Raw genomic sequence first — 112,030 nt, forward strand, 5'->3', positions numbered from 1 at the left:
TACGCGGTCGGCGACCTGGTGGCCGGGCTACAGCTGGCCCACCGCGGATTCGCGCACGGCATCTACGTCGCCGAACAGATCGCGGGCCAAAGCCCGGTGCTGACACCGGATTATCTGATTCCGCGGGTGACCTACTCACACCCGCAGGTCGCGTCGGTGGGACTCACCGAGGCCGCGGCGCGCGAGCAGTACGGTGACGTCACCACGGTCGTCTATGACCTCGGCGGCAACGGCAAGAGCCAGATCCTGCGAACGTCCGGCGGAGTCAAGGTGATTCGACGCGGCTCAGCTTCGGGCTGCGGACCCGTGGTCGGGGTGCACATGGTGGGTGATCGGGTTGGCGAGCTGATCGGAGAGGCTCAGCTGATGGTTGCTTGGGAAGCATTGCCGACGGACGTCGCACCGCTTGTGCATGCGCACCCCACCCAGAACGAGGCGCTGGGCGAAGCGATGCTGGCATTGGCCGGCTCGCCGCTGCATGCCTAGCGTGTGCGGCTCATTCGGCGAACAGCGCCATCGACGCGGTCAAGGTACGCAACGAGCTATCCCGGGCCCGTACGCATGCCCGCCGTCTTTGCAGCACGAAGCAGTTCGTCGTCGTACGCGACAAGGACATCCGCGCCGACGCGCATGGCGACCGTGAGGTGGATGGCATCGAGTGTGCGTAATCTGCCTGGCGCATTCGGAGCATCGTCGACGTCGGTCGAGTCCACTGCCACCAGGTTCACCAACGACAAGAAATCCTCTGCCGCGTCGATACCGATCTCTGGTTGGCGGTTGGCCTGGCAGAGGATTTCGGTCCGCAACAGAGCCGACGACACGATCGTGTGCCCCTGCTTCGCCAACCGATCGAGGTATTGCTGGGTATGCCGGGTCAGGGTCGCGATTTCGGGATCTGGTCCAATTGTCAAGACCCGCAGCGCGGCCGAGGTATCCAGGTAGGCGATCACTCGCCCCGCATCTCAGACAGCACATCGAGCGCGTCGCGTTCTGACCGAGACGCGCGGATGTCGGAGAACCGCCTGGCCCTGCCCGGCCGCGCCACGCGCACCCTGCCGGCCGCGACCAGGCGTTCATAGGGAGTCGCGGCGGGCGGGATCAGCACGGCCACAACTTCGCCATGGTTGGTCACCTCGATGACCTGGCCGTTCTTGACGTCATCGAGGATCTGTGACGAGTTGTTGCGGAGCTCGCGGTGCGCAATCCTTCGCACGACACACCTTCCTTCATCACGCGTAGCAATCGTAGCAGTCATCACCTTGGCTCGCACTCAGTCAGGTAGCCCGCACCGCCGAGTGCCGCCGAACTCTGCTCGACCCGACCCGAACACGGTTGTCTGGGATGCTGAGCGAAGAGCGGAGCCACCGTTCGTCCCGCAATGCAGGGAGGCGCATGTACAGGTTTATCGCGATCGTCGCCCTCGGTGTCGTCGCCGTGTTCGCGGGCGTGGCCATGGAAGTCAACTCGTGGGCATGGTTGTGGTTGGCGCTACCGGCCGCGCTGTTGTTCGCCGTCGGCCTTTACGACCTGGTCCAGCCCTGGCATTCGGTGTTGCGCAACTACCCCGTCCTGGGGCACATGCGGTATCTGTTGGAGGCGCTTCGGCCCGAGTTGCAGCAGTACTTCATCGAACGCAACTTCGACGGGCGCCCCTATGACCGCGAGCGGCGATCGATCATCTACGAACGCGCCAAGGGCATCCACGGCGAGCAGGCCTACGGCACCGAGCGCGACATCGAGGAGGTGGGCTATGAGCACCTCGCGCACTCCGTGGCGCCGGTACCCGTGCCCGATGAGCCTCCTCGTGTGCTGGTGGGCGGGCCCGACTGCGGCCGCCCCTACTCGATGGCGTTGCTCAACGTCTCGGCGATGAGCTTCGGTGCGTTGTCGGCCAACGCCATTCGCGCGCTGAACAAGGGTGCGGCGCTGGGAGGGTTCGCGCACGACACCGGGGAGGGCGGCCTGACCCCCTACCATCTGGAAAACGGTGGAGACCTGGTGTGGGAGATCGGATCGGGCTACTTCGGCGCCCGCACCCCCGATGGTCATTTCGATCCGCGGCAATTCGCCGACAAGGCCTCGCACCCGAACGTCAAGTGCGTGTCACTCAAACTCAGTCAGGGCGCCAAGCCCGGGGTGGGCGGTGTCTTGCCGGCCGCGAAAGTCAGCGACGAGATCGCCCGCTACCGCGGTGTTCCGGCCCACGAGAAGTGCGTCAGCCCCGCCTTCCACTCCGCCTTTTCCACGCCCCGCGAGCTGATCCGGTTCATCGCCCGCATGCGCGAGCTCGCCGATGGCAAACCGACGGGTTTCAAACTGTGTGTCGGCACCCGCATCGACATTCTGGCGATCTGCAAGGCGATGCTCGACGAGGGCACGGCCCCGGATTTCATCATCGTCGACGGCGCCGAAGGTGGCACCGCGGCTGCGCCCCTGGAGTACGAAGACCACGTCGGCATGCCGCTCACCGATGGGCTGATGACTGTGCACAACGTGCTGGTCGGCACCGGTTTGCGAGACAGGATCAAGCTCGCCGCCAGCGGAAAGGTCGCCGGCGCCACCGACATCGTCAAACGACTCATTCAGGGTGCCGACTACACCAACGCTGCGCGCGCCATGATGATGGCCGCCGGCTGCATCCAGGCCCAGCGTTGTCATACCAACACCTGCCCGGTTGGCGTGGCGACCCAAGACCCCAAGCGGGCGCGGGCGCTGAACGTTGCGGACAAGAGCCTGCGCGTGCAGCGCTACCAGGAGGCGACGGTCAAGCAGGCGATGCAGATGATGGCCTCGCTGGGCGCCCACCAACCCGACCAACTCGCACCGCACATGCTGCGCAAGCGCATCGCTCCGTCCATCGTTCGGTCCTATGCCGAGTTGTACGAATGGCTCGAACCCGGCCAGCTTCTCTCCGAGCCTCCCGAGTCGTGGGCCGCAGCCTGGTCGGCATCGAGTGCCGACACGTTCGTGCCCGCGGTGTCCACGTGACGCATAGGTCAACATGTTCGCACCGGTCGGTCTGACCAATCCAAGGTCCACCTGCGCGGGCGACTAAGAAGGTCAAACGCGTTCCCATTCGGCGAACAGCGCCATCGACGCGGTAAATGTGTGTAAGGCGTTGCGCCCGGCGATCGGGCCGATCTCCCCGCCGGCGAAGAACCCGGCGAGCGGAATCCCGCCCAGGAGGTCGGTGATCGTCGACGCATCGTGATCGGGGGCCCCGAACATGCGCCGCCCGCGTCCGGTGCAGGTGAACAACAATCCGCCCACCGGGCGCCCGGGAAGCTGCGCCAGAGCTCGCTCGACGGTCTGGTGCAGATCGTTATTGGCCCCTGCTGCGTCTCGGACCTGGAACTGCACCGTGGCGCCGACCTCGACCAGCTCGCCGACTTCGATCGCCCCGCTGGCCGGGTCGGCGCCAAGCAGTCCGCGGATCAGGAAGTCGCCCTGACCGGGCGTGGCCAGATGCTCGTCGCCGACGATGCCGATCTGCAGGCCGGTGCTCACCAACTCTTGCTCGTCACGCGGCATCCCCTCGACGATTTCCCGCAGCCGCTGCATGGGCGTTTGGCCGCCCAGCTCGGTGATCACGTCGTCTTGGGCGCCGGTGACGATATACGGGTGGCCGATCGGCCGGCAGCCCTGCGACACGACCGGGACCGCCTGCGCGCCGGGCAGCCGCACGCCGACGAGCCCGGAGCTCAGCACGTCGTGGTCGCGGAACAGGCGGGTGTCGCCCGGGCCGCGCCCACCGCTGACCACGCCGCCCACCACGCTCGTTCCCGGCAGGTCGGCATTGAGGTGCTCGATGAGCAGGTGCGCCGGGAAGGTGTACGGGTCGGGCAGCAGCAGATGCAAATCCATTGCGGACCGGTCGAATTGGTAACCGGCGAGCAGCGCGCCGGAGCCGGTGCGCACGAAGTCCAGTTCAAACGTCTCGGCGGGCAGGCCCGAAGCCAGCCACACCGCCACCGCGGGCTGGTCCTCCATCTCATGGCGGCCGGCGACCACCGTCTGGGCCACGCAGCCAATCAGCGCGGGCGGCGCCAGTGTCTCCTGCACCGCGCCCAAGACATCAGCAGCCTTGTCGGTATGGGATTGCGACGCGAGCAGCACGGCCAGCGACGGCGCCTCGCCCGCCAGCTCGTCGCGCGCCTGCACCGCGGCTTGCACCGCGGCCCGCCGCCCGTCGGGCACGCTGGACACCCCGACTCCGATTCGCACCCTCCCATGATGCGCCGCCCGCGGCTAAGCGGTGGTCATGGCCGGTTCGGGGACGACAATGATGAGAGTGTTCTCCGTACAACGGGAGTTCACGGCGTACGGCCCGTCGTATTGGGCCGTCATCGCTGTGTTCGTGATCGGCTCAGCGCTTCTTGTCTGGGTTGGGCGCTCGCAGACCGAAGCGCAATCCCGGCGCCTGGGCCGCATCCTGGGGGCGGTGACTGCCGCGATATATGCCACGGTGCTGGTCTATTCACTGGCGCCGCCGACCATCAGCGCGTCGGTGCCACTTCGTCTTACCGATCTCGCGACCATCGCGGCGGCCTACGCGTTGTGGTCCCAGCGACACTGGGCTTTCGCGCTTACCTACTACTGGGGTCTCACGTTGAGCATCCAGGCGTTGATCTCACCGGTTCTGAAGAGTCCGGATTTCCCCAACTACGAGTTCCTCGGTTTTTGGGCGATTCACCTGCTTGTCGTCTGGGCGGCAATCTATCTCACGTGGGGCCGGAGGAAACGGCCCACGTGGCGCAGCTACCGCTTTGTAGTAATGGTCACGGTTGTTTGGGCAGCAGCTACCTTCACGTTCAACAGCATCGCGCGCACCAATTACGGCTTCCTGAACGGAAAACCGCACACCGCGTCCCTATTGGACGTATTGGGTCCATGGCCGGTGTATCTGCTGACTGCGGCGCTGCTCATCGTCGTCGTGTGGGCTCTGATGACTTGGCCGTGGGAGCGACCGTCCAGGTAGCACTTCTGCTACCATCGGGCTATGGAGACCATCCCCCAGAAGGAACTCCGCAACAACGTCGGGGAGGTATTGCGCCGGGCAGAAGCGGGCGAAGAGATCACGATCACCGTCGCAGGCCGGCCGGTGGCACGGCTTGGGCCGGCCATGCAGAAGCGATGGGTCAGTGGTCCGGCGTTACGCGCGGTCTGGCGCACCCCGGCGCCGAGAACACTGAGCGAAGACCTCGAGCGGTTTCCCGCGTCGATTGCTGATCCGTTCGAGTAGCCGATGCGCGCAGTCGTTGATACTTCGGTCCTTATCGGTCAAGATCCGCCATCGCAGGTCGAGGCCGCCATCAGCGTTGCGTCGATTGCCGAACTGCACTTTGGCGTTCTTGTCGCCCGCGACGACGACGAACGTGCGGTGCGTACCGCGCGGCTGGGCGCAATCGAGTCCGCATTTGATCCCCTTCCGGTCACGGTTGAGATCGCGCGAGAATGGGGTCGGCTGTCAGCGGCCGTGAGTAACCGGGGCGGTCAGCCGCGGCGCCGCGCAGTGGATCTGGTAATCGCTGCTACGGCAAACGTTTACGGCATACCCCTGCTCACCCACAACAGCGGTGACTTTCGGATCATCGCTGATCTCGTTGACGTTCGCCAGCCATCGGAGGTTCGGCCACCTGAGCCGGAAGCCGACGAGTAACCACAAAACCGTGCTCGCCCGGGCGTGCCGCTGAAAAGTCGCTCAGAGGCGGGCATTTCGCATAGTGGTCCGGCAACGTGACTGGTGTGACAGAGGTGACCAAATCAACCCGTAAGTGCGTCTATGCGGTAGCGGCTGACGGTCCAGGGCGGAGTGCCGCGGATAGGCGTGATCGTGACCGTTATGCGGTCTTTGCCGGCCGTGAGCGACTCAGGTACGAGGAAGGTGTCATCGAGCCAACGGTGAAAGGTGTTGCCGCGCGGCTGTAACCAGATCCCGGCAGGCATTCCGTCTATGGCAACGTCTGCTGACTGATAGCCCGTTGCTTGGTCCGACATGCGGCGCAGCAGGACACCGTGGCTGTCCGCGCGGAGCGCGACGTCGAACGTCATTGCAGCGCTGGTGGCGCGTACCGATCCGGCGACCGGGCGGGCGTCCTCGCTTCCCTCGTATGTGCTGATCAGCAATTGGTCAGTGGCGCCATCGTCGGTGTAGATATGCAGGATTCGGCTCACCGGATCACTGGGGTAGATCTCGTCGCTGAGCGTGGTGGTGTCGTTTGGTTGCGTGTAGAGGAATGCGGTTGAGCTGTAGGCGGGTTGAACCATGTTGCGTTTGCCGTGCTCAATGCCGAATCGCAGTGCGGAGTGGTAGCCGATCGCGTCGGCGAACATGAGCCGATAGGCGGAGACACAGTAGCCGGCGCATCCGCCGGTGGCCGTGCGTTGATCGGGCTGGCCGGTGAGCGGGGCGCTGAACTGCGTGCCGCCCTTGAAATACCAACCGCCCTCGTAGAAGTCCTCGGTGCCGGTGCCATACCACTGCGGGGATGCCGACCCGTCGGTGTAGACGCGTTCGGCTCCCTCGAGAAAGTAAGGGGCATCGGCGCTGAACGCCGTTTTGATTCCCGAACCACTCATGGTCTGGCTGACGCCGACGAATTTGCCGTGACCGTGTTCGTCGGCGAACAACCAGTCCTGATCGGGCATCGTCGGACCGGCATGCGAGCGCGCGGTGAAGTAGCCGACGCGTCCGCGCTCGAGCGCAGACCCCCACTGCGGGTCGGGTGTGGTCACGACGTCGCTGTCGATCCCGGGCACGGGGTTGCCGGTCGTGTTGACCAGAGTGATGTGGGCTGTGCGGGCGAACGGCATTGGCCACCACTCCGACAACGACAACGAACCCGTGGGTTGTGGGATCGCTGCGAACATCAGCGATTGCACGGTGGTGACGCCCAGCCCGGCGCCGAAGAATTCCCCAACTGGCGAGTCGACCATGGTTTGGCCGTCGAACTCGATCCGGAGCCGCAATCCGGCCAGGAGTTGATCAGTCGGTTCCGGCAGCTGTAGCTGCAGCGCCGAAATCATGGCCGACCCAGTGGATTCCGCGAGTATCGACTCAGCATTGGCGGGAAGCGCGATGAGCCGGTGGGTATGTGTTGCGATAGCTGGTGCCGGTTTGGGATCGACGGTGCCTGCGGTCCGGAGGGATGCAAGCACATCGAGCGCGGGATCGGCAGTCGAGAACGTGGTGACCCCGTCGGCGGTGGAAAACCGGCGATAGTCGACGTGGTAGTACTCCAAATTCGATGCGACGCTGATCCGCATCGACTTCCGGTACGGCATCGGCACTTTGATGTACACGCCGCCCGGCGACTGTGCAGCGTTTGCCACCAGCGGCCAGACGAATGGCGCACCCAGCGCGCCATCGACCACCGATTGCAGTGGCGCGTCGACTACCGTCTGCCCATCCAGCTCGATGCGCAGCGTTCCGATCGCGCGCACATCGCCGCCGTCGCGGGTGAACCAGATCGAATCCACCTCTCCGGCACCGCGATCCTCTGCGATGACGCAGCCGGCACCACCGGACGCCAAACAGCCGCCGGTGCCGTTCCGATTACCGGTGGAGACATCGAAATCACCGCCGCTTCGATCGAAGCTCGACACCTGCAGCGTCTGAGTATCGGCGCTGAGATACGGCAACCGATCCAGTCTGCGGTAGGTGTCCCAACCCACCAGCCTTTCGCTGGGTGCCGTGATGACCGGCTCGGCAGGTGCTGCGGCCGCGGCAGCAACACCGGTAATCCAGAGCAGCAGTAATGCGCAAATCGCAGAACCCGCCCGACCAGCCACCGGCACAGCACCAAAGGCTACGGTTCCGGGGGATTATCCGCCCCCAATTTCCGCCGCGGAGGGCCTCACCGTCGAGGTGAGTTATTGACCACATCATTACAGCACCGGTCGCGACAATTGCCGTCCCGCCGTTACTTCGGGCCGTGTCGGGTATCTTGCGTTGCGCCGGTCAGCGCTTTGATGCGTCCGGCGCGCACGCCGTTGGCGATGACGACGACCTCGGCGAGCTCGTGCACGAGCACGACCGCGGTCAGGCCGAGGGTTCCGAACACCGCCAGCGGCATCAACACGGTGATGATGCCCAGGGAGAGCCCCACGTTTTGCAGCATGATCTGCCGGGAGCGGCGGGCATGCCGCAGTGCCTGAGTCAGGTGACGCAGGTCTTGACCCATCAGGGCGACGTCGGCGGTTTCGATGGCGACGTCGGTTCCCATGGCGCCCATTGCGATGCCCAGGTCGGCCGCGGCCAGGGCCGGAGCGTCGTTGACGCCGTCGCCGACCATCGCGGTGGGACGCTGGGCGCGCAACTGTCCGACCAAGTGAGCTTTGTTCTCGGGGCGCAGCTCGGCGTAGACATGCTCAATTCCGGCCCGGGCGGCCAACGCGGCGGCGGTGGCGTGGTTGTCGCCGGTGAGCATGCACACCTGGTAGCGCTCGGCGTGTAATTCGGCGATGACTTCGGCGGCCTCCGGGCGCAATTCGTCCCGCACGGCAATGGCGCCGAGCAGCTGCTGGTCCCGTTCGACGAGAACTACTGTGGCACCCGCGTATTGCATGCGCGTCACGTGATCGGTGAGGTCGCCGGCGTCGAGCCAGCCCGGCCGGCCCAGCCGGACGGCATGCCCGTCGAGGTGGCCGGTCAGCCCGGAACCGGGGACGGCCTGCACGTCACCGGCGGCGGCAGTCGGCGCTCGGGTTGCGGCGAGGACGGCCGCGGCCAAGGGGTGTTCACTGCGGGCCTCCAGCGCGGCCGCCACCGCCAGCACCTGTTCGCGGGTGGCGCCGTTGGTGGTCGCGACGTCGATGACGATGGGCCGGTTGGCCGTCAACGTTCCCGTCTTGTCCAGAGCGATTTCGCCGATGGTGCCCAGGGCTTCGAGCGCGGCGCCGCCTTTGATCAGCACACCGAATTTGGCGGCGGCGCCGATGGCCGCCACCACCGACACCGGCACGGCGATGGCCAGCGCGCACGGCGAGGCCGCGACCAGCACCACCAGCGCGCGTTCGATCCACACCACCGGGTTGCCGAAGACGCTGCCGGTCCCGGCGATCGCCGTCGCGGCGATCATGATGCCCGGCACCAGCGGTGCCGCGATGCGATCAGCCAACCGCTGGCTGCCCCCTTTGCGGGCCTGCTCGGCTTCCACGATGTGCACGATGCGCGCCAGCGAGTTGTCCGCGGCGGTCGCGGTGACCTCGACCTGCAGCACTCCGGGGCCGTTGATCGAGCCGGCGAACACGTCGTCACCCGGTCCAGCCTCGACCGGCACCGATTCGCCGGTGATCGCGGAGACGTCCAAGGCGGTGTGCCCGACGCGGATGATGCCGTCGGTGGCCAGGCGTTCGCCGGGCTTGACGATCATCTGATCGCCGACTTGCAGGTCGGCCGCGGCCACCACAGTTTCGGTACTCTCGCGCAGTACTGTGGCCTGCTCCGGAACCAGTGACAGCAGCGCGCGCAACCCGCGGCGGGTACGCGCCACCGCGTATTCCTCCAAACCCTCGCTGATCGAGAACAGAAACGCCAACGCGGCGGCCTCGCCGACCTGACCCAGCGCGACACTGCCGGCCGCCGCGATGGTCATCAGGGTGCCGACGCCGATGCGGCCCTGGGTCAGTTGCCTAACGGCGGAGGGCACGAACGTCGACGCCCCCACCGCGAGCGCGAGGGCTTTGAGTCCCAGTGCGACCGGCCCGAGCGGGCCGATCCATCCGGCGGCCACCGAGGCGGATAACAGTGCCCCGGACAACGCAGCCCGTCGAAGTTTGCCGACGTGCCAGAGCCGCTCCGGCTCGGGCCCGTTGTCGTCGTGCTCGCAGCCGCAGGCATCGACCATCACGCCCGGCCGGCGGCCATGCACGTCGCGGTGCGAACCCGACCGCACCCGCACGGCCCAGTCAACGATTTTCTGCACGACGTCGATCGTGAAAGTATCAGCCGAGTGCGGGCCACGCGGGGGCGCCGACGCCGCGAGCTGGTGCTGGGCATCGGCGATCGCCGACAGGACGGCAGCGGTGTCGCAGCGTTCAGGCGAATACCAGATCACCACCGATGCCGTGCGCGGATAGGCCTGCACGGCTTGCACACCGGTGACGTGGGCGACCGTGTCCTCGATCGCGACAGCCCGACCCGCGTCGAACTGAAAACCCTTGGCGCGCACACGCATCCGCCCCGCCGCGACAGATACGACGGTCAGCTCGGCCTTGGCATCAACAGCAGTCGTCATCGTCTGCCTCAGCAGCGGCAGCGGCCACCGGGAAGGCGTCGTCACCGATGCGTTCACGCGCCTCGGCGACCACGTCGGCGACTTTCAGCCGGGCCGACTCCGCTGCCACCTCGGCCCGTCGAGTTCCCCGCAGGCCCCACTCCGTCGCCGTGACCGCAGCCCGGTGAACCGGAGCCCTACCCACCGCCCTGCGGACCACCTCATAGGCACTCACCCCAACCAGACCGGTGAACACCGTTCCGGCCGCTTTAGCCAAAAGCCTCTCAGCAACCACTGCTGATTCCTCCCTTTTGTTCTGCGCCTCAACGCGATTCAGCCAACGAGCCTTCGACGGCAGGGGATCGTTGCCGACTGGCGTCTCCACCGACCCCGTGGGCGCCGTGCTCGGCGGCGCAGGGCTCATCGGTATCGACCGCCAGAACGACCTGGACCAACTCTCCCAACGCGCGGGCAAGGTGACTGTCGGCAAGCCCATAGCGAACCTGCCGGCCCTCATAGGTGGCGACGACCAATCCGCAGCCTCGTAAACACGACAGATGGTTGGACACGTTCGATCGCGTTAACCCGAGATGTGAAGCCAGCTGGCCGGGATAGCAAACGCCATCCAGCAGCGCCACCAGAATCCGGCACCGCGTCGGATCAGCCAGCGCCCGGCCCAGTCGGGCCAGCGCCGATTCCCGGACCCCACACGTCAGCATCGGTTAAACAGTACAGTAAGCGCTGATATAACGCTATGGCCTCTCTGGGTACTCGTCGTCGACATCCCTTACACCGTCACCGCACGGGCTGGCAGCCGGCAGGGCGGACACTCTGACTGCGGTCCGCACCCTCCCACGATGCGCCGCCGGGGCGGCGACGAGACTGATCCTTATGGAGATCCCGTTCGCGGACGCGGTGCTGGGCCGGCTCGGCCGCCGTGAGGCCGGGCTCGACGTCATCGAGGAGATCGAGGACGAGGCCGTCGACACCCCCGATACCGCTGACCTGCTATCGGCCGAGCCGGCGCTGCTGCTGCAACGGATGGAAAACCGGCTCATCCGCCACCACTTGGCGAACCCGGAGGTGTTGAGCACCGAGGAGCTGCGCCGGCTGCGCTACATCCTCAACTTCGCCCGGCTCGCCGATTTCGAACCGGGAGCCGCAGGCCCGGGCGGCAGCCGCGGGCGCGGCGACGTCTCGGTGGGCGCCGAAGTCGGGCCGTGGCTGTCCCGGGTCGCCGACACCCTGTACGGACCGCTGCGCGAAGAGCCGGATCCGATCACGGCGCTGCGGACAGCACGCGAGGCGCTGGCGGCGCTGGCCTCCGACCAGGACGATCAGCGCTGCGTGCTGATCGAGCGGCACGGCAATGACTTCTCCGCCGCGGAATTGGACGCCGAGGTCGGCTACAAGAAACTCGTCATGGTTCTCGGCGGCGGCGGAGGTGCGGGTTTCGTCTACATCGGCGGCATGCAGCGGCTGCTGGAGGCCGGCCAAGTGCCCGACTACCTGATCGGCGCGTCGTTCGGGTCGATCTTGGGCAGTCTGGTGAGCCGCGAGCTGCCGGTGCCCATCGAGGAGTACATCGCGTGGGGGAAAACGGTGTCCTACCGCGCCATCCTCGGGCCCGAACGGGTGCGTCGCCGCCACGGCCTGGCCGGGATGTTCGCGCTGCGCTTCGACCAGTTCGCGCACGCCATGCTCACCCGCGAGGACGGTGAACGGATGCGGATGTCGGACTTGGCAATTCCGTTCGACGTCGTGATCGCCGGTGTGCGCCGCCAGCCGTATTCGGCGTTGCCGGCGCGGTTTCGCCGTCCCGAATTGGCCGCACTGCAGTTGCGGTCGCTGCCGTTTCGCCCGATCGGGATCGGCGCGCAGGTCGGTGCCCGGATGTGGCAGGTGGCCGCCTTCATCGACTTACGCGTCGTCAAGCCGATCATCATCGGCGCCGACGAGCCGGAGCGAGACTTCGACGTCCTCGACGCGGCGTCGTTCTCGTCGGCCATTCCCGGTGTGCTGCACCACGAAACGAGCAACCCGCGGATGATCCCGATCCTCGACGCCCTCTGCGAGGAAAAGGACGTCGCGGCTCTGGTCGACGGTGGCACGGCCAGCAATGTCCCGATCGAACTGGCGTGGAAGCGGGTGCGCGACGGGAGGCTGGGCACTCGCAATGCGTGCTACTTGGCGTTCGATTGCTTTCACCCGCAATGGGATCCGCGACACCTGTGGCTGGTGCCGATCACCCAGGCGATCCAATTGCAGATGGTGCGCACTGTGCCCTACGCCGATCACCTCGTCCGATTCTCGCCGACACTGTCGCCGGCGAACCTGGCGCCTTCGGCCGCGGCCATCGACCGCGCGTGCCGGTGGGGACGCAAGAGCGTTGAGGCAGCGATCCCGGTGACGACGGCGTTGTTGGAGCCGACGTGGTGGGACGGCGATGGCCCGCCGGCCGCGGGAACCGCGACGCGAGCGAAGTCGGTGGCATCGCCGATGAGCGCGGTCATGGCTGCGATTCAGGCTCCGACGAGTCGCTTTGCTCGTTGGCGAGACCGGCTGACGTGACGTCGTGGCGCTACAGGCCGAGCGCGGCGCGCAGCCGATCGGTGTCCATCCCGCCGCGGGCGGCCGCACCGGCCGGAAAACTGTCGAGCAGCTTGATCAGGTCGCCGCGCCGGGTGGGGTCCTCGGCGGCCTGCCGTGGGGTGTGGCCCTTGAGCGCGGGGATGGGCTGATCGAGCCACTTGGTCTCGTAGTCGCGGATGAATTCGTCGAGGGCGGCTGCTACCTGGGGATCGTCGGGGTCAAGTCCGTTCTCATCGGCATCGGGCAACAGCTTGGCCAGATCAAGCTCCCGGGTGTCGTCGAGCACTTGCATCGCGGGGTCCAGGCGTGCGAGCGTGGCCAGCACGCGGTCCATCCGCTTTTCGCTGTTGGTCTCCACCCGCAGCGTGTCGCCGCCAAGCGTCAGGCTAGCCCGAATGCGTTGCATGCCATGGGTGGTGACGCGTTCGAACCACCGCGCCGGCTGGTCGTCGTTGACCCGGTCGTAGGTGTCGTCGAGCGCCGCTTCGATCCCGGCTGGGTCGCCGATCTGCACGGTGGCCTCGCAGATCGCCAGCGGATCGCCCTCGGTGTTGGTCAGCGTCGGTGGCGCGAACCGCCGGCTCAACTGCGCCACCAGCTCTACCGGGTCGCGCTCGCTGTCGAGTAGCTCGATCAGTGCGTCGCGCTCATGCAGCGCAACGGGTTCCAGCCCGCCGAAGATTTGCATGATGTCCCCGGCCGGCACCACCCGCATGCAGACTAGCTGCCCTGGCTTCAGTTGGCGGCTGGCCGTCCGCTCCCGCACCTCGTGGGTGTCGCCGGTGCGTACGTCGCGCACGGTGAGGCCGTGCCCCGGGTGCACTTGCTCGATCTCGAAGACAGACCGTGCCTCCAGCAGCCATTGCTCGGCCAGCGCCCGCTCGTCATCGGGCAGCAGTGACCCGCGCAACTCCAGGAACTCCGCGAACGCGCCGCCTTCGAAGAGCACGGCGTCCAGCACCAGCGGATCGCCCAGTATGTCCGGGTCGTCGTCGTATCGGAAGCGTTCATAGCCCACCTCGACTAGCAGGTCATCCCAGCCGCATAGCAGCGCGTGCTGGATGGCTTTGGCGTATAACCAGCTGGCGCGCTCGGCCAGTGGCAGCTCTTCGTGTCCGAGATGGCATTTCTTATACTTGCGGCCAGAACCGCACCAGCACAGTTCGTTTCGCCCAAGATCGCGGCGAGAGTCAGCGCGGTAGTGCTGTAGCAGCTCCAGCAATGGGTGGTCCGGTTCGGCGCCGGCTCGGCGCAGTAGCGCCAACCCGCGCTCGGCGTCGCCGCGATCGGAGGCAATGCGTGCCAAATCGAGCAACGGCAACGGCCAGTCGACATCCATCGACTCTGCTGCCAGCAGCTCGCGTTCGGCTGCGCCGATATCGCCGATCCGTTCCAGCGCCACCGCACGCAGCCAGCGACACGCCACCCGCGCCGCGGGTGGCACCTTCGGCTCCAGCACCTCGGCGAGCATCCCCAACGCGGCCGCACCGTCGCGGCCATTGCCGACCGTCTCGTCCACCAGCGCTTCGGCCAGCTCCGGGTCGGCGAGGACGACCCCGAGCCCGCCGGCCAGGTCGATGGCTCGATCGAGCGAAAGCCCCGCCTCACTGTCGCGAACCTTGGCCAGCGCGTCCTCCAGCGGCACGTCCGCGCCAACAGCGATCAGCAACAACAGCGACACCTCGCTGTACAGCGTGACGAGCGTGTACAACGCGAACGCGTCGTCGGGGTCGAGGTCGTGCCGCTCGGCCAGCCGGGCACTCCCGCGCTCGAAATCCCAACGCCTGAAATCGAATCCACCGGGCGCGAGCCACTCGCCGCGACGTGCCAGGCCGTGGTCGTCGATGATCTCGCCCAGCGGCGGCGACGGCTCGGTGAACAGCGTCGGGTCCGCAACGCACGCCGTCCACACCGCCATGTCGATGAACTCCGGCTTGTCAGCATCCAGCGTCGCGGCCAACGACGGCCCCGCCGCGGTAGGCGCCACCGCGGTGACCCGCTCGAGCGCAAGACCGTCCGCGATCAGCCGTACCCCGATCAGGTCTCCTTCGGCCACGCCCAACGCTGTCAGCGTGCCCGCCTCCAGAAGCAGCACCGGCGACGTGTCGGCCACCTCGACCGGAATGTCGCGCTCCTCAAGCAGCTCATCGTCGTAGTCGGCCACCACGATTTGTGCTGCCGACCCGTCGGCGAACCGCTGGTAGGGCGCGTAGTCGCACAACTCGGCGATCGGGCCCAGGTCGGGTGTGATCGTGAGTATGTCGTTGGCGGCCTCGCCGACGCCGAGCCGGTGGGTGAAGATTCGCCCGGCGAGTACCGTCGGCAGCCATACCCAGCGATCGTCGACCAACTGCTTTGTCGGCCACTGCATTTCCATCTTAGCCAGGCTCGGTATGTCGGGATCGGTCACGCCGGCTTCCCGCAGCCGTTGCGCAATCTCGTCGGCGTGCAGGGGACCCTTCTCGACCAGAATTCGTTCCAGGGCCGGGAGCGCGTCGGTCTCCGTCACGGCGACCACCCTATGCTCTGTCTACCGGAATGCGCACTCCATCGCCGGGCACGCACAGTGGGTGACTGGATCGTGTCGGCCCCTAGGCGCAGACTCTGCCTAGTCGACGCGAAATCTCCCGACCGCGTCGCAAGGGTTCAGGGGAACGGCGTGGGTAATAGGGCGAACTTCATCATCGTCAACGATCAGGATTGGCAGCTTTATTACTCGCACTGGGCGGGCTGCCGCATGTTGGACGCGTTGATCGCCGGGCCGGCGTTCGCGGTGCGGTATGCGCAGTCGCTACGGCGCTGCCCCAAGAATGAGTGGGTAAATCCGCTGTGGGCCGACGGCGGAGCGGTGGTGGACCTCGATCGTCGCCGGTTGTTGTTCTTCGGCGACGAGTTGATGGTGGAGATGCCTGAACGCCGAGCCATGATGAGTGTGCTCGCCGCGGTATGGCGCGACTATGCGATCGGTTGGGCCTACGACGGAAGCGCTGAACTGGCTGGATATGTCGGAGCCGATCTGCCGCGGCAGGCGTGGGACGGGCTACCCGAGCTGCGACTCGCCCGCGACCGAAATGCACTGTGCCATCTGGTTTCCCTAGTGGATGCGGATGGCAGACTTCGGCTTTGGCCGCTGTGGTGGCATCTCAGTCAGGCATGGCATGGGCCCGCTCTGATAGACAGGCTGCCCGGCTGCGGCGTCAGTAGCCTGACGCTCGGCAAGATCCCCGAGGGCGGCGTCCACATCGACGTGCCGCGAAAAGCAGTGGGAGCGTGGCAAACAGCCGACACCATGGGTATCTTCCAAGCCCTTCCAGGCGTATGGGGCGGGTGGCACACGGAGTGCTGGCAGGATCGCTTCGAGGAGCAACTGACCCGATGCGAGGGAGGTCTGCGGGTTCCGGAATTGGACTTGGCCGCCGGCATCGACAGCGCTGCGGCGTGGATCCGCGACCGGGTGTTTCAGAGCATCTCGGACAGTCCGGCAGGGCAGGTTCTCAAACTCGCCGAACTGTTGGCCCCTGTCAAACCCGGTCTGGTGGTCAGCGACGACGCTGTGTCGGACTGCGCGGTTCGTCCGCGGACGGCCGAGTGGGCGCGCTTCGTCGAGGCGTGCAGTTCGTTGCGAAGCGGTCGCGCCGAGTCGGCCTGAACCGGTGCAACGGGATCGAGCATCTCTGCATCATGATGCAGAGATGCTAGGATTTGGTGTGCGCACCACCATTGACCTTCCGGAAGACCTGCACAAACAGGCGCTTGCGATTGCGCGGGACACCCGCCGTAGCCTGAGTGAAACGGTCGCCGACCTCATCCGACGCGGCCTTAAAGCCGGCAGCACCACCGCGACCGCCACAGACCCCAGGACCGGGTTGCCTCTGGTGAGCGTCGGGACCGTGGTGACTTCCGAGGACGTGCGCTCCTTGGAGGATGAAGAGTGACTGCGCTGCTCGACGCGAATGTGCTCATCGCACTGGTCGTCAACGAGCACGTGCATCACGACTCGGCCACGGAATGGTTATCGGCATCCGGCACAGGATTTGCGACGTGCCCGATCACACAAGGAAGCCTTGTCCGATTTCTGTTGCGCAATGGGCAATCCGCGGCAACCGCGCGAGGTGTCGTCAGCGCAGTCGAGAGTGCGGACCGTCACGAATTTTGGTTTGACAGTGTCTCTTTCGGCGATGTAGAGCTCGGTGGCGTGGTCGGCCACCGGCAAGTCACCGATGCTTACCTGGCTCAGCTCGCACGAAGTTGGGAAGGGCAACTGGCCACTCTCGATAGCGGGCTGGCACACCTGCACAGCGATGTCGCGGTTCTTATTCCCACCGCGTTTTGATGCGCAGTTTGTCGCTGAAAGTCGCTCTTAGGCGGGCATTTCGCATAGTGGTCCGGCGGCGTGGCTAGTGGGACACACGTGACAAAGTCGCGCGGTCGCCGATGCGTCAGTGCGCGCCACCGTCGGCGCCGCGCCCGGCGTGCTCACGCCACTTGCGCCAGCCACGCCGCGCCGCGAATGCGCCGACGATGGCGGTCACGCACCACACCGCTATCGCCGCATAGGCCAACGGCGCCGACCGATCGGCAATCGAGGCCCCCAGCGCGGTGTAGACGAACGCCCGCGGCACCGAGCCGATAAACGCCCCGACCGCCATCTGCCACAACGGAACTCCGAACGCCCCGAACGCATAGGAGGCGAGTGCGTCCGAGATCCCGGGTACGAAGCGCTGGCCGACGACGGCCCACAGTCCGCCGCGTTCGATCAGTGCGTCGACGCGGTCGGCGCGTGTCGTTCCCAGCAGAGTCCGCGCACTTTCCCGGCCGGCCCGGCGACCAACCAGGCTCGCGACGATTGCGGTACCGACCGTCGCGCCCAGCGTCACGAACACACCCATTACAGGTCCGAACAGCACCCCGCTGCCCCCGGCCAGCACCGGGCCAGGCACGAACAACGCGCCGAGGATCGCCGAGGCCAGGACGTAAGTCAACGGCGCCGCCGGCCCCGTCGCCGAGACCGCGCGCCGCATCTCGTCGACATCGATGACGCGCTTGACGGCGACGAGGTAGAACAGCACAAGGAGGAAGACCGCGAACACGGCGAGACGCACGATGTGGGGTCGTCGCGATGTCAGGGCGGAGGTGTCGTCCATGGTGCCCGTGATTCTTCCGCATCGACGTTGGCGAGCGCGCAAAGCGGTCGCAACGGTCCTGCTTACCCTCGCCACGGCGTCCTCAGGCTGTACCGCGCACCCAACGGTAAGCAGCACGCCCACTCGCGACTTCCCGGCAGTCGTCAAGCTGATCAACGACGCGATCGCGGCTGAGCGGCTGCCCGGTGCGGTGGTGGTGATCGGGCACGGCGGCAACGTCGTCTTCCATCGGGCTTTTGGCTCACGCAAGCTTGCCGGCGAACCGGGGTTGGACGGATTGCCCTCACCTGCCGAGCCGATGACCGAGGACACGATCTTCGACATCGCATCGCTGACCAAGCCGCTGGCAACGGCGACCGCAGTCATGCAACTGCACGAGCAGGGCAAGGTTCAGTTCGACGATCCCGTGCAGAAGTACTTGTCCGAGTTCAACACTGCGAACGATCCGCGGCGCGCGCAGGTGACGCTTCGCATGTTGCTGACCCACACATCGGGCGAACCGATCGACGTCAACCTCGCAGATCCGTGGGGGCTGGACCGAGCGGATAAACCAGAAGGCATTCATCGTGCGCTCACGACACCGCTGCAGTCGGATCCCGGTGAGGCCTTCCGCTACTCCGACATCAACTTCATTGTGCTGGGCGCGCTGCTCGAAAAACTCACCGCCGAGGCGGAAGATATTTACGTTCAGCGCAACGTGTTTGGGCCGTTGAGCATGACAGACACCCACTATCGTCCGCCCGCCGACCTGTTACCGCAAATCGCGCCCACCGCAATAGACGACGGCCATCTGCTTCGGGGCACCGTGCACGACCCGACGGCGCGCCGCATGGGCGGAGTGGCCGGCAACGCCGGGGTGTTCTCGACGGCCCGCGACGTCAGTATCTACGCGCAGGCGTTGCTGGATCGGCTTGCGAACCGGCCCAGCGCTTTTCCGCTGACGCAGGCGACTCTGGAGTTGATGACGACTCCGCAGCAGCCCGGACACACCGCCCGGCAAGTCGAAGCCGCCAACGCTGCTTTCCGGCAAGCCCGGAACTATCCAGCGATCAAGGGGCAGAACCTGTTCGGTTTTGGTTGGGATATCGACACGGGCTACTCCATGCCGCGCGGCACGCTCTTTCCCATCGGTAGCTTTGGCAATACCGGCTTTACCGGAACCTCGCTGTGGATCGATCCGGGCTCAGACACCTACGTGGTTTTGCTCTCCAATGCAATCCATCTGCGCGGCAGTACACCGATCTCGGATCTACGCGGCGAGGTGGCGACGGCGGCAGCCCAGGCTCTGGGCCTGACGTAGGGTCGGGGCGTGGCGAGAACCGATAACGACACCTGGGAGATCACTGAGAGCGTGGGCGCGACGGCGCTGGGCGTGGCGGCGGCGCGCGCGGCGGAAACCGAGAGCGACGACCCGCTGATCAGTGATCCGTTTGCGCGGGTTTTCCTCGACACCGTCGGCGACGGCGTATGGAATTGGTATTCCGCGCCTGAGTTGCCCGCCGAGGTCGTGGAAGCCGAACCTGAGTTGCCGCTGCGGCAGCAGGGGTTGGTCAACTATTTCGCTTCGCGGACCAAGTTTTTCGACACGTTCTTTCTCGATGCCACCAGTGCGGGCATCGGCCAAGTGGTGATCCTGGCCGCCGGCCTGGACTCGCGGGCCTGGCGGTTGCCGTGGCCGGACGGCACGACCGTCTACGAGCTCGACCAGCCCAGGGTGCTGGACTTCAAATCGTCGACGCTGGCCCGGCACGGCGCACAGCCGACATCCAATCGGATCGGTGTCCCTGTAGACCTGCGCCATGATTGGCCAACCGCGCTGCAGCAGGCCGGTTTCGATGCATCGGCGCCGAGCGCTTGGTCGGTTGAGGGGCTCTTGATGTACCTGCCGGCCGCGGCGCAAGACCTGCTATTTGCCCGCGTTCAAGAGCTCACGGCCGTAGGCAGCCGGATCGGCGTCGAAGCGCTCGCACCCAACTTCGCCGACCCCGACGCGATTGCGCAACGACGTGAGCGGATGGAGCGCGTCCAGGCATTGATGGCCAAGGCGGATCCGCAGCGTGAGGTTCCGCGCAGCGACAAGCTTTGGTACTTCGAGGAACGCGAAGACGTTGGCAACTGGTTGCGCCGCCACGGCTGGGACGTGTCAGTGACACCGACCGAAGAGTTGCTGGCCGGCTATGGTCGGGCGCCTGCGAAGGATCTCGAGCAGGCCGCCCCGTGGAACTTGTTCGTGTCCGGGCAGCGGGCCTCGTGAACGACGGCGCGGCCACAGACCTCGGAACGACGACCGCCGAGGCGATGGCCCTGCTCATCGAGGCGGTAGAGCAAATCCCTTCGGAGAGTTGGGATCAGCCGTCGAATCTCGACGGCTGGAGTATCCGGGAGTTGGTGGGTCACGTCACTGGCAGTGCAGCCAAGATCGTGACGCTGGTGGAGGGCGGAGAGGTTTGGCAGACGCCCTCCCAACCGGATGATTGGACCTCTGAGGGCCCAGCAGTGCGGCTTCGCGAGCTGGCTGGCCGGTTGCACGACACTTTGCCAGACGCGGTCATGGAGGCGATGCGGCCGTCGCCGCAGGGCGAGGTGCCGCTACACCGGGCGCTGGCTTTTCCCGTCGCGGACCTGGCGATGCACAGCTGGGATGTGCACCGCTCACAGGGACGGCTGATCGAGCTGCCGGCGGAACTGCTGAGGTTCTGCCGCCAGTTGGTGGAATCGGTGCCCGACGAGATGATGCGACTTCCGGGCAGGTTCGGGCCGGCCCAACCCGCGCCCGAGGATGCGACGCCGACTACCCGGCTGATGGCTTTTCTCGGGCGCTCGGTCGATCTCGGCTGATAAGCCCGAAGTTCTGCTACCGCTTCAGCATTCGCCCGAGGACCGGCAGCACCAACGGCGTCGGCATGAACCGAGTGGAGCCCAGCGTCAAGCGCACCTGCGGTCCGCCCGGGACCACCGATCCGCGGCCCCGGTCGGCGGCCTTCAACGCGTCGCTGATCACCCGTTCGGCGGTAACGTGAGTGAACCCCGGTAGCCGGTCGACAAGGTCTTGGGCGTCGTTGGTCGCCTGAAACTCCGTCGGGACCGGGCCGGGGCAGACCGCAGTGACGCTGACACCGCTGTCGGCAACCTCGGCGTTGACCGCCTCCGAGAGCCACAGCACGTAGGCTTTCGCGGCCGCATACCCCGCGTTGTAGGGCGCCGGCTGAAATCCCGACACCGACGAGAGGTTGATGATCGCGCCGCGGCCACGCTCGACCATGCCCGGCAGGTAGCGCAGCATCAGGTCGGCCACCGCCTCGACGTCGACGCGCAGCATCTGCAGTTCCTTCTCGCGCCCATCGGCGCCGAACTTGGTGTAGATGCCGAGGCCGGCATTGTTCACCAGGACATCGACCTGCGCACCCAGCTCGTCGATCCGTGCGGCGAGCCGGTCTCGGTGCTCCGGCACCGCGAGATCGGTACCCACGGCGACGGCGTGCTCGTCGCCGCCGAGCTCGGTGCACAACGCTTGTAGCCGGTCTTCCCGGCGGGCGGTGACGACGACGCGGTAGCCGCGGGCCACGAGCTGCCGGGCGAATTGTTCGCCGATACCGGACGATGCGCCGGTGACCACGGCGACCGACCCTGGCGATGGTGGAGGAAGCGTCATGAAGGGAGCCTAGAGCGTGGCGTTACACGATCAGCACGCGCAGATCGCGAGGCGCGGTGCCAGAATCTTGTCCGAGAATGTGGAACGCTGTCCGCATGGCGGCATCGCCCTGACTGATATAAGTCGCCGCTCGCGCCAAGCCTGGGCCATCGTGGGTTTGGGCTGCCGAGATGCAGTATGGAAGCCCAAGATCGTAGTCAACAGCTGCCCGTTGCAGCGCGTTGGTCAGTACCAGTTCCGGACTCGGCAGCTGCTGATGCAGACTCGCAACTGCGCCCACGGCATTTTGGCAGGCCGCGCCAGTCCCGTCGATGTCGTGTTCAGCCGCCGCTGCGGCGATGTTGTTTCGAGCGGCGACCAGATCGTTGATCGACCGCTCGGATTCGGCGAGCCATGCGCCCATCGTCACGCGAACCGGCGGAGCCGATGTGCTCGACAGCGGGGTCGCAGCGCTTTCCGTTGAAACCGGTTGCCCAGTCGACCATCTGTACAACATCCACGCCGACACCGCGACGGTGACGATCAACAACACGACGCTGCCCGTCGTCGCGATCTGTTGATCGCGTTGGTACCTACTCGTGGCGTGAAGACTGGCTGTGGCCATGGCTGGCTTCCCTAGCTTTTTCGGCACGGTTGATCGCGGGGCGAAGACCTGCCCTCCTGCCGGAGTTCGACCGGCCAGGATCTACGACCTCGTGCTGTGCGTACCCACTCCTTCGGCGGGTAATCCTCGTATGTTCAATAAGCAGTGGGTCACATCAATCACAGGCGTACCTAGAAGTTGAGGTGTCCGTTATGCCCGCCTTTGAGCGACAAAGCGTTGCCGGCCTTCGTTTGTCGCTGATAGCCGGGCACTGTCAAACAGCGTCATTTGCCGTAACCGGTGTGGCTGGTAAGACGCCAGTGTCAAGAGTGTCAGAAGTGTCGGCTTCGCCGCTCGCCTGACCAGGTGCGACGCTGGTTTGTCGCTGCGAGGCGGGCACTTCGCCGATACCAACCCACGCGGTGACCTGTGTGACAGATGTTACGTCCGCAAGCGTTGTCGCAAACCCGTTGCTCGGATCGCTCGCCGCTCGATAGCAGCGCGCACCGAAGCCTCGGTCCCGACCACGCGCACCTTTCGTTTCGCGCGAGTCATCGCGGTGTAGAACAGCTCCCGAGTCAACAACCGCGACTCCTCCGAGGGCATCAGCACGGTCACCTCGTCGGCCTGACTGCCCTGGGATTTGTGGATGGTCATCGCGTGCATGGTCTCGACGTCGGAGAGCCGACTGGTCGAAAAGTCCAGTGGCCCTGCGGCACTGGCGATGACGGCGCGCAAGCCATCAGGGTCCGCGACCACCACGCCGATTTCCCCGTTGTAGACACGCAGCCCGTAGTCGTTGGCGGTCACCAGCAGCGGGCGCCCCGCATACCACTCCGACCACGGCGGCAGGCCAGTCTCTTCCGACAGCCACTTTTCCACCTGACGGTTCCAATGCGACACGCCATACGGTCCGTGGCGATGCGCGCACAGCAATCGATGTTCATCGAGCGTGGCCAGCGCAATTTCCGAGGCGCCCAACAGGGCGGCCTCTCGCGTTCGCAGCGCATACGGAACCAGCACCCCGCGCAACAGCGCGGTCGGATCCTCGGACTCGATCCACTCGACGTGCTCACCGCCCGCCCGAAGCAGCTCGATTACCCGATCTGTGTCGCCGACTCGGGTCGCGGCGGCCAACGCGCCGATCGACTCACCGAATCGGTGTGACGTCTGCAACGAGGCCACCTGCACGTCGGCGCGCGCCGACAGACCGTCCACCAGGTCGGCCAGCACAGCCCCGGCCTCCACCGACGCCAACTGGTCGGCGTCGCCGACCAGAACCAGCCGGGTGCCGGGCCGCACCGCCTCCAGTAGTCGCGCCATCATGGTCAGCGACGCCATCGACGTCTCGTCGACCACAATCACATCGTGCGGCAACCGATTTCCGCGATCATGCTTGAACCTCGATGACGTGTCGGGTCGGCTGCCCAACAGACGATGCAGAGTCATCGCCTGCAGTTCGCCCAGCCGTACCCGGTCCGCCTCGTCCAGCTTGGCCACCTCATGTGCGACGGCTTCCTGGAGTCGCGCAGCAGCCTTGCCCGTCGGCGCTGCCAATGCGATCCGCGGCCGCGATCCGCCGGCGATCTCAGACTGCTCGGCCACCAGTGCAAGCAATCGGGCGACGGTGGTCGTCTTCCCGGTGCCCGGACCGCCGGTCAGCACCGTGATTGCTTGCGTCAGTGCGATGTGCGCTGCCGCACGTTGCTCCTCGAAACCCGCGGGGAAAAGTCGCTCGAAGGAGGGAATCGTGACCGTCGGCGTGAACTGCAGCAAGGCGAGCAGGTCATCGCATACCTGCTTTTCCTCGAGCCAGTACCGGTCCAGGTAGAGCAGGTCGCCGAGCAGCCGCAGCACTGGCGGCTCACCACAGAGCGGCGACGCGCGCACCGCCGTCATCCAGTCTTCGGCGTCGGGCCACGGTAGGTCAGCGATACCGACCTGCGCTTCCACATCTCGCAGATCCACGCACACCGAACCGCCCCGCACCGCGCGCACCACCACCGCGACCGCCAGCGTCACCCGCTCGTCAGTCTCGCCGCCCAGCGTGGTGAGGCGTTGCGCCACATGAATATCCGCAGCTTCGAAGACGCCGGACTCGTTGAAGATCCGCAGCGATCCGGCCGCCGCCACTGCCTCCACTGTCACGCGGCGGCCCTCCCTGCATCGAGCAGATCTGACAGTGCCACCACCAGCTCGGTGGGCGGTCGCCAACTGAACACCCCGCCGCCCGGAGTGTCGGCACCGCACATTCCGCGCACGAACAAATACAGCACGCCGCCGAGATGCACAGCCGGGTCGTAGCCCGGCTGCCGCCACCGCAGAAATCGGTGCAGCGCAGCCACGTACAACAATGCCTGCAGTGGATAGTCCGCGTGCAGCATGGCATCGGCCAAGCGGAGAGCCGTGTAGTCGGAGGCGGCGTCGCCCAGATAATTGGTCTTGTAGTCGACCACCAGATACCGGTCGGCAACACGTAACACCGCATCAACCGAGCCGGACAGGTAGCCCCGCAGCAACTGGTCACCCAGCGCGTGCCCGGCCAACCGGTCGGCATAGGACGCCAGCGGATCATCGGCCGGCAGGTGCTCGCGCAGCAACGTTCCGATATCCGCCAAACGAATATCGGGCGCAGCCGAACGCAGGTCCCCACCCGCCAGGGGGAACTCGAAGTCCAATTCCCGCAAGCGATCCCGCAGTCCGATCTGTCGCAGCGTCAAGCCGTCGGCCAGCGACCCCAACGGCGTGTCGTGCATCGACACCATCGCCGTGGCCAGCACGTTCGGAGCCGCATCGACCGGCCACCATACCGAATGACGCCGGATCTGCGACTCCAACTCAGCGGCAAGGTCCGTCGCGAACGGGTCAGCCGTCTCCAACACCGCATGTACCAGCGTGCCGAACTTTGCGCCCCTTGGCAGATCCGCCATCGGCGACGGTATTTCTGGCCCGGATGCGTTCTCGCTCAACGGAATATCGCCCGTCTCGTCGTCGAGCTCAGTGACCTCCGGTTCGCTGCTGACCCCGCTGGTTTCGGCCACCCGGATCAGACCCGAGTACGAGGTGCGCCGCCATGTGGTGTCGATACTGCGGTGGAAGTGGCGGTTGTCGAGGTCCGACGGCACCGACTCGGGCGGCACCGACGGCGCCGGGGCCACTACCGATTGCTCGATCACCAGACCGCCGGCGGTCTCCCACTCGCGCAGCCGGGCCATGGCATCGTCGTCGGAGATCTTCGCGGGCTCGCACCGGTCGGGTACTAACGACTCACCCGGCCGGCGACCACGCAGCAGCCGCGACAGGCCACCGTTGGGTTCGTGCCAGGCCGGTGACCACCACGCCACCACCTGCGACTGTGCACGGGTCATCGCAACGTAGGTCAGTCGGCTGTCGTCGCTGGCGTCTTCCCGGCGGCCGAGTTTCTCGACGGTGGCGAAATCCGGGCTGTCCTTGCCGCCGATATGCAGGCAACGCACACCCTCGTCATGGAACAACACCACATCGCGGTCCTGAGTGCTGCGATTGAAGGCGAAGGGCAGATACACGATCGGGTACTGCAGGCCCTTGGCCGCGAACACCGTCATGATCTGCACGGCGGCGGCGTCGCTGTCGAGTCGCCGGTTGCGTTCGGTTGCGCCGCTGCGTTCTTCGCGTTGAGTGCGCAGCCAGTCGCGCAGGCCCGGCAAGCCCAACCGCTCGCGGTGCGCGACGTCCTGCAGCAGCTGCGTCATATGGGACAGGTCGGTCATGTGGCGCTCGCCGCCTTGCCAGGACAGGATGCGATCACCCATGCCCTGCAACTGCGCGGCCTCGAAGATGGCCGCGACGCCGCGCTCCCGGGCATGCCCGGCCCATTCCCGCAACGTATCTGCGACCCGATCGGTCAGCGCATCACCCCCGGCGGTCAACGTTTCCGCGGTTTCGCCGAAGAACATCGTCGCGGCGGCGGCCCGTACCATTCCGGGGCGGTGTGGTTGGTCGAATGCCTCCAGTAGGCAGAGCCAATCCTCGGCGGCATCGGACTTGAACACGTCGGAGTCCCCGGTGTAGACCGCCGGGACGCCGGCATCGCATAACGCCGCGAAACACGCACCCGCGTCTTTGTGCGTCTCGACGATCACGGCGATGTCGCCGGCACGCAGCGGTCTGCCGGCGAACGTCGCCCCGCTGGCCAGCAGCGCGCCGATGTCGGCGGCCAGGTCGGCGCCGATATGCCGACGCAAGTCGTCGATCGCCAGATTCTGGATGCCGCTGCGGCCCAACGCCGCTCGTTGCACGACCCGCAATCGGAACGGGTCGCCCAGCGGCGCGCCCGCTAACCGGTGACCCTGATGGTGGGCCTCGACATCCTCCACCACGATCGACGGGTGACCGAGCTGGGCGCCGCGCAGCACCACCTGCAGCCGCTCGACGAGCGCCGCGTCGCTGCGCCAGTTGGTGCCCAGCGTCTTTTGCTCGCCTGCCGTCTCGGCCGCCCGAAGATACGTCACGATGTCGCCGCCGCGGAACGCATAGATGGCCTGCTTGGGGTCACCGATGAGAATCACGGTGGAGCGCCCGCTGAACGCGCGATCGATCACCTGCCATTGCACCAGATCGGTGTCCTGAAACTCGTCGACCATGACGATCGGCCACCGTCGGTGCATGCGCAGCCGGGCGGGCGAGTCGTCGGTGGCCAGCGCCGAGGCCAACCGGATCAGCAGGTCGTCGTAGCCCAGGACAGCCCGACGCCGCTTGCGGGTTTCCAGCTCGGCCAGAACGTCGTTCGCGAAGTCGACGCAGACGGCGGCCCGCGAGCCGGGCTGCGGATCGCGTGGGCGCAACTCCGTCGACGGGTTGTTGACCACCTCGCGCGCCAGCCGCAGCGCATCGCGGTGCAGCAGCACCGGATTGTCGCGCTCTTGCCCGAAGTGAGCCAGGTACAGATCGTCGACGATCTCGGTGACCAGCTCGTCGAGGCTCTCCAACAAAGTGGCATTTGCCGCGGTGTCACCGGCCACGCCGAGCGACTTCAGTACCAGCTGGCAGAACTGGTGCGTGGTGGCGATCGTCGCGGCGTCGAAGCCGGCCAGCGCATCGCGAAGCCGCTGCTGGCGGACCGCGCGCTGATCGTCGGTGCCGTCCAGCAGGTACGCCACCAACTGGTTGTCGCCGACGGTCGACGGATCGTCGAAAGCGGTAACGGCATCGATGATTTGGCCGCGAACCCGCTCACGCAGCTCTTGGCTGGCAGCCCGGCTGAACGTGATGAGCAACATCTGGTCCAGCGTCGCCACGCCCTCGGCGAGATAACGGGTCACCAGACCGGCCAGCGCGAACGTCTTGCCGGTTCCCGCGCTGGCTTGCAGCACTGTGGTGGACCGTTCAGTGGGCAGCGGCCCGAGCAGGTTGAAGCGCTCCATCACGACGGCTTCCTCTCGGCGCGCAGCATCGGCAACCACAGCCGGGCAGCGTACGCGCCGAGCCGGTTGTCTTCGCCGTCGTACTCCTCGCCCGGCCGCAGCGGTAGCATCAGATCGGCCAGCCGTGCGCTTTTGCCCCACGCCCGCACGTGGGCGGGCGCTTGGTCCTCGGCGGGGTATCGGTTGGATTTCCACCGGAATTGCGCCTGGTCGACCGGGTCGTCACCACAGTGCCGGGCGACCGCCCACGCATAGGACGTCTTGATCGGCAACGGAATCGGCTCCCGTCGTCCCGCGTCATAGATCGCCACAAGTTCACGCAGTACCTCGATGGCGTCATCGGCCGGCCGGCCCAAGCCGTCCACCCGCGGAGTGGTTCCTCGTTTGGGGCGCCCGATGCACACCGCCGACCAGTCACCGGTCGGGTCATGAGCGATCAACGCCAGCAACGGAATCCACGACTCGAGCAGGTGCTTGCCGTCCAGCTTGGAATAGGTCACCGACACCAGACGTTCGCCGTACACCGGTGACACCGTGCCGGTGAGTCGTCGCCCCGCGCCAAGTTCGATGTCGACGTCGTAGGCCTGCGGGTTGATCTGACGGTGCTGCTGCGCCGCGGTCGCCAGCAGGCCCGCCTGATCGCGAATCTCTTTGGCTTTGCGCCAACCCAACTGACCGGGCGGCAGCGTGCCGCGGCGCCACTCGGCCGCCCGTGCCTCATCCGGAGTCATCCCACACAAAATGTCGCCCAGCATCCGGTCGCCGACCGTCCACTCCTCGAGGCTGTCGATATCGACCGGCATGGCGTCTTGTACGCCGTCGACGTCGCGCGGCAGGGTGAACTCCAGCGCGTGGAAGAAGCCCTTCACCGGGTCTTTGAAGAAGCTGACGAGATCGGCGAGGATGACGTCAGCGGCAGGCGGTGGCGGTAGCGGTCCGGAAATGAACTTCGGCTGTTCGCTGCGCTCGCCGGTGGCCACGCGCGCCGCCCGCAGCACGGTCGGGTCGAAGGTGAATGGCACGTTCGGCACCAGCTCTCCGGGCATCACGTTGCGGACATCGAAGGGCTGCAACGGATGCTCGACGACGATGCGGTCACGAACCTTGGTCGCCGTGGTCCTGTCGAGGGTGTCGAGCAGTTCGGCCAGCGGCACCGCCGGCGGGCGCGGCTGACCCGAGTATTCGTTGGCCCCGGTGTAGGTGATCACGAGTTTCTCGGTGGCCGCACCGATCGCATCGAGCAGCAATTGGCGGTCCTCGGAACGGATGTCGCGTTCACCGGTCATCGGGTTGCGCGCCAGTACGTCGTCACCGTCGACGATGCCGAGACGTGGAAACGCCCCGTCGTCGAGGCCGACCAGGCAGACCACCCGGTGCGGCACCGAGCGCATCGGCATCATGGTGCAGACGGTCAGCGTGCCGGTGCGGAAGTTGGCCCGCGTCGGCCGGCCGGCCAGGTGCCGATCGAGCAGCGCCCGGATATCGGGCAGTCGCAAGGCAGTGTCAGCACGAGAATCGGCCTGCTCCAACACCTCCGCGAACTCACGCTGCATCTGGCTGGTCTGCCAGACGTCCGCATCGTCGATATTCGTCAGCAGCGTGATGCCGTGGGTCAGGGCGGCCAGCCATTCGCGTAATGGCCGCGCCCCGGTCAGCGAGTCGACGGTGGACTGCAGCCGGGCGATGAATTCGGCGAACTGGCCGGCCAATTGGACGCGGTTGCTGCTGACGTCGTCGAGCGGCAGCGTGTTGTCGATCCAGGCACGCGAGTCCTCGGACATCGCCACCCCGGTCAACACCCGGTCGATGCCGAATTGCCATGTGTTGTGCACGAAGTCGACGTGGTAGGGCCGCCGATGCTCCTGGTCGAAGCCCCATCGAATGTTGGCCTGGCGAACCCAGCGGGTGATGTTCTCCAGATCGTCATCGGTGAACCCGAAGCGGGTTCTGACCGGCGAGGCTTGCGCGAGGTTAAGCACCTCACTGGCGGTGACCCGGCTGCCGGCCAGCGCCAGCAACTGCGCAGCCACGCCGAGCAGTGGGTTGGTCTGGAACAGCGAGCGGTCGGCGAGTTTGACCCGCAGGCGGTGTGCAGGATGCGCGCCGTGTACCACGTCGCCGAGCCCGAAGCCGGCGACGATCAGCGGCGCGTACGTCTCGATGTCCGGGCACATCACCAGGATGTCGCGCGGCTCCAGCGTGCGGTCGTCTTGCAGCAGGCCGAGCAGCACCTCCCGCAGCACGTCGACCTGGCGGGCCGGGCCGTGGCAGTTGTGCACCTGCACCGAGCGGTCCTCGGGTTCGAATGCGCGGCCTTCAGGCCGGACCGAGTTGGCGGCGATATCGGACTGTAGCCAACCGAGTAGGGTATCGAGTTTGGTTGCGCCGCTGAGGTATTCGTCGGACTGCAGATCCATCGGCAGGCTGCGTTGGAGTTCGCGCAGATCGCGCCCGAGCGTCGCCAGCAGCGGATGGTGGGCGCGACGGTGGCTGGTGTCCTCACGACGAGGTACCGGGCCGTGGCTGTCCTTGAGCGCCTGCCACAACACGTCGCTGGGGTGCGGCAGCCACAGGTGCAGGTCATGGTGGAGGGCCAGCGCTTGCAGCAGTTCGATGTCAGTGCGGGCCAGCCGGGTGTGTCCGAACAGCGACAGCCGTGGCGGCAGCTCGCTCGGCCCTTCATGCAGCCGGGCCACCGTCTTCTGATGCCGGAGATGTGGGGGATCGGCTTCGATCGTGGCGACCAGCGCCCGCCACAACTCCGGCTGCCACGCCAGGTCGGCGTCGAGGCCTGTCGTGTTGCCGTCCAGCCAGTCGATCAGCAGTTGTGGGCGCTGTCGGGCATAAGACGCGAACAAACCGGCGAGCCGGCGCGCGACCGCATAGCGCCGGCCGCGGCGCAGCTCGGCTTCGGCGTCGTCGACATCGAAGTGACCCAAATGTGTTGCCAATGTGCGACACCACGGCTCATCCAGCGAGCAGTCGATGACCTCCAGCAGCGGCCACGTCATCGCCTCCGTCGACCACGGGTCGTCGTCGACGGTGCCGGTGATCTCGGCGATCAACGAGCCCGGGCTGCGAAACGCCACCCCCGCACACACCCCGTCGCCGCCACGCCTAGCGCCCAGCACGTGCGAGAGCCGTTGACTGAGCCAGCGCTCCACACCGCGCGCCGGAACCAACACCAGTTCCTCGGCGAAGGGGTCGGGCAGCGGATCTGCCAAGAGCGCACCGAGCCCGTCGGCAAGCAGGTCGGTGCGTTCGGCACGATGGAGATGTAGCGCCATTGCGGTGCCACCATAGACGGCCCCGCCGACATCTGGCGGGGGGTTTTCGCATCCGGACGGTTGATGATGCTGTGGGATGCTGGTCGTGTGCCCGCCGCCCCAAAGAAAGCACCTTTGGCTGGTTGGACCATCGCCGGCTATCTGCTCTACTTGGCGCTATTTGTGGTCGGCCTCTTCGAGGCATTCTTTGCAGCCTTTTTCGGCATGGCCACCGATGCCTGTTATGACTCGGCGTGCGACGCCAGCTATCACGTGTGGCCGGCCATGCTCACGATGTGGATCGGGGTGGCGGTGGTGTTGGGGCTGACCGCCGTCGCCATGGCCGTCTGCACTGCCCGCGGCAAGGTTGGCTGGCCATTGGTTGGCGCCCTCGGGCTGGGGATGGTGTACGTCGTCGCGCTGAAGGTTTTGCATCAGTCGTAACCGACCAGAAAGGCTCAACATGGAAGCCTGGGACGCGATCTGCGCTCGGCGCAATGTGCGGCAGTACACACAGCAGCCGGTGTCCGACGACGACCTGAACCGGATCGCCGAGGCCGGTTGGCGGGCGCCGTCGGCGAAGAACCGCCAGCCGTGGGACTTCGTCGTCGTCACCGATCGGGCTCAGCTGCAGGACCTTTCCACGGTGTGGCAGGGCGCCGGTCATATCGCCTCGGCCGCGGCGGCCATTGCGTTGGTGATACCGGTTCCGCCGAACGACCGCCGCACGGTGACCGATCAGTACGACGTGGGTCAGGCCACGATGGCGATGATGATCGCGGCCACCGACCTGGGCATTGGCACCGGCCATTCGTCGGTCGGGGAGCAGGACAGGGCACGCGCCATCCTCGGGGTGCCCGACGATCACCTGGTGGCCTACTTGCTGGGCATCGGCTATCCCGCCGATCGCACGCTTCGGCCGATCCGCAAACCGAACCGGCGGCCGATTTCTGAGGTTGTCCACCACGGACGCTGGTGAATCTTGAACGGTGTATGAGGGACTTCTAAATCCTGGCTAACTGGCGGCGCGGAGCCGCTACCCTCGCACGATGACTTTCGGGGGACCGCAACCTGGCTACGGAATGCCGGCTATCGGCCCGCGCCCGCCGGCGCCACGCCGATGGCGATGGCTGGTCGTTGCGGGGCTCGGGGTGCTCGTCGGCGTTGCTGTCGGGGCGATGATCCCGATAGTCAGCAGCCATCAAGCGCACGGCTACCGCGTCGGTGACTGCGTGGTGGTGGAGCCGACGTCCGGCGGCGAGTTGCACACCACCCGCACCGGCTGCGATACCGACCCCAGTTTCACCGTGGCCAAGTTGGCCGACCGGGCAGGCGACTGCGCTGCCAACGGATACGACCGGTTCCGCCCACCCATCGCCGACACAGCTACCGCCAAATTGTGCCTGGTGCCCAACCTGGTCGCGGGCCACTGCTACCGCCTCGGGACAGCGGTCGGCGTCTGGGACTTGAGCAATTGCGCTGACCGCGGACCGACGACGATCAAGGTAAGCAGCCGACTCGAAACCGACAACGCTCAAGCCTGTTCGTCGGACGGTTACCTGCCCGCGCGGACCTATCCATCTCCACCACGGACCTACTGCCTGGCCGGCATCACGTAACTCGGCCTATAGGCTGAGTGCGATGCACCAGCACAAGGGCGACTACGGCATCGACGGATCGTTCAAGACGGTATCGGCGCGCGGACAGGCGATCGGCGTCGGCGTGCAGGCCGCAGCGCTACTGGGATGGGCTGCGATCAACTGGCGGCGCGGTAAGCGGCTGACGGCAGCGTTGGCCGCGACGGGCGGTGCCGGAATCATCGCCAACGCAGCGCTTTATCTCTACGTCACCCGGGCCGGCAAATTCGAAGCCTGGGACCGGATCCTGGACGGCTTGCGGCTGCGCGGCGACGAGACGGTGCTGGACATGGGCTGTGGCCGCGGCGCGGTGTTACTGGCCACCGCCAAGCGGCTGCCCCGCGGCCGGGCGATCGGTATCGACCTGTGGCGCGCCGACCAGACCGACAACTCGCCGTCGGCCACGCTGAAAAACGCCGACCTGGAGAACGTCAGCGACCGCATCGAAGTGCGCACCGCCGACATGACCGCATTGCCGTTCGACGACAACAGTTTCGACGTGATCGTAAGCAGCCTGGCGATTCACAACATCCCCACCCGCGATGGCCGGCGACAGGCGCTGCGTGAGGCGACACGGGTGCTGCGGCCCGGCGGCCGTCTCGCGATCGCCGACCTCTGGGAAACCCGCCACCACGCCGCGCAGCTCCGCGACCTGGGCTGGCAGGAGGTGCAGCACCGCAACGTGGGATGGCGGATGTGGTACGGCGGACCGTGGGTGTCCACGCGCTTGGTGACGGCGACCAAGCCAGTCTCGATACCATAGGCACCATGCGCGTTCGGCGATTCGGTGAGCTCGAGGCCGCGGTCATGGACCGGGTGTGGAATCGCGGCCAGCAGAGCACGGTCCGCGAGATCTTCGATGACCTGGCGCGCGACCGCGAGATCGCCTACACCACCGTGATGTCGACCATGGACAACCTGCACCGCAAAGGCTGGCTGCAGCGGGAACGCGCGGGCAAGGCTTTCCGCTACTGGCCGACGATGACCCGCGAGGAACACTCGGCGGCACTGATGCGCGACGCGTTCGACACCGGCGGCGATTCCGACCTGGTGCTGGCGGCTTTCATCAACCAGATGGATGAGAAGGAGTCGACGCGGGTGCGCGCCGCGCTGCGTCGCCTCATCGACGAAGGCCGGCAATGAACGCGACCGCGGTGATCTTGCTGTATGCGGCCGCGTTGACCTGGCTGGGGCCGCCGCTGCTGCGACGGGTGACCGCTGGCGGTATTCACCCCCGTCTCGGCGTGGCGGCGTGGCTGACGGCGGTGGTCGGCGCGGTCGCGGCGTGGTTCGCCGCATTGGGCGTCCTGCTCGTCGACGCGGTCGCCAGCATGTGGCACAACTCGGCATTGATGTTGTGTCTCAAAGTACTTGGCTTCGCCGGTCATATCGGGGTGCCGCAGCCGATCGGCTCGGCGTTGGCGTTGGGTCTGCTCATCGCAGGCCTGGTCGTCACGCCGGTCGTCGCCCGCAACGTGGTGCGCCGGCTGCGACGGATGCGGTCGCGCAGCCGTCGACACGCGCTGACCGCGCGGATGATCGGCCGGAGCACCGACCTGCCGGGCGTGGTCGTCGTCCCGGGCGAGGAAGCCGCGGCCTACTGTGTGGCCGGCCGCCCGCCCGCCGTCGTCGTCACCACCGCTGCCCGCGACCGGCTCGACGAGCCGCAACTCGCGGCCGTCCTTGCCCACGAAGCCGCCCACCTGACCGGCAGGCACCACGACGTGCTGATGCTGTTGCGGGCGCTGGCCGCCGCCCTGCCGCGGCTTCCGCTGTTTCCCGCCGCCGCAGACGGTGTGGCGGGGCTGCTGGAGATGTGCGCCGACGACATCGCGGTTCGCCGGCATGGCGCACTGCCGCTGCTGGGCGGACTGCTGGCACTGGTGGGCCAGCCGCCGGTGGCGTCAGCTGCGCTCGGCGCCGCCGCTTCGGCGGTGGTGGCCCGCGCGGAACGCCTGGCGCTCCCGGCGCCTGGCCGCATCCGTTGCCGCGACCGGCTGGTCCTGACGTCGGTCATCGGCCTGTGGGCCGCTGCGCCGATGACGGTGCTGCTCACCTGCCATCTGTGACGGGTTCACGCCGCCGTTTGCGCCAGACGGTCACCGCGATCCCGGCGGCAACCAGCGCGGCGCCCACACCCAACAACGGCCACACGCCCAGCGCTTCGACCTGGTGGGCCAGCCAGGACTGCACACCGGCGGCGGTGTTGATGATCGGGTCGTCCGGGCCGGCGTCGGTGAAGTACAACCGGATTTCGTAATAGCCGTAGTAGGCGACATACAGACCCGTCAGCAACACGATCACGCCGACAATGCGATTCACGTACGGCAGCACGCGGCGGAACGCCGCGGTGGCCGACGAGCCGGCCAGCGCCACCGTCAGCGCGGCAACCCCGACCGTGATGGTCATCCCGGCCGCGTATGCGACGAAGGCCAGCACCCCGGAGAGTATCGAGCCCTGTTTGAATGTGGTGCTGATGACCGCGAGAAACGGTGCGACAGTGCAGGATAGCGAGGCGACGGCGTAGCCGAGGCCGTAGCCGTACATCGAGCCCAACCGGGCCGTCGGCGCACCGCCCGCCAGCTTGGGCAACACCACGCTGATGTCTTTGCCGGCCAGCAACCAAACCGCAATGCCGATCAGCAACACGCCGATCACCACAGTGCCAAACGGCAGATACTTTTCCGCCGAGGCGATCACCGGCGAGATCGCCAGGCCGAACACCCCGAATACCGTCAGAAATCCGGCAGACATCGCCACGGTGGCCAGCCCGGCTCGGGCCAGCGCCGCCGAGCGTGAGGTCTCCTGGCTGCCGGCGATGACCAAGCCCAAATAGCCGGGCAGAAAGGCGAATCCGCACGGGTTGAGGGCCGCCACCAGTCCGGCGGCCAACGCGAAACCCAGCGCCGCGGTATCGATCATCGCTTGCTCAGCGCGCTGACTCGCTCGGACAGCTGAGATTCGGGCATCGTGCCCTTGACGACGTCGACGCTGCCGTCCGGCTGGACGAACGCGTACGCGGGTTGTTGCGTCACACCGAATTTGGTCCACACCGCCGAATTGGTATCGGCCAGTTGGGTGAACCCGTCGACGTGGTATTTCTCGACGAACTCCCGCATGGCGGATTCTTCGGCGCGCGCGGCCACTCCGACGAACGTCACCGTCGGATTCGCCGCGGCGACCTTGGCTACCGTCGGCGCCTCGCGCTGACAGTTGGGACACCAGGGCGCCCAGAACCACAGCACCGCGGACTTACCCAGCAGGGTTTCGCCGGAGAACTGCCGACCGTCGAGGGTGGTCGCGCTGAACTGCAGCTGATCCGGCACGCCATGGGTTTCGCCGGAAGCGGGCTTGGAACCGCACGCGCCCACGACGAGCATGGCGGCGCCCAACATGACGATCAGGCGACGTGACATCGCGATTCCCTCCGGTCGAATGCTACCCGTACTACCTACGTACGTAGATAGTAGATGATGAGCCGGGTCGGTGGCGATCGCGCCCAAAAGGTCGGAGCCGGCGGTCTGGGGGCATGCTGGGGGACATGACCAGAAACGAGATCACTGAGCAGATCGTCGTCGCCCGCCTGGAGAAGGGGTTGACCTGGCAGGAGTTGGCCGACGCCATCGACCGGCCAGTGGCATGGACCACCTCGGCGTTACTGGGCCAGCAGCCGATTCCCATCGAGTTGGGCAAGGTTCTCGTTGAGATGCTGGGCCTGGACGAATCGGCGGTCGCGGTGCTGGCTGCGCCGCCGATGCGCGGCGGGTTGCCGACGGCGGTGCCCACCGACCCGACCATCTACCGGTTCTACGAAGCCCTGCAGGTCTACGGGCCGGCGATCAAAGAACTGATCCACGAGCAGTTCGGCGACGGGATCATGAGTGCGATCAACTTCAGCGTCGACGTGCAGAAGAAGCCGCACGCGTCGGGTGATCGTGTGGTGGTGATTTTCGACGGGAAATTCCTTCCCTACGACTGGGTTTCGGGCGAGGGTCGATGACCGACAAGCACAAGGCGGACCTGGTCCTGTCCGGTGGCGGTGTCAAGGGTATCGGGCTGGCCGGGGCCATCGTCGCGCTGATGGATGCCGGTTACCAGGTGCCGCGGGTGTCGGGCACGTCGGCAGGCTCGGTCGTCGGTGCGATCCTGGCCGCCGGCGCCGATCAACTGACTCCCGCTGACGTCAAGAACCTGGCGATGACGTTGCCCTACCCCAAGTTCCTGGATCCGGGACCTATCGAAAAGATCCCGGTGCTCGGCCCGGCCTGGGGTCTGATCAGCGAAGAAGGGATCTACAAGGGCGATTTCGCCCACGACTGGATCCGCGGACAGCTGAAGAGCTTGGGCGTTAACACTTTCGGTGATCTTGCTCTCGACGACGACACCTTGCCGCCAGAGCGCCGCTACCGGTTGGTGGTCACCGTCGCCGACGTCACCACCGGCCAGTTGGTGCGGCTGCCCTGGGATTATCGCCGGCTCTACGGGCTTGATCCCGACGAACAATCGGTCGCCGATGCGGTCCGCGCCTCGATGTCGATCCCGTTCTTCTTCCACACCGTCAAACTCACCAGCGCCGAGGGCGTGACATCGACGCTCGTCGACGGGGGAGTGCTGTCGAACTTCCCGATCGACTCGTTCGACCGGCCGGACGGCAAGCCGCCACGTTGGCCCACCTTCGGCATCACCCTGCTGCCCAACCTGCCCCAGGACAACGCCAAGGTGATTCCCGCGTTGGCGCCGCTGCATTGGCTCGGCGGCGGACCGACCTTACTGGAAAGCCTGATCACCACGATGATCGTCGGCCGCGATCAGGCCTACCTCAACCAACCGTGGGTCAGCGCACGCGCCATCCGCGTGGACTCGACCGACGTCGGCTTCCTCGACTTCGACATTTCCGACACCCAGAAAGAAGAGCTTTACCAACGCGGCTACGACGCGGCAGCGGCATTCCTGTCCACCTGGAACTGGGCCGAATACCGCGAACGCTTCCGGCGATAAAGGAATTTCATGGCTGACGACGCGAAAATGGCAGATCTCATCCTCTCCGGCGGGGGTGTGAAATTCATCGGCCTGGTGGGCGCGATCGTCGCGCTGATGGACGCCGGATATTCGTTCCCCCGAGCGTCCGGCGTATCCGGCGGTTCGGTGGTCGCCGCGATCATCGCGGCCGCGTCCAAAGATGATCAGCTGACCAGCGCGGAAGTCAAAGAGCTGGGATTATCTGTGCCGCTGCGCAAATGGCGTGACGCGGCGCCGATCCCGTTTCTCGGGCCGGCGTGGGGCCTGGTGCGGGACACCGGCCTGTACCGCGGCGACTTCGCCCACGACTGGATCCGCGGCGAGCTGAAGAACCTGGGTGTCAGCACGTTTGGCGATCTTGCCATCGACGATGACAATCTGCTCGAGGAGCGGCGCTATCGGGCCGTGGTTACGGTCGCCGATCTGACGACCGGCCAGCTGGTGCGATTGCCCTGGGACTACAAGCGGGTCTACGGGCTGGATCCGGACGAACAACCAGTCGCCGACGCGGTCCGCGCCTCGATGGCAATCCCGTTCTTCTTCCGTCCGGTCGCCTTGACCAGCGCTACCGGCCTGACGTCCACGCTGGTCGACGGCGGCCTGCTGTCGACCTTCCCGATCGATTCGTTGGACCGGCCCGACGCCAAACGGCCGCGCTGGCCGACCTTCGGAATCACGGTGATTCCCAAGCTGTTCGAGGGCATCGAGAGTGCGATCCCCGCACTCAGACCGCTGCGGCGCCTGATGGGACCGCCGTCGCTGCTGGAACATCTGATCACCACCATGCTGATCGGTCACGACCAAACCCATCTGAACGAGCCGTGGGTCAGTGCCCGCGCCATCCGGGTGGTCTCAACCGAGGTGAGCGCTCTGGACTTCGGTATCTCGCGAGGCCGCCTCGAACAGCAGCACGACCGGGGCTACGCGGCCGCGCACGAGTTCCTGTCGACCTGGGACTTTCCGGCGTACCTCGAGCGCTTCCGGCGATACCAAGGGGTCTAGAGCTATAGCCCGAACTCGGCTGCCATTCCATCGATTCCACCGCGGATGCGGTCCAAAGCCTCGGCACGGGTCCGCAACTTCGTCGCGGCATGCGCTTTCTGATGCAACGTGGCGAACTCCCGGGCGGCCTCGACGGCACGCTCCCGCACCACCTCGGGCAGGACGATCTCGTCGATAAAGCCCGCCGCGACAGCGGTTTCGCCGAAGAACGTCTTGGCCAGCCCGGCGGCCTGCTGGTAGGCCGATGGCGTCAGGCGCAGCTTCATGATCTCCAACGCCGCATACGGAATCGTCATCCCGATCGCGACTTCGTTGGCCTGAATGTTGTACGCGGGGGCGGCTACTCGATGATCACCACTGGACAACAGGAACGCGCCCATCGCGATGGCGTGGCCGGTGCAAGCCATCACCACCGGCTTGGGATAGGACAACAGCCGATGCGACAACTCGAAGCCGCCTTTGAGCATGTCGATCGCGGGCTGCGCCTCGCCCGACGTCAGGACTTTCAGATCGAAGCCGCCGCTGAACACCCGGTCGTTGCCGGTGATGACCACCGCGCCGACGTCGTCGCGGTCGGCGTTGTCGAGCGCCTCCTGCAGGGCCTGCTGCATGCCAGGCCCCAGCGCGTTGACCTTGCCGTCGTCCATCGTGATGATCGCGATGGACTCGTCGTGGCGATAGCTGACTGGGCCGCTCATGGGAGTCGATTCAATCACGTCGCCCGTTAGCTCCGGTGCTTACCGGCCTCCGCTTTGGCCCGGTCCCACCGCAGATGCACGTCGGTCGGATCGTCGAGTTGGCGGGCCCGCCACCGGTCCCGGGTTTCCTCCGCGGCGCGGTTGATGCGTTCGATCTCGCTGCGGAACACGTCGGAGCGAGGTTCGGTGCTGGCGTAGTGGAAGTACGTCAACAGTCCGCGCAGCAGTTCCAGCTTCTCCTTTTCCCGGCTGGCCAGGTCGTGCGTCGTCATCAGCTCGACCCGCCGCACCGGTGGCAAAGCATCCCAGTCGAGTACCACCTTGGTCTCGAACGGACGCCGCTTGCGCTGCCAGAACTTCCAGGCCGGCCGCTCCTCGGGGCGGCCGTAGTAGGTCACCGTGCCGGCGAACCGCGGCTCGATGTCGTCGCCGAGCTTGGTCCGGTTGAGCACCGAGTCCCACACCACCCGCCATTCCTGGTTCGGCGCCAGCGTCGCCAACTCCTCGGGCAGCTTCATCTCGACGACGTCGGTATAACCGTCTGCGGTGTTCTCGTAGGCGGCGACGGTGGGCGGGCGCGGAAACGAGAAGCGGATGTTGTAGGCCGCGGTCTTGCCGAAGTTGCGGACGACGAGTTCGATCACGTGCCAGTCGGCGCCGTGCGGCTCCATCGACATGCCGATGTGGGGGCGGGTCTGCTCGATCGTCACCTCATGATTGCGCCGCACCTGCCGGTTGGCCCACAGCAGCGCGAACACACCGACCGCCAGCACCGCCCAGCTGCCCAATGCCACCCAGGTGTGGGAGCCTGCCTCGGTCACCTCATGCCAGCGGGCATGGAACCAGCCCATCGAAGACCTCCGCGTATGCCACCGTTGATCGGGGACCGAAAAATCGCTGATGCGATCTTAGAGTGCGCTCAGCCGCCCATCATCATTCGCCACTGGTCGAGATTGGCCGGGCGGTACACGTAGTTGGAACGCTTGACCTCCGAGAGCGACGCACTCGGGTCGGCCGAATACCAGTGCCCGGGAAACACCGTCGGGTCACCGGCGAGCCCGGCGAGCTGCCGCAGGCTGCGATACATCTCGTCGGAGTCGCCGCCGGGGAAGTCGGTGCGCCCGCAGCCCTCCAGAAACAGCGTGTCCCCGGCGACCAGCCGGCCGTCGAGCAGGAAGCACTGGCTGCCCGGCGTGTGGCCGGGCGTGTGCAGCAACTCGATGTCGATATCGCCCACGCTGACCACATCACCATGCTCATGCGCGGTTAGATCCGCCATGCTGATCCCGGTGACGCGCGAAACCCACTGCGCCTCATGAGTATTCACGTGTACGGGGACGCTGGTGCGCTCCAGCAACCCGGCGAGGCCCTTGAGTTCGAAACCCATCATCGAGCCGCCGACATGGTCGGGGTGGTGGTGGGTGACCAGCACCCCCGACAGCCGCATGCCGTCGGCATCGAGCGCGTCGAGCAGATCCCCGGCGGCGTAGGCCGGGTCGACGACGACCGCATCGCCGCTTTGACGATCGCCGATCAGATAGGCGAAGTTGCGCATCTGCGTTGCGAACATGTCGCCGGCGGCGAAGTCGCGCCCGGAGAGCAGTTGGCGGAAATACAGCCGGTCCGTGTCAGCCACCCGTCCAGCCTACGGCGCGGCCCGCCGCGCCTCGGCGGGCCTGCCTGAATGTTTGCCAGGATTTTCATGGCTCATGGTTTCGCCATCTGGTCGCAGGTGCCAACGCCTCCGAATCTTCGCTAGCCAACGACGAGGTCGACGAATTCGGCAACCTGAATGCGCTGCGGCTGCACCGCGCCGGCGAGTCGCTCTGACTTGACCGGGCTTGGTGGTCGGGGTCCTTTCGGGGCTTGTGCGCGCCCCGTATCGCCGCCGGGCGGGTTTGGTCGGCCTGCGGCCCAGGCTGTACCCTCTTTTAGGCCGGAGGCCGACCCGAATGGTCGCTTCGGGCAAGGCCCCCTTAGCTCAGTCGGCAGAGCGTTTCCATGGTAAGGAAAAGGTCAACGGTTCGATTCCGTTAGGGGGCTCGGCGGACGCCGAGCAGGCAGGCGGCGCGTACCGAGGCGATGTAGCTCAGTCGGTTAGAGCGAACGACTCATAATCGTTAGGTCGCCGGTTCGAGTCCGGCCATCGCTACAAAACAACAACAAGACATGAGAAAGAGAAGCGGACGTGGCCTCCAGTACCGACGTACGGCCGAAGATCACTTTGGCGTGCGAGGTGTGCAAGCACCGCAACTACATCACCAAGAAGAATCGTCGCAACGACCCCGATCGGCTCGAACTGAAGAAGTTCTGCCCCAATTGCGGCAAGCATCAGGCACACCGCGAGACGCGCTAGGTAGACAGCCGTGTCGTTGGGCAAAGATGTCGTTGGTAGGCATTATCGGTACCCCGACCATTACATGGTCGAGCGGGAGAAGATTCGCGAGTACGCCGTCGCCGTCAAGAACGACGACCCGGCCTACTTCGAGGAGAACGCCGCCGCCGAGCTGGGCTACGACGGGCTGCTGTCACCGCTGACATTTATGTCGGTGTTCGGCTATAAGGCCCAAACGGCGTTTTTCGCTGACGCCAACATTTCGATCAACGATGAGCAGATCGTCCAGGTCGACCAGGTACTGAAGTATCTGAAGCCGATCCAAGCGGGCGACAAGCTCTATTGCGACGTCTACGTGGACTCGGTGCGGCAGGCGCACGGTACCGACATCATCGTCACGAAAAACATCGTGACCAACGAAGCGGGCGAGGTAGTACAGGAGACCTACACGACCTTGGCGGGTCGTGCCGGTGAAGAGGGAGAAGAGGGTTTCAGCGATGGCGCGGCGTGAGTTCAGCTCGGTGACGGTGGGTGACCAGCTACCGGAGAAGGTTTACCCCCTGACCCGGCAGGATCTGGTGAACTATGCGGGTGTCTCGGGCGACTTGAACCCGATCCACTGGGACGACGAGACTGCCAAGATGGTCGGTCTGGACACCGCGATTGCGCACGGCATGCTGACCATGGGCCTCGGCGGCGGCTATGTCACCTCCTGGGTCGGCGACCCGGGAGCGGTGACCGAGTACAACGTGCGGTTCACCGCGGTGGTGCCGGTGCCCAACGACGGCAAAGGCGCCGAGATCGTATTCACCGGCCGGGTCAAGTCCGTTGACGAGGACAGCAAGTCGGTGACGGTCGCGATTACTGCTACGACCGGCGGCAAGAAGATTTTCGGCCGGGCCGTCGCGTCGGCGACGTTGGCGTAAGCATGGCAATCAAAACCGACATCCGCGGGATGGTCTGGCGCTATCCCGACACATACGAAGTAAGCAGAGAAAAGATCCGGGAGTTCACCAAGGCGATCAAGGCCGACGACCCGGCCTGCCTGGACGAGAAAGCCGCCGCTGAACTCGGGTATGACGCCCTCGTCGCCCCCCTGACGTTCGTCACGATCTTCGCGCAGCTGGTCCAGGCCGATTTCATGCGGAGCGTCGATACCGGCTACGAGACGATGAACATGCTGCACGTCGACCAGAAGTTCATCTTCCACAAGCCAATCCTGGCCGGCGACGTGCTGCACGCTGAGATGGAGGTTCAGTCGGTCAACGAGCGGTTCGGCGCCGACATCGTCGTCACCAGGAACATCTGCACCAACGCCGTCGGCGAGGTCGTGCTGGAGGCCTACACCACGATGATGGGTAACGAGGGCAACGACTCGGTCCAGCTCAAGTGGGACATGGAGTCCGGCCAGATCGTCCGAACCGCTTGATTAGTACCTGAGACCGGCGTCGATGTACACTCGGACCTCGGGGTTTTCCCATCACAAGCGCGCTTTCCGGTAGTCGACCAAGCGGAGGGCGCGCGTTCATGTGAAGCCCCGTGCGCGCAGGTTGGCCTGCCAACCGGCATAGGGGCGTAGCTCAACTGGCAGAGCAGCGGTCTCCAAAACCGCAGGTTGCAGGTTCAAGTCCTGTCGCCCCTGCTGATTGAATACGTGCGGCGACGATACGGACCGGAACGGTCCGGGGAGGAGCCGGACCATCGGATTCAGCGATGGTGGACACTGGAAGGTGACCACCCGAAGAGGCAAACAGAGGAGCATGCGGTGAGCGACGAGCGCGACGGTGCCGACGCAGCCGACGGCCGCACGGCGGTAGCGACCCGACCGCAGCGCCCCAGCGGTAAGCGGTCCCGCCAGCGGGCGGGCGACGTCGAGTCGTCAGCGGTCGAGCTCGGCGCCGAAGTCAAGAAGAAGAAGAAGGCCACGAAGGCCAAGAAATCGCAAGCCCCCAACCCCTTCGCGTACGTCTACAACTACCTGAAGCAGGTTGTCGCCGAACTGCGCAAGGTGATCTGGCCCAACCGCAAGCAGATGATCACCTACACCTCGGTGGTGCTGGCCTTCCTGGTGTTCATGGTGGCGCTGATCGGCCTGGCCGATCTGGGTCTGGCCAAGCTCGTGCTGCTGGTGTTCGGCTGACGGACGCACAGCGGGTTATAGAGAGGAACTGAGAGAACCGTGACTACCTCCGACGGCGACCAGTCCGTGGGTGAGACGGTCGACATCGAAGAGGCCGTGCAGGAGGCCACCGCCGAGTCCGGTCCGGACGCGGCGCCCGACGCCGTCGCCCCCGAAGAGCCGGCCGAAGAGGTCGACCCGGCCGTCGCACTGAAGTCCGAGCTGCGCACCAAACCCGGCGACTGGTATGTCATCCACTCCTACGCCGGCTACGAGAACAAGGTCAAAGCCAACCTCGAGACCCGCGTGCAGAACCTCGACGTCGGCGACTACATCTTCCAGGTGGAAGTGCCCACCGAAGAGGTCACCGAAATCAAGAACGGCCAGCGCAAGCAGGTCAACCGCAAGGTGCTGCCGGGCTACATCCTGGTGCGCATGGACTTGACCGACGACTCGTGGTCCGCGGTGCGCAACACCCCGGGCGTCACCGGGTTCGTCGGCGCGACGTCACGTCCGTCCGCGCTTTCGCTGGACGACGTGGTGAAGTTCTTGCTGCCGCAGGGGCCGGCGAAGAAGCCGGCCAAGGGTGCGGCCGCCACCGCCGCCGCGGCCAGCGAGGGCGGGCTGGAACGACCGGTGATCGAGGTCGACTACGAGGTCGGCGAATCGGTCACGGTGATGGACGGGCCATTCGCCACGCTGCCCGCCTCCATCAGCGAGGTCAACGCCGAACAACAGAAGCTCAAGGTGCTGGTGTCCATCTTCGGTCGCGAAACACCTGTGGAACTCGGCTTCGGCCAGGTTTCGAAGATCTAGCGCCTAGCGCGCCCGGCGACGATGCGGGCCGTGCAACGGCCCGAGGAGAAGCCGGGCAATTGAACTGGAAAGGAAGACCAACACCTCATGGCCCCGAAGAAGAAGGTCGCCGGGCTGATCAAGCTGCAGATCGAAGCCGGCCAGGCCAACCCCGCGCCGCCGGTCGGCCCCGCGCTCGGCCAGCACGGCGTCAACATCATGGAGTTCTGCAAGGCGTATAACGCCGCGACGGAAAACCAGCGCGGCAATGTCATTCCGGTGGAGATCACTGTTTATGAGGACCGCAGCTTCACGTTCGCTTTGAAGACGCCGCCCGCCGCCAAGCTGCTGCTCAAGGCCGCCGGCGTGGGCAAGGGTTCGGCCGAGCCGCACACCAACAAGGTCGCCAAGGTGACCTGGGACCAGGTCCGCGAGATCGCCGAAACCAAGAAGGCCGACCTCAACGCCAACGACATCGAGGCCGGCGCCAAGATCATCGCCGGCACTGCCCGATCGATGGGCATCACGGTCGAATAATTCGGCCGGTGGGAGGGCCAGCTCCGGCCCGCTTTTCAACCACAACAAGGAATGGATAACCAATGAGCAAGAACAGCAAGGCATATCGCGCCGCCGCCGAGAAGGTAGACCGTTCGCGGCTGCACACACCGCTGGAGGCGGCCAAGCTCGCCAAGGAAACGTCGTCGACCAAGCAGGACGCGACCGTCGAGGTGGCCATCCGGCTCGGCGTCGACCCGCGCAAGGCCGACCAGATGGTCCGCGGCACCGTCAACCTGCCACACGGCACCGGCAAGACCGCTCGGGTCGCGGTGTTCGCGGTCGGCGACAAGGCCGATGAGGCGACCGCCGCAGGCGCCGACGTGGTCGGCAGCGACGACCTGATCGAGAAGATCCAGGGCGGGTTCCTGGATTTCGACGCCGCGATCGCCACGCCAGACCAGATGGCCAAGGTCGGTCGGATCGCGCGGATCCTCGGGCCGCGTGGTCTGATGCCCAACCCCAAAACCGGCACCGTCACTCCCGACATCACCAAAGCCGTGAACGACATCAAGGGCGGCAAGATCAACTTCCGGGTGGACAAGCAGGCCAACCTGCACTTCGTGATCGGCAAGGCCTCGTTCGACGAGAAGAACCTGGCGGAGAACTACGGCGCGGCGCTCGACGAGGTGCTGCGGCACAAGCCGTCGTCATCGAAGGGCCGTTACCTGAAGAAGATCACGGTCTCGACGACCACCGGCCCCGGCATCCCGGTCGACCCGTCGATCACCCGTAACTTCGCCGCCGAGTCCTGAAAGCGCGAGCAGACGCAGAATCGCACGAAAACCGCTCGGGTAATGCGATTCTCTGTCTGCTCGCGGTCAGAGGCATTCGGCGATCCGCCGGCGCAAAAACGCCCGTGCCGGCTCGGAGCCGGTGAGCTCCAGCGCTTGACGGTAATACCGCAGCGCCTCGGCGGGCCGCCCGTCGCGGCGAAGCAGGTCGGCGCGGATCGGGGCCACCACGCGGGTCAGTCGCGGATCGTCCTGGACAGCATCCAGCGCGGCTAAGCCGGCGGCGTAGCCGTCCCGAAAGCCCACGGCTAGCGCGCGATTGGCCCGCGCTACCGGCGAATCGGCGATGGCGAGCAACCGGTCATAGGCCGCGCAGATCGTCGCCCAATCGGTGTCCTGCCAACGGGGCGCCGTCGCGTGCACGGCGGCGATCACCGCCTGCGGCAAATACGGCCCGCTCGATCCCTGCCCCAGCCGCAGCCGATCCAGGCCGCGGGCGATACGACCGCGGTCCCACCGGCGACGGTCCTGTTCGTCCAGCGGCACCAGCGCCCCGGCGGTGTCCACCCGAGTCGACCGCCGCGAATCATGCAGCAGCACAAGGGCTGCCAACGCGTGCGCTTCCCGCTCATCGGGCATCAGGCTGCACAGCTCGCCGGCGAGCCGGACACCCTCGTCGCACAGCTCGTCACGGATCGCCGACGGTCCTGCTGTCGACCAGTAACCTTCGGTGAACACCGAGTAGACGCAGCCCAGCACGTGCGGGGTGCGTTCGGGCAGCAGCTCGGCGGGCGGCACCCGCAGCGGGATGTTGGCGTTCCGGATCTTGTTCTTGGCTCGGGTGATTCGCTGACCGACTGCGGCCTCGGTCTGCAGCAGCGCGCGGCCGATCTCCGCCACGGTCAGCCCGGAGACCAGCCGCAGTGTCAGCGCCAACTGCGAGGTTCGGTCGAGGGCGGGATGGGCGCAGGTGAACATCATCCGTAACTCGTCGTCGTGCACCGGGTGGACATCCACCCGGTCGGTGCGCGCCCTGATCTCCTCCACCACCGCTGCCAATTCTTTTCCGGGGCGCGAGGATTCGCGCCGCAGCCGATCGCGGGCGCGGTTGCGCGCCACCGTCAGCACCCATGCACCGGGGTTATCTGGCACGCCGTCGCGTCCCCACACCCGTAGCGCCTCGGCGAACGCTTCCTGGACGGCGTCTTCGGCCACGGTCAGGTCACCCGACCAGCGGGCCAGCGCGGCCACGGCCGGACCCCATTCCTGCCGGAAGACGCCGTCCAGGTCGGCCACGCGCTACAGGTGGGAGAGGCCGGCCAACTGACGCAATTGCACGGCCGATGCGGGGATCATCTCGGCCAGTTTGACGGCCTCGTCACGGTCTGCGGCCGACAGCAGGTAGAACCCGGTGGCGATCTCCGCGCCCTCGACATACGGGCCGTCCGTCAGTAGCACCTGCCCGTCGCGCACCCGCACCGTCGTCGCCGTCGCAGGCTCATGCAGCGCGGCGCCGCCGACAATGTGATCCCCCGCAGTCGCGGCGAATTCGCCGTGTCGCGCCGCCTCCTGCTGCCACTCCGGTGTGCCCGGCACCGACACAGACGCCGCCGGTTCCAGCAGTAGCGCCAGCCACTGGGCGTCAGTGCGCGACCACTCGGGGTCGAACGCGTGATAGAGGGGCCGGACCTCTATTGCCCCCACCTTGGCGACCGGAATGGCGCGAGCCAATGTCAATGCCTCGTCGAGGTTCTCCGCTTCGAAAACGTAGTAGCCGCAGGCTACTTCGGCGGATTCGGCGAACGGGCCGTCGGTAACGACCGGGGCGTCCGGGCCGCCGGTGATCCGCACCGCGGTCGCGGCCGGCGTCAGCGCATCGCCACCGCGAAGTGCCGTGGCGGCGCCGGCTTGGAAGCTTTCGAATTCCGCCATCAACGCGGCACGCTCGTCGGGCGTGCGGTCCCGCTCCTGGCTGGTCAACAGAGCCAAGTACTGCATCGTGATCACCTCCGGTAGTGAGCGAAACCCCGTGTTTCACTCTCTACCTATTCGACGAACGAGGCGACGCGAATCCGACAAGTCGCGATCGCCGCTATGCAGCCGCCGGCTTGAGGTAGGTGACCAGACTGACGTCCAAAGTCTCGTCGGCGAAGTAAGCCTCGCAGCCGCGCAGGTACTTCATGTACCGCTGGTAGACCTCTTCGGACTGGATCTCGACGGCCTTGTCGTGGTTGGCCTCCAGTGCATCCCCCCAGATCCGCAACGTCTTGATGTAAGACGGTCGCAGCGAAAGCGGTTCGGGCACAACGAAGCCGGCCTTCTCGCCGTGTTCCACCATCATGTCGGTGGTCGGCAGCCGGCCGCCCGGGAAGATCTCGGTGAGGATGAACTTGATGAACCGCGCGGTCTCGAACGTCAGCTTCTTGCCGCGGGCGTTGAGGTCGTAGGGGTGATAACTGACGCTGCTCTGCACGGTCATTCGCCCGTCGTCGGGCATGATATTGAAACAGTTCTTGAAGAACCGGTCGTAATTCTCGTGGCCGAAGTGCTCGAACGCCTCGATGGACACGATCCGGTCGACGGAATCGCTGAAGTCCTCCCAACCGCGCAGCACCACCTGGCGTGAGCGATTGGTGTCGATGTTGTCCAGCTCCTGCTGAGCGCGGGCACGCTGGTTCTTGGAGAGCGTCAGGCCGATGACGTTGACGTCGTACTTTTCCACGGCGCGCTTCATCGTGGTGCCCCACCCACAGCCGATGTCCAGCAGCGTCATGCCCGGCTTGAGATCCAGCTGGTCGAGGTTCAGGTCGACTTTCGCGATCTGGGCTTCTTCGAGCGTCATGTCGTCACGCTCGAAGTAGGCGCTGCTGTAGGTCCGAGTCGGGTCCTGGAACAAGCCGAAGAAGTCGTCGGACAGGTCGTAATGCGCCTGGATGTCTTCGGGACGGGTCCGGATGTCTGTCGGAGCGGCTGGCTTGTCAGGCATTGATGCTTGTCGCCTTTCTGGTGAACGATTCCGCACAAGGCATCGACTGGTGAGAGCACCATACCTGTCCTTCACCAGTGCGGGGCGCCGACTGGCCTACTTCTCCAGCGTGAACTGATTGACGTCGATGTAGCCGGTGCGGAATCCCTTCGCGCAGCCGGTCAAGTAGTGCATGTAGCGGTCGTAGACCTCTTCGGACTGGATCTCGATGGCCTTGTCCCTGTTGCCCTCCAGCGCCGCGGCCCAATGGTCGAGCGTCTTGGCGTAATGCGGCTGCAGCGACTGCCGACGGGTGAGCGTGAAGCCACCCTTCGACGAACGGTCCTCGACCATCTCGATCGACGGCAGCCGACCGCCCGGGAAGATCTCGGTCATGATGAATTTCAGAAAGCGGGCCAGCTCGAAGGTCAGCGGGATCCCGCGCTCGACCATCTGCGGCCCGGTCAGGCCGGTGATCGTGTGCAGCAGCATCACTCCGTCGTCGGGCAGCGCGCCGTAGGCCATCTTGAAGAAGTCGTCGTAGCGGTCATGGCCGAAGTGCTCGAACGCACCGATCGACACGATCCGGTCGACCGGCTCCTCCCACTGCTCCCAGCCCTCCAACAGAATCCGCTTGGTCCGCGGGCTGTCCATCTCGTCGAGCGTCTTCTGCACGTGGGCGGCCTGGTTTTTCGACAACGTCAAGCCGACGACGTTCACGTCGTATTTCTCTATCGCGCGCCGCATGGTCGCGCCCCAGCCGCAACCGACGTCGAGCAGCGTCATTCCCGGCTGCAGACCCAGCTTGCCCAGCGCCAAGTCGATCTTGGCGATCTGGGCCTCTTCGAGCGTCATGTCGTCACGCTCGAAGTAGGCGCAGCTGTAGGTCTGGGTCGGGTCGAGAAAGAGCCGGAAAAAGTCGTCAGACAGATCGTAATGAGCTTGTACATCCTCAAAATGAGGCTTCAGCTTTTGCGCCATAGTTGCGCCTTCCCAGAAATTATGATGTCGGCGCTGCGACGAGCCGCGCGACCACCCCCTACCCGGAGCCAATGCTAGTGGATCGGCGCCCGCGCACCGAATCGACAGATCAGCCTTCGGCGAATGTGGCCGTCAGCTCGCCGATCACCCGATCCCACAGCTGCTCGGGCAACTCGTGGCCCATGCCGTCGAACGTCACCCAGCGCGCGCCGCGGATTGCCCGCGCCACCGCGCGCCCACCGGAGGGCCGCATCAGCTTGTCGGCCCGACCGTGCAGCACCACGGTTGGCGCGGTGATCTGCCGGTCATAGCCGACCAAGCTGCCGCTGGCCAGCACTGCGCTGAAATGACGGGGAATGCCCCACGGGTAAAAGCTGCGCTCGTAGCTTTCGATGGCCTCTTCGCGGATCCGCTGCTCGGGTGCCGGGTAGGCGGGGCTGCCGATGATTCGGGTGACCCGCACCGCGTTGTCGATGATGACGTCGCGCGGCGATCCCGGTGGCGGTCCGTTGAGCAGTGCCAGCAGCTGCCGCGGTCCGGGCGGCGGCAGGAATCGGCGGTTGTTGCTGGAAAAGATCACCGCCAGCGACCGCGTCCGCTCAGCAAATCGCGCCGCCACGATCTGGGCGATCATGCCGCCCATCGAGGCGCCGACGACATGCGCCTGCCGGATCCCCAGATGGTCGAGCACCGCCGCCGCGTCGTCGGCCATCTGTTCCAGCGCGTAGGCCGATCTGCCGGGTAGCCCCAGCCAGAACCAAAGCATCCGCAAAACCAGCGGCCCACCGGAACTTTGCCCGCGTTCGGTCTTGCTGGACAGGCCGACGTCGCGATTGTCGTAGCGGATGACCCGCAGACCTTCGGCAACCAACTTTTCGCAGAACGCGGTGCGCCAGAGCAGCAGCTGCGCGCCGAGGCCCATGATCAGCAGCACCGGCGGGTCGTTGGGGTCGCCCATGTCCTCGTAGTAAAGGTCGACATCACCCGATCGGGCAGTCCCGGTGCGGACCTGCACTACACCTCCACGTCGCTTTGGTGCTCGCGGCTGACCTCCACCATGAAATTGGCGAAGTAGCCGGTGAGCTGCGGATCGGACATCATCTGCCAGCGCGGCGCCAGCAACTTCATATACCGCTCCACGTAGAGGAACTGCTTGCCGATCAGCACCAGCTCGCGGGGCAGCTTGACGTCATAGGCATCGGCCAGCGTGGAGAGTTGCCGGCCGATGTCCGCGTAGGACATGTCGCCCAGCGACTGCATTGTCAGCGGGGTGGCGAACTTCTCCAGGTCCTTGGCCGCCTGAGCCTCGGGCTTCATGGTGCCGACCGCGCCCATCAACACCACGATCTTGCCTGCGGCGGCGTGGTCCTTTTTGACCAGCAGCGCATAGACCAGCTCGCGCAGCAGCCAGCGGGTGCGCGGGTCGATGCGGCCCATGATTCCGAAGTCGAAGAACACGATGCGGCCCTGGTCATCGACGTAGAGGTTGCCGGCGTGCAGGTCGCCGTGGAACAGGCCGTGCCGCAATCCGCCCTCGAAGAGGCTGAACAGCAGCGCCTTGACCAGTTCGGTGCCGTCGAAGCCGGCTTTACGGATCTCGGCGGCGTTGTCGATGCGGATGCCGTGCACCCGTTCCATCGTCAACACCCGATCGCTGGTGTAGTCCCAGTACACCTGCGGCACCCGGATGTTGCGGCCCAGCGGCGAGGCGTGCAGGTGAGAGACCCACGCCTCCATCGACTGGGCCTCGAGGCGGAAGTTGAGCTCCTCGGCCAGGTTGTCGCTGAAATCGGCGACGACGTCCTGCGCGGAGAGCCGGCGGCCCAGCTTGGCCAGTTCGACGGCCTGGGCGAAGCGCTTGAGGATCTGCAGGTCGGCGGCGACGCGGCGACGGATCCCCGGCCGCTGGATCTTAACGACGACCTCCTCGCCGCTTTTCAGCGTCGCGTAATGCACCTGGGCGATGGAGGCCGACGCGAACGGCTTCTCGTCGAAGCTGGCGAACAGCTCGGATGGTTCGGCGCCGAGCTCGTCGACGACGAGTTTGTGCACGTCGCCCTGGTCGGCGGGCGGCACCTTGTCGAGCAGACCCCGAAATTCCCGGGAAAGCTGTTCGCCGAAGGCGCCCGGACTCGACGCGATGATCTGCCCGAACTTGACGTAGGTGGGACCCAGATCGGCGAAGGTCTTGGGTAGCTGCTTGATCACCTTCTGTTGCCAGGGGCCGCGGCCGGGCAGCTTGGTGACGATGCGGGCAGCGGTACGGGTGAGCTGCCAACCGGTCACGCTGATGCGGGCCGCTTCGACCGGCAACGGCACCCGGTCAAGCTTCGCTAGCTCGCGATGATTGTCGGAACTCATCCGTGCAGTCTGCCAAATCACGCAGGTCGTTACCGAATCGCGCAGGTCACCCTGTTGCCGCGAGCGAGCGCAAACCCGGGAATTATGTCGGCGTGTCGGCCGGGGACTCGCACGCTCGCGGCGAAAGGGCGCGCGGCGAAAGGGCGCGCGCCTGCGCGAAGTTTTCCGTCAGCGTCTCGACGATCGGGCGCCACACCGGTTCGGGCAGATCGTGGCCCATGCCGTCGACCACGACAAACCGCGCACCGGGGACGGCCGCGGCAACCGCCTGCCCATTGCGCGGCCGCAGCATCGGATCCACCGACCCGTGCAGCACCACCGTCGGCGCGGTGATCGCCTTGCTGTAGGCCAGCAGACTGCCGGTGCCCAGCACCGCGTCGACATGGCGCCGCATGCCGGCCGGATAGCTGCCCCGCTCGGCCAGCTGCTGGACCCGCTTGCGCAGGTCTGCATTCGACGGCAGGAAGTTCGGACCGTTGAGCGCCGCGATGTTGCGCACCTCGAATGCCAGCCGCTGCTCGTCGGATGCGTTCTTACCCGGGGCGTCGAAGGCCAGCTTGATCACCCCCCAGGCCGGCGGCGCCGAGAAGAACCGCTTGCCGGTGGTCGACATGATGATGCCCAGCGACGCCACCCGGTCCGGCTCGGTGGCGGCCAGAATCTGGGCGATCATGCCGCCCATCGACGCGCCGACGACGTGGGTGCGGCTGATTCCGAGGTGGTCGAGCAGCGCGACGGCGTCCTCGGACATGTCGCGCAGCGTGTAGGGCACCGTGCTGGTCTTGCCGATCAGGTAGCGCCAAGCACGCCGGTAGGCCGCGCCGTCGGCCCGACGCCCGTCCATCTTGGCCGACAGGCCGGTATCGCGGTTGTCGAACCGCACGACGCGGTAGCCGGCGTCGAGCAACTGCGCGCAAAAACCGTCGGGCCACATCGGCAGCTGCGCACCCAGACCCATGATCAGCAGCACCGGCGGATCGGCCGAATCGCCGAGGTCCTCGTAGTAGAGCTCGACGACCCCGTCCGGGGTTTCGCGGCGCGCGACGCCGCTACGGGTCAGCACGCTTGCGCCACGGTGTCACCCACGGACGTGGTTCCCACTTCTCCAGGCCGGCGATCAGCTCGTACATGGTGGCGCCGTCGATGCTTTCCCGGATGATGTCGGCGTGCCCGGCGTGCCGGGCCAGCTCGTTGATCACGTGCAGGATCACCCAGCGCACCGACCAGGCCTCGAGATCGTTGGGGAACCACGGAATATCCTCCGGAACCGGCACGGGGGCGTCGAGGTCGGCGGTGTCGACGAGCCGCAGTGATTCCGCGTTCTGCGCCTGGAAACCGACCAGCAGCCCGGCCAGTGTCTCGTCGGGCCGCATCACGTGCTGATCGCCGAACTCCTTGGCGATCTCCTCGAACGGCCGAGGGTCTTTGGGCGGGGCGGCCGGCGCGGCCGCGACCCGTGCCATCCAGGTCCGCTGCAGACCGGTGGCGTGCTTGACCAGCCCGCCGATCGACAGCGCGCTCACCGACGGGGTGGCGCGGGCCTGCTCGTCGGTGAGTCCGTAGGACACCGCGAAGTAGGCGCTTTGGTGATAGGCCAGATACTCGCGCAGCGCGCTGCGCTCGTCAGCGACCGGTGCGGCCAGGGCGGGCATGGGTAGTCCCTATCACGTCGTGATGCCCAGGCGATCCGCGAGGACCAGAAATGCGGCCGCGAAGTCGTTGCCGACGGTGTCTGCGCGCAACCGGTCCCAGTCCAGCTGCTCGCGAACGGCGCGCACGGCCGGCAGCAGCGACGCGAAATCGCAATGGTGTTCGGTCAATGCGCGCAACTTCTGGGTCATGACCTGCGTCGGTGACAACACCGGCATCCGCACCGCCAACACGTCGCGGCGGGCGGCCGACTCGAGCAGGCCCGCGTCGACCGGGACGCCGTTGATCCGGTGCAGCACATCGACCACCGCGCCGTCGACGCTGGCTTTGAACAGCCAGTCCTCGGGCGTGCGGTCGATAGTGAACCCCGCGTTGGCCAGTGTCTGCGCGGCGGCGTCGGCGTCGGACTCGGCGACGGCGAAGTCGACGTCGTGCACGGGTTCCGGTGCGCCGTACACCCAGAGCGCGTAGCTGCCGGCGAGCGCGAACCGCGGTCCGTGCGCCTTGAGCGCCGACGCCGCGCGGCGCAGTGCCTCGCGCAACTGTTCATTGGATGCGAACGCGGTCATGGTGGGTAGGTACTACCCATGCGGATGGCCACCTTCAACATCCTCCACGGTCGCAGCGTCCACGACGGCGAAGTCGACGTGGGCCGCCTCGCCGACTGCGTGCGACGACTCGACCCCGACATCCTGGCCTTGCAGGAAGTCGATTGCGACCAGCCCCGCTCGGCGATGGCCGATCTGACCGCGGTGGCCGCGGAGGCCATGGGGGCGGTCAGTCATCGGTTCGTCGCGGCGATCTCCGGCACGCCCGGCGCGACGTGGATGGCCGCCACCGGCGACGAGCAGCCGGGTACCGCGGCCTACGGCATTGCGCTGCTGTCCCGGTTTCCGGCGCTGAGCTGGCAGGTGCTGCGGCTGCCGCGGATCCCGGTGAAGTTTCCGATGTATCTGCCGGCGCCGCGGCGGGTCCAGGTGGTCGACGAAGAACCGCGGGCCGCGGTGATCGCCCGGCTCGACACCGACCTGGGCGAGCTGACCGTGGCCAATACCCACTTGTCGTTCGTGCCGGGCTGGAACCGGCTGCAGTTGCGGCGACTGATCCGCGATCTACGCGGTTTCGAGGGTCCGCGGGTGCTGATGGGTGACCTGAACATGAGCCCGGCCACGCCGCAGCGTCGCACCCGATTGCGTCCGCTCGCGTCGGTGCTGACGTTTCCCGTCGATGCCCCCGATCGCCAGCTCGACCACATCCTGACCGACGACAGCCAACTGGTTGCCGAGGCGTGCTCGACGCCCGCATTGCCGATTTCGGATCACCGGCCGCTTGTCGTCGACGTCTCGCGCCGCAACCGGCAATGATCGCGTCATGCTCACACTGTCCCTCGACATCGGTGGTACGAAGATCGCTGCCGGGCTGGTCGACCCCGATGGCGCGCTGATCCACGCCGACAGCCGACCTACGAATAACCAACGCGCCGAAGACGTTTGGGCTCTTGTCGAAACGCTGATCCGCGAGGCGGTCGACGTCGCCGGCGGCACCGTCGGGGCGGTCGGCATCGGGTCGGCCGGTCCGATCGACCTGGCCGACGGCACGGTGAGCCCGGTCAACATCGGCGGCTGGCGTGATTTTCCGCTGCGCGACCGGGTCGCCGCCGCAGTGCCGGGCGTCCCGGTGCGCCTGGCCGGCGACGGGCTGTGCATGGCACTCGGCGAGCACTGGCGAGGCGCCGGGCGGGGCGCACGCTTCCTGCTCGGCATCGTGGTCTCCACCGGTGTGGGTGGGGGCCTGATACTCGGCGGCGTCCCGTATCAGGGCCGCAGCGGCAACGCCGGGCACGTCGGGCATGTGGTCGTCGACATCGGCGGCATGCCCTGCTCGTGCGGGGGCCGCGGCTGCGCAGAGACCGTCGCGGCCGGTCCGTCCATGACGCGCTGGGCCCAGGCCAATGGCTGGACCGGAAGCGACGCGATGGCGCTGGCCGAGGCGGCCGCCGCCGGTGAATCGGTGGCGCTGCGGGCGTTCGGCCGCGCCGGGGGCGCGTTGGCCGCGATGGTCGCCTCGGTGGCGGCGGTGTGCGACCTCGACCTCGTCGTGATCGGTGGGGGAGTCGCGCAGGCCGGCGAGGTGCTGTTCGCCCCGTTGGGCGCGGCGCTGGCTGACTACGCCGGCTTGGGCTTCCTCGCTGGGCTGCGTGTGGTTCCCGCGGCGCTCGGTGGCGAGGCCGGGCTGGTCGGGGCGGCCCGCCTCGTCACAGCTGTCACTTGAGTCACGCGCGTCTGCATGTGGTTTCGTCCCCAATCGCACAGCTGTTGCAGCACCGGAGCCAGCGTCATCCCGTACTCGGAAATCGAGTAGTGCACGCGCGGCGGCACCGTGCGCGCGTCGTGGCGGTCGATGATGCCGTCGTCGACGAGCTCGTGCAGATGGCGGATGAGCATCCGCTCGGTGATGCCCGGAATGCTGCGTCGCAGTTCGGCCGTGCGCATCGGTCCGTCGCACAGCCGCCACAGGATGGTGCCCTTCCAGCGCCCGTCGATCACCGACAAAGCGGCATCGATCGGGCAGTCGCTTTCAACTTTTTTCGACACCGCCATCGCAGCTCCTAGCCTCGCCGATATGCTGACTAATTTGTCAGTACCTTGATTATTGGCAGCGTAGCGATCAGGATCGATTCTGTGAAGCAGCCAATCGAGATACTTTCGGTGTTGATCACCGGTCCCCTGGTCGGCGTCGAGTTCGCGGTGGCCGCGTTTGCGAACCGGATCTTCGCCGACCTGCCCGACGACGCATTCCGCGCGGCCCGCAGTGACGGCAGCCGGCGACTGGGGAAGGTGATGCCGTTCTGGTACATCGCGTCGTTTGCGTTGTTGGCCGTGGCGACGGTCGTCGCGCGCAGTTGGCTTATCGGTGTCGGCGCAGCACTGATGGCCGCCGTTGTGCTGCTGTCGGTGACGGTGCTGGTACCGATCAATAACCGGATCGGCGCCGGGGAGGCGGCCGGCCGGTTCGACCGTGACCTGGCGGTCCGCTGGGACCGGCTGCACTGGCTGCGGGTGACGATTTTGGGTGCGCTCTTCGTCGTGCTGACCATCGGCTGTTTTGGCTGATAGCAGATTGCCACGCTATTGTGGTGGCCGATCCACCCAAGACCGTTGGTCACCGAGCAATCGGTTGAAGGTCCGGGAACTCCCGGCGGCCCACGCAGGAGGACGAGGCAACCGTGCGTCGGCGCGCGCCGACGCCATGTTCACGCCCCGACCGCATCCTGCGGCGGGGCGTTCGTGATTTCCGGGTCGCGACGATCGCAAGCGCGGCGAAGCCGGGCGCAGCAAGTCGTCGCGCGACAGGTAAGACCACCCCAAGGAGGCATGCATGGCCCGGGCTGACAAGGCCGCCGCCGTCACGGATATCGCTGAGCGTTTCAAGGCATCTACGGCCACCGTGATCACCGAGTATCGCGGTTTGACAGTGGCCCACCTGGCCGAGCTGCGGCGATCGCTGGGCGACTCCGCCAGTTACCGGGTGGCCAAGAACACGCTGGTCAAGCAGGCCGCGTCGGAGGCCGGTGTCGAAGGACTCGACGAGCTGTTTGTCGGGCCGACGGCGATCGCGTTCGTCACCGGCGAGGCCGTCGACGCCGCCAAAGCCATCAAGACCTTCGCCAAAGTCCACAAGGCGCTGGTCATCAAGGGCGGCTACATGGACGGTCACCCGCTGACCGTCGCCGAAGTCGAGCGGATTGCCGACCTCGAGTCCCGCGAGGTATTGCTGGCCAAACTGGCCGGCGCGATGAAGGCGAACATGGCCAAGGCCGCCGGGCTGTTCAACGCGCCGGCATCGCAGATGGCCCGGCTCGCTGCCGCCCTGCAGGAAAAGAAAGCCGCCGAGGCTCCCGCCGCCGAAACCACCGAAACCACCGAATAAGCCCCGTACCCACACCAAGGAAGGACACCACTATGGCCAAGCTCTCCACCGACGAACTGCTCGACGCGTTCAAAGACCTGACGCTGCTGGAGCTCTCGGAGTTCGTGAAGAAGTTCGAGGAGACCTTCGAGGTCACCGCCGCTGCTCCGGTCGCCGTCGCGGCCGCGGGCGGCGGCGCAGCCCCGGCTGCCGGCGCCGAAGCCGCCGAGGAGCAGTCGGAGTTCGACGTCATCCTCGAGGCCGCCGGCGACAAGAAGATCGGCGTCATCAAGGTTGTGCGCGAGATCGTCTCGGGTCTGGGCCTCAAGGAGGCCAAGGACCTGGTCGACGGCGCGCCCAAGCCGCTGCTGGAGAAGGTCGCCAAGGAAGCCGCCGACGAGGCCAAGACCAAGCTCGAGGCTGCCGGCGCCACCGTCACCGTCAAGTAATTCGATTCGCAAAAGCCCCCGGAGCGCCTACGCTCCGGGGGCTTCGCGCACTGCCGAGAGCTGCGACTGCTCGACCCGTTCGGGTAAATCACCCAGCGCGACGAGAAGATTCTTCGTCATCGTGGCCAGCACCGGCCCGACGGCCGCGCCGTCGCTGCCGTAGTAGCCGGCCAGTTCAAGCATCACGAACCCGTGGATGGCCGCCCAGAACTGGGCGGCCACCGACACCACGGCGGCGTCGTCGTCGGCCGACCCGGCTGCAGCCTCCGTGATCCGGCCCGCCTGCATCGACCGGTGTACCGGTCCCACCACCCGCGCGAAGCTGGGATAGCGGTCGCTGATTTCGGCCACCGATAAGGCGACCACATTGTGTGCCGGCGCGTTGATCCCGTGCGCGCTGGTGCTTCCGAACATCAGCCGATACATATGCGGGTGTTGGATCGCGTAGCGCCGGTAGGCGATGCCGGTCGCCATCAAGTCAGCGACCGGATCGTCGGTGGACGGCACCGCCAGCGCATCGGCGAACTGCCGCAGACCCTCCTCGGCCACCGCGGCGATCAACGCCTGCATCCCGCCGAAATGGGTGTACACCGCCATGGTCGAGGTGCCGGCCCCGCCGGCGACCTTGCGCGTCTGCAACGCGTCGGGCCCGTGCTCGTCGAGCAGGCTCACCGCCGCATGTACCAACCCGGCCCGCGCCGTCGGCTCGGTCTGAGAAGTCATCATTGCCATCTTGGCACAGCAGGCGTACTGTCTATAACATCGAAATAACATTGTTATAGGAGTTGAGATGACCACGACCGCCAGCACCCCGACTCGCAACCCGTATCTCGAGGGCTTTCTTGCGCCGGTGGCCAGCGAGGTCACCGCCACCGACCTGCCGGTGACTGGTCATATCCCCCAGCACCTTGACGGGCGCTATCTGCGCAACGGGCCCAACCCGGTCGCCGAGGTCGACCCGGCTATCTATCACTGGTTCAGCGGCGACGCCATGGTCCACGGGGTTGCGCTGCGCGATGGACAGGCCTGCTGGTATCGCAACCGCTGGGTCCGCAACTCGCCGGTGTGCGCGGCTTTGGGCGAGCCCGCACCCACCGGGCTCAACCCGCGCGCCGGCATGCTGTCGGTCGGGCCCAACACCAACGTGTTGAGCCATGCCGGACAAACCCTGGCGCTGGTCGAGGGCGGCGGCGCCAATTACCGACTCACCGACGACCTCGACACCGTGGGAACCTGCGACTTCGACGGCACCCTTTCCGGCGGCTACACCGCCCACCCGCACCGCGACCCGCAGACTGGCGAATTGCACGCGGTGTCCTACTCCTTTACCCGCGGACACCGCGTGCAGTACTCGGTGATCGACACCCAGGGGCGAGCCCGCCGGACCGTCGACATCGCAGTGACCGGATCGCCGATGATGCACGACTTCTCGCTGACCGAGAAATATGTGGTGCTCTACGACCTGCCGGTGACCTTCGATCCGGTGCAGGTGCTGCCGAGGACAGTCCCGCGCTGGCTGAGTGTGCCGGCCCGGCTGGTGGCGCAATCGGTGCTCGGACGCGTCCGGGTGCCCAGCCCGATCGCCGCGATGATCGACCGTAATCCCCAGCCCATCCACCAGATGCCCTACAAGTGGAATGACCGCTACCCTGCGCGCATCGGCGTCATGCCCCGCGACGGCGACAACAGTGACGTCCGGTGGTTCGACATCGAACCCTGCTACGTCTATCACCCGCTCAACGCCTACTCGGAAAATCGCCGCGGTGATGAGGTGCTGGTGCTCGACGTGGTGCGCTACGAGCGGATGTTCGACCGCGACCTGCGCGGCCCCGGCGACAGCCGGCCCACTCTGGACCGCTGGACCATCAACTTGACGACCGGCTCGGTGACCACCGAATGCCGTGACGACCGACCGCAGGAATTTCCCCGCATCAACGAGAGCCTGTTGGGCGGCAAGCACCGATTCGGCTACACCGTCGGCGTCGACGGCGGCTACCTGGACGACGGCAACACCGACATGTCCAGCGCGCTGTACAAGCACGACTACAAGACCGGGTCGGCCACCGTGGCCGCGCTCGACCCCGACCTGCTGCTCGGCGAGATGTCGTTCGTGCCCAATCCGGTGGCCGCTGCCGCCGAGGACGACGGCATCCTGCTCGGGTACGGCTACCACCGCGGCCGCGATGAAGGCCAACTGCTCTTGGTCGATGCGCAAACCCTCGAGTCGGTGGCAACGGTTCATCTGCCGCAACGGGTGCCGATGGGTTTTCACGGCAACTGGGCCCCACGGTATTAGACGTACGTGTCATTGCTGGCAGGCCGCCGTGGCCGCGGACGATAGTCGTGCCGCTCGTCGCTTGCATGCGCTAAAGTGACTGAAACCACAGGCCACACCAGCAACGTCTTCGAGAGGATCTCGCATGGGTATCGGCATCCAGGTCGAAGGGCTGACCAAGTCCTTCGGATCCCAGCGAATCTGGGAAGACGTCACCATGGACATCCCGGAGGGCGAGGTCAGTGTGCTGCTGGGCCCTTCGGGTACCGGCAAATCAGTGTTCTTGAAGTCGCTGATCGGCCTGCTGCGCCCGGAGCGCGGCTCGATCGTCGTCGACGGCACCGACGTCACTGAGTGTTCGGCCAAGGAGCTTTACGACATCCGCACCCTGTTCGGCGTGATGTTCCAGGACGGCGCACTGTTCGGCTCGATGAACCTCTACGACAACACCGCGTTCCCGCTGCGCGAGCACACCAAGAAGAAGGAAGGCGAGATCCGTGACATCGTCATGGAGAAGCTGACCCTGGTCGGTCTGGGCGGCGACGAGAAGAAGTTCCCCGGCGAGATTTCCGGCGGTATGCGCAAGCGCGCCGGCCTGGCCCGCTCGCTGGTACTCGACCCGAAGATCATCCTCTGCGACGAGCCCGACTCGGGTCTGGACCCGGTCCGCACCGCCTACCTGAGCCAGCTGCTCATAGACATCAACGCCCAGATCGACGCCACGATTCTGATCGTCACGCACAACATCAACATCGCCCGCACGGTGCCCGACAACATGGGCATGCTGTTCCGTCGCAAGCTGGTGATGTTCGGCCCCCGCGAGGTGTTGCTGACCAGCGACGAGCCGGTGGTCCGGCAGTTCCTCAACGGCCGCCGGATCGGCCCGATCGGGATGTCCGAGGAAAAGGACGAGGCCACCATGGCCGAAGAGCAGGCGCACCTGGACGCCGGCCACCACGACGGCGGCGTCGAAGAAATCGAAGGAGTGCCTCCGCAGATCACCGTCACCCCGGGCATGCCCGAACGCAAAGCGGTCGGCCGGCGCCAGGCCCGGGTCCGGGAGAACCTGCACACTCTGCCCAAGGGCGCCCAGCAGGCGATCCTCGACTCCCTCGAGGGCACCAACGAGTACTCAGCCAACGAGTTCGGCGACGAGGGTGACCGCGCCCGCCATCGCGACTACGACGCACCCACCGAGACGATCCGTACTCAGTAAGCGACGACGACGCGCAATATGGGGAAGGAGTTCTGCTGACAAGTTGGCGCGTCAACTCTTGACGGAAGGGCCTGAAGGGGCCAATCTGTTGGGCAGCATGTGTGCACGGGAAGGCGAAGACGGCGGCCAGCGCCAGATCGCCGGTACCCCCGGAGCGCGGTAGTTGAGGAATGCGCCGTCCTGCGCTATTGTTGGACGTTGCGCTGGCTGCCTCCTGCCCACCTCACCCGCCACTTGACACCGTGGTCCTAGCCTGAGCCCGTTCCGGCTCAGCGATCTAGCTGCGTGCGTGAGTTTCGGACAGTTCGTTCGCCAGCCGAACCGACACAGTTATCGCGGCGAACAGGTCCGGTGCCCGCCGGCTTTCGTTAGTCGCACGAGGTGCTGGAAGGATGCATCTTGGCAGTCTCGCGCCAGAGCAAGAAGAACCCCTCAGGTACTCAGATTTCGTCAAATGGCTCCGTTCCCGGAGCGCCTAACCGAATTTCTTTCGCCAAACTGCGTGAACCGCTCGAGGTTCCCGGTCTTCTCGATGTGCAGACCGATTCCTTCGAGTGGCTGATCGGCGCGCCCCACTGGCGCGAAGCGGCCGCTGCTCGCCCTGATGGCAGGACAACGGGTGGTCTGGAAGAGGTGCTCGAGGAGCTGTCGCCGATCGAGGACTTCTCCGGCTCGATGTCGCTGTCCTTCTCCGACCCGCGCTTCGACGAGGTCAAGGCACCCGTCGATGAGTGCAAAGACAAGGACATGACGTACGCGGCCCCGCTGTTCGTCACGGCCGAGTTCATCAACAACAACACCGGTGAAATCAAGAGCCAAACGGTGTTCATGGGCGACTTCCCGATGATGACCGAGAAGGGCACGTTCATCATCAACGGCACCGAGCGGGTGGTGGTCAGCCAGTTGGTCCGCTCTCCGGGCGTGTACTTCGACGAGACCATCGACAAGTCCACCGAGAAGACGCTGCATTCGGTCAAGGTGATCCCGAGCCGCGGCGCGTGGCTGGAGTTCGACGTCGACAAGCGCGACACCGTCGGGGTGCGCATCGACCGCAAACGTCGCCAGCCGGTGACCGTGCTGCTCAAGGCGCTGGGCTGGACCAGCGAGCAGATCACCGAGCGGTTCGGCTTCTCCGAGATCATGATGTCGACGCTGGAGAAGGACAACACCGCCGGCACCGACGAGGCGCTGCTGGACATCTACCGCAAGCTGCGCCCGGGCGAGCCGCCCACCAAGGAATCCGCGCAGACCCTGCTGGAGAACCTTTTCTTCAAGGAGAAGCGCTACGACCTGGCCCGCGTCGGCCGCTACAAGGTCAACAAGAAACTGGGTCTCGGCGGATCGCCCGATCCGGGTTCCGCGACCACTCTGACCGAAGAGGACGTCGTCGCCACCATCGAGTACCTGGTGCGCCTGCATGAGGGCCAGCCCACGATGACCGTCCCGGGCGGCGTCGAGGTGCCGGTGGAAACCGACGACATCGACCACTTCGGCAACCGGCGGCTGCGCACGGTCGGCGAGCTGATCCAGAACCAGATCCGGGTCGGCATGTCCCGGATGGAGCGGGTGGTCCGCGAGCGGATGACCACTCAGGACGTCGAGGCGATCACGCCGCAGACCCTGATCAACATCCGCCCGGTGGTCGCCGCCATCAAGGAGTTCTTCGGCACCAGCCAGCTCTCCCAGTTCATGGACCAGAACAACCCGCTGTCGGGTCTGACCCACAAGCGTCGCCTCTCGGCGTTGGGCCCCGGCGGTCTGTCCCGTGAGCGCGCCGGCCTGGAGGTCCGCGACGTGCACTCCAGCCACTACGGCCGGATGTGCCCGATCGAGACGCCGGAAGGCCCGAACATCGGTCTGATCGGCTCGCTGTCGGTGTACGCCCGGGTCAACCCGTTCGGTTTCATCGAAACGCCGTACCGCAAGGTTCGCGACGCGGTAGTCACCGACGAGATCGAGTACCTGACCGCCGACGAGGAGGACCGCCACGTGGTGGCGCAGGCCAACTCGCCGATCGACGACGACGGCCGGTTCACCGAGGCCCGCGTGCTGGTGCGCCGCAAGGGCGGCGAGGTCGAGTACGTGTCGTCGGCCGAGGTGGACTACATGGACGTCTCGCCGCGCCAGATGGTGTCGGTCGCGACCGCGATGATCCCGTTCCTCGAGCACGACGACGCCAACCGGGCCCTGATGGGCGCCAACATGCAGCGCCAGGCCGTTCCGCTGGTGCGCAGCGAGGCGCCGCTGGTGGGCACCGGGATGGAGCTGCGCGCCGCGATCGACGCCGGCGACGTCGTCGTCGCCGACAAGAGCGGCGTCATCGAGGAAGTGTCGGCCGACTACCTCACCGTGATGGCCGACGACGGCACCCGGCAGACCTACCGGATGCGCAAGTTCGCCCGGTCCAACCACGGCACCTGTGCCAACCAGCGGCCGATGGTCGACGCCGGGCAGCGGGTCGAGGCCGGCCAGGTGGTCGCCGACGGTCCGTGTACCGACAACGGCGAGATGGCGCTCGGTAAGAACCTGCTGGTGGCGATCATGCCGTGGGAGGGCCACAACTACGAGGACGCGATCATCCTGTCCAACCGCCTCGTCGAGGAGGACGTGCTGACCTCGATCCACATCGAGGAGCACGAAATCGACGCCCGCGACACCAAGCTGGGCGCCGAGGAGATCACCCGGGACATCCCGAACGTCTCCGATGAGGTGCTGGCCGACCTCGACGAGCGCGGCATCGTGCGCATCGGCGCCGAGGTCCGCGACGGCGACATCCTGGTCGGCAAGGTCACCCCGAAGGGGGAGACCGAGCTGACCCCCGAGGAGCGGCTGCTGCGGGCGATCTTCGGTGAGAAGGCCCGCGAGGTCCGCGACACCTCACTGAAGGTGCCGCACGGCGAGTCCGGCAAGGTGATCGGCATCCGGGTGTTCTCCCGCGAGGACGACGACGAGTTGCCGGCCGGGGTCAACGAACTGGTCCGCGTCTACGTCGCCCAGAAGCGCAAGATCTCCGACGGTGACAAGCTGGCCGGCCGGCACGGCAACAAGGGCGTGATCGGCAAGATCCTGCCCGTCGAGGACATGCCGTTCCTCCCGGACGGCACCCCGGTGGACATCATCCTGAACACCCACGGGGTGCCGCGACGGATGAACATCGGCCAGATCCTGGAAACCCATTTGGGCTGGTGCGCGCACAGCGGCTGGAAGGTCGACGGCGCACCGGACTGGGCGGCGCAGTTGCCCGAGGAACTGCTGCAGGCCGAGCCGAACAAGATCGTGTCCACGCCGGTGTTCGACGGCGCCCAGGAAGCCGAGCTGCAGGGCCTGCTGTCCTCGACGCTGCCCAACCGCGACGGCGAGGTGCTGGTCAATGGCGACGGCAAGGCGGTGCTGTTCGACGGCCGCTCCGGTGAGCCGTTCCCGTACCCGGTGACCGTTGGCTTCATGTACATCATGAAGCTGCACCACCTGGTGGACGACAAGATCCACGCCCGCTCCACCGGCCCGTACTCGATGATCACCCAGCAGCCGTTGGGCGGTAAGGCGCAGTTCGGTGGCCAGCGGTTCGGCGAGATGGAGTGCTGGGCCATGCAGGCCTACGGCGCGGCGTACACGCTGCAGGAGCTGTTGACCATCAAGTCCGACGACACCGTGGGCCGGGTCAAGGTGTACGAGGCGATCGTCAAGGGCGAGAACATTCCCGAGCCGGGTATCCCCGAGTCGTTCAAGGTGCTGCTCAAAGAGCTGCAGTCGTTGTGCCTCAACGTCGAGGTGCTGTCGTCCGACGGTGCCGCGATCGAGATGCGCGACGGTGACGACGAGGACCTGGAACGCGCTGCGGCGAACCTGGGAATCAACTTGTCCCGCAACGAATCTGCGTCCGTTGAGGATTTGGCCTAATTATTTTTCTAGTCCCGCAAGGGGAAAGGGAGTTACGTGTTAGACGTCAACTTCTTCGATGAACTCCGCATCGGCCTGGCCACCGCGGAGGATATTCGCAACTGGTCCTTCGGCGAGGTCAAAAAGCCGGAGACCATCAACTACCGCACCTTGAAGCCGGAGAAGGACGGCCTGTTCTGCGAGAAGATCTTCGGACCGACTCGCGACTGGGAGTGCTACTGCGGCAAGTACAAGCGGGTGCGCTTCAAGGGCATCATCTGTGAGCGCTGTGGCGTCGAGGTGACCCGGGCCAAGGTGCGCCGCGAGCGGATGGGCCACATCGAGTTGGCCGCCCCGGTGACCCACATCTGGTACTTCAAGGGCGTGCCGTCGCGGTTGGGCTACCTGCTGGACCTGGCGCCCAAGGACCTCGAGAAGATCATCTACTTCGCCGCCTACGTCATCACCGGCGTCGACGACGAGTTGCGGCACAACGAGTTGTCCACTCTCGAGGCCGAGATGGTTGTCGAGAAGAAGGCCATCGAGGACCAGCGTGACGCCGACCTGGAGGCCCGCGCCCAGAAGCTGGAAGCCGACCTGGCCGAGTTGGAAGCCGAAGGCGCGAAAGCCGATGCGCGGCGCAAGGTTCGCGACGGCGGTGAGCGCGAGATGCGTCAGTTGCGCGACCGCACGCAGCGCGAGTTGGACCGGCTGGACGAGATCTGGACGACCTTCACCAAGCTGGCCACCAAGCAGCTGATCGTCGACGAGAACCTCTACCGCGAGCTCGTCGACCGCTACGGCGAGTACTTCACCGGCGCGATGGGTGCGGAGTCGATCCAGAAGCTGATCGAGAACTTCGACATCGACGCCGAAGCCGAAACGCTGCGCGACGTCATCAAGAACGGCAAGGGGCAGAAGAAGCTTCGCGCCCTCAAGCGGCTCAAGGTGGTCGCGGCGTTCCAGCAGTCGGGCAACTCGCCGATGGGCATGGTGCTCGACGCAGTGCCGGTGATCCCGCCGGAGCTGCGCCCGATGGTGCAGCTCGACGGTGGCCGGTTCGCCACGTCCGACCTCAACGACCTGTACCGACGGGTGATCAACCGCAACAACCGACTCAAGAGGCTGATCGATCTGGGTGCACCCGAGATCATCGTCAACAACGAGAAGCGGATGCTGCAGGAGTCCGTCGACGCGCTGTTCGACAACGGTCGCCGCGGCCGGCCGGTCACTGGACCGGGTAACCGCCCGCTGAAGTCGCTGTCGGATCTGCTCAAGGGCAAGCAGGGCCGGTTCCGCCAGAACCTGCTCGGTAAGCGTGTGGACTACTCGGGCCGTTCGGTCATCGTGGTCGGTCCGCAGCTCAAGCTGCACCAGTGCGGTCTGCCCAAGCTGATGGCGCTCGAGCTGTTCAAGCCGTTCGTGATGAAGCGGCTGGTCGACCTCAACCACGCGCAGAACATCAAGAGCGCCAAGCGGATGGTGGAGCGTCAGCGTCCGCAGGTGTGGGACGTGCTCGAAGAGGTCATCGCCGAGCACCCGGTGCTGCTGAACCGCGCACCGACTCTGCACCGGTTGGGCATTCAGGCCTTCGAGCCGATGCTGGTGGAGGGCAAGGCCATTCAGCTGCACCCGCTGGTATGTGAGGCGTTCAACGCCGACTTCGACGGTGACCAGATGGCGGTGCACCTGCCGTTGAGCGCGGAGGCGCAGGCCGAGGCCCGCATCTTGATGCTGTCGTCGAACAACATCCTGTCGCCGGCGTCGGGCCGCCCGCTGGCCATGCCGCGACTGGACATGGTGACCGGGCTGTACTACCTGACCACCGAAGTCGACGGCGACACCGGCGAATACGTGGCCGCTGCTAAAGACCGCGCCGAGACGGGCGTGTACGCATCGCCGGCTGAGGCGATCATGGCCGCCGACCGCGGCGTGTTGAGCGTGCGGGCCAAGATCAAGGTGCGGCTGGAGCAACTGCGTCCGCCCGCCGAGGTCGAGGCCGAGTTGTTCGGCGCAAACGGTTGGCAGCCGGGGGATTCCTGGATCGCCGAGACCACGCTGGGCCGGGTGATGTTCAACGAGCTGCTGCCCACGGGCTACCCGTTCGTGAACAAGCAGATGCACAAGAAGGTGCAGGCCGCGATCATCAACGATCTGGCCGAGCGTTACCCGATGATCGTCGTCGCCCAAACCGTCGACAAGCTCAAGGACGCCGGTTTCTACTGGGCCACCCGTTCGGGTGTCACTGTCTCCATGGCCGACGTGTTGGTTCCGCCGCGTAAGCAGGAGATCCTTGACTCCTACGAGGAGCGCGCCGACAAGGTCGAAAAGCAGTTCCAGCGTGGCGCTTTGAACCACGACGAGCGCAACGAAGCGCTGGTGGAGATCTGGAAGGAAGCCACCGACGAGGTCGGTCAGGCACTGCGCGAGCACTACCCCGACGACAACCCGATCATCACGATCGTCGACTCCGGTGCGACGGGTAACTTCACCCAGACACGGACGCTGGCCGGCATGAAGGGTCTGGTGACCAACCCGAAGGGTGAGTTCATCCCGCGGCCGATCAAGTCGTCGTTCCGTGAGGGCCTGACGGTGTTGGAGTACTTCATCAACACCCACGGCGCGCGAAAGGGCTTGGCCGACACCGCGTTGCGTACCGCCGACTCGGGATATCTGACCCGTCGTCTGGTCGACGTGTCGCAGGACGTCATCGTGCGCGAGGCGGACTGCGGCACCGAGCGCGGCATCACCGTCGAGATCGCCGAGCGTCAGCCCGACGGCGCGTTGATCCGCGACCCGTTCATCGAAACGTCGGCCTATGCCCGCACTTTGGGCACCGACGCGGTTGATGAGAAGGGCAAGGTCGCGGTTGCTCGCGGTCACGATCTGGGCGACCCGGAGATCGACGCGCTGCTGGCGGCCGGCATCACGCAGGTGAAGGTGCGGTCGGTGTTGACCTGTGCGACCGGCACCGGCGTGTGCGCGACCTGTTACGGGCGCTCGATGGCGACCGGCAAACTGGTCGACATCGGTGAGGCCGTGGGTATTGTCGCGGCCCAGTCCATCGGCGAGCCCGGTACCCAGCTGACCATGCGCACCTTCCACCAGGGTGGTGTCGGTGAGGACATCACCGGTGGTCTGCCCCGGGTCCAGGAGCTCTTCGAGGCCCGCATCCCGCGCGGTAAGGCGCCGATCGCCGACGTCACCGGGCGGGTCCGCCTCGAGGAGGGTGAGCGCTTCTACAAGATCACCATCGTCCCGGACGACGGTGGCGAGGAAGTGGTCTACGACAAGCTCTCCAAGCGTCAGCGGCTGCGGGTGTTCAAGCACGAGGACGGCACCGAGCGACTGCTCGCCGACGGCGACCACGTCGAGGTCGGCCAGCAGTTGATGGAAGGCTCCGCCGACCCGCACGAGGTGCTGCGCGTGCAGGGCCCGCGCGAGGTGCAGATCCACCTGACCAAGGAGGTCCAGGAGGTCTACCGGGCGCAGGGTGTGTCGATCCACGACAAGCACATCGAGGTGATCGTCCGGCAGATGCTGCGCCGGGTAACCATCATCGACTCGGGCGCAACGGAATTCCTGCCCGGATCGCTGATCGACCGCGCGGAGTTCGAGGCCGAGAACCGTCGAGTGGTGGCCGAGGGCGGCGAGCCTGCCGCCGGTCGCCCGGTGCTGATGGGTATCACCAAGGCGTCGCTGGCCACCGATTCGTGGCTGTCCGCGGCGTCGTTCCAGGAGACCACTCGAGTGCTGACCGATGCGGCGATCAACTGCCGCAGCGACCGGCTCAACGGTCTGAAGGAGAACGTGATCATCGGCAAGCTGATCCCGGCCGGTACCGGGATCAACCGCTACCGCAACATCCAGGTGCAGCCGACCGAGGAAGCTCGGGCCGCTGCGTACACGATCCCGTCCTACGAGGATCAGTACTACAGCCCGGATTTCGGTGCCGCCACCGGGGCCGCGGTCCCGCTGGACGACTACGGCTACAGCGACTACCGGTAACAAGCACGAGAAAGCCCCGGGTCCCATGCCCCGGGGCTTTCTCTTTGCCCCTCGCGACGGCCTTTGGCGCCCGTTCCCTCGCGAGCAGACGCAGAATCGCACGGCGCGGGCACCGTGCGTACGATTCTGCGTCTTGTCGGCGCCGTTATCGCCAGGGTGGCTAGCCAATCCTGGCTAACGCCCACATGCTTCGGGTGTGCATTCCGGTGCCTTAGCCCTTCTCGACGCGGCAGGTGGGTTCGCGACGACAGCGCAGTTGCTCACCGTGATGACCCGTCAGGAACTCGACGTCCAAGTGAAGAACGGTGGCCTCACTAGGGTGTGGTACGGCATTTACGCGGGCGTTGAACCAGACCTATTAGGCCGCCTGCGGGCACTCGATCTGTTCATGGGGCGTCACGCGGTGGCATGTATGGGAACCGCCGCAAATTTGTACGGCTTCGATGTCCAAAACACCACCGCTATACACGTCTTGGATCCTGGAGTGCGGATGCGGCCTACGACTGACCTAATGGTCCATCAACGCACGGGTGCCGAATTGCGGCATGTCGCCGGTCGTCTCGCCACGGCGCCGGCATGGACGGCTGTGGAGCTTGCGCGAGAACTCCAACGGCCGCGAGCACTCGCAACCCTCGACGCTGCCCTCCACTCCACGTGGTGCACGCGTAATGAACTTGAAAGAGCAGTGCTGCAGCAGCGAAGCCGGCGCGGCATCGTCGCCGTGCGTCAGCTACTTCCTCATGCCGACGCGAGGGCCGAGTCGGCAATGGAAAGCGAAGCGCGACTCGTGATGATCGACTACGGGCTACCTCCTCCGGAGCTTCAGTACGAGATCCGCGGCCGTCGTGGCCAGGTATACCGCGTCGACTTCGCATGGCCGCACGCTCGTGTGGCGGCAGAGTACGAGAGCGTTGAGTGGCACGCAGGCCGGCTTGAGATGCTCAGGGATAAGGCGCGCTTCGCAAGTGTGCAAGAGCTTGGCTGGACGGTTATTCCAATCGTGGTCGACGACGTCAGACGCTACCCGGGTCGCCTGGCGGAACGCATCGATGGTCACTTGGCCCGTTCCCAAGCTGTGAGTTGAGAGTTGACGCGAGCAGACGCAGAATCGCACGGCGCGGGTCCCGCGCGTGCGATTCTGCGTCTGCTCGCGCAAGAGAGGTGACCCATTAGACTTGCCGCGTGTTGATCGGTTCGCATGTCAGCCCGCAGGATCCCCTCGCCGCCGCGGCAGCCGAAAACGCCGACGCGGTACAGATCTTCCTCGGCAATCCGCAAAGCTGGAAGGCGCCCAAACCGCGCGACGACGCGGCCCAACTGAAGGCGTCGGCGGTCCCGATCTACGTGCATGCGCCATACCTGATCAACGTCGCCTCGGCGAACAACCGAGTGCGGATCCCGTCGCGCAAGATTCTGCAGGACACCTGCAATGCCGCAGCGGACATCGGGGCTGCGGCAGTGATCGTGCACGGCGGCCATGTCGCCGACGACAACGACCTGGACGCCGGTTTCGAACGGTGGCGCAAAGCGATGGACCGACTGGAAACCGAAGTCCCGCTCTATCTGGAGAACACCGCCGGCGGTAATCACGCGATGGCCCGCCACTTCGACACCATTGCGCGGCTCTGGGATCAGATCGGTGACACCGGTATCGGCTTTTGCCTGGACACCTGTCACGCGTGGTCGGCGGGCGAGGCGCTGGTCGGCGCCGTCGATCGGATCAAGGCGATCACTGGACGCATCGACTTGGTGCATTGCAACGACTCGCGGGATGCGGCGGGCTCGGGCGCGGACCGGCACGCCAACATCGGTACCGGGCAGATCGATCCGCAGCTATTGGTGGCCGTCGTCAAGGCCGCTGACGCCCCGGTCATCTGCGAAACCGCCGACCAAGGCCGCAAGGACGACATCGCTTTTCTGCGCGACCACCTCAACTAGCACCGGCCATCCCGGTCGAGGCTCATTACACCTCTTGAACAGTTGTCGAAGAAATGTAACACTGGGACTCATGCCCGATACCCATGTCGTCACCAACCAGGTCCCGCAGCTGGGGGACTACAACCCCGCGTCGTCACCCGTTCTGACCGAGGCGCTGATCCGCGAGGGCGGGCAGTGGGGCCTCGACGAGGTCACCGAAGTCGGCGCGATTTCCGGCAGCGCCGAAACTCAACGGTGGGGCGAGTTGGCCGACCGCAACCGGCCGATCTTGCACACCCACGACCGCTACGGCCACCGCGTCGACGAGGTGGAGTACGACCCGGCCTACCACCAGCTGATGCGCACCGCTATCGCCCACGGCCTGCACGCGGCGCCGTGGTCGGATTCCCGGCCTGGTGCCCACGTTGTACGCGCCGCCAAGACCGGTGTGTGGACCGCCGAGCCCGGTCACATGTGCCCGATCTCGATGACCTACGCCGTCGTGCCGGCGCTGCGGTGCAACCCTGAGCTCGCCGACATTTACGAACCGCTGCTGACGAGCCGCGAGTACGACCCGGACTTGACAGTGCCGACGGCCAAAGCCGGTATCACCGCGGGCATGTCGATGACCGAAAAGCAAGGCGGTTCGGACGTGCGCGCCGGTAACACCCAGGCGGTCCGCAACGCGGACGGCAGCTACCGCCTCACGGGTCACAAGTGGTTCACCTCCGCGCCGATGTGCGACATCTTCCTGGTGCTCGCACAGGCACCCGATGGCTTGTCGTGCTTCCTGCTGCCACGGGTGCTGCCCGACGGGGCCCGCAACCGCATGTTCTTGCAGCGGCTTAAGGACAAACTCGGCAACCATGCCAACGCCTCCAGCGAGGTCGAGTACGACGGCGCCACCGCCTGGTTGGTCGGCGAGGAAGGCCGCGGGGTGTCGACCATCATCGAGATGGTCAACCTGACTCGGCTGGACTGCGCGCTGGGCAGCGCCACCAGTATGCGCACCGGACTGACCCGCGCCGTCCATCATGCCCAGCACCGCAAGGCTTTCGGTGCTTACCTGATCGATCAGCCGCTGATGCGTAATGTGTTGGCGGACTTGGCTGTCGAGGCTGAGGCAGCCACCATGGTGGCGATGCGGATGGCCGGCGCCACCGACAACGCAGTACGCGGTGACGAGACCGAGACGCTGCTGCGCCGGATCGGACTGGCCGCGACCAAGTACTGGGTGTGCAAGCGCGCCACCCCGCACGCCGCCGAAGCGATGGAGTGCCTGGGCGGCAACGGCTACATCGAGGACTTCGGTATGCCGCGGCTGTACCGCGAAGCGCCGCTGATGGGCATCTGGGAGGGCTCCGGCAACGTCAGCGCCTTGGATACCTTGCGCGCCATGGGAACCCGCTCGGAATGCGTCGACGTGCTCTTCGCCGAGTTGGCCAACACCGCCGGACACGACCCACGGCTGGACAGCCACGTCGACCGGCTCAAGCCACAGTTGGCCGACCTCGAGACCATCCAATACCGGGCCCGTAAGGTCGCCGAGGACATCTGCCTGGCGCTGCAGGGCTCGCTGCTGGTGCGGCACGGTCATCCCGCCGTCGCCGAGGCATTTCTAGCCACCCGGCTCGGAGGGCAGTGGGGCGGCGCCTACGGAACTATGCCCACTGGGCTGGATCTTGCGCCGATTCTCGAGCGTGCAATGGTCAAGGGCTGAGTCAAGGGATGACGCACGCGATCAGACCGGTTGACTTCGACAATCTCAAAACGATGACCTATGAGGTCACTGACCGGGTTGCCCGAATCACCTTCAACCGGCCCGACAAGGGCAACGCGATCATCGCCGACACCCCGTTAGAGCTGTCAGCGCTGGTCGAGCGCGCGGACCTCGATCCCAACGTGCACGTGATCCTGATCTCTGGCAGGGGTGAAGGATTTTGCGCCGGTTTCGATCTCAGCGCCTACGCCGAAGGCTCGTCCTCAGCCGGTGGCGGCAGCACCTACAAGGGCACCGTGCTCGACGGCAAAACCCAGGCCGTCAACCATCTGCCGAACCAGCCGTGGGACCCGATGATCGACTACCAGATGATGAGCCGATTCGTGCGCGGGTTCTCCAGCCTGATGCACGCCGACAAGCCCACGGTGGTCAAGATCCACGGTTACTGCGTGGCCGGCGGCACCGACATCGCGCTGCATGCCGACCAGGTGATCGCCGCCTCGGACGCCAAGATCGGCTACCCGCCGACCCGGGTCTGGGGCGTGCCGGCCGCCGGACTGTGGGCACACCGGCTCGGTGACCAGCGCGCCAAACGTCTTCTGCTGACCGGCGATTGCATCACCGGTGCGCAAGCCGCCGAATGGGGGCTGGCGGTTGAGGCGCCCGACCCGAAAGATCTCGACGAGCGCACCGAGCGACTCGTCGAGCGCATCGCCGCAGTGCCGGTCAACCAGCTCATCATGGTCAAGCTCGCACTCAACACCGCGCTCCTGCAACAAGGTGTGGCGACCAGCCGGATGGTCAGCACGGTGTTCGACGGCGTCGCCCGGCACACACCCGAAGGCCACGCCTTCGTCGCCGATGCGGTCGAGCACGGCTTCCGCGACGCGGTCCGCCACCGCGACGAGCCCTTCGGGGACTACGGCCGCAAAGCATCCGAGGTGTAGCGGTGGCCAGGACGCTGGCGCGCATGACAGCCCGATCGGTGGTACTGTCCGTGCTGCTCGGCGCTCACCCGGCCTGGGCCAGCGCAGCCGAATTAATCCGGCTCACCAGCGATTTCGGCATCAAGGAAACCACATTACGGGTAGCGTTGACCCGGATGGTTGGCGCCGGAGACCTGGTCCGGTCGGCCGACGGCTACCGACTCTCCGACCGGCTGCTGGCCCGCCAGCGTCGTCAGGACGAGGCGATCAGCCTGCGCGTGCGGCGCTGGCACGGCGATTGGATCATGGTGGTCGTCACCAGCGTCGGCACCGACGCCCGCAGCCGCGCCGCTTTACGAAACACGCTGCACGACAAAAGGTTCAGCGAGCTACGCGAAGGGGTATGGATGCGCCCCAATAACCTCGACCTCGAACTGGAACCAGGTATCCGGGCCCGCGTGCGGATCGTAAAGGCCCGCGACGACGCGCCCGCCGAGCTGGCCGGCCAGCTGTGGGACTTGCCGGCATGGGCACGAACCGGTCATCGCATGCTTGACGAGATGTCCTCTGCCACCGACATTCCCGCCAGGTTCACAGTGGCCGCCGCTATGGTGCGTCATCTGCTGAGCGACCCGATGCTGCCGGCCGAATTGCTACCCGCGGATTGGCCGGGCGAGCGGCTGCGGGCAGCCTACAACGACTTCGCCGCCGAACTGACCGCGCGGCGCGACGGTACCCGATTAGTGGAGGCGACATGAGTGATCCGGTGCGTGTCGAGCGCAGTGGGCCGGTTACCACGGTGATTTTGAATCGGCCGGAGGCTCGCAACGCCGTCAATGGCCCAACAGCCTCCGCGCTGTTTTCCGCATTCGAGGAGTTCGACCGGGATGACACCGCATCGGTGGCGGTGCTGTGGGGGGATCACGGGACATTCTGTGCGGGAGCGGATTTGAAGGCGTTTGGCACTACTGACGCCAACGCCGTGCACCGGACCGGGCCCGGCCCGATGGGGCCGACGCGGATGGTGTTGTCCAAACCGGTGATCGCCGCGGTCAGCGGCTATGCGGTGGCAGGTGGGCTGGAGTTGGCGTTGTGGTGCGATCTGCGGGTCGCCGAGGAGGACGCCGTGTTCGGGGTGTTCTGCCGACGCTGGGGGGTGCCGCTGATCGACGGCGGCACCATCCGCCTGCCGCGACTGATCGGGCACAGCCGGGCGATGGACATGATCCTCACCGGTCGCGGTGTCGACGCCGCCGAAGCCCATGCGATCGGCCTGGCCAACCGCGTCGTGCCCAAAGGGCAGGCCCGTACAGCCGCCGAGGAGCTGGCAGCGCAGCTGGCGGCACTGCCGCAGCAGTGCATGCGATCGGATCGGTTGTCGGTGCTGCACCAGTGGGGGATGGTCGAATCAGACGCGCTGGACTATGAATTCGCAAGCATTTCCCGCGTCAAGACCGAGGCGATGGCTGGAGCGGGCCGCTTTGCGGCCGGCGCCGGCCGGCACGGCGCCAGCAGCTAACCCTCGTTGACCTTGTTGCCCGAGCCGAGGTTCTCGACCGTCGGCTTGCCATTTTTGTAGCTGATGGTGTTGTTGAATCCGACGATGTTGAGTTGCTTGTCGATCGTGTCGAAGGTGATTTTGTTGTCGGCACCGCCGATACTGACCGTCGAGCACGTGCCTTTGACAGTCAACTTGTTGTTGGAGCCGCCCACGTTGAGCGATTTCCCGTCGCCGCAATCGAGATCCGTTGTGGTGCCGAATGACCCGTAGTTGATGACGTTCCCGACCTCGAACTCTGCACCTGTGCTGGCGGTCGTGCTCGTCGTCGACGGCGTCGCGTTCTTGTCATTCGACCCGCAGCCGGCCAGCCCGAACGCCGCCAGTGCGGTGACGGCGAGCGCCGCGGCTACCGATGCCCGGGAGCGGCCGCCGGTGTACGCGTGCATTTCTCCTCGATTCATCGGGGTAGTGGGTGAACGTCGATCAACGTTCGCAGGCTTTCACACTGCGGCGCGATTGATGCGGTTGGTCATGCCCAGTTCACGGCCGCGGTCCCAGATGACCGGGTCACCGTTGTGGAAGTACACCGTTTCGTCAGTGCCGTAGACGGTGATGTCGTTGAGGACCGTGTCGGCGACGACGGTGTTGCTCGTACCCATCACCGTCACTGCCCAGCAGGTGCCCAGCGCGTTGATCGTGTTGAACGTGCCGTTGACGATCAGCGTGGCATTGTTGCAGTCCACCGTGGTCTCGAGGCCTTCTCCGGTGATGTGGGTGTCGCCGTTCTTGGCGTATGCGGCCGGCGCTCCGGGCGCCAGTACGAGTGGGATGGTGATCGCGCAGGAGACCAATGCTCGGCCCAGGCTTGTCGATTTCACCGCGGGGTCCTCTCGCCATGGCGCGTGATTGCTCGACTGAGCCTACGTGCATTGTCTTGGGTGGTGGCCGGCTTCCTCCATTTGCCGACGGGTTTGACGGTCCGGCTTTGTTCTCGGGGCCGCCTCCGGCAGCCCGCATCGTCGCCGGACTAGAGTTCTTCGCTGACCCTGGTGCATGACAAAGACGGGTCGACGTGAACCGAAGGGCGATCGCCGTGGCAGCTGAACCGGAACCACAGGTTCGTCGGTCGCGTGCCGGCGGCAAGTCTGCAGCCCGACCGACCAAACTCAGCCGCGAGATCATCATCAACGCCGCGCTGACCTTCCTCGACCGCGAAGGCTGGGACGCGCTGACCATCAACGCCCTGGCCACCCAGCTCGGCACCAAGGGCCCGTCGCTGTACAACCACGTGCACAGCCTGGAAGACCTGCGCCGCACGGTGCGGACGCGGGTGATCGACGACATCATCACCATGCTGAATCGAGTCGGTGAGGGCCGCGCCCCCGACGACGCCGTGCTGGTCATGGCGGGCGCTTACCGCAGCTATGCCCATCACCACCCCGGTCGGTATTCGGCGTTCACCCGGATGCCGCTCGGTGGCGATGACCCCGAGTACGCCGCCGCCACCAGAAGCGCCGCCGCCCCGGTGATCGCGGTGCTGTCCTCTTATGGCCTCGACGGTGAGCAGGCCTTCTACGCGGCATTGGAGTTCTGGTCGGCGTTGCACGGTTTCGTGTTGCTGGAAATGACCGGCGTCATGGACGATATCGACACCGACGTGGTGTTTTCCGACATGGTGCTGCGGCTGGCGTCCGGAATGGAGCGCCGCAGCAGATAAGCCGCCGCAGTAGGTAGGCCACGGCTAGGCGGGCCCCTAGACTCGTGGGGAATTTGCACCCGATCCACGGAGCCGTTGTCACAATGCCCGAGGAGTTCCAGCTTGAATCCGCCACCCATCTCGCCGTCGTCTTGGCCTGGCTGGCCGGCGCCACCGTCGGCGCCTACCTGCTGGGCTGGGGGATGTCTTGGCTGTTGCGCCGCATCGGCCGGCGCAGCGACTTGATCCAGGACGTCGACACCTTGACCCGACGATCGTTTCGCGCCCTGCTCATGGTGATCGCCGCACACATCGCGGTGGACGCGACCATCGATGCGTCGGTGTCCTGGCGGGACAACGTCGATCACCTGCTGCGCATCGTGACGATCGCGGCCACCACTTGGCTGTTCGCCAGCCTGGTCCAGGTCGCGGAGCGGCGCACCATCGCCCGCTTCGCCGGCGGTGACGCCGGTATCGCCGACGCGGACCGGCAGCGCCGACGGATCCGGACCCAGGCCATGACGCTGCGGCGGCTGGCGATCGCCATCCTGATCGTGCTCGGGGCCGCCGCTGCGCTGATGACCTTCCCGTCGTTCACCCAGGTCGGCAAGACGCTGTTCGCCTCGGCCGGGGTGTTGTCGGTGGTGGCCGGTCTTGCCGCGCAGACCTCGCTGGGCGCGGTGTTCGCCGGGATGCAGATCTCGTTCTCGGACGCGATCCGGGTCGGCGACGTGGTGGTGCTGGAAGGCGAGTGGGGTCGCATCGAGGAGATCACCTTGACCTACGTGGTGGTCCAGATCTGGGATCAGCGCCGACTGGTGCTGCCCACCACGTACTTCACCACCAAACCTTTCGAGAACTGGACGCGTTACTCCACCGACCTGCTCGGCACGGTGGTTTTCGATGTGGACTTCACCGTTCCGGTGGACGAGATGCGTGCCGAGCTGCAACGCCTGCTCGCCGAGAACGAGCTGTGGGACGGCCGGTCGGGTTCGCTGGTGGTGCTCGACGCGGTCGGCGGCTTTCTGCGGGTGCGGGTCACGCTCAGCGCATCGAACTCCGGTGACCTGTTCACCCTGCGATGCGCGGTGCGCGAAGGCCTGGTCGACTGGCTGCAACGCACCCACCCGGGCGCGCTGCCGCGCTGGCGGTTCGAAGGGCCGCACTCGCGCAGCGACGCCGAACTGGTGGGCGCCGGCAACGGCCGCGGCGGGGCGCAATAGCGCGCAATAGCGTAGGCCCGGGCGTGCCGCAGCCGAGGCTGCTCGTCCTGCTTTGACCTGCTCGACTAGCGGCGGGTATTGTCGATACTCGCGCCTGGCGGCGTAGGGCGCCTTGGGAACGTAAGGTGCGCACGCCGGGCCAATTCGCATGTCCATGACGCTACGGATTGAATCCCGGGGCAGGCGCGTGCGACACACCCGGCCGCGGGGTACTGCGGCAGGGCATAACAGCAGGACAAAGACGGAAACACAGAAAGCCGGTAGATGCCAACCATTCAGCAGCTGGTCCGCAAAGGGCGCCGCGACAAGATCGGCAAGGTCAAGACCGCGGCCCTCAAGGGCAGCCCGCAGCGCCGTGGCGTGTGCACGCGCGTGTACACCACGACCCCGAAGAAGCCGAACTCGGCGCTTCGGAAAGTGGCGCGCGTCAAGCTGACCAGTCAGGTTGAGGTCACGGCCTACATCCCCGGCGAAGGCCACAATCTGCAGGAGCACTCGATGGTCCTGGTGCGCGGCGGCCGGGTGAAGGACTTGCCGGGTGTGCGCTACAAGATCATCCGCGGCTCGCTGGACACCCAGGGCGTCAAGAACCGCAAGCAGGCTCGCAGCCGTTACGGCGCCAAGAAGGAGAAGGGCTGATGCCGCGCAAGGGTCCCGCGCCGAAGCGTCCGCTGGTCAATGACCCGGTCTACGGGTCGCAGCTGGTTACCCAGCTGGTGAACAAAATTCTCCTGAAAGGGAAGAAATCGCTGGCCGAACGCATTGTTTACGGTGCGCTCGAACAAGCCCGGGACAAGACCGGCACCGATCCGGTGATCACCCTCAAGCGGGCTCTGGACAACGTCAAACCGGCGCTGGAGGTCCGCAGCCGCCGAGTCGGTGGAGCTACCTATCAGGTGCCCGTCGAGGTGCGGCCGGAGCGGTCGACCACGCTGGCGCTGCGCTGGCTGGTCAGCTTCTCCCGGCAACGCCGGGAAAAGACCATGGTCGAGCGGCTGGCAAACGAGATCCTGGATGCCAGCAATGGTCTTGGGGCCTCCGTCAAGCGGCGTGAGGACACCCACAAGATGGCCGAGGCCAACCGCGCCTTCGCGCATTATCGCTGGTAGGGAGCCGCATCGGCGACCATCTGGCAGCGTCGCCGGAGGCGAGAACGACAGCTAACCAAGCAACCGAAAGAGTGGGAAGACTTCTGTGGCACAGAAGGACGTGCTGACTGACCTGAGCAGGGTCCGCAACATCGGCATCATGGCGCACATCGACGCCGGCAAGACGACGACCACCGAGCGGATCCTGTACTACACCGGCGTCAACTACAAGATCGGTGAAACGCACGACGGCGCCTCCACCACCGACTGGATGGAGCAGGAGCAGGAACGCGGCATCACCATCACCTCGGCGGCGGTGACCTGCTTCTGGAACGACAACCAGATCAACATCATCGACACCCCGGGCCACGTCGACTTCACCGTCGAGGTGGAGCGCAGCCTGCGGGTGCTCGACGGCGCTGTCGCGGTGTTCGACGGCAAAGAGGGCGTGGAGCCGCAGTCCGAGCAAGTGTGGCGCCAGGCCGACAAGTACGACGTGCCGCGGATCTGCTTCGTCAACAAGATGGACAAGATCGGCGCCGACTTCTACTTCACGGTGCGCACCATCGAGGAGCGCCTGGGCGCCAAGCCGCTGGTCATCCAGCTGCCGATCGGCGCCGAGCACGAGTTCGAAGGCATCGTCGACTTGGTCGAGATGAACGCCAAGGTGTGGCGCGGCGAGACCAAGCTCGGCGAGACCTACGAGACCGTCGAGATCCCCGCCGACCTGGCCGACAAGGTCGAGGAGTACCGCACCGCGCTGCTGGAGATCGTCGCCGAGACCGACGAAGAGCTGCTGGAGAAGTACCTGGGCGGCGAGGAACTGTCCGTGGCCGAGATCAAAGCAGCGATCCGCAAGCTCACGGTGGCCTCCGAGCTCTATCCCGTGCTGTGCGGCAGTGCGTTCAAGAACAAGGGCGTGCAGCCGATGCTAGACGCGGTCATCGACTACCTGCCGTCGCCGCTGGACGTCGAGTCGGTGCAAGGCCACGTGCCCGGTGATGAGAGCGAGATCATCACCCGCAAGCCCAGCACTGACGAGCCGTTCTCCGCGCTGGCATTCAAGATCGCGGTGCACCCGTTCTTCGGCAAGCTGACCTACGTGCGGGTGTACTCCGGGAAGGTGGAGTCGGGCTCACAGGTCATCAACGCCACCAAAGGCAAGAAGGAGCGGCTGGGCAAGCTGTTCCAGATGCACGCCAACAAGGAGAATCCGGTCGACACCGCGGCGGCAGGCCACATCTACGCGGTGATCGGGCTCAAAGACACCACCACCGGTGACACGCTGAGTGATGCGAACCAGCAGATCGTGCTGGAGTCGATGACGTTCCCAGACCCGGTCATCGAGGTGGCCATCGAGCCCAAGACCAAGAGCGACCAGGAAAAGCTGAGCCTGTCGATCCAGAAGCTGGCCGAAGAGGACCCGACCTTCAAGGTCCACCAGGACACGGAAACCGGCCAGACGGTGATCGGTGGGATGGGCGAACTGCACCTGGACATCCTGGTGGACCGGATGCGCCGCGAGTTCAAGGTCGAGGCCAACGTCGGTAAGCCTCAGGTCGCCTACAAGGAGACCATCAAGCGGATGGTGGAAAAGGTCGAGTTCACCCACAAGAAGCAGACCGGCGGCTCGGGTCAGTTCGCGAAGGTCATCATCACGCTGGAGCCGCTCGTCGACGGCGAGGACGGCGCGACCTACGAGTTCGAGAACAAGGTCACCGGCGGCCGTATCCCGCGCGAGTACATCCCGTCGGTGGACGCCGGCGCGCAAGACGCCATGCAATACGGTGTGCTGGCCGGCTACCCGCTGGTCAACCTCAAGGTGACGCTGCTCGACGGCGCTTACCACGACGTGGACTCGTCGGAGATGGCCTTCAAGATTGCCGGCTCGCAGGCGCTGAAGAAGGCGGCCGGACAGGCGCAGCCGGTGATCCTGGAACCGATCATGGCCGTCGAGGTCACCACCCCTGAGGACTACATGGGCGACGTGATCGGCGACCTGAACTCCCGCCGTGGTCAGATCCAGGCCATGGACGAACGCAGCGGTGCGCGCGTGGTCAAGGCGCATGTGCCGCTGTCGGAGATGTTCGGCTACGTCGGCGACCTGCGGTCGAAGACACAGGGTCGGGCCAACTACTCCATGGTGTTCGACTCGTACGCCGAAGTACCGGCGAACGTGTCGAAGGAGATCATCGCGAAGGCGACGGGCGAGTAGGCGCAAGCCTACGAGCACGGAGTCGAGCAATGGGCAGCGCGAAGGCGACGGGCGAGTAAACAACCAGCATTGGCGCGGAGTAACCTTTCCCGGTCACTACCGCGGCACAAGTGAAGAAACCAACACTGCTTTAACGAGCACCAACAAGTCCAGGAGGACACAGAAGTGGCGAAGGCGAAGTTCGAGCGGACGAAGCCGCACGTCAACATCGGGACCATTGGTCACGTTGACCACGGCAAGACCACGCTGACCGCGGCTATCACCAAGGTCCTGCACGACAAGTACCCGCAGTTGAACGAGTCGCGGGCGTTCGACCAGATCGACAACGCGCCCGAGGAGCGTCAGCGCGGTATCACGATCAACATCTCCCACGTGGAGTACCAGACCGAGAAGCGTCACTACGCGCACGTCGACGCCCCGGGTCACGCTGACTACATCAAGAACATGATCACCGGTGCCGCCCAGATGGACGGCGCGATCCTGGTGGTCGCCGCCACCGACGGTCCGATGCCGCAGACCCGCGAGCACGTGCTGCTCGCGCGTCAGGTCGGGGTGCCCTACATCCTGGTCGCGCTGAACAAGGCCGACATGGTCGACGACGAGGAGCTCCTCGAGCTCGTCGAGCTGGAGGTCCGCGAGCTGCTGGCCGCTCAGGAGTTCGACGAGGACGCGCCGGTGGTCAAGGTATCGGCGCTGAAGGCGCTCGAGGGCGACCCGCAGTGGGTGGAAGGCATCGTCGAGTTGATGAACGCGGTCGACGAGTCGATTCCGGACCCGGTCCGCGACACCGACAAGCCGTTCCTGATGCCCGTCGAGGACGTCTTCACGATCACCGGCCGTGGCACCGTCGTCACCGGCCGTGTCGAGCGCGGCGTGATCAACGTCAACGAGGAAGTCGAGATCGTCGGCATCAAGCCGACCAGCACCAAGACCACGGTCACCGGTGTGGAGATGTTCCGCAAGCTGCTCGACCAGGGCCAGGCCGGTGACAACGTCGGTCTGCTGCTGCGCGGTATCAAGCGTGAAGACGTCGAGCGTGGCCAGGTCGTCACCAAGCCCGGCACCACTACGCCGCACACCGACTTCGAGGGCCAGGTCTACATCCTGTCCAAGGACGAGGGCGGCCGGCACACGCCGTTCTTCAACAACTACCGTCCGCAGTTCTACTTCCGCACCACCGACGTGACCGGTGTGGTGACGCTGCCGGAGGGCACCGAGATGGTGATGCCCGGTGACAACACCGACATCTCGGTGAAGCTGATCCAGCCCGTCGCGATGGACGAGGGCCTGCGGTTCGCGATCCGCGAGGGCGGCCGCACCGTCGGCGCCGGCCGGGTCACCAAGATCGTCAAGTAGTTCGACCGCCAGAGCCGATCGCAAGCGCGGCGCAGCCGGGCGCAGCGGGTCGGCGACCAAAAGCACAAGCGGCGCTCATCCGAAAGGGTGGGCGCCGCTTGCGTTGAGGTGCAGACCTGAACCTCGGCTGGGCCGTCTAGAACACGTTTCAGTTTCGCTGCTAACCTCATCGGCAGCCGGTGAAAGGGGTGTCCGTGACTACAGCAGCGGGGTCTTTGCAGGGACGCGTCGCGTTCATCACTGGCGCTGCCCGGGGACAGGGCCGCGCTCATGCCGTCCGCTTGGCGCGCGAGGGCGCCGACGTCATCGCCCTGGACATCTGTGCACCGGTATCCGAGAGCATCACCTACCCAGCAGCCACCCCCGAGGATCTCGCCGAGACAGTCCGTGCGGTGGAGGCCGAGGGCCGGAAGATACTGGCGCGCGAGGTGGACATCCGTGACAGCGCGGCGCTGCAGCAGTTGGTGGCCGACGGTGTCGAGCAGTTCGGGCGGCTCGACATTCTGGTGGCCAACGCGGGTGTGCTGAGCTGGGGCCGGGTTTGGGAAATCACCGAGGAGGAATGGGACACCATCATCGGTGTCAACCTCTCGGGTACCTGGCGTACGGTCCGCGCGGTGGTGCCGGCAATGATCGAGGCCGGTAACGGCGGGTCCGTCGTGGTGGTCAGCTCGTCAGCCGGGCTGAAGGCCACCCCCGGCAACGCCCACTATTCGGCGTCCAAACATGGCCTCGTCGGGCTGGCCAATTCGCTGGCCATCGAACTGGGCGAGTTCGGCATCCGTGTCAACACCATCCATCCGTATTCGGTCGACACTCCGATGATCGAGCCGGAAATGATGATGAAGGTCTTCGCCGAGCACGGGCACTATGTGCACAGCTTCCCCCCAATGCCGGTGCAGCCCAAGGGATTTATGACCGCGGACGAGGTTGCCGGCGTGGTGGCCTGGCTGGCCGGCGACGGCTCAGGGACATTGTCGGGAGCGCAAATTCCGGTCGACAAGGGAGCCTTGAAGTACTAACGCGGGGTACTTCCCCATTCGGTGCCGCGATCGTGTATGAACTCCACGTGACTAGTAGCGAGGGGGGCAAGGGCCCCGGAAACGGAATCGTGGTTGTCGGCGGGGGACTCGCTGCGGCTCGGCTGGCTGAACAGCTTCGCCGGGCGGAGTACACCGGCCCGATCACCATCGTCAGTGACGAAGCGCATTTGCCTTATGATCGGCCCCCGCTGTCCAAGGAGGTATTGCGCAGCGAGGTCGACGACGTGACGCTCAAACCGCGTGAGTTCTACGACGAACGCGATATCACCCTGCGTCTCGGTTCGGGAGCCACCAGTCTGGACACCGCGGCACAAACCGTGACGCTGGACGACGGAACGGTGCTGGGCTACGACGAGCTCGTCATCGCGACCGGTCTGGTGCCGCGTCGCATTCCGGCGTTTCCCGATCTGGAAGGCATCCGGGTGTTGCGCTCATTCGACGAGTGCTTGGCGTTGCGCAGCCACGCATCTGCCGCACACCGTGCCGTCGTCGTCGGTGCCGGATTCATCGGCTGTGAGGTCGCGGCAAGCCTGCGCGGCCTGGGGGTCGAGGTGGTACTGGTGGAGCCGCAGCCGGCGCCGCTGGCGTCGGTGTTAGGCGAGCAGATCGGCGAGTTGGTGGCACGGCTGCACCGTGCGGAGGGTGTCGACGTGCGTACTGGCGTCGGGGTCGCCGAGGTTCGCGGTAGTGGCCACGTCGAAACGGTCGAGCTGACCGACGGCGCTGAGGTGGCGGCTGACCTGGTGGTGGTCGGGATCGGCTCCCGGCCGGCGACCGAGTGGCTGGAGGGCAGTGGCATCGAGGTCGACAACGGCGTGCTCTGCGACGTGGCCGGGCGCACCAGCGTGCCCAATGTGTGGGCGCTCGGCGACGTCGCCTCCTGGCGTAGCCCGGTGGGACATCAAGTGCGAGTGGAACATTGGAGCAATGTCGCCGAGCAGGCGAGGGTCGTGGTGCCCTCGATGCTTGGCCGAGATGTCCCGTCGAACGTCGTGGTCCCGTACTTCTGGAGCGATCAATACGACGTCAAGATCCAGTGCCTGGGCGAGCCGCACGCCACCGACACCGTGCACCTCGTCGAAGACGACGGCCGCAAGTTCCTGGCCTATTACGAGCGCGACGGTGCGGTGGTCGGTGTCGTCGGTGGTGGTATGCCCGGCAAGGTGATGAAGACCAGGGCCAAAGTCGCCGCGGGTGCGCCGATCTCGGAGGTCTTGGGCTGACCGCCCCTGCGCGAGCGTGCGTGTCCCCGGCCGACACGCCAAGCGTGTCGCCGGGTCTACGCACGCTCGCGGCAAGGGGCTGAAACGTCTAGTGCCATATGGCCGGCGGGCCGTGCGGCGAGCAGTCGGCCAGGATCCGATCCTCACCACTGGGCCAACTGCGGACCTGCAACAGAAACTCCACCGGGGCGCCCGGTGTTCGCCGCTGCGGCTCCAGCGTGAGGTGGACAAACGGCGAATCGGCTCCGGCTTGGGCTGCCACTGCGTCGATCCCCGTGTCGACGGCTGCTTGCTCGTTGCGAGAGAGGTACTGCCTCGTGATGGAGTGCCACAGCACCGTCGTCGTGCCCGGCGCCACGGCAAGGCCGGCGACGGCCGCACCGGCCCGACGGCTCTCCAGCGGAGCGGCGACGTGCCGAGCGACGCTGATCGCCCCGCGCAGCCGCTGCAGCCGGATGGGCATATCGGGCCACACGTAGCTCAACAACGTCAACTCGCCGTCGCGGCCGGTGGCGTCGACCGGTGCCAGGTCATAGCCGCGGCGTTCAATGATCCGCACCCCGATCGCCGGCGGCAGTTGACCCCGCCAGGCATCGTCGATGGTCACCGGTGAGTCGCCCGGTCCCCATTGCCCACTGGGGTGGCGATACCGGTAGTAGTCGGCCCGCAGGTTCAGCCCGGCACTGCAGCCGATCTCGAAAAGCCGCACCGGTAAGCCGAATTGGCGAGTCAGGATCAGCAGCGCCCCGATCAGCGCGGCTGAGCGGCCCACTTCGTTGGTCTGCGGCGGCTGGTCGAGCGCGGGGCGCAGCGAGTCGGCGTGGTCGGCGGCGACCCGCACGATATCGGGCCAGGCCGCGTCGGCATCCCAGTGGCCGCCGGTGCTGGGATACCAGCGCCGCAGCGCCGGCGCGCGACCGTCGAGCACCAGTCGGTGCAGGCCGCCGAGCAGTCGTAGCGGCAGGGCCAGCCGTTCGGGATCGTGTTCGTGGTCGGAAAGGATGCCGGCAAAAATCCCGCCGGCGTTGACGTCGCCGGCCACCCGATTGAGCAGTTCGCCGTACATCGGCGAGCCCAGTTCGGCGCAGGCCTGGCTCTGTAACCGGAGCGACCGCAATAGCGGAGTATCGCTGTTCACGGCTTCAGCCGGTCCAATCCGGCGCGGACGACGTCGAATGCGCCGGCGAGCGCCTGGGGTAACGACACCGACTCGTCGTCGAGCCAGTGCTCATAGGCGCTCAGCGCCACCCCGAGCATCATCCACGCAATGGTCTGTGGCAACAGGCCGGTCGGCTTGGCGCCGGACCGCCGTGCCACGAACTCTGCAATGACTTCTCGCCAGCCGGCATACATCGTCATCGAATACGCCTGCAGCTCAGCGGTTTGCAGGATCACCCGCATACGCTGACGATGCCGGACGGTCTCCGAGTCGTCGAAGGTGTTGAACGCCAACAGGGCTGTGCGCAGCGCTTCGCCCAGCGGCACGTCCGCCTCGACGTGGTCGAGCAGTTCGCGCAGGTGCTGCAGGTGGGCATCGAAGTCGCCCCAGGGAATCGCGTTCTTGGAGGCGTAGTAGCGGAACAGCGTGCGCCGGGCGATGCCCGCCGCCTGCGCGACATCGTCGACGCTTACCTCGTCGAACCCGCGGGCCGCGAACAACCCGAGGGCCACGTCGGTGATGTGGTGCGGGGTCGTCGAGCGGCGCCGGCCCACCCGCGATTGAGGCACCATGACATCACCTTCCTAGGGGGCCCTCTTCCGTTCTGGCACTCAATGCCATATTCTGACCAAGATTGTGACCGGGCTGACACCGACTTGTCGAGCCCCTGACAACGAAAGGCCACACCATGGAGCCGAACCAGACCGACGTCGACACCGAGCTCGTCACCGAGACCCTGGTGGAAGAGGTGTCCATCGACGGGATGTGCGGGGTCTACTGAGCGTGCCCGCGGGCGAATTCAGCCCGGACGCCGGCTGGCGGTTGCACCCACAAGTCGCCGTGCGGCCCGAGCCGTTCGGTGCGCTGTTGTATCACTTCGGCACTCGCAAGCTGTCGTTTTTGAAGAACCGCACGATCCTGGACGTCGTGCAGTCGCTGGACGACCACGCCGACGTGCGAACCGCCTGCCGTGCCGCGGGGATCGACGACGCGCAGCAGCGTCCCTATGTGCACGCACTGAGTGTGTTGGCGGCCTCGAACATGCTGGTGCGCAAGGAGAAGCAATGACAGCGGTCGTACCCCGGCTCGTAGAGCAATTCGAGCGCGGCCTGGACGCCCCGATCTGCCTGACCTGGGAGCTGACCTACGCCTGCAATCTGGCGTGCGTGCACTGCCTGTCCTCGTCGGGTAAGCGCGATCCGCGTGAATTGTCCACGCGGGATTGCCAAAACATCATCGACGAGCTGGAACGCATGCAGGTGTTCTATGTCAATATCGGCGGCGGTGAGCCGACGGTGCGACCGGACTTCTGGGACCTGGTCGACTACGCCACCGCACACCACGTAGGCGTGAAGTTCTCGACCAATGGGGTGCGCATCACCCCCGAGGTCTCGGCGCGACTGGCGGCCAGCGACTACGTCGATGTGCAGATCTCCCTGGACGGCGCGACCGCGGAGGTCAATGACGCCGTCCGCGGTGCCGGGTCGTACGCCATGGCGGTACGGGCTCTGGAGAATCTGGCCGCTGCGGGGTTTTCCGACGCCAAGATCTCAGTGGTCGTGACCCGCCACAACGTCGACCAGCTGGACGAATTCGCAGCGCTGGCAAGCCGTTACGGCGCCACCCTGCGGATCACCCGGTTGCGGCCGTCTGGCCGCGGCGCGGACGTCTGGGACGACCTCCACCCGACGGCCGACCAACAGGTCCAGCTCTACGACTGGCTGGTCGCCAACGGCGAGCGGGTGCTCACCGGCGACTCGTTCTTCCACCTGTCGGCGCTCGGCGAACCCGGGGCGCTGGCGGGCCTGAACATGTGCGGGGCTGGCCGGGTGGTCTGCCTGATCGATCCGGTCGGCGACGTGTACGCCTGCCCATTCGCCATCCACGATCGCTTCCTAGCCGGAAATGTGCTGTCCGACGGTGGTTTTGACAACGTCTGGAAGAACGCTCCCTTGTTTCGCGAGTTGCGTGAACCCCAGTCGGCCGGGGCGTGCGGCAGCTGTGACCATTACGACAGCTGCCGGGGCGGTTGCATGGCGGCCAAGTTCTTCACCGGTCTGCCGCTGGACGGGCCGGACCCAGAATGTGTGCAGGGCTACGGCGCGCCGGCGCTGGCCCGCGAGCGCGACAAGCCGCGGCCGGCCGGTGACCACTCCCGCCGCAGCCGGCCGGTGCCGTTGACGCTGTCGACGCGCCCACCGCAGCGACTCTGCAACGAAAGCCCGGTCTAGCCGTGGCGCGCGATGTCTGGTTCGAGACCGTTGCGATCGCTCAGCAGCGGGCCAAGCGGCGGCTGCCCAAGTCGGTGTACGCCGCGCTGATCGCTGCCAGCGAGAAAGGCATCACGGTATCGGACAATGTCGAGGCGTTCGGCGAACTGGGCTTCGCGCCCCACGTCGTCGGTGCGATCGCCAAACGAGACTTGTCGACTACCGTTATGGGACAAGATATCTCGCTGCCGGTGATCATCTCGCCCACGGGTGTGCAGGCGGTGCACCCCGACGGTGAGGTGGCCGTCGCGCGAGCGGCGGCGGCGCGGGGCACTGCGATTGGGCTCTCCTCGTTCGCCAGTAAGCCCATCGAGGAAGTCATCGCGGCCAACGACAAGCTGTTCTTCCAGCTCTATTGGCTGGGCGACCGCAATGCGATCGCCCAACGGGTCGAACGGGCCCGCGAGGCGGGCGCCGCCGGGCTGATCGTCACCACCGACTGGACGTTCTCGCACGGCCGGGACTGGGGCAGCCCCAAGATCCCCGAACAGATGAACTTTCGCACCACGGCCCGCATGATGCCCGAAGGCCTGGCGCGGCCGGGCTGGCTGCTGCAATGGGCGAAGACGATGCGGCCGCCGAGCTTGCAGGTACCCAACCAGGCCCGGCGGGGCGAACCGGGACCACCGTTCTTCGCCGCCTACGGCGAATGGATGGCCACCCCGCCGCCGACTTGGGAAGACATCGCCTGGCTGCGCGAGCTGTGGGGCGGGCCGTTCATGCTCAAGGGTGTGATCCGGGTGGACGACGCCAAAAGAGCTGTGGATGCTGGAGTTTCGGCGATATCGGTGTCCAACCATGGTGGCAACAACTTGGACGGGACACCGGCGGCAATCCGCGCGCTACCCGCCGTCGTCGACGCGGTCGGTGACCAGATCGAGGTATTGCTGGACGGTGGTATCCGCCGCGGCAGCGACGTCGTGAAGGCGTTGTCGTTGGGGGCGCGTGCGGTGATGATCGGCCGCGCATATCTGTGGGGCCTGGCCGCCGCCGGACAAGGCGGGGTCGAGAATGTGCTCGACATCCTCCGTAGTGGCATCGACTGTGCACTGACGGGGCTGGGCCAGGCTTCGGTGCATGACCTCAGCCCCGACGACGTCGTGGTGCCTCCCGGGTTTGCTCGCGCGCTCGGCGTGCCCACCGCCGAGCGGGGCTAGCCGGTCCGCGGCGAAACCAGCGGGAGTTCTGATACTCGCGTGGCAGGCGTGGCAGAGGTGGACGAGGGTGACAAAACCACCAGGACGGTGGAAAAAATTTCATCTGGACAACCAACAACCAATGCACGGCAGGTGAATTCGTCCTACCATCGGCGGGTGGCCGTCCTCGGCGAACTCAGCAGCTCGACGTCGGGCCAGCTACGCGGCATGTCGTCGGCGGTGCTGATCCCGGTGGGATCCACCGAACAGCATGGCCCGCACCTCCCGCTGGACACCGACACGCGGATCGCGACTGCGGTCGCCATCGCGGTCGCCGGCCGCCTGGCCGAACTGCCGGGGCACGACGTGCAGGACCAGCAGTGGCTGGTCGCGCCGGCCATCGGCTACGGCGACAGCGGCGAGCACCAGAGCTTTCCGGGAACTATTTCCATCGGCACCGACGCCCTGGCGATGCTGCTGGTCGAGTTCGGCAGGTCGGTGACCTGCTGGGCCCAGCGCCTGCTGTTCGTCAACGGTCACGGCGGCAACATCGCCGCCCTGGACCGCGCGGTCCGCCTGCTGCGATCCGAAGGACGCGACGCCGCGTGGTCTACGTGCACGGCGCGGGGTGCTGATGCCCACGCCGGGCACACCGAAACTTCCGTGTTGCTGCACATTTCACCCGCTGATGTGTTGACCGAGCAGTGCTGTTCGGGTAATGGCGCCCCGCTGTCCGACCTGCTGCCGATTATGCGCCGCGGGGGAGTCGCGGCGGTCAGCGAGGTGGGCGTGCTGGGAGACCCCACGACGGCGACCGCCGCCGAAGGGCAGCGGATCTTCACCGAGATGGTCGACGGCTGCGCGCGCGCAGTGCTGCGCTGGGCGCCGCGCGCCGACGGGATGCTGACATGACCCAGACCCGGCTGCCGGATGGGTTTGCTGTCCAGGTCGACCGACGTGTCCGGGTGCTCGGTCGGGGGTCGGCTCTGCTGGGCGGCTCACCCACCCGTTTGCTGCGGCTGGCGCCGGCCGCGCAGGACATGCTGGCCGACGGCCGGCTGAAGGTGCACGACGCACTCAGCGCTGAGTTGGCACGCACCCTGCTGGACGCGACCGTGGCGCATCCCCGGCCGGCTGGCGGACCCTCACACCGGGACGTCACGGTGGTAATCCCGGTGCACGACAACGCATGTGGGTTACGTCGGTTGCTGGCATCGTTGCGCGGCCTTCGGGTGATCATTGTCGACGACGGTTCGTCGGAGCCGATCGAGCGCGACGACTTCGCGGGCACACACTGTGACGTCGAGGTGCTGCACCACCACCGCAACAGGGGACCCGCGGCAGCCCGCAACACCGGGCTGGGCGCGTGCAAAACCGACTACGTCGCGTTTCTGGATTCTGACGTGGTTCCGCGCCGTGGCTGGCTGGAAGCTCTGCTCGGTCATTTCTGCGACCCCACCGTCGCCCTGGTGGCGCCCCGCATCATCGGTCTGACACAAAGCGACCACGTGGTGGCCCGCTACGAGGCGGTGCGTTCGTCGCTGGACCTCGGGCAGCACGAAGCCCCCGTCATTCCCTACACGAACGTGGCCTACGTCCCCAGTGCGGCCATCATCTGCCGCACTGCCATGCTGCGCGACGTCGGCGGGTTCGACGACACGCTGCAGGCCGGTGAAGATGTCGACCTCTGCTGGCGGCTCGTCGAAGCCGGTGCCCGGCTGCGCTACGAGCCGATTGCGTTGGTAGCGCACGACCATCGCATCGAACTGCGAGATTGGATTGCGCGCAAGGCGTTTTACGGCGGTTCGGCGGCGCCGCTGTCGGCGCGCCACCCCGACAAGACGGCGCCGCTGGTGATCTCCGGTGGGGCACTGGCAGCCTGGATTCTGATGGCGGTCGGCTCCGGGTTGGGATATCTGGCGTCGCTACTCCTGGCCGCAGCGACGGGTCGTCGTATCGCCAAGTCCATGGAGGGCCCTGACACCAAGGTCTGGGATGTCGTGGCGGTGGCAACCCGAGGCCTCTGGTCTGCGGCGCTGCAACTGGCGTCGGCGATGTGCCGGCACTATTGGCCGGTGGCGCTGCTGGCGGCGATGCTGTCCCGACAGTGTCGGCGCGCCGTGGTGATCGCCGCTGTCGTCGACGGGGTAGTGGACTGGCTGCGTCGCCGGGGAGCTACCGAAGAGGAAGCCAGACCCATCGGTCTGGTGACATACCTGCTGCTGAAGCGCCTCGACGATCTGGCATACGGACTCGGATTGTGGTGCGGCGTGGTACGGGAACGCAATATCCGACCACTCAAGCCGCAGATCCGGATCTGACCACCAGTTGAGCGCGGCCGCCCTGCACAGTGATGTGCTGATCATCGGCGCGGGAAGCGCTGGATCAGTTGTCGCTGAGCGGCTTTCCGCCGACCCGGAGTGTGCGGTGACGGTGCTGGAGGCCGGCCTCGGTCTCACCGATCCGCAGCTGCTGGCACAGACCGCCAACGGCCTGCAGCTGCCGATCGGCGCGGCCAGCCCGCTGGTGTTGCGTTATCAGACGCAGCTGACCGAGCACCCACCCCGGCGCATGCTCATCATGCGCGGCGCGACCATCGGCGGTTCGGGCGCGGTCAACGGCGGTTATTTCTGCCGCGGACTGCCCCGTGACTTCGACGGCTACCGGCTTCCCGGGTGGGCGTGGTCAGACGTGCTCGACCATTTTCGGGCCATCGAGACGGACTTGGATTTCGGTGGACCTGCACACGGCGACCGAGGTCCGATCCGAGTGCGCCGGACGACCGAAACCATCGGCAGCACTGCAGCTTTCATGTCTGCGGCGCAGCAAGCCGGCGTTGACTGGCTCCCCGACTTGAACGACGCCGGCCACGAGATGCCGACCGGCGTGGGTGCTGTCCCGCTCAACATCGTCGACGGCATTCGCAATGGTTCGGGCACAGCGTATTTGGCGCCTGCACTGCAGCGGCCCAACCTGGCCCTGCTGGCGCAGACACGCGTCATGCGATTGCGTTTCGCAGGTTCCCGCGCACTGGGTGTCGATGCGAGCGGCCCCGGTGGGGCGATGACGTTGACCGCTGATCGAATTGTGCTGTGCGCCGGTGCGATCGAGTCGGCGCATCTACTCATGCTATCCGGTGTCGGCGACGAGGACATGTTGCGCGGTGCCGGGGTTGACATAGTGGTGCCGCTACCGGTCGGAATGGCCTGCAGCGACCATCCGGAATGGGTGATGCCGACGAACTGGCCGATCGCGACCCGCCGGCCAGTGCTGGAAGTTGTGTTGAGCACGTCGGACAACCTCGAAATACGTCCGTACACAGGAGGTTTCGTCGCGATGGTCGGTGATGGTACTGCGGGCCATCCGGACTGGCCGCACATCGGTGTTGCTCTCATGCAGCCGCGCTCCCGCGGGCGGATCACGCTGGTGTCCGGTGATCCGGCAGTGCCGCCGCGAATCGAGCACCGCTACGACACGGAGCCCGATGACATCGCCACCCTACAGCGAGGCGCCGAGCTGGCCCGCGAATTGGCCGGGGCGGCAACGTCGGTCGATCCGCCGGCCTGGTCGACGTCGCAACACCTGTGCGGCAGCGCCCCAATGGGCGCCGACGGTGATCCGCGAGCCGTCGTCGACCCGCAGTGCCGGGTACTCGGTATCGAGGGGCTATGGGTGATCGACGGGTCGGTGCTACCGACGGTCACCAGCCGCGGCCCGCATGCCAGCATCGTCATGGTCGGCCACCGGGCCGCAGAGTTCGTCAGGTGAGTTGCTCTGGCGGGACACCATTCGCCGGACCAAACGCAACTGCTGTCCGTCCCGGCCCGGCGCCCAGGCGGCAATGAGCAGGGCGGCGACAGCGATGATCACCCCGAGCACCAAAAACGAGGACTGCGTGGCCTCCAGGAATGCGGTGCGGCTCAGGGCAGCGAGCTGAGCGCCTTGCGGCCCAAGCCTTTCGGAGATCTCCAACGCCTGCGCCAGCGAATGGGAGGCCGGTGCGCGCAACGGCTCGGGAAACCCTGCCAGGTGCGGTGTGATGACGTGGGCGTATCGAGCCGCCAGGATGGATCCGGCCAGCGCGATCCCGAGCGCCGCACCGACCTCGCGGGTGGTGTCGTTGACCGCCGAGGCAACGCCCTGCTTCTCGTCCGGCACTGCCGCCATGATCGCCGAAGTCGTTGGGGCCGTGCATAGGCCGATCCCCGTACTGACCACCAGCAGCGGCCACATCATGTCCCAGTACGGCGAATTCACCTCGAGTGCGCGCATCCACCAGAAGCCGGCCGAGATCAGCAGCAGACCGACGAAAATCACCAGCCGGAGCCCCAATCGAGGCAGATACCACTGGGACAGGACCGAGAACGTCAGCATGGGCAGCATCAGCGGGCTGAAGGCGATGGCCGTGCCCATCGGGCTGTACCCCATCACCAATTGGACGAACTGCATCATGACGAAGAAGAACCCGAACATCGCCACGAAGAAGACCGTGATGGTGGCCGAACCGGTGGCAAAATCCGGTCGGCGGAACAACCGGACATCCAGCAGCGGATGGCGGCGTCGCAGCTCGACGAATCCGAACAGCGCGGCCAGCAGCACGCCCACCCCCAGGGGCCCGTAGACCAGGGGGTTACTCCACCCTCGCGCGGGCGCCTCAACCACGCCGAAGACGAAAACCGCGACGGCGCCACCGATCAGCACCGCCCCCACCCAGTCCAGCGGGGTCGCCTCATCGTCGCGCGAAGACGACACCGTGCAGGCCAGCACGAAGATCAGCGCGGCGCCACCGGCGAAGGCCCAGAAAATCGACTCCCACGGCCAGAAGTACAGCAGCGCCCCCGACCCGAGCATCCCGATTACCCCGCCACAGCCGGCAACGCCCGCCCAGATGCCGACCGCCTTCATGCGTTCGTCCTGCCGATACGCGGCGGTCAACAGCGACAGCGTGGCAGGCATGATGAATGCGGCACCGGCGCCGGCCACGCCCCTGGCCACAATGATCTGCAAGGGACTGCTGAACACCCCCGCCGCCACCGAGGCGATCGCGAAAATCGCCAGGCCGATCAGCAGCGCGCCGCGCCGGCCATAGCGGTCGCCGATCGCCCCGGCGGGCAGCAGCAGGCAGGCCAGCACGACGGTGTAACCGTCGACCACCCAGGTCAATTGGGACTGTGTGGCCGAGGTTGCCACCGCAATGTCGCCCAGCGCGGTGTTCAACGCGACCATCGAGGCAATCACGAGCGACACGCCCATGCAGGCCACCACGACCGTCCAGATTCGTGCGCGATTGGACCCGAGCGCGGTGCCGGCATCAGTACGCTGGTCAGGCCGGACGAGGGTTTCGGCCACAGCGGGTGCCCCCTTTCGGTGGCAAAGGTATTTTTGAGACTAACAGTCTCGTAGGTAGACCGATAGTCTCGGTTTTAAACGGAGGTGGTACTCATCACCGGCAGCAGTACCGATCCCCGGCCGGCGCGATCCCGGGCCCGGTTGCTCGAGGCCGCTACCGCGCTACTGCGCTCGGGAGGGCCCAGCGCGGTGACCGTCGACGCGGTCACTCGGGGCGCCAACGTAGCCCGAGCCACGCTGTACCGCCACTTCCCCAGCGGAAACGATTTGCTGGCAGCAGCTTTCAATAGTTTGATCCCGCCGGCGCCCATGCCTTCGGAAGACGGCAGCCTGCGTGACCGGCTCATCGCGGTGGTGCTGGGCTTCGGTCAATCGATCGCCGAGGCGCCCGGCATGCTGACCGCGATGTCGTGGCTGGCGCTGGGGCGCGACTTGGAGCAGATGCCAGAAGCCCGGGGCACTCATGCCGCCGACAGTGCTGCAATCAACACGCTGCGCGAACACATCGCTGTGCAGTATGCAGCCCCGTTCGACGCGATTTTCGATAGCCCGGAGGCTGCGGAGTTGGGCGACATCGACCGGTCCCGTGCGATCGCCCTGCTGATCGGCCCGTTGGCATTGGGCCGGCTGTCGACGTTGCCGGATTTCGACTACCGGGAATGCGCCCGAGCCGCCGTCGACGGTTTCCTGTATGTGCAGCGCACGCAGCAAACGCCGATCAGCGCAGCGAGTACCGAATCGGCAGGTGCTTGAGCCCGCCGACGAAAACCGTCGCGATCAGCTCCGGGTTTCCGTTCAGCTCAATGGATTTCAGCCGAGGCAGCAATTCGGTGAAGAAGCTGTTCACCTCCATGCGCGCCAGCGCGGCACCCAGGCAGAAGTGCACGCCATAACCGAATGCCAGGTGCTTGTTCGGGTCGCGGCCGACGTCGAAGCGGAACGGATCGTCAAAAACTTCCTCGTCCCGGTTGGCGGAGACATAGGACAGATACACCGATTCGCCTTCAGCGATCGGGATCCCGCGCACGCTGGTGTCCGCGGTGGCCGTGCGCATGAACTCCTTGACCGGAGTCACCCAGCGGATCATTTCCTCGGTGGCCAACGGCATCAAATCCAGGTTGTCGGTCAGCCGCCGGCGTTGATCGGGATTCTCGATCAGCGCCTGCAAGCCGCCGGCAATCGTCGCGCTGGTGGTGTCGTGGCCGGCAGTAGCGATGATCACGTAGTAGGACGCGGTGTCGAGATCGGAGAGCGGTTGCCCGTCGACGCGGGCGTTGGCGATCGCCGAGGCCAGGTCCTCGGTCGGTTGCGCGCGGCGTGACCCGGTGATGGCGTTGAAGTAACCGAAGAAGTCCAGCAGGATTTGGAGCTGTTCTTCAGGGGTGTTGCCGCGCTTGAACTCCTCGTCGTCGCCGCCGAAGAGTTCCTGGGTGAGCTTGAGCATGCGCGGGAAATCCGATTCCGGCAAGCCCAGCAGCGACATGATGACGTACAGCGGGTAGTTGACGGCAACCTCTTGCACAAAGTCGCATTCGGTTCCCGCGGCCATCATCTTGTCGACGTAGATTTTGGCCAGTTCGTCGACGCGGACCTTGAGCGCGCGCATCGCCTTGGGGCGGAACCAGTCGGCGCCGATCGCCCGCACCACCCGATGTTGCGGGTCGTCCATGTGGATCAGCGTGCGCAGCCCCATCCCGGAGTCCAGTTGCGCGCGCGCAAAGTCGTCCTGCTCGGCGGTCGCCAGCAACGGGCGCGGCTCGTTGACCCAGAGGTTGTTGTCCCGCTCGATGTCCATGATGTCGACGTGTTTGGTGATCGCCCAGAACGGCCGGTACGGCGCGCAGTCGACCAGCGACACCGGCGCATGGGAGCGCAGATGGGTCAGCGCCGCATGCAGCCTCGGCTCGTCGGCGTAGGAGGTCGGGTCGGCGAAGACCTTGGCGGCCTCGTCAATGATCGGTGTGCTCATCGGCTTCCTCACCTGCTGGCGTGATTTCTCGACGGGTGCGCGCGGGCGGCCACGCAGGCCGCAAGCGGCCCGAAAAGCAGCCAGGCAACAAGATCCAGAATTTTTTCAGTGTCCGTCATCCCAAAATTCGCGGGAGCGGTTTCGAGAGATCCGTAGGCTGAACCCTTGTGTCGATCCGATTGCTTCGCCGTGGCCGCGCATGCGTTGCGCTGCTGGCGGCGGTGATCGTTGTGGCCGGCTGCGGCCACGGCGGTAGTGCGGTGCCGCACCGGTCACCGCCCGCTTATGCCGGACCGCTGGATGCTGCCATTGTGCGCACCCCGGTGGGATCGATGCGCGGCCTCGTCGCTGCGGATTACCGCCTATTCCAAGGCATTCCATATGCAGCACCGCCGGTCGGTGCGCTGCGGTGGCAGCCGCCGCGGCCAGCGGCGCGCTGGCCGGGAGCACTGAACGCCACCAAACCCGGGCCGCAATGCACTCAGGAGACCCGCTCGGGAAAGACCAGCGAGAACTGCCTGACCCTCAACGTGTGGACACCCACAGCGGGTCGAGCCGACAAGCGCCCGGTGATGGTGTGGATCCACGGGGGCGGCTTCGTCAACGGTAGCGGCGACATCTACAACGCGCGGTGGTTGGCCGCCAAGGGCCACATTCTCGTCGTCACGCTCAACTACCGGCTGGGGGCACTCGGATTCCTCGCCCACCCGTCGCTGGGCGCCCCCGCCGACGTGGGCACTTACGGTCTGGCCGATCAGCAGGCCGCGTTGCGTTGGGTCCGAGACAACATCGCGGCCTTTGGCGGCGATCCGGCCAAGGTGACCATCGCCGGCGAGTCCGCGGGCGGCATGTCGGTGTGCGACCATCTGGCCGCACCAGGGTCGGCGGGCCTGTTCCGCGCGGCGATCATCCAGAGCGCACCGTGTCAGGCACAGGCCGACCTGGCGACCGCCCAACGCATCAGCCTGGATTACGCGGCGTCGGTGGGCTGCCCCGATCCGGCCGCCGCCGCGCAGTGCCTGGGAGCGCTGCCCGCGACGGCACTGACCCGACCGCCCTGGTACACCCACATCGGCGACGCCAACGCGTTGAGCGGGCCGGTCGTCGGCACCGGGGTGCTGCCGGTCGGTCCGATCGCGGCGGTCGGCGGCGGCCGGGCCGCCCGGGTCCCGGTGTTGATCGGCGTCAATCACGACGAATTCACGATGTTCGCCGCGCTGCGGTACGCGCGCAGGAAGCACGGTGTCACCAGCGCCGAGTACCCCAATGTGTTGACAGACATCTTCGGCGCCGACGGTCGGGGAGTGCTGGCGCACTATCCACCGGAGCGCTATGGCGGGGACGTCTCGCTTGCCTACTCCGCAGCGGTCACCGACGGCGTCTTCTCATGTGTCGCCGACCGGATGGCGGTCGCGTTGAGCCGCAACGCACCGGTCTATGCCTACGAGTTCGACGATCCGCACGCGCCGGCGCCGGATTCGTTGCGGCACGCGCCTTTTCCGGTCGGTGCCAGCCACTCGCTAGAGCTGCGCTACCTGTTCAACGTCGGCGGCGCCCCACCGCTGAATCCCGCTCAACACGCGCTGTCGGACCAGATGATCGCCTACTGGAGCCAATTCGTGAGCGCTGGCGCGCCCGAGGCCACCGGTCAACCCGAGTGGCCCAAGCTAAGTGGCGATCACGCTCCGTGGATGTCGTTGCGTCCCGACGGCAGCAGGGTCACCACCACCTTCGAGGAAGACCACCAATGCGCGTTTTGGGCGACGCTGAAGGGCAGGTCGTGAGCCCGCCCAGTGCAGTAGGCGGCATCAGCGCGCGGGTGTCACCCAGGTGGTGATGTCGGCGTGCACGACCTCGACGCCGGTGCGGTCGGTGATGCTGACTGGCACCGCGACCTCGACACCGTCGGTGATCTGTCCGAAATCCGGCGGGTCCAGCCGGGCCACCGCCCGCAGCGACGTCGTGGCCTTCTCCAGGTACTGCACACTCATCGACTTCGGGATCCAGCGATGGCTGCGCGGCACGGTGGCTTCCATCAGCATCCCCATCGCGACCTCGGCGGCGTTGCAGCACGCAATCGCGTGCACGGTGTGCAGGTGGTTGTAGACGAAGAACCACTTGGGCACCCGCACCTCGGCCAGCCCCGGCTCCATCCGCATTACATGCGGCAGCACCGAGACGAAGTACGGGACCCGCGTCATTGCGGCCGCAGAGAACAACCGGGTTCCGCCCGGACGCCCGGACAGCCGTTTCCACGCGGTATAAGTGCTGGTCGGACCGGTCATGCCGACATATCTTACTCTGGAGTAAGGAACGGGCGCCGCAGCCCATGGCCTCGCTGACTACCCCGTGCGACCACCTGGCCGCCGCAATTTGGCCGCTGCCACGATCTGGGGCATACTGTTCAGGTTGCCTTGGGCCGGGTTCGCGCCTGGCCGGGCATACGACCGGCGCCCAGACGGGCGCGTCCGGTCCCATCCTCGGAACGCGACCAATTTCGGCCGCGGACCAGGCTGCGTGCGGGCGACACACCCGACCGCGGGGGCCGGTGGACCACGACAGGTAAACAGCGGCGCAACATCCGGCGCGACGCCAGATCGATCCAGATCGATCGACGCGCTGCGGGACACCGGGTCCGGACATTGGAGAGTGAGGTAGGAGAAGCGTGGCGGGACAGAAGATCCGCATCAGGCTCAAGGCCTACGACCACGAGGCCATTGACGCCTCGGCGCGCAAAATCGTCGAGACGGTCGTCCGGACCGGCGCCAGCGTGGTGGGTCCGGTGCCGCTGCCGACCGAGAAGAACGTGTATTGCGTCATTCGCTCTCCGCACAAGTACAAGGACTCGCGGGAGCACTTCGAAATGCGCACGCACAAGCGGTTGATCGACATCCTCGATCCGACGCCGAAGACCGTTGACGCCTTGATGCGTATCGATCTGCCGGCCAGTGTCGACGTCAACATCCAGTAGGAGATCCAGAGCAATGGCGAGAAGAGGCATTCTGGGCACCAAGCTGGGCATGACGCAGGTGTTCGACGACAACAACCGGGTTGTTCCGGTGACGGTGGTCAAAGCCGGACCCAACGTGGTGACTCGAATCCGCACACCGGAGCTTGACGGCTACAGCGCAGTGCAGTTGGCCTACGGCGAAATCAGTCCTCGGAAGGTCAACAAGCCGCTGACCGGTCAGTACGCTGCCGCCGGGGTCAACCCGCGTCGGCACCTGGCCGAGTTGCGGCTCGACGACGCCGACGCGACAGCGGAATACCAGGTCGGCCAGGAGTTGACCGCCGAAATCTTTTCCGCAGGCAGCTACGTCGACGTGACCGGCACCTCCAAAGGCAAAGGCTTTGCCGGGACCATGAAGCGGCACGGTTTCAGCGGGCAGGGCGCCAGCCACGGCGCTCAGGCCGTGCACCGCCGGCCGGGTTCCATCGGTGGCTGCGCTACGCCGGCGCGGGTGTTCAAGGGCACCCGGATGGCCGGGCGGATGGGTAACGACCGGGTGACCACGCAGAACCTGTTGGTGCACAAGGTCGATGCCGAGAATGGCGTGCTGCTGATCAAAGGTGCGGTCCCTGGCCGCAACGGTGGACTGGTTGTCGTCCGCAGCGCGATCAAACGAGGTGAGAAGTAATGGCTGGCATCAAGATTGACGTCAAGACCCCGGACGGCAAGAACAGCGGCTCCGTCGAGTTGCCCGCTGAGCTGTTCGATGCGCCGGCAAATATCGCGTTGATGCACCAGGTAGTCACCGCCCAGCGGGCGGCGGCGCGGCAGGGTACGCATTCGACCAAGACGCGCGGTGAAGTACGCGGTGGTGGTCGTAAGCCGTACCGGCAGAAGGGCACCGGGCGGGCCCGCCAGGGCTCGACACGGGCTCCGCAGTTCACCGGCGGTGGCGTCGTGCACGGCCCCAAGCCGCGCGACTACAGCCAGCGCACCCCGAAGAAGATGATCGTGGCCGCGCTGCGCGGCGCGTTGTCCGACCGGGCGCGCAACGACCGCATCCACGCGATCAGTGAGCTGGTGTCGGGGCAGACGCCGTCGACCAAGAGCGCCAAGGCTTTTCTGGCCACGGTGACCGATCGCAAGCAGGTGCTGCTGGTGATCGGACGCACCGACGAGACCGGTGCCAAGAGCGTGCGCAACCTGCCGGGTGTGCACGTGCTGGCACCCGACCAGCTCAACACCTACGACGTGTTGCGCGCCGACGACGTGGTGTTTTCCGTGGAGGCACTCAACGCCTACATCGCGGCCAACACTGCCGAGGAGGTTACGGCCTGATGGCGACTGTCACTGATCCCCGCGACATCATCTTGGCGCCGGTCATCTCGGAGAAGTCCTACGGGCTGATCGACGACAACGTCTACACATTTCTGGTGCACCCCGATTCGAACAAGACGCAAATCAAGATCGCGATCGAGAAGATCTTCTCGGTCAAGGTCGCTGCGGTGAACACCGCGAACCGGCAGGGTAAGCGCAAGCGCACCCGGACCGGATACGGCAAACGTAAGGACACCAAGCGCGCCATCGTCACGCTGGTGCCGGGCAGCAAGCCGATCGACCTATTCGGGGCACCGGCGTAGTCGAGGATAGAGAGACTTAACAGACATGGGAATTCGCAAGTACAAGCCGACGACTCCGGGTCGTCGCGGTGCCAGCGTGTCCGATTTCTCCGAGATCACTCGTTCGACACCGGAGAAGTCGTTGGTGCGTCCGCTGCACGGTCGCGGCGGACGCAACGCGCACGGCCGGATCACCACCCGCCACAAGGGCGGCGGGCACAAACGTGCCTACCGGGTGATCGACTTTCGCCGCAACGACAAGGACGGCGTCAACGCGAAGGTCGCCCACATCGAGTACGACCCGAACCGCACCGCCCGGATTGCCTTGCTGCATTATCTCGACGGTGAGAAGCGTTACATCATTGCACCGCAGGGACTCTCGCAGGGCGATGTGGTGGAGTCGGGCGCCAATGCCGACATCAAGCCGGGCAATAACCTTCCGCTGCGCAACATTCCGGCCGGTACGCTGATCCACGCCGTGGAGCTGCGCCCGGGTGGGGGTGCCAAACTGGCCCGCTCGGCAGGATCGAGCATCCAGTTGCTCGGTAAAGAGGGCACCTACGCGTCGCTGCGGATGCCCAGCGGTGAGATCCGCCGCGTCGACGTGCGCTGCCGCGCCACCGTCGGCGAGGTGGGTAACGCCGAACAGGCAAACATCAACTGGGGTAAGGCCGGCCGGATGCGCTGGAAGGGCAAGCGCCCGTCGGTCCGCGGCGTGGTGATGAACCCCGTCGACCACCCGCACGGCGGCGGTGAGGGTAAGACGTCCGGTGGGCGTCACCCGGTCAGCCCGTGGGGCAAGCCCGAGGGACGTACCCGCAAGCCGCACAAGCCCAGTGACAAGCTCATCGTCCGACGCCGGCGCACCGGCAAGAAGCACCGCTAGGAGTAGCCGATGCCACGCAGCCTGAAGAAGGGTCCGTTCGTCGACGACCACCTGCTCAAGAAAGTCGACGTGCAGAACGAGAAGAACACCAAGCAGGTCATCAAGACCTGGTCGCGGCGGTCGACTATCATCCCGGACTTCATCGGCCACACGTTCGCCGTCCACGACGGACGTAAGCATGTGCCGGTGTTCGTCACCGAGGCGATGGTGGGTCACAAACTCGGCGAGTTCGCACCGACGCGCACCTTCAAGGGACACATCAAAGACGACCGGAAAGCCAAGCGGCGATGACCAGCACCACTACCGAGTTTCCTTCTGCGGTCGCCAAGGCGCGCTTCGTGCGCGTCTCACCGACCAAAGCGCGACGGGTGATCAACCTGGTGCGCGGCAAGTCCGTGTCCGAGGCACTCGACATCCTGAGGTGGGCGCCGCAGGCGGCCAGCGCGCCGGTGGCCAAGGTCATCGCCAGTGCGGCGGCCAACGCCCAGAACAACAATGGGCTGGATCCGTCAACTCTGGTGGTGGCCAGCGTCTTCGCCGACGACGGCCCAACCGCCAAGCGGATCCGTCCGCGCGCTCAGGGCCGTGCCTTCCGGATCCGTCGTCGTACCAGTCACATCACCGTGGTGGTGGAGAGCCGGCCGGTGAAGGGCGAACAATCGCAGTCAGCGCGGGCGCGCCGCGCGCAGGCCAGCAAGGCAGCCGCCAAGAAGGCGCCGGCCAAGCAGGCACCGGCCAAGAAGGCACCCGCCGACAAGGCGCCCGCGAAAAAGGCATCCGCCAAGAAGGCGCCGGCCAAGAAGTCCACGGAAACCTCCAAGAAGACTTCTGAGACTTCCGAAGCGAAGGGAGGCTCGCAGTAGTGGGCCAGAAGATCAATCCGCACGGCTTCCGGCTGGGTATCACCACCGACTGGAAGTCACGCTGGTACGCCGACAAGCAGTACGCCGACTACGTCAAGGAAGACGTGGCGATCCGCCGCCTGCTCTCCACCGGGCTGGAGCGCGCCGGGATCGCCGACGTGGAGATCGAGCGCACCCGTGACCGGGTCCGGGTGGACATCCACACCGCCCGCCCGGGGATCGTCATCGGCCGCCGCGGCACCGAAGCCGACCGCATCCGAGCGGACCTGGAGAAGCTGACCGCCAAGCAAGTCCAGCTCAACATCCTCGAGGTGAAAAACCCTGAGTCCCAAGCACAATTGGTGGCACAGGGCGTCGCCGAACAGCTGAGCAACCGCGTTGCGTTCCGCCGCGCCATGCGCAAGGCCATCCAGTCGGCCATGCGTCAGCCCAACGTCAAAGGCATTCGGGTGCAGTGCTCCGGTCGTCTCGGCGGCGCCGAGATGAGCCGCTCGGAGTTCTACCGCGAAGGTCGAGTTCCGCTGCACACCCTGCGCGCCGACATCGACTACGGCTTGTACGAAGCCAAGACCACCTTCGGCCGCATCGGCGTCAAGGTGTGGATTTACAAGGGCGACATCGTCGGTGGGAAACGGGAGCTGGCCGCTCCCACGGGTGGCGCCGATCGCCCGCGTCGCGAGCGGCCGTCGGGCACCCGTCCGCGCCGCAGCGGTGCCGCCGGCACGACGGCCACCAGCACCGATGCCGGACGCGCCGCCTCGGGTGCCGAAGAAGTCGCTGCGCCGGCTGCCGTCACTGCGGAGCCGACCGCCGAAACGCAGAGCACGGAGAGCTGAATCATGTTGATTCCCCGTAAAGTCAAGCACCGAAAGCAACATCATCCCCGTCAGCGTGGCATTGCCAGCGGCGGCACCACGGTGAGCTTCGGCGACTACGGCATCCAGGCCCTTGAGCACGCCTACGTCACCAACCGGCAGATCGAGTCCGCTCGTATCGCCATCAACCGGCACATCAAGCGTGGCGGCAAGGTGTGGATCAACATCTTCCCGGACCGGCCGTTGACCAAGAAGCCCGCCGAGACCCGAATGGGTTCGGGTAAGGGTTCGCCGGAATGGTGGATCGCCAACGTCAAGCCGGGCCGGGTGCTCTTCGAGCTCAGCTACCCGAACGAGTCGATCGCCCGGGCCGCGCTTACCCGGGCAATTCACAAGTTGCCGATCAAGGCACGCATCGTCACCCGAGAGGAGCAGTTCTGATGGCAGTGGGAGTTTCCGCTGGCGAACTGCGCGAGCTCACCGAGGAAGAGTTGATCGAGCGGCTGCGCGAATCCAAGGAAGAGCTGTTCAACCTGCGCTTCCAGATGGCGACCGGCCAACTCAACAACAACCGTCGACTCCGCACGGTGCGTCAGGAAATCGCGCGCGTCTACACCGTGCTCCGCGAACGTGAACTCGGCCTGGCTTCCGGGCCGGATGGTGAGGAATCGTAATGGCAGAGGCGAAAACCGGCGTCAAGGCTGCGCCGAAGAAGGCTGCTAAGTCCGCTCCGAAAAGTGCCGCATCCACCGATGCGGCCCAGAAGGAGAAGGGCCCCAAGCACACTCCGCGCACTCCGAAGCCTCGGGGCAGGCGGAAGACCCGCATCGGTTACGTGGTGAGCGACAAGATGCAGAAGACTATCGTGGTCGAGCTGGAGGACCGGGTGCGCCACCCGCTCTACGGCAAGATCATCCGCACCACCACGAAGGTCAAGGCGCACGACGAGAACGGTATTGCCGGTATCGGCGACCGGGTCTCGCTGATGGAGACGCGTCCGCTTTCGGCAACCAAGCGCTGGCGGCTGGTGGACATCCTGGAGAAGGCCAAGTAGCTTAGCGCCACCACACGCAGAAGCCCCCAATTCCACTGCGGAATGGGGGCTTTTGCGGCTGCTTGCGAGGGTATAGTCGCAGCGATGGTGACCGAGTTCAACGGCAAAATCGAACTGGATATTCGTGACTCGGAGCCGGATTGGGGGCCGTTCGCCGCTCCGACCGCACCGGAGAACGCCCCGAACATCCTGTATCTGGTGTGGGACGACGTCGGCATCGCCACCTGGGACTGCTTCGGCGGACTGGTCGACATGCCGAACATGACCCGCATCGCCGACCGCGGCGTGCGACTGTCGCAGTTTCACACCACGGCGCTGTGCTCGCCGACCCGAGCGGCGTTGCTGACCGGTCGCAACGCCACCACGGTCGGCATGGCCACCATCGAGGAATTCACCGACGGGTTCCCCAACTGCAACGGGCGCATCCCCGCCGACACCGCGCTGCTGTCCGAAGTGCTCGCCGAACGCGGCTACAACACCTACTGCGTCGGCAAATGGCATCTGACGCCGCTGGAGGAATCCAACCTGGCGTCAACCAAGCGGCATTGGCCGCTGTCTCGCGGCTTCGAACGGTTTTACGGGTTCCTGGGCGGGGAGACCGACCAGTGGTATCCCGACCTCGTTTACGACAACCACCCGGTGGCTCCGCCCGGCGCCCCGGAGGACGGTTACCACCTGTCGAAGGACATCGCCGACAAGACAATCGAATTCATCCGCGACGCCAAAGTGATTGCGCCGGACAAACCGTGGTTCAGTTATGTGTGCCCCGGTGCCGGCCATGCGCCGCACCACGTGTTCAAAGAATGGGCCGACAGATACGCCGGTCGCTTTGACATGGGCTACGAGCAATACCGCGAGATGGTGTTGAAGAACCAGAAGTCGATGGGCATCGTCCCACCCGATACCGAGCTTTCGCCGCTCAATCCGTACTTGGACGTGACGGGGCCGTCCGGTGAGCCGTGGCCGTTGCAGGACACAGTGCGCCCCTGGGAATCGCTGGGCGCCGACGAGAAGAAGCTGTTCGCCCGGATGGCCGAGGTCTTCGCCGGCTTCCTGTCCTACACCGATGACCAGATCGGGCGGATTCTGGATTATCTCGAAGAATCCGGGCAGTTGGAGAACACCATCGTCGTGGTGATCTGTGACAACGGTGCCAGCGGCGAAGGCGGGCCGAACGGATCGGTCAACGAGTCGAAGTTTTTCAACGGCTACATCGACACTGTCGAAGAGAGCTTGAAATTTCTCGATCGTCTCGGCGGGCCGGAGACCTACAACCATTACCCTATCGGGTGGGCGATGGCCTTCAATACGCCCTACAAGCTGTTCAAGCGCTACGCCTCACATGAGGGCGGCATCGCCGACAGCGCAATCATTTCGTGGCCCAGCGGAATTGCCGCCCACGGTGAGGTGCGCGACAACTACATCAACGTCTGCGACATCACCCCGACCGTGTACGAGCTGCTGGGCATCACCCCGCCGGAGGTCGTGAAGGGAATTCCACAACGGTCACTAGACGGTGTGAGTTTCGCAGCGGCCCTGGAGGATCCGGCGGCAGACACCGGCAAGAACACCCAGTTCTACACGATGCTGGGCACTCGAGGAATCTGGCACGACGGCTGGTTCGCCAACACCGTACATGCCGCCACCCCGGCCGGCTGGTCACATTTCGATGCCGACCGGTGGGAGTTGTTCCACATCGCCGATGACCGCAGCCAGTGCCATGACCTCGCCGGCGACCATCCGCAGAAGCTGGAGGAACTCAAAGCGCTGTGGTATTCCGAGGCCGACAAATACAACGGGCTGCCGCTGGCTGATTTGAACATCTTCGAAACGATGTCGCGGTGGCGGCCCCATCTGGCCGCCGACCGTTCCAGCTTCACCTATTACCCGAATGCCGCCGAGGTGGGTATCGGGGCCGCCGTCGAGCTACGTGGGCAGTCGTTCTCGGTAGTGGCCGACGTGACCGTGGACACCACCGGCGCCGAAGGGGTGTTGTTCAAGCAGGGTGGGGCGCATGGCGGCCATGTGCTGTTCATTCAGGACGGGCGACTGCACTACGTCTACAACTTCCTCGGCGAGCGGCACCAGTTGATGTCGTCGGCGGGCGCAGTTCCGTTGGGCCGGCACCTTTTCGGGGTCCGCTACACGCGGTCGGGCACCGTGCCCAACAGCCATACACCGCTGGGCGAAGCCGCGCTCTACATCGACGATCAGGCCGTCGCCACGTTGTCGGAGATGACGACCCAGCCGGGAACGTTCGGGTTGGCCGGCGCCACGGTCAGCGTCGGGCGCAACAGCGGTTCGGCGGTGTCCAGCCGCTACAAGGCGCCATTCACCTTCACCGGAGGCACCATCACACACGTCACCGTGGACATCTCGGGCACGCCCTACGAAGACCTGGAAAAGACCCTGGCACTGGCATTTTCGCGTGATTGACTGGCATGCTGACCGACCTGGTTGACTTACCCGGCGGCTCGTTCCGGATGGGATCGACGAGCTTCTATCCCGAAGAGGCGCCGATTCACACCGCCACGGTGGGCGCCTTGGCGGTGGAGTGCCATCCGGTGACCAATGCCCAGTTCGCCGAATTCGTCGCTGCGACCGGCTATGTGACAGTTGCCGAGCAGCCGATCGATCCAACGCTTTATCCCGGCGTCGATCCAGCGGACCTGCAGCCCGGCGGACTGGTGTTCCGTTCGACGCCGGGTCCGGTCGATCTGCGCGACTGGCGGCAGTGGTGGCACTGGGTGCCGGGCGCGAGTTGGCGGCAGCCGTTCGGCCCGAGTTCTGACGTCGGCGATAAGCCCGACCACCCGGTCGTGCAGATCGCCTATCCCGACGCCGCGGCCTACGCGCGCTGGGCCGGGCGGCGGTTGCCGACCGAAGCCGAGTGGGAGTACGCCGCCCGCGGCGGGTCCACGGGCACTTACTCGTGGGGGGACGAGGAGAGGCCTGGCGGGCAGTTGATGGCCAACACCTGGCAGGGCATCTTCCCGTACCGTAACGACGGCGCTCTCGGCTGGACCGGAACCTCGCCGGTGGGGATTTTTGCGCCCAACGGCGTCGGCCTGCTCGACATGATCGGCAATGTCTGGGAGTGGACGACCACCGAGTTCTCGGCGCATCACCGGCTGGATCAGCCGGCCAAGGCCTGCTGTATGCCGTCGGAAGCTGCTGATCCGACGGTCAGCCAGACGCTCAAAGGCGGCTCGCACCTGTGCGCGCCGCAGTACTGCCATCGGTACCGGCCGGCGGCGCGGTCACCTCAGTCGCAGGACACCGCGACCAGCCATATCGGGTTTCGCTGCGTGGCGGACGTGGGTTAGCGGCGAGCGTGCGTGTTCCCGGCGCTCAGTGCGGCGTGTCGGCCGGGGACACGCGCGTTCGCGGCAAAGGGGTACGAATTTGGCGCTGAGCTGGTCGTCGCCTAGACTCTAGGGGTTGCCGTGGGCAGACCTCGGCCGGCGCGAGTCGGCCCCGCGTGCCCTTCGGTGATGAAGACCACGCACGTCAGGCCTCGACGGCACTGTCTGCCGTGCACACGTTAACCAGGGCCGAGGAGATCTAGTGATTCAGCAGGAATCGCGGTTGAAGGTGGCCGACAACACCGGCGCCAAGGAGATCTTGTGCATCCGCGTGCTCGGCGGCTCGTCACGGCGGTACGCCGGCATCGGTGATGTCATCGTGGCGACCGTCAAAGACGCCATCCCCGGCGGCAACGTCAAGCGCGGCGAGATCGTGAAGGCCGTCGTGGTGCGCACCGTCAAGGAACGGCGCCGCGCCGACGGCAGCTACATCAAGTTCGACGAGAACGCGGCGGTCATCATCAAGCCCGACAACGACCCGCGTGGAACCCGCATCTTCGGCCCGGTGGGGCGGGAACTGCGTGAGAAGCGCTTCATGAAGATCGTGTCGCTGGCCCCGGAGGTGTTGTAAATGAAGGTCCACAAAGGCGACACCGTCCTGGTCGTCTCCGGTAAGGACAAAGGCGCCAAAGGCAAGGTGTTGCAGTCTTACCCGACGCGCAACAAGGTGCTCGTCGAAGGCGTCAACCGAATCAAGAAGCACACCCCGATCTCGACCAATCAACGCGGCGCGCAGTCGGGTGGCATCGTCACGCAGGAAGCTCCGATCCACGTCTCCAACGTGATGGTCGTCGATTCCGACGGTAAGCCCACCCGGGTGGGCTACCGGGTCGACGAGGAAACCGGCAAGAAGGTCCGCATCTCCAAGCGCAACGGCAAGGACATCTAGAGATGACGACTGCAGAAAAGGTTCAGCCGCGGCTGAAGATGCGCTACCGGGAAGAGATCCGGGACGCGCTCAACCAACAGTTCGGCTACGTCAACGTCATGCAGATCCCGACCGTGGTCAAGGTCGTCGTCAACATGGGCGTCGGCGACGCCGCGCGTGACGCCAAGCTGATCAACGGCGCGGTCAACGACTTGGCGCTGATCACCGGGCAGCGGCCCGAGATTCGGCGGGCCCGCAAGTCGATCGCACAGTTCAAGCTGCGTGAGGGCATGCCGATCGGCGCCCGGGTCACGCTGCGCGGCGACCGGATGTGGGAGTTCCTCGACCGGCTCACCTCGATTGCGCTGCCACGTATCCGCGACTTCCGCGGCCTGTCGCCCAAGCAGTTCGACGGTGGGGGCAACTACACGTTCGGGCTGAACGAGCAGTCGGTGTTCCACGAGATCGACGTGGACTCGATTGACCGGACACGTGGCATGGACATCACCGTCGTCACCTCGGCGACGACCGACGACGAAGGACGAGCGCTGTTGCGGGCCCTCGGCTTTCCGTTCAAGGAGAACTGAACAGATGGCGAAGAAGGCACTTGTCAACAAGGCCCAGCGCAAGCCGCGGTTCGCGGTGCGCGCCTACACCCGCTGCAGCAAGTGCGGCCGTCCGCGTGCGGTGTACCGCAAGTTCGGGCTGTGCCGAATCTGCCTACGCGAGATGGCGCATGCCGGCGAGTTGCCCGGCGTGCAGAAGAGCAGTTGGTGAAGCGCGGTAGGCCCGGCATGGGAACCACCGCGAGAAAGGTGACACCTCAGTCATGACGATGACGGATCCGATCGCAGACTTTTTGACACGTCTGCGCAACGCCAATTCGGCGTACCACGACGAGGTGAGTCTGCCGCACTCGAAGATCAAGGCCAACATCGCCGAGATCCTCAAACGCGAAGGCTACATCAGCGACTATCACATCGAAGACGCTCGAGTCGGCAAAGCGCTTGTCGTGCAGCTGAAGTACGGGCCGAGCCGCGAGCGCAGCATCGCCGGTCTACGGCGGGTGTCCAAGCCGGGCCTGCGCGTCTACGCGAAATCAACCAACCTGCCGCGGGTGCTGGGCGGCCTGGGTGTGGCGATCATCTCGACCTCCTCGGGCCTGCTCACCGACCGTCAGGCAGCCAGACAGGGCGTGGGCGGCGAAGTCCTCGCGTACGTGTGGTGAGGGAGACGTAGAGATGTCGCGTATTGGTAAGCAGCCGATTCCGGTTCCCGCCGGTGTCGACGTGGCGATCGACGGTCAGAACGTGTCGGTCAAGGGCCCCAAGGGCGCCCTGGAACTCAAGGTGTCCGACCCGCTGCGCGTCGCGCGAGACGACGACGGCGCGATCGTGGTGACCCGCCCCGATGACGAGCGGCGCAACCGTTCCCTGCACGGTCTGAACCGCACCCTGGTGTCCAACCTGGTCACCGGTGTGACGCAGGGCTACACCACGAAGATGGAGATCTTCGGCGTTGGTTATCGGGTGCAGCTCAAGGGCACCACCCTGGAATTCGCGCTCGGATACAGCCACCCCGTGGTGATCGAGGCGCCGGAAGGCATCACGTTCGCGGTGGAGACGCCGACGAAGTTCTCCATCTCCGGGATCGACAAGCAGAAGGTCGGCCAGATCTCGGCGAATATCCGCCGGTTGCGCCGTCCCGACCCCTACAAGGGCAAGGGCGTGCGTTACGAAGGCGAGCAGATCCGCCGCAAGGTCGGAAAGACAGGTAAGTAGTCATGGCACAAACGCAAGCTGGTACCGCCGCGCGGAAGCCGGTGGGGCAGAGCGTGTCCGCTGCTCGTCGCGCAGCCCGGCTGCGCCGGCATGCGCGGCTGCGCAAGAAGATCTCGGGCACCGCGGAGCGTCCGCGCCTGGTGGTGCATCGGTCGTCGCGGCATATCCATGTGCAACTGGTCAATGACCTCAACGGGACCACGCTGGCGGCCGCTTCATCGATCGAGGCCGATGTGCGCGGAGTCGACGGCGACAAGAAGGCCCACAGTGTGCGGGTCGGCCAGTTGATCGCAGAGCGGGCCAAAGCAGCCGGAATTGACACCGTGGTGTTCGACCGGGGTGGCTACACCTACGGTGGGCGGATCGCTGCGCTGGCCGACGCCGCGCGCGAGAGCGGGTTGAAGTTCTGATGACACACAATGGAGGGACCGCATCATGACGGAGCAGCCGACTGCAGGGGCCGCCGCTCCGGACACCGGCGGCGCGACTCGCGGTGAGGGGCGCGGCGAAGGGCGCGAGAGCCGGGGACGGCGCGACGACCGCGGCGGGGGCCGTGGCCGCGACCGCGATAGCAATTACCTGGAGCGGGTCGTCA

General features: G+C 66.0%; 119 protein-coding genes and 3 tRNA genes (2 of these 122 cut by a window edge). 85 read left to right on the top strand and 37 right to left on the bottom strand.

All coding sequences use genetic code 11. The annotated features are described in order from the left end of the window. Nucleotides 1–486: the 3' end of a dihydrolipoyl dehydrogenase gene (lpdA, locus tag AC5Y42_RS02535; protein ID WP_499895520.1), read on the top strand. The gene continues 879 nt to the left of window position 1, outside the view; 486 of the gene's 1,365 nt are visible here — the last part of the coding sequence; its start codon lies beyond the left edge, outside the window; it ends in the stop codon at nucleotides 484–486. Between the two features lie 56 nt (nucleotides 487–542). On the opposite strand, the gene AC5Y42_RS02540 is transcribed toward lpdA, so the two are convergent. Then, on the bottom strand, nucleotides 543–950 hold the full coding sequence (locus tag AC5Y42_RS02540; RefSeq protein ID WP_499895521.1) for a type II toxin-antitoxin system VapC family toxin: 408 nt from the start codon (nucleotides 948–950) through the stop codon (nucleotides 543–545). Further along, a complete protein-coding gene (locus AC5Y42_RS02545; RefSeq protein ID WP_499895523.1) occupies nucleotides 947–1,213 on the bottom strand; it encodes a type II toxin-antitoxin system Phd/YefM family antitoxin in 267 nt (88 codons plus the stop codon). Before AC5Y42_RS02545 ends, AC5Y42_RS02540 begins: the two co-directional genes overlap by 4 nt. A gap of 179 nt (nucleotides 1,214–1,392) precedes the next feature. Here AC5Y42_RS02545 and AC5Y42_RS02550 point away from each other — a divergent pair, with 179 nt between their 5' ends. Then, nucleotides 1,393–2,988 carry an FMN-binding glutamate synthase family protein gene (locus tag AC5Y42_RS02550; protein ID WP_499895524.1) on the top strand — a complete coding sequence of 532 codons (1,596 nt, stop codon included), beginning with the start codon at nucleotides 1,393–1,395 and terminating at the stop codon, nucleotides 2,986–2,988. Nucleotides 2,989–3,060: 72 nt separating this feature from the next. On the opposite strand, the gene AC5Y42_RS02555 is transcribed toward AC5Y42_RS02550, so the two are convergent. Continuing rightward, nucleotides 3,061–4,224 carry an FIST signal transduction protein gene (locus AC5Y42_RS02555; protein ID WP_499895525.1) on the bottom strand — a complete coding sequence of 388 codons (1,164 nt, stop codon included), beginning with the start codon at nucleotides 4,222–4,224 and terminating at the stop codon, nucleotides 3,061–3,063. A 58-nt stretch (nucleotides 4,225–4,282) separates the two neighbouring features. On the opposite strand from AC5Y42_RS02555, the gene AC5Y42_RS02560 reads away from it, so the two are divergent. Genes AC5Y42_RS02560 through AC5Y42_RS02570 form a run of 3 tightly spaced genes read left to right on the top strand, consistent with a single transcriptional unit; the run spans nucleotide 4,283 to nucleotide 5,659 of the window. After that, nucleotides 4,283–4,978: a YwaF family protein gene (locus AC5Y42_RS02560; protein ID WP_499895849.1), complete on the top strand. Its 696-nt coding sequence runs from the start codon at nucleotides 4,283–4,285 to the stop codon at nucleotides 4,976–4,978. A gap of 21 nt (nucleotides 4,979–4,999) precedes the next feature. Continuing rightward, entirely contained in the window at nucleotides 5,000–5,242 is a 243-nt protein-coding gene (locus AC5Y42_RS02565; protein WP_499895527.1) for a type II toxin-antitoxin system Phd/YefM family antitoxin, read from the top strand. A 3-nt stretch (nucleotides 5,243–5,245) separates the two neighbouring features. Next, nucleotides 5,246–5,659, top strand: coding sequence for a PIN domain-containing protein (locus AC5Y42_RS02570; RefSeq protein ID WP_499895529.1), 414 nt, complete (start codon nucleotides 5,246–5,248; stop codon nucleotides 5,657–5,659). A gap of 104 nt (nucleotides 5,660–5,763) precedes the next feature. Here the strand turns inward: AC5Y42_RS02570 and AC5Y42_RS02575 are convergent, their stop codons facing one another. From AC5Y42_RS02575 to cmtR, 4 genes are all read right to left on the bottom strand, one after another. Beyond that, on the bottom strand, nucleotides 5,764–7,767 hold the full coding sequence (locus AC5Y42_RS02575) for a glycoside hydrolase family 172 protein (protein WP_499895850.1): 2,004 nt from the start codon (nucleotides 7,765–7,767) through the stop codon (nucleotides 5,764–5,766). A gap of 155 nt (nucleotides 7,768–7,922) precedes the next feature. Further along, the gene (locus AC5Y42_RS02580; protein WP_499895531.1) at nucleotides 7,923–10,238 is read right to left on the bottom strand and encodes a heavy metal translocating P-type ATPase; all 2,316 of its coding nucleotides are present in this window, start codon (nucleotides 10,236–10,238) and stop codon (nucleotides 7,923–7,925) included. Beyond that, on the bottom strand, nucleotides 10,222–10,512 hold the full coding sequence (locus AC5Y42_RS02585) for a DUF1490 family protein (protein WP_499895533.1): 291 nt from the start codon (nucleotides 10,510–10,512) through the stop codon (nucleotides 10,222–10,224). The genes AC5Y42_RS02580 and AC5Y42_RS02585 overlap by 17 nt, the downstream gene beginning before the upstream one ends. Nucleotides 10,513–10,540: 28 nt before the next feature. Continuing rightward, nucleotides 10,541–10,936: a Cd(II)/Pb(II)-sensing metalloregulatory transcriptional regulator CmtR gene (gene cmtR / locus AC5Y42_RS02590; RefSeq protein WP_499895535.1), complete on the bottom strand. Its 396-nt coding sequence runs from the start codon at nucleotides 10,934–10,936 to the stop codon at nucleotides 10,541–10,543. 172 nt (nucleotides 10,937–11,108) lie between these two features. Between cmtR and AC5Y42_RS02595 the strand changes: the two genes are divergently transcribed. After that, nucleotides 11,109–12,788 (top strand): patatin-like phospholipase family protein, encoded by a 1,680-nt coding sequence (locus AC5Y42_RS02595; protein WP_499895537.1) that lies wholly within the window; start codon nucleotides 11,109–11,111, stop codon nucleotides 12,786–12,788. 10 nt (nucleotides 12,789–12,798) lie between these two features. Here the strand turns inward: AC5Y42_RS02595 and AC5Y42_RS02600 are convergent, their stop codons facing one another. Beyond that, nucleotides 12,799–15,327, bottom strand: coding sequence for an SEC-C domain-containing protein (locus AC5Y42_RS02600; RefSeq protein ID WP_499895538.1), 2,529 nt, complete (start codon nucleotides 15,325–15,327; stop codon nucleotides 12,799–12,801). A 141-nt stretch (nucleotides 15,328–15,468) separates the two neighbouring features. Here AC5Y42_RS02600 and AC5Y42_RS02605 point away from each other — a divergent pair, with 141 nt between their 5' ends. Genes AC5Y42_RS02605 through AC5Y42_RS02615 form a run of 3 tightly spaced genes read left to right on the top strand, consistent with a single transcriptional unit; the run spans nucleotide 15,469 to nucleotide 17,142 of the window. Continuing rightward, a complete protein-coding gene (locus tag AC5Y42_RS02605; protein ID WP_499895539.1) occupies nucleotides 15,469–16,458 on the top strand; it encodes a hypothetical protein in 990 nt (329 codons plus the stop codon). Between the two features lie 58 nt (nucleotides 16,459–16,516). Further along, nucleotides 16,517–16,744, top strand: a complete 228-nt coding sequence (locus AC5Y42_RS02610) for an antitoxin (protein WP_499888491.1) — start codon at nucleotides 16,517–16,519, stop codon at nucleotides 16,742–16,744. Then, nucleotides 16,741–17,142, top strand: a complete 402-nt coding sequence (locus tag AC5Y42_RS02615; RefSeq protein WP_499895540.1) for a TA system VapC family ribonuclease toxin — start codon at nucleotides 16,741–16,743, stop codon at nucleotides 17,140–17,142. Before AC5Y42_RS02610 ends, AC5Y42_RS02615 begins: the two co-directional genes overlap by 4 nt. A gap of 106 nt (nucleotides 17,143–17,248) precedes the next feature. Here AC5Y42_RS02615 and AC5Y42_RS02620 read toward each other — a convergent pair whose 3' ends face one another. Further along, the gene (locus AC5Y42_RS02620) at nucleotides 17,249–17,953 is read right to left on the bottom strand and encodes a TVP38/TMEM64 family protein (protein WP_499895541.1); all 705 of its coding nucleotides are present in this window, start codon (nucleotides 17,951–17,953) and stop codon (nucleotides 17,249–17,251) included. Between AC5Y42_RS02620 and AC5Y42_RS02625 the strand changes: the two genes are divergently transcribed. From AC5Y42_RS02625 to AC5Y42_RS02635, 3 genes are read left to right on the top strand one after another with little or no spacing between them, the layout of a single operon-like run. Beyond that, on the top strand, nucleotides 17,952–19,253 hold the full coding sequence (locus AC5Y42_RS02625; protein WP_499895542.1) for a serine hydrolase domain-containing protein: 1,302 nt from the start codon (nucleotides 17,952–17,954) through the stop codon (nucleotides 19,251–19,253). The genes AC5Y42_RS02620 and AC5Y42_RS02625 overlap by 2 nt on opposite strands. 9 nt (nucleotides 19,254–19,262) lie before the next feature. Beyond that, complete coding sequence (locus AC5Y42_RS02630; RefSeq protein WP_499895543.1) at nucleotides 19,263–20,207, top strand: class I SAM-dependent methyltransferase; 945 nt, start codon at nucleotides 19,263–19,265, stop codon at nucleotides 20,205–20,207. Beyond that, nucleotides 20,204–20,791, top strand: a complete 588-nt coding sequence (locus AC5Y42_RS02635) for a TIGR03086 family metal-binding protein (RefSeq protein ID WP_499895544.1) — start codon at nucleotides 20,204–20,206, stop codon at nucleotides 20,789–20,791. The genes AC5Y42_RS02630 and AC5Y42_RS02635 overlap by 4 nt, the downstream gene beginning before the upstream one ends. A 16-nt stretch (nucleotides 20,792–20,807) precedes the next feature. On the opposite strand, the gene AC5Y42_RS02640 is transcribed toward AC5Y42_RS02635, so the two are convergent. The 5 genes from AC5Y42_RS02640 to recC form a co-directional block, all read right to left on the bottom strand. Further along, on the bottom strand, nucleotides 20,808–21,605 hold the full coding sequence (locus tag AC5Y42_RS02640; RefSeq protein ID WP_499895545.1) for an SDR family NAD(P)-dependent oxidoreductase: 798 nt from the start codon (nucleotides 21,603–21,605) through the stop codon (nucleotides 20,808–20,810). A gap of 22 nt (nucleotides 21,606–21,627) precedes the next feature. Beyond that, the gene (locus AC5Y42_RS02645; RefSeq protein ID WP_499895546.1) at nucleotides 21,628–22,209 is read right to left on the bottom strand and encodes a hypothetical protein; all 582 of its coding nucleotides are present in this window, start codon (nucleotides 22,207–22,209) and stop codon (nucleotides 21,628–21,630) included. Nucleotides 22,210–22,629: 420 nt separating this feature from the next. Continuing rightward, on the bottom strand, nucleotides 22,630–24,336 hold the full coding sequence (recD, locus tag AC5Y42_RS02650; protein ID WP_499895547.1) for an exodeoxyribonuclease V subunit alpha: 1,707 nt from the start codon (nucleotides 24,334–24,336) through the stop codon (nucleotides 22,630–22,632). Continuing rightward, on the bottom strand, nucleotides 24,333–27,590 hold the full coding sequence (gene recB / locus AC5Y42_RS02655) for an exodeoxyribonuclease V subunit beta (protein WP_499895852.1): 3,258 nt from the start codon (nucleotides 27,588–27,590) through the stop codon (nucleotides 24,333–24,335). The genes recD and recB overlap by 4 nt, the downstream gene beginning before the upstream one ends. Further along, nucleotides 27,590–30,877: an exodeoxyribonuclease V subunit gamma gene (recC, locus tag AC5Y42_RS02660; RefSeq protein ID WP_499895548.1), complete on the bottom strand. Its 3,288-nt coding sequence runs from the start codon at nucleotides 30,875–30,877 to the stop codon at nucleotides 27,590–27,592. Before recC ends, recB begins: the two co-directional genes overlap by 1 nt. 114 nt (nucleotides 30,878–30,991) lie before the next feature. On the opposite strand from recC, the gene AC5Y42_RS02665 reads away from it, so the two are divergent. From AC5Y42_RS02665 to AC5Y42_RS02690, 6 genes are all read left to right on the top strand, one after another. Beyond that, a complete protein-coding gene (locus AC5Y42_RS02665; protein ID WP_499895549.1) occupies nucleotides 30,992–31,300 on the top strand; it encodes a hypothetical protein in 309 nt (102 codons plus the stop codon). Between the two features lie 19 nt (nucleotides 31,301–31,319). After that, nucleotides 31,320–31,835, top strand: coding sequence for a nitroreductase family protein (locus tag AC5Y42_RS02670; protein ID WP_499895550.1), 516 nt, complete (start codon nucleotides 31,320–31,322; stop codon nucleotides 31,833–31,835). 70 nt (nucleotides 31,836–31,905) lie between these two features. Then, the gene (locus AC5Y42_RS02675) at nucleotides 31,906–32,475 is read left to right on the top strand and encodes a hypothetical protein (protein ID WP_499895551.1); all 570 of its coding nucleotides are present in this window, start codon (nucleotides 31,906–31,908) and stop codon (nucleotides 32,473–32,475) included. 22 nt (nucleotides 32,476–32,497) lie between these two features. After that, entirely contained in the window at nucleotides 32,498–33,256 is a 759-nt protein-coding gene (locus tag AC5Y42_RS02680) for a class I SAM-dependent methyltransferase (RefSeq protein ID WP_499895552.1), read from the top strand. A 5-nt stretch (nucleotides 33,257–33,261) separates the two neighbouring features. Further along, the gene (locus tag AC5Y42_RS02685; RefSeq protein ID WP_499895553.1) at nucleotides 33,262–33,636 is read left to right on the top strand and encodes a BlaI/MecI/CopY family transcriptional regulator; all 375 of its coding nucleotides are present in this window, start codon (nucleotides 33,262–33,264) and stop codon (nucleotides 33,634–33,636) included. Beyond that, the gene (locus AC5Y42_RS02690; RefSeq protein WP_499895555.1) at nucleotides 33,633–34,562 is read left to right on the top strand and encodes a M56 family metallopeptidase; all 930 of its coding nucleotides are present in this window, start codon (nucleotides 33,633–33,635) and stop codon (nucleotides 34,560–34,562) included. The genes AC5Y42_RS02685 and AC5Y42_RS02690 overlap by 4 nt, the downstream gene beginning before the upstream one ends. Here AC5Y42_RS02690 and AC5Y42_RS02695 read toward each other — a convergent pair. Together AC5Y42_RS02695 and AC5Y42_RS02700 are read right to left on the bottom strand one after the other, a co-directional pair. Continuing rightward, the gene (locus tag AC5Y42_RS02695) at nucleotides 34,546–35,415 is read right to left on the bottom strand and encodes a cytochrome c biogenesis CcdA family protein (RefSeq protein WP_499895556.1); all 870 of its coding nucleotides are present in this window, start codon (nucleotides 35,413–35,415) and stop codon (nucleotides 34,546–34,548) included. The genes AC5Y42_RS02690 and AC5Y42_RS02695 overlap by 17 nt on opposite strands. Next, nucleotides 35,412–35,909: a protein disulfide oxidoreductase gene (locus tag AC5Y42_RS02700; RefSeq protein WP_499895557.1), complete on the bottom strand. Its 498-nt coding sequence runs from the start codon at nucleotides 35,907–35,909 to the stop codon at nucleotides 35,412–35,414. Before AC5Y42_RS02700 ends, AC5Y42_RS02695 begins: the two co-directional genes overlap by 4 nt. 125 nt (nucleotides 35,910–36,034) lie before the next feature. Here AC5Y42_RS02700 and cynS point away from each other — a divergent pair, with 125 nt between their 5' ends. The 3 genes from cynS to AC5Y42_RS02715 are packed head-to-tail and all read left to right on the top strand — an operon-like array spanning nucleotide 36,035 to nucleotide 38,514. After that, on the top strand, nucleotides 36,035–36,493 hold the full coding sequence (gene cynS, locus AC5Y42_RS02705) for a cyanase (RefSeq protein WP_499895559.1): 459 nt from the start codon (nucleotides 36,035–36,037) through the stop codon (nucleotides 36,491–36,493). Beyond that, entirely contained in the window at nucleotides 36,490–37,491 is a 1,002-nt protein-coding gene (locus tag AC5Y42_RS02710) for a patatin-like phospholipase family protein (protein ID WP_499895560.1), read from the top strand. Before cynS ends, AC5Y42_RS02710 begins: the two co-directional genes overlap by 4 nt. A 9-nt stretch (nucleotides 37,492–37,500) precedes the next feature. Next, nucleotides 37,501–38,514, top strand: a complete 1,014-nt coding sequence (locus tag AC5Y42_RS02715; RefSeq protein WP_499895561.1) for a patatin-like phospholipase family protein — start codon at nucleotides 37,501–37,503, stop codon at nucleotides 38,512–38,514. Nucleotides 38,515–38,516: 2 nt separating this feature from the next. Here AC5Y42_RS02715 and AC5Y42_RS02720 read toward each other — a convergent pair whose 3' ends face one another. The 3 genes from AC5Y42_RS02720 to AC5Y42_RS02730 form a co-directional block, all read right to left on the bottom strand. Next, nucleotides 38,517–39,212 (bottom strand): crotonase/enoyl-CoA hydratase family protein, encoded by a 696-nt coding sequence (locus AC5Y42_RS02720; RefSeq protein ID WP_499895563.1) that lies wholly within the window; start codon nucleotides 39,210–39,212, stop codon nucleotides 38,517–38,519. A 26-nt stretch (nucleotides 39,213–39,238) separates the two neighbouring features. After that, nucleotides 39,239–40,063, bottom strand: a complete 825-nt coding sequence (locus AC5Y42_RS02725) for a DUF8453 domain-containing protein (protein ID WP_499895565.1) — start codon at nucleotides 40,061–40,063, stop codon at nucleotides 39,239–39,241. Nucleotides 40,064–40,131: 68 nt separating this feature from the next. Continuing rightward, entirely contained in the window at nucleotides 40,132–40,782 is a 651-nt protein-coding gene (locus AC5Y42_RS02730; protein ID WP_499895853.1) for an MBL fold metallo-hydrolase, read from the bottom strand. 400 nt (nucleotides 40,783–41,182) lie between these two features. Here AC5Y42_RS02730 and AC5Y42_RS02735 point away from each other — a divergent pair. From AC5Y42_RS02735 to rplA, 11 genes are all read left to right on the top strand, one after another. Next, a tRNA-Thr gene (locus tag AC5Y42_RS02735) sits at nucleotides 41,183–41,255 on the top strand. A gap of 35 nt (nucleotides 41,256–41,290) precedes the next feature. Next, a tRNA-Met gene (locus AC5Y42_RS02740) sits at nucleotides 41,291–41,364 on the top strand. A gap of 36 nt (nucleotides 41,365–41,400) precedes the next feature. Beyond that, a complete protein-coding gene (gene rpmG / locus AC5Y42_RS02745) occupies nucleotides 41,401–41,568 on the top strand; it encodes a 50S ribosomal protein L33 (RefSeq protein WP_003898538.1) in 168 nt (55 codons plus the stop codon). A gap of 10 nt (nucleotides 41,569–41,578) precedes the next feature. Then, nucleotides 41,579–42,058, top strand: a complete 480-nt coding sequence (gene hadA, locus AC5Y42_RS02750) for a (3R)-hydroxyacyl-ACP dehydratase subunit HadA (RefSeq protein WP_499895567.1) — start codon at nucleotides 41,579–41,581, stop codon at nucleotides 42,056–42,058. Continuing rightward, the gene (hadB, locus tag AC5Y42_RS02755; RefSeq protein ID WP_499895569.1) at nucleotides 42,045–42,473 is read left to right on the top strand and encodes a (3R)-hydroxyacyl-ACP dehydratase subunit HadB; all 429 of its coding nucleotides are present in this window, start codon (nucleotides 42,045–42,047) and stop codon (nucleotides 42,471–42,473) included. The genes hadA and hadB overlap by 14 nt, the downstream gene beginning before the upstream one ends. 2 nt (nucleotides 42,474–42,475) lie before the next feature. Then, entirely contained in the window at nucleotides 42,476–42,976 is a 501-nt protein-coding gene (gene hadC, locus AC5Y42_RS02760) for a (3R)-hydroxyacyl-ACP dehydratase subunit HadC (RefSeq protein WP_499888442.1), read from the top strand. Between the two features lie 140 nt (nucleotides 42,977–43,116). Beyond that, nucleotides 43,117–43,189: transfer RNA gene (locus tag AC5Y42_RS02765), tRNA-Trp, on the top strand. 123 nt (nucleotides 43,190–43,312) lie between these two features. Next, nucleotides 43,313–43,687 carry a preprotein translocase subunit SecE gene (gene secE / locus AC5Y42_RS02770; RefSeq protein WP_499895571.1) on the top strand — a complete coding sequence of 125 codons (375 nt, stop codon included), beginning with the start codon at nucleotides 43,313–43,315 and terminating at the stop codon, nucleotides 43,685–43,687. A gap of 39 nt (nucleotides 43,688–43,726) precedes the next feature. Next, nucleotides 43,727–44,482 (top strand): transcription termination/antitermination protein NusG, encoded by a 756-nt coding sequence (gene nusG / locus AC5Y42_RS02775; protein WP_499895572.1) that lies wholly within the window; start codon nucleotides 43,727–43,729, stop codon nucleotides 44,480–44,482. An 87-nt stretch (nucleotides 44,483–44,569) separates the two neighbouring features. Beyond that, nucleotides 44,570–44,998: a 50S ribosomal protein L11 gene (gene rplK, locus AC5Y42_RS02780; protein WP_499895573.1), complete on the top strand. Its 429-nt coding sequence runs from the start codon at nucleotides 44,570–44,572 to the stop codon at nucleotides 44,996–44,998. 62 nt (nucleotides 44,999–45,060) lie between these two features. Beyond that, nucleotides 45,061–45,771, top strand: coding sequence for a 50S ribosomal protein L1 (gene rplA, locus AC5Y42_RS02785; protein WP_499895575.1), 711 nt, complete (start codon nucleotides 45,061–45,063; stop codon nucleotides 45,769–45,771). Between the two features lie 66 nt (nucleotides 45,772–45,837). Here rplA and AC5Y42_RS02790 read toward each other — a convergent pair whose 3' ends face one another. The 9 genes from AC5Y42_RS02790 to AC5Y42_RS02830 form a co-directional block, all read right to left on the bottom strand. Then, the gene (locus AC5Y42_RS02790) at nucleotides 45,838–47,046 is read right to left on the bottom strand and encodes an RNA polymerase sigma factor (protein ID WP_499895576.1); all 1,209 of its coding nucleotides are present in this window, start codon (nucleotides 47,044–47,046) and stop codon (nucleotides 45,838–45,840) included. A 3-nt stretch (nucleotides 47,047–47,049) separates the two neighbouring features. After that, complete coding sequence (locus AC5Y42_RS02795) at nucleotides 47,050–47,748, bottom strand: YciI family protein (RefSeq protein WP_499895578.1); 699 nt, start codon at nucleotides 47,746–47,748, stop codon at nucleotides 47,050–47,052. A 94-nt stretch (nucleotides 47,749–47,842) separates the two neighbouring features. After that, on the bottom strand, nucleotides 47,843–48,736 hold the full coding sequence (gene mmaA4 / locus AC5Y42_RS02800; RefSeq protein WP_499895579.1) for a hydroxymycolate synthase MmaA4: 894 nt from the start codon (nucleotides 48,734–48,736) through the stop codon (nucleotides 47,843–47,845). Between the two features lie 96 nt (nucleotides 48,737–48,832). Next, entirely contained in the window at nucleotides 48,833–49,696 is an 864-nt protein-coding gene (gene mmaA2 / locus AC5Y42_RS02805; protein ID WP_499895580.1) for a cyclopropane mycolic acid synthase MmaA2, read from the bottom strand. A gap of 109 nt (nucleotides 49,697–49,805) precedes the next feature. After that, nucleotides 49,806–50,711, bottom strand: a complete 906-nt coding sequence (locus tag AC5Y42_RS02810) for an alpha/beta fold hydrolase (RefSeq protein WP_499895581.1) — start codon at nucleotides 50,709–50,711, stop codon at nucleotides 49,806–49,808. Further along, a complete protein-coding gene (locus AC5Y42_RS02815; RefSeq protein ID WP_499895583.1) occupies nucleotides 50,711–52,057 on the bottom strand; it encodes an ABC1 kinase family protein in 1,347 nt (448 codons plus the stop codon). Before AC5Y42_RS02815 ends, AC5Y42_RS02810 begins: the two co-directional genes overlap by 1 nt. Nucleotides 52,058–52,139: 82 nt before the next feature. Continuing rightward, nucleotides 52,140–53,120: an alpha/beta fold hydrolase gene (locus AC5Y42_RS02820; RefSeq protein ID WP_499895584.1), complete on the bottom strand. Its 981-nt coding sequence runs from the start codon at nucleotides 53,118–53,120 to the stop codon at nucleotides 52,140–52,142. Further along, nucleotides 53,107–53,709: a DinB family protein gene (locus tag AC5Y42_RS02825; protein ID WP_499895585.1), complete on the bottom strand. Its 603-nt coding sequence runs from the start codon at nucleotides 53,707–53,709 to the stop codon at nucleotides 53,107–53,109. The genes AC5Y42_RS02820 and AC5Y42_RS02825 overlap by 14 nt, the downstream gene beginning before the upstream one ends. Before the next feature lie 12 nt (nucleotides 53,710–53,721). Then, on the bottom strand, nucleotides 53,722–54,276 hold the full coding sequence (locus AC5Y42_RS02830; protein WP_499895587.1) for a nucleotidyltransferase: 555 nt from the start codon (nucleotides 54,274–54,276) through the stop codon (nucleotides 53,722–53,724). A gap of 18 nt (nucleotides 54,277–54,294) precedes the next feature. Here AC5Y42_RS02830 and AC5Y42_RS02835 point away from each other — a divergent pair, with 18 nt between their 5' ends. Together AC5Y42_RS02835 and AC5Y42_RS02840 are read left to right on the top strand one after the other, a co-directional pair. Then, the gene (locus AC5Y42_RS02835; protein WP_499895588.1) at nucleotides 54,295–55,071 is read left to right on the top strand and encodes an endonuclease/exonuclease/phosphatase family protein; all 777 of its coding nucleotides are present in this window, start codon (nucleotides 54,295–54,297) and stop codon (nucleotides 55,069–55,071) included. A gap of 7 nt (nucleotides 55,072–55,078) precedes the next feature. Then, nucleotides 55,079–55,978, top strand: a complete 900-nt coding sequence (locus AC5Y42_RS02840) for an ROK family protein (protein ID WP_499895589.1) — start codon at nucleotides 55,079–55,081, stop codon at nucleotides 55,976–55,978. Here the strand turns inward: AC5Y42_RS02840 and AC5Y42_RS02845 are convergent. Continuing rightward, nucleotides 55,873–56,307: a winged helix-turn-helix transcriptional regulator gene (locus AC5Y42_RS02845; RefSeq protein WP_499895591.1), complete on the bottom strand. Its 435-nt coding sequence runs from the start codon at nucleotides 56,305–56,307 to the stop codon at nucleotides 55,873–55,875. The genes AC5Y42_RS02840 and AC5Y42_RS02845 overlap by 106 nt on opposite strands. An 81-nt stretch (nucleotides 56,308–56,388) precedes the next feature. On the opposite strand from AC5Y42_RS02845, the gene AC5Y42_RS02850 reads away from it, so the two are divergent. The 3 genes from AC5Y42_RS02850 to rplL all read left to right on the top strand — a co-directional run bounded on the left by AC5Y42_RS02850 (nucleotide 56,389) and on the right by rplL (nucleotide 58,065). Next, nucleotides 56,389–56,820 carry an anthrone oxygenase family protein gene (locus tag AC5Y42_RS02850; RefSeq protein ID WP_499895592.1) on the top strand — a complete coding sequence of 144 codons (432 nt, stop codon included), beginning with the start codon at nucleotides 56,389–56,391 and terminating at the stop codon, nucleotides 56,818–56,820. A gap of 265 nt (nucleotides 56,821–57,085) precedes the next feature. Next, nucleotides 57,086–57,637, top strand: coding sequence for a 50S ribosomal protein L10 (gene rplJ / locus AC5Y42_RS02855; protein WP_499895593.1), 552 nt, complete (start codon nucleotides 57,086–57,088; stop codon nucleotides 57,635–57,637). Nucleotides 57,638–57,669: 32 nt separating this feature from the next. Continuing rightward, nucleotides 57,670–58,065, top strand: coding sequence for a 50S ribosomal protein L7/L12 (gene rplL, locus AC5Y42_RS02860; protein WP_499895594.1), 396 nt, complete (start codon nucleotides 57,670–57,672; stop codon nucleotides 58,063–58,065). A 27-nt stretch (nucleotides 58,066–58,092) separates the two neighbouring features. Here rplL and AC5Y42_RS02865 read toward each other — a convergent pair whose 3' ends face one another. Beyond that, nucleotides 58,093–58,788 carry a TetR/AcrR family transcriptional regulator gene (locus AC5Y42_RS02865; RefSeq protein ID WP_499895596.1) on the bottom strand — a complete coding sequence of 232 codons (696 nt, stop codon included), beginning with the start codon at nucleotides 58,786–58,788 and terminating at the stop codon, nucleotides 58,093–58,095. A 67-nt stretch (nucleotides 58,789–58,855) separates the two neighbouring features. On the opposite strand from AC5Y42_RS02865, the gene AC5Y42_RS02870 reads away from it, so the two are divergent. From AC5Y42_RS02870 to AC5Y42_RS02915, 10 genes are all read left to right on the top strand, one after another. Beyond that, nucleotides 58,856–60,361: a carotenoid oxygenase family protein gene (locus AC5Y42_RS02870; RefSeq protein WP_499895597.1), complete on the top strand. Its 1,506-nt coding sequence runs from the start codon at nucleotides 58,856–58,858 to the stop codon at nucleotides 60,359–60,361. A 124-nt stretch (nucleotides 60,362–60,485) separates the two neighbouring features. Further along, nucleotides 60,486–61,556: an ABC transporter ATP-binding protein gene (locus tag AC5Y42_RS02875; protein WP_499895598.1), complete on the top strand. Its 1,071-nt coding sequence runs from the start codon at nucleotides 60,486–60,488 to the stop codon at nucleotides 61,554–61,556. 399 nt (nucleotides 61,557–61,955) lie between these two features. Beyond that, nucleotides 61,956–65,456 carry a DNA-directed RNA polymerase subunit beta gene (gene rpoB / locus AC5Y42_RS02880; RefSeq protein ID WP_499895599.1) on the top strand — a complete coding sequence of 1,167 codons (3,501 nt, stop codon included), beginning with the start codon at nucleotides 61,956–61,958 and terminating at the stop codon, nucleotides 65,454–65,456. A 36-nt stretch (nucleotides 65,457–65,492) separates the two neighbouring features. Continuing rightward, entirely contained in the window at nucleotides 65,493–69,443 is a 3,951-nt protein-coding gene (locus tag AC5Y42_RS02885) for a DNA-directed RNA polymerase subunit beta' (protein ID WP_499895601.1), read from the top strand. 196 nt (nucleotides 69,444–69,639) lie between these two features. Then, nucleotides 69,640–70,527, top strand: coding sequence for a type IV toxin-antitoxin system AbiEi family antitoxin (locus AC5Y42_RS02890; protein WP_499895602.1), 888 nt, complete (start codon nucleotides 69,640–69,642; stop codon nucleotides 70,525–70,527). 98 nt (nucleotides 70,528–70,625) lie between these two features. Continuing rightward, nucleotides 70,626–71,381: a deoxyribonuclease IV gene (locus AC5Y42_RS02895; RefSeq protein WP_499895604.1), complete on the top strand. Its 756-nt coding sequence runs from the start codon at nucleotides 70,626–70,628 to the stop codon at nucleotides 71,379–71,381. Between the two features lie 70 nt (nucleotides 71,382–71,451). After that, entirely contained in the window at nucleotides 71,452–73,080 is a 1,629-nt protein-coding gene (locus AC5Y42_RS02900) for an acyl-CoA dehydrogenase family protein (RefSeq protein ID WP_499895605.1), read from the top strand. Nucleotides 73,081–73,088: 8 nt separating this feature from the next. After that, on the top strand, nucleotides 73,089–74,027 hold the full coding sequence (locus tag AC5Y42_RS02905; protein WP_499895606.1) for a crotonase/enoyl-CoA hydratase family protein: 939 nt from the start codon (nucleotides 73,089–73,091) through the stop codon (nucleotides 74,025–74,027). A 14-nt stretch (nucleotides 74,028–74,041) separates the two neighbouring features. Beyond that, nucleotides 74,042–74,764, top strand: coding sequence for a PaaX family transcriptional regulator C-terminal domain-containing protein (locus AC5Y42_RS02910; RefSeq protein WP_499895854.1), 723 nt, complete (start codon nucleotides 74,042–74,044; stop codon nucleotides 74,762–74,764). Next, nucleotides 74,761–75,525, top strand: a complete 765-nt coding sequence (locus tag AC5Y42_RS02915) for a crotonase/enoyl-CoA hydratase family protein (protein WP_499895608.1) — start codon at nucleotides 74,761–74,763, stop codon at nucleotides 75,523–75,525. The genes AC5Y42_RS02910 and AC5Y42_RS02915 overlap by 4 nt, the downstream gene beginning before the upstream one ends. On the opposite strand, the gene AC5Y42_RS02920 is transcribed toward AC5Y42_RS02915, so the two are convergent. Next, nucleotides 75,522–75,953, bottom strand: coding sequence for a DUF3060 domain-containing protein (locus AC5Y42_RS02920; protein ID WP_499895609.1), 432 nt, complete (start codon nucleotides 75,951–75,953; stop codon nucleotides 75,522–75,524). The genes AC5Y42_RS02915 and AC5Y42_RS02920 overlap by 4 nt on opposite strands. Nucleotides 75,954–76,007: 54 nt before the next feature. Further along, nucleotides 76,008–76,370: a DUF3060 domain-containing protein gene (locus AC5Y42_RS02925; protein ID WP_499895856.1), complete on the bottom strand. Its 363-nt coding sequence runs from the start codon at nucleotides 76,368–76,370 to the stop codon at nucleotides 76,008–76,010. Nucleotides 76,371–76,600: 230 nt separating this feature from the next. Between AC5Y42_RS02925 and AC5Y42_RS02930 the strand changes: the two genes are divergently transcribed. From AC5Y42_RS02930 to AC5Y42_RS02965, 8 genes are all read left to right on the top strand, one after another. Then, on the top strand, nucleotides 76,601–77,224 hold the full coding sequence (locus AC5Y42_RS02930; protein WP_499895611.1) for a TetR/AcrR family transcriptional regulator: 624 nt from the start codon (nucleotides 76,601–76,603) through the stop codon (nucleotides 77,222–77,224). Nucleotides 77,225–77,307: 83 nt separating this feature from the next. Next, nucleotides 77,308–78,426, top strand: a complete 1,119-nt coding sequence (locus tag AC5Y42_RS02935) for a mechanosensitive ion channel family protein (protein ID WP_499895612.1) — start codon at nucleotides 77,308–77,310, stop codon at nucleotides 78,424–78,426. A gap of 264 nt (nucleotides 78,427–78,690) precedes the next feature. Then, nucleotides 78,691–79,065, top strand: coding sequence for a 30S ribosomal protein S12 (rpsL, locus tag AC5Y42_RS02940; protein ID WP_003923350.1), 375 nt, complete (start codon nucleotides 78,691–78,693; stop codon nucleotides 79,063–79,065). Beyond that, the gene (rpsG, locus tag AC5Y42_RS02945) at nucleotides 79,065–79,535 is read left to right on the top strand and encodes a 30S ribosomal protein S7 (RefSeq protein WP_499895613.1); all 471 of its coding nucleotides are present in this window, start codon (nucleotides 79,065–79,067) and stop codon (nucleotides 79,533–79,535) included. Before rpsL ends, rpsG begins: the two co-directional genes overlap by 1 nt. Before the next feature lie 85 nt (nucleotides 79,536–79,620). Beyond that, complete coding sequence (fusA, locus tag AC5Y42_RS02950; protein WP_499895615.1) at nucleotides 79,621–81,729, top strand: elongation factor G; 2,109 nt, start codon at nucleotides 79,621–79,623, stop codon at nucleotides 81,727–81,729. A gap of 165 nt (nucleotides 81,730–81,894) precedes the next feature. Further along, a complete protein-coding gene (gene tuf, locus AC5Y42_RS02955; RefSeq protein WP_499895616.1) occupies nucleotides 81,895–83,085 on the top strand; it encodes an elongation factor Tu in 1,191 nt (396 codons plus the stop codon). A gap of 194 nt (nucleotides 83,086–83,279) precedes the next feature. After that, nucleotides 83,280–84,107: a mycofactocin-coupled SDR family oxidoreductase gene (locus AC5Y42_RS02960; protein WP_499895617.1), complete on the top strand. Its 828-nt coding sequence runs from the start codon at nucleotides 83,280–83,282 to the stop codon at nucleotides 84,105–84,107. Nucleotides 84,108–84,139: 32 nt separating this feature from the next. Further along, entirely contained in the window at nucleotides 84,140–85,351 is a 1,212-nt protein-coding gene (locus tag AC5Y42_RS02965) for an NAD(P)/FAD-dependent oxidoreductase (RefSeq protein WP_499895619.1), read from the top strand. Between the two features lie 88 nt (nucleotides 85,352–85,439). Here the strand turns inward: AC5Y42_RS02965 and AC5Y42_RS02970 are convergent, their stop codons facing one another. Further along, nucleotides 85,440–86,489, bottom strand: coding sequence for a DUF2332 domain-containing protein (locus AC5Y42_RS02970; protein WP_499895620.1), 1,050 nt, complete (start codon nucleotides 86,487–86,489; stop codon nucleotides 85,440–85,442). Next, the gene (gene mftR / locus AC5Y42_RS02975; protein WP_499895622.1) at nucleotides 86,486–87,082 is read right to left on the bottom strand and encodes a mycofactocin system transcriptional regulator MftR; all 597 of its coding nucleotides are present in this window, start codon (nucleotides 87,080–87,082) and stop codon (nucleotides 86,486–86,488) included. The genes AC5Y42_RS02970 and mftR overlap by 4 nt, the downstream gene beginning before the upstream one ends. A 116-nt stretch (nucleotides 87,083–87,198) precedes the next feature. Here mftR and mftA point away from each other — a divergent pair, with 116 nt between their 5' ends. From mftA to mftG, 7 genes are all read left to right on the top strand, one after another. Beyond that, entirely contained in the window at nucleotides 87,199–87,291 is a 93-nt protein-coding gene (gene mftA, locus AC5Y42_RS02980) for a mycofactocin precursor MftA (RefSeq protein ID WP_499888372.1), read from the top strand. Then, on the top strand, nucleotides 87,276–87,578 hold the full coding sequence (gene mftB / locus AC5Y42_RS02985; protein WP_499895623.1) for a mycofactocin biosynthesis chaperone MftB: 303 nt from the start codon (nucleotides 87,276–87,278) through the stop codon (nucleotides 87,576–87,578). Before mftA ends, mftB begins: the two co-directional genes overlap by 16 nt. Further along, nucleotides 87,575–88,741, top strand: coding sequence for a mycofactocin radical SAM maturase (gene mftC, locus AC5Y42_RS02990; protein ID WP_499895624.1), 1,167 nt, complete (start codon nucleotides 87,575–87,577; stop codon nucleotides 88,739–88,741). The genes mftB and mftC overlap by 4 nt, the downstream gene beginning before the upstream one ends. A gap of 2 nt (nucleotides 88,742–88,743) precedes the next feature. Beyond that, entirely contained in the window at nucleotides 88,744–89,937 is a 1,194-nt protein-coding gene (gene mftD / locus AC5Y42_RS02995; protein WP_499895626.1) for a pre-mycofactocin synthase MftD, read from the top strand. 132 nt (nucleotides 89,938–90,069) lie between these two features. Then, entirely contained in the window at nucleotides 90,070–90,828 is a 759-nt protein-coding gene (mftE, locus tag AC5Y42_RS03000) for a mycofactocin biosynthesis peptidyl-dipeptidase MftE (protein WP_499895628.1), read from the top strand. After that, the gene (gene mftF, locus AC5Y42_RS03005) at nucleotides 90,825–92,237 is read left to right on the top strand and encodes a mycofactocin biosynthesis glycosyltransferase MftF (RefSeq protein ID WP_499895630.1); all 1,413 of its coding nucleotides are present in this window, start codon (nucleotides 90,825–90,827) and stop codon (nucleotides 92,235–92,237) included. The genes mftE and mftF overlap by 4 nt, the downstream gene beginning before the upstream one ends. A 7-nt stretch (nucleotides 92,238–92,244) precedes the next feature. After that, on the top strand, nucleotides 92,245–93,684 hold the full coding sequence (mftG, locus tag AC5Y42_RS03010; RefSeq protein WP_499895631.1) for a mycofactocin dehydrogenase MftG: 1,440 nt from the start codon (nucleotides 92,245–92,247) through the stop codon (nucleotides 93,682–93,684). Here the strand turns inward: mftG and AC5Y42_RS03015 are convergent. Then, nucleotides 93,607–95,265, bottom strand: a complete 1,659-nt coding sequence (locus tag AC5Y42_RS03015; RefSeq protein ID WP_499895633.1) for an MFS transporter — start codon at nucleotides 95,263–95,265, stop codon at nucleotides 93,607–93,609. The genes mftG and AC5Y42_RS03015 overlap by 78 nt on opposite strands. Before the next feature lie 84 nt (nucleotides 95,266–95,349). Between AC5Y42_RS03015 and AC5Y42_RS03020 the strand changes: the two genes are divergently transcribed. Next, the gene (locus AC5Y42_RS03020; RefSeq protein WP_499895634.1) at nucleotides 95,350–96,018 is read left to right on the top strand and encodes a TetR/AcrR family transcriptional regulator; all 669 of its coding nucleotides are present in this window, start codon (nucleotides 95,350–95,352) and stop codon (nucleotides 96,016–96,018) included. Here the strand turns inward: AC5Y42_RS03020 and AC5Y42_RS03025 are convergent. Then, nucleotides 95,984–97,234, bottom strand: a complete 1,251-nt coding sequence (locus AC5Y42_RS03025) for a cytochrome P450 (protein WP_499895636.1) — start codon at nucleotides 97,232–97,234, stop codon at nucleotides 95,984–95,986. The genes AC5Y42_RS03020 and AC5Y42_RS03025 overlap by 35 nt on opposite strands. Nucleotides 97,235–97,401: 167 nt before the next feature. Between AC5Y42_RS03025 and AC5Y42_RS03030 the strand changes: the two genes are divergently transcribed. After that, nucleotides 97,402–99,018, top strand: a complete 1,617-nt coding sequence (locus AC5Y42_RS03030) for a carboxylesterase/lipase family protein (RefSeq protein WP_499895638.1) — start codon at nucleotides 97,402–97,404, stop codon at nucleotides 99,016–99,018. A gap of 24 nt (nucleotides 99,019–99,042) precedes the next feature. On the opposite strand, the gene AC5Y42_RS03035 is transcribed toward AC5Y42_RS03030, so the two are convergent. After that, nucleotides 99,043–99,519 carry a hotdog fold domain-containing protein gene (locus AC5Y42_RS03035; RefSeq protein ID WP_499895640.1) on the bottom strand — a complete coding sequence of 159 codons (477 nt, stop codon included), beginning with the start codon at nucleotides 99,517–99,519 and terminating at the stop codon, nucleotides 99,043–99,045. Between the two features lie 380 nt (nucleotides 99,520–99,899). Between AC5Y42_RS03035 and rpsJ the strand changes: the two genes are divergently transcribed. From rpsJ to rpsE, 21 genes are all read left to right on the top strand, one after another. Further along, the gene (rpsJ, locus tag AC5Y42_RS03040; protein ID WP_003873519.1) at nucleotides 99,900–100,205 is read left to right on the top strand and encodes a 30S ribosomal protein S10; all 306 of its coding nucleotides are present in this window, start codon (nucleotides 99,900–99,902) and stop codon (nucleotides 100,203–100,205) included. A gap of 13 nt (nucleotides 100,206–100,218) precedes the next feature. Continuing rightward, entirely contained in the window at nucleotides 100,219–100,872 is a 654-nt protein-coding gene (gene rplC, locus AC5Y42_RS03045) for a 50S ribosomal protein L3 (RefSeq protein WP_499895642.1), read from the top strand. Continuing rightward, nucleotides 100,872–101,522: a 50S ribosomal protein L4 gene (gene rplD, locus AC5Y42_RS03050; RefSeq protein WP_499895643.1), complete on the top strand. Its 651-nt coding sequence runs from the start codon at nucleotides 100,872–100,874 to the stop codon at nucleotides 101,520–101,522. The genes rplC and rplD overlap by 1 nt, the downstream gene beginning before the upstream one ends. After that, nucleotides 101,522–101,824, top strand: coding sequence for a 50S ribosomal protein L23 (rplW, locus tag AC5Y42_RS03055; protein WP_499888340.1), 303 nt, complete (start codon nucleotides 101,522–101,524; stop codon nucleotides 101,822–101,824). The genes rplD and rplW overlap by 1 nt, the downstream gene beginning before the upstream one ends. A gap of 25 nt (nucleotides 101,825–101,849) precedes the next feature. Further along, a complete protein-coding gene (rplB, locus tag AC5Y42_RS03060; RefSeq protein ID WP_499888337.1) occupies nucleotides 101,850–102,689 on the top strand; it encodes a 50S ribosomal protein L2 in 840 nt (279 codons plus the stop codon). Nucleotides 102,690–102,698: 9 nt separating this feature from the next. Then, nucleotides 102,699–102,980 carry a 30S ribosomal protein S19 gene (gene rpsS / locus AC5Y42_RS03065; RefSeq protein ID WP_010908582.1) on the top strand — a complete coding sequence of 94 codons (282 nt, stop codon included), beginning with the start codon at nucleotides 102,699–102,701 and terminating at the stop codon, nucleotides 102,978–102,980. Further along, complete coding sequence (rplV, locus tag AC5Y42_RS03070; protein ID WP_499895644.1) at nucleotides 102,977–103,552, top strand: 50S ribosomal protein L22; 576 nt, start codon at nucleotides 102,977–102,979, stop codon at nucleotides 103,550–103,552. The genes rpsS and rplV overlap by 4 nt, the downstream gene beginning before the upstream one ends. After that, nucleotides 103,552–104,388 carry a 30S ribosomal protein S3 gene (gene rpsC / locus AC5Y42_RS03075; RefSeq protein ID WP_499895646.1) on the top strand — a complete coding sequence of 279 codons (837 nt, stop codon included), beginning with the start codon at nucleotides 103,552–103,554 and terminating at the stop codon, nucleotides 104,386–104,388. Before rplV ends, rpsC begins: the two co-directional genes overlap by 1 nt. 3 nt (nucleotides 104,389–104,391) lie before the next feature. Next, complete coding sequence (gene rplP / locus AC5Y42_RS03080) at nucleotides 104,392–104,808, top strand: 50S ribosomal protein L16 (RefSeq protein WP_499895648.1); 417 nt, start codon at nucleotides 104,392–104,394, stop codon at nucleotides 104,806–104,808. Continuing rightward, a complete protein-coding gene (gene rpmC, locus AC5Y42_RS03085) occupies nucleotides 104,808–105,041 on the top strand; it encodes a 50S ribosomal protein L29 (RefSeq protein ID WP_499895650.1) in 234 nt (77 codons plus the stop codon). Before rplP ends, rpmC begins: the two co-directional genes overlap by 1 nt. Beyond that, complete coding sequence (gene rpsQ, locus AC5Y42_RS03090) at nucleotides 105,041–105,421, top strand: 30S ribosomal protein S17 (RefSeq protein WP_499895652.1); 381 nt, start codon at nucleotides 105,041–105,043, stop codon at nucleotides 105,419–105,421. The genes rpmC and rpsQ overlap by 1 nt, the downstream gene beginning before the upstream one ends. A 42-nt stretch (nucleotides 105,422–105,463) precedes the next feature. Continuing rightward, on the top strand, nucleotides 105,464–107,857 hold the full coding sequence (locus AC5Y42_RS03095) for an arylsulfatase (RefSeq protein ID WP_499895653.1): 2,394 nt from the start codon (nucleotides 105,464–105,466) through the stop codon (nucleotides 107,855–107,857). Between the two features lie 5 nt (nucleotides 107,858–107,862). Further along, entirely contained in the window at nucleotides 107,863–108,747 is an 885-nt protein-coding gene (locus AC5Y42_RS03100; RefSeq protein ID WP_499895858.1) for a formylglycine-generating enzyme family protein, read from the top strand. Between the two features lie 241 nt (nucleotides 108,748–108,988). Next, complete coding sequence (gene rplN, locus AC5Y42_RS03105; protein WP_499888321.1) at nucleotides 108,989–109,357, top strand: 50S ribosomal protein L14; 369 nt, start codon at nucleotides 108,989–108,991, stop codon at nucleotides 109,355–109,357. Next, nucleotides 109,358–109,675: a 50S ribosomal protein L24 gene (rplX, locus tag AC5Y42_RS03110; protein WP_499895655.1), complete on the top strand. Its 318-nt coding sequence runs from the start codon at nucleotides 109,358–109,360 to the stop codon at nucleotides 109,673–109,675. It abuts the gene before it with no gap. Nucleotides 109,676–109,677: 2 nt separating this feature from the next. Beyond that, complete coding sequence (rplE, locus tag AC5Y42_RS03115; protein ID WP_499895656.1) at nucleotides 109,678–110,241, top strand: 50S ribosomal protein L5; 564 nt, start codon at nucleotides 109,678–109,680, stop codon at nucleotides 110,239–110,241. A 4-nt stretch (nucleotides 110,242–110,245) separates the two neighbouring features. Next, complete coding sequence (locus AC5Y42_RS03120; RefSeq protein ID WP_065015691.1) at nucleotides 110,246–110,431, top strand: type Z 30S ribosomal protein S14; 186 nt, start codon at nucleotides 110,246–110,248, stop codon at nucleotides 110,429–110,431. A gap of 52 nt (nucleotides 110,432–110,483) precedes the next feature. Then, entirely contained in the window at nucleotides 110,484–110,882 is a 399-nt protein-coding gene (gene rpsH / locus AC5Y42_RS03125; RefSeq protein WP_499888314.1) for a 30S ribosomal protein S8, read from the top strand. 13 nt (nucleotides 110,883–110,895) lie between these two features. Continuing rightward, a complete protein-coding gene (gene rplF / locus AC5Y42_RS03130) occupies nucleotides 110,896–111,435 on the top strand; it encodes a 50S ribosomal protein L6 (RefSeq protein WP_499895658.1) in 540 nt (179 codons plus the stop codon). 41 nt (nucleotides 111,436–111,476) lie between these two features. After that, on the top strand, nucleotides 111,477–111,845 hold the full coding sequence (gene rplR / locus AC5Y42_RS03135) for a 50S ribosomal protein L18 (protein WP_197495356.1): 369 nt from the start codon (nucleotides 111,477–111,479) through the stop codon (nucleotides 111,843–111,845). A gap of 25 nt (nucleotides 111,846–111,870) precedes the next feature. Beyond that, nucleotides 111,871–112,030 carry the 5' end (the start) of a 30S ribosomal protein S5 gene (rpsE, locus tag AC5Y42_RS03140; protein ID WP_499895659.1) on the top strand. 521 nt of this gene lie beyond the right edge of the window, so 160 of the gene's 681 nt are visible here — the first part of the coding sequence; it begins with the start codon at nucleotides 111,871–111,873; its stop codon lies off the right edge, out of view.

This window comes from Mycobacterium sp. NGS48 (assembly GCF_059812585.1).

Coding starts and splice junctions, on each gene's coding strand:
- AC5Y42_RS02870 (WP_499895597.1), top strand. CDS start 58,856: ATGACCACGACCGCCAGCACCCCGACTCGCAACCCGTATCTCGAGGGC.
- AC5Y42_RS02845 (WP_499895591.1), bottom strand. CDS start 56,307: ATGGCGGTGTCGAAAAAAGTTGAAAGCGACTGCCCGATCGATGCCGCT.
- rplF (WP_499895658.1), top strand. CDS start 110,896: ATGTCGCGTATTGGTAAGCAGCCGATTCCGGTTCCCGCCGGTGTCGAC.
- AC5Y42_RS02815 (WP_499895583.1), bottom strand. CDS start 52,057: ATGAGTTCCGACAATCATCGCGAGCTAGCGAAGCTTGACCGGGTGCCG.
- rpsS (WP_010908582.1), top strand. CDS start 102,699: ATGCCACGCAGCCTGAAGAAGGGTCCGTTCGTCGACGACCACCTGCTC.
- rplA (WP_499895575.1), top strand. CDS start 45,061: ATGAGCAAGAACAGCAAGGCATATCGCGCCGCCGCCGAGAAGGTAGAC.
- AC5Y42_RS02935 (WP_499895612.1), top strand. CDS start 77,308: ATGCCCGAGGAGTTCCAGCTTGAATCCGCCACCCATCTCGCCGTCGTC.
- AC5Y42_RS02875 (WP_499895598.1), top strand. CDS start 60,486: ATGGGTATCGGCATCCAGGTCGAAGGGCTGACCAAGTCCTTCGGATCC.
- rplJ (WP_499895593.1), top strand. CDS start 57,086: ATGGCCCGGGCTGACAAGGCCGCCGCCGTCACGGATATCGCTGAGCGT.
- cynS (WP_499895559.1), top strand. CDS start 36,035: ATGACCAGAAACGAGATCACTGAGCAGATCGTCGTCGCCCGCCTGGAG.
- mftF (WP_499895630.1), top strand. CDS start 90,825: ATGACCCAGACCCGGCTGCCGGATGGGTTTGCTGTCCAGGTCGACCGA.
- AC5Y42_RS02685 (WP_499895553.1), top strand. CDS start 33,262: ATGCGCGTTCGGCGATTCGGTGAGCTCGAGGCCGCGGTCATGGACCGG.
- mmaA4 (WP_499895579.1), bottom strand. CDS start 48,736: ATGCCTGACAAGCCAGCCGCTCCGACAGACATCCGGACCCGTCCCGAA.
- rplC (WP_499895642.1), top strand. CDS start 100,219: ATGGCGAGAAGAGGCATTCTGGGCACCAAGCTGGGCATGACGCAGGTG.
- AC5Y42_RS02835 (WP_499895588.1), top strand. CDS start 54,295: ATGCGGATGGCCACCTTCAACATCCTCCACGGTCGCAGCGTCCACGAC.
- rplW (WP_499888340.1), top strand. CDS start 101,522: ATGGCGACTGTCACTGATCCCCGCGACATCATCTTGGCGCCGGTCATC.
- AC5Y42_RS02830 (WP_499895587.1), bottom strand. CDS start 54,276: ATGACCGCGTTCGCATCCAATGAACAGTTGCGCGAGGCACTGCGCCGC.
- AC5Y42_RS02550 (WP_499895524.1), top strand. CDS start 1,393: ATGTACAGGTTTATCGCGATCGTCGCCCTCGGTGTCGTCGCCGTGTTC.
- AC5Y42_RS03095 (WP_499895653.1), top strand. CDS start 105,464: ATGGGGGCTTTTGCGGCTGCTTGCGAGGGTATAGTCGCAGCGATGGTG.
- mmaA2 (WP_499895580.1), bottom strand. CDS start 49,696: ATGGCGCAAAAGCTGAAGCCTCATTTTGAGGATGTACAAGCTCATTAC.
- AC5Y42_RS02905 (WP_499895606.1), top strand. CDS start 73,089: ATGACGCACGCGATCAGACCGGTTGACTTCGACAATCTCAAAACGATG.
- mftR (WP_499895622.1), bottom strand. CDS start 87,082: ATGGTGCCTCAATCGCGGGTGGGCCGGCGCCGCTCGACGACCCCGCAC.
- rplB (WP_499888337.1), top strand. CDS start 101,850: ATGGGAATTCGCAAGTACAAGCCGACGACTCCGGGTCGTCGCGGTGCC.
- AC5Y42_RS02715 (WP_499895561.1), top strand. CDS start 37,501: ATGGCTGACGACGCGAAAATGGCAGATCTCATCCTCTCCGGCGGGGGT.
- AC5Y42_RS02580 (WP_499895531.1), bottom strand. CDS start 10,238: ATGACGACTGCTGTTGATGCCAAGGCCGAGCTGACCGTCGTATCTGTC.
- rplL (WP_499895594.1), top strand. CDS start 57,670: ATGGCCAAGCTCTCCACCGACGAACTGCTCGACGCGTTCAAAGACCTG.
- AC5Y42_RS02620 (WP_499895541.1), bottom strand. CDS start 17,953: ATGGACGACACCTCCGCCCTGACATCGCGACGACCCCACATCGTGCGT.
- rplV (WP_499895644.1), top strand. CDS start 102,977: ATGACCAGCACCACTACCGAGTTTCCTTCTGCGGTCGCCAAGGCGCGC.
- hadC (WP_499888442.1), top strand. CDS start 42,476: ATGGCAATCAAAACCGACATCCGCGGGATGGTCTGGCGCTATCCCGAC.
- AC5Y42_RS02690 (WP_499895555.1), top strand. CDS start 33,633: ATGAACGCGACCGCGGTGATCTTGCTGTATGCGGCCGCGTTGACCTGG.
- AC5Y42_RS02900 (WP_499895605.1), top strand. CDS start 71,452: ATGCCCGATACCCATGTCGTCACCAACCAGGTCCCGCAGCTGGGGGAC.
- AC5Y42_RS03035 (WP_499895640.1), bottom strand. CDS start 99,519: ATGACCGGTCCGACCAGCACTTATACCGCGTGGAAACGGCTGTCCGGG.
- AC5Y42_RS02920 (WP_499895609.1), bottom strand. CDS start 75,953: ATGCACGCGTACACCGGCGGCCGCTCCCGGGCATCGGTAGCCGCGGCG.
- rplK (WP_499895573.1), top strand. CDS start 44,570: ATGGCCCCGAAGAAGAAGGTCGCCGGGCTGATCAAGCTGCAGATCGAA.
- AC5Y42_RS02725 (WP_499895565.1), bottom strand. CDS start 40,063: ATGGGCTGGTTCCATGCCCGCTGGCATGAGGTGACCGAGGCAGGCTCC.
- rpsQ (WP_499895652.1), top strand. CDS start 105,041: ATGGCAGAGGCGAAAACCGGCGTCAAGGCTGCGCCGAAGAAGGCTGCT.
- AC5Y42_RS02565 (WP_499895527.1), top strand. CDS start 5,000: ATGGAGACCATCCCCCAGAAGGAACTCCGCAACAACGTCGGGGAGGTA.
- rpmC (WP_499895650.1), top strand. CDS start 104,808: ATGGCAGTGGGAGTTTCCGCTGGCGAACTGCGCGAGCTCACCGAGGAA.
- AC5Y42_RS02865 (WP_499895596.1), bottom strand. CDS start 58,788: ATGACTTCTCAGACCGAGCCGACGGCGCGGGCCGGGTTGGTACATGCG.
- recB (WP_499895852.1), bottom strand. CDS start 27,590: ATGGAGCGCTTCAACCTGCTCGGGCCGCTGCCCACTGAACGGTCCACC.
- rpsH (WP_499888314.1), top strand. CDS start 110,484: ATGACGATGACGGATCCGATCGCAGACTTTTTGACACGTCTGCGCAAC.
- hadB (WP_499895569.1), top strand. CDS start 42,045: ATGGCGCGGCGTGAGTTCAGCTCGGTGACGGTGGGTGACCAGCTACCG.
- recC (WP_499895548.1), bottom strand. CDS start 30,877: ATGGCGCTACATCTCCATCGTGCCGAACGCACCGACCTGCTTGCCGAC.
- AC5Y42_RS02710 (WP_499895560.1), top strand. CDS start 36,490: ATGACCGACAAGCACAAGGCGGACCTGGTCCTGTCCGGTGGCGGTGTC.
- AC5Y42_RS02645 (WP_499895546.1), bottom strand. CDS start 22,209: ATGGCCACAGCCAGTCTTCACGCCACGAGTAGGTACCAACGCGATCAA.
- AC5Y42_RS02640 (WP_499895545.1), bottom strand. CDS start 21,605: ATGACGCTTCCTCCACCATCGCCAGGGTCGGTCGCCGTGGTCACCGGC.
- AC5Y42_RS02840 (WP_499895589.1), top strand. CDS start 55,079: ATGCTCACACTGTCCCTCGACATCGGTGGTACGAAGATCGCTGCCGGG.
- AC5Y42_RS02825 (WP_499895585.1), bottom strand. CDS start 53,709: ATGCCCGCCCTGGCCGCACCGGTCGCTGACGAGCGCAGCGCGCTGCGC.
- rplD (WP_499895643.1), top strand. CDS start 100,872: ATGGCTGGCATCAAGATTGACGTCAAGACCCCGGACGGCAAGAACAGC.
- rplE (WP_499895656.1), top strand. CDS start 109,678: ATGACGACTGCAGAAAAGGTTCAGCCGCGGCTGAAGATGCGCTACCGG.
- AC5Y42_RS02700 (WP_499895557.1), bottom strand. CDS start 35,909: ATGTCACGTCGCCTGATCGTCATGTTGGGCGCCGCCATGCTCGTCGTG.
- rplP (WP_499895648.1), top strand. CDS start 104,392: ATGTTGATTCCCCGTAAAGTCAAGCACCGAAAGCAACATCATCCCCGT.
- AC5Y42_RS03025 (WP_499895636.1), bottom strand. CDS start 97,234: ATGAGCACACCGATCATTGACGAGGCCGCCAAGGTCTTCGCCGACCCG.
- AC5Y42_RS02670 (WP_499895550.1), top strand. CDS start 31,320: ATGGAAGCCTGGGACGCGATCTGCGCTCGGCGCAATGTGCGGCAGTAC.
- AC5Y42_RS03100 (WP_499895858.1), top strand. CDS start 107,863: ATGCTGACCGACCTGGTTGACTTACCCGGCGGCTCGTTCCGGATGGGA.
- AC5Y42_RS03120 (WP_065015691.1), top strand. CDS start 110,246: ATGGCGAAGAAGGCACTTGTCAACAAGGCCCAGCGCAAGCCGCGGTTC.
- rpsG (WP_499895613.1), top strand. CDS start 79,065: ATGCCGCGCAAGGGTCCCGCGCCGAAGCGTCCGCTGGTCAATGACCCG.
- AC5Y42_RS02795 (WP_499895578.1), bottom strand. CDS start 47,748: ATGCAGTACTTGGCTCTGTTGACCAGCCAGGAGCGGGACCGCACGCCC.
- AC5Y42_RS02595 (WP_499895537.1), top strand. CDS start 11,109: ATGGAGATCCCGTTCGCGGACGCGGTGCTGGGCCGGCTCGGCCGCCGT.
- rplX (WP_499895655.1), top strand. CDS start 109,358: ATGAAGGTCCACAAAGGCGACACCGTCCTGGTCGTCTCCGGTAAGGAC.
- AC5Y42_RS02675 (WP_499895551.1), top strand. CDS start 31,906: ATGACTTTCGGGGGACCGCAACCTGGCTACGGAATGCCGGCTATCGGC.
- AC5Y42_RS02680 (WP_499895552.1), top strand. CDS start 32,498: ATGCACCAGCACAAGGGCGACTACGGCATCGACGGATCGTTCAAGACG.
- AC5Y42_RS02915 (WP_499895608.1), top strand. CDS start 74,761: ATGAGTGATCCGGTGCGTGTCGAGCGCAGTGGGCCGGTTACCACGGTG.
- rpsL (WP_003923350.1), top strand. CDS start 78,691: ATGCCAACCATTCAGCAGCTGGTCCGCAAAGGGCGCCGCGACAAGATC.
- mftC (WP_499895624.1), top strand. CDS start 87,575: ATGACAGCGGTCGTACCCCGGCTCGTAGAGCAATTCGAGCGCGGCCTG.
- AC5Y42_RS02720 (WP_499895563.1), bottom strand. CDS start 39,212: ATGAGCGGCCCAGTCAGCTATCGCCACGACGAGTCCATCGCGATCATC.
- cmtR (WP_499895535.1), bottom strand. CDS start 10,936: ATGCTGACGTGTGGGGTCCGGGAATCGGCGCTGGCCCGACTGGGCCGG.
- AC5Y42_RS02560 (WP_499895849.1), top strand. CDS start 4,283: ATGATGAGAGTGTTCTCCGTACAACGGGAGTTCACGGCGTACGGCCCG.
- AC5Y42_RS02730 (WP_499895853.1), bottom strand. CDS start 40,782: ATGTTCGCAACGCAGATGCGCAACTTCGCCTATCTGATCGGCGATCGT.
- mftA (WP_499888372.1), top strand. CDS start 87,199: ATGGAGCCGAACCAGACCGACGTCGACACCGAGCTCGTCACCGAGACC.
- AC5Y42_RS02695 (WP_499895556.1), bottom strand. CDS start 35,415: ATGATCGATACCGCGGCGCTGGGTTTCGCGTTGGCCGCCGGACTGGTG.
- AC5Y42_RS02570 (WP_499895529.1), top strand. CDS start 5,246: ATGCGCGCAGTCGTTGATACTTCGGTCCTTATCGGTCAAGATCCGCCA.
- AC5Y42_RS02625 (WP_499895542.1), top strand. CDS start 17,952: ATGGTGCCCGTGATTCTTCCGCATCGACGTTGGCGAGCGCGCAAAGCG.